Origin of the sequence: Methyloprofundus sedimenti (assembly GCF_002072955.1) — a bacterium.
GTDB classification, from domain to species: Bacteria; Pseudomonadota; Gammaproteobacteria; order Methylococcales; family Methylomonadaceae; genus Methyloprofundus; species Methyloprofundus sedimenti.
In genome coordinates, this window is record NZ_LPUF01000001.1 from 2805560 (window position 1) to 2895801 (window position 90242).

The 90242-nt window shown below is 41.2% G+C and carries 103 protein-coding genes and 3 pseudogenes (1 of these 106 cut by a window edge); 38 read left to right on the forward strand and 68 right to left on the reverse strand.

What is annotated here, in order from left to right; all coding sequences use genetic code 11:
- The 3 genes from AU255_RS12365 to AU255_RS12375 all read right to left on the reverse strand — a co-directional run.
- On the reverse strand, positions 1–89 hold the beginning of the coding sequence (locus AU255_RS12365; RefSeq protein WP_080523146.1) for an MBL fold metallo-hydrolase. The gene continues 1312 nt to the left of window position 1, outside the view; only the first 89 of its 1401 coding nucleotides appear in the window; its start codon is at positions 87–89; its stop codon lies off the left edge, out of view.
- 353 nt (positions 90–442) lie between these two features.
- Positions 443–1816 (reverse strand): sensor histidine kinase, encoded by a 1374-nt coding sequence (locus AU255_RS12370; RefSeq protein ID WP_233144630.1) that lies wholly within the window; start codon positions 1814–1816, stop codon positions 443–445.
- Complete coding sequence (locus AU255_RS12375) at positions 1809–2486, reverse strand: response regulator transcription factor (RefSeq protein ID WP_080523148.1); 678 nt, start codon at positions 2484–2486, stop codon at positions 1809–1811. The genes AU255_RS12370 and AU255_RS12375 overlap by 8 nt, the downstream gene beginning before the upstream one ends.
- Positions 2487–2719: 233 nt before the next feature.
- Here AU255_RS12375 and AU255_RS12380 point away from each other — a divergent pair, with 233 nt between their 5' ends.
- The 4 genes from AU255_RS12380 to AU255_RS12395 all read left to right on the forward strand — a co-directional run bounded on the left by AU255_RS12380 (position 2720) and on the right by AU255_RS12395 (position 8913).
- Entirely contained in the window at positions 2720–4078 is a 1359-nt protein-coding gene (locus AU255_RS12380) for a TolC family protein (protein WP_158083115.1), read from the forward strand.
- Entirely contained in the window at positions 4075–5190 is a 1116-nt protein-coding gene (locus tag AU255_RS12385) for an efflux RND transporter periplasmic adaptor subunit (protein WP_080523150.1), read from the forward strand. Before AU255_RS12380 ends, AU255_RS12385 begins: the two co-directional genes overlap by 4 nt.
- Positions 5187–8243 carry an efflux RND transporter permease subunit gene (locus AU255_RS12390; protein ID WP_080523151.1) on the forward strand — a complete coding sequence of 1019 codons (3057 nt, stop codon included), beginning with the start codon at positions 5187–5189 and terminating at the stop codon, positions 8241–8243. Before AU255_RS12385 ends, AU255_RS12390 begins: the two co-directional genes overlap by 4 nt.
- A 190-nt stretch (positions 8244–8433) precedes the next feature.
- Positions 8434–8913, forward strand: a complete 480-nt coding sequence (locus AU255_RS12395; protein ID WP_080523152.1) for a PepSY-like domain-containing protein — start codon at positions 8434–8436, stop codon at positions 8911–8913.
- Between the two features lie 357 nt (positions 8914–9270).
- On the opposite strand, the gene AU255_RS12400 is transcribed toward AU255_RS12395, so the two are convergent.
- Positions 9271–10272: an IS30 family transposase gene (locus tag AU255_RS12400; protein WP_143735920.1), complete on the reverse strand. Its 1002-nt coding sequence runs from the start codon at positions 10270–10272 to the stop codon at positions 9271–9273.
- 128 nt (positions 10273–10400) lie between these two features.
- Between AU255_RS12400 and AU255_RS12405 the strand changes: the two genes are divergently transcribed.
- Complete coding sequence (locus AU255_RS12405; RefSeq protein ID WP_233144631.1) at positions 10401–11609, forward strand: IS1182 family transposase; 1209 nt, start codon at positions 10401–10403, stop codon at positions 11607–11609.
- 44 nt (positions 11610–11653) lie between these two features.
- On the forward strand, positions 11654–11902 hold the full coding sequence (locus AU255_RS20840; RefSeq protein WP_233144632.1) for a transposase: 249 nt from the start codon (positions 11654–11656) through the stop codon (positions 11900–11902).
- 202 nt (positions 11903–12104) lie between these two features.
- Here the strand turns inward: AU255_RS20840 and AU255_RS12410 are convergent, their stop codons facing one another.
- A complete protein-coding gene (locus AU255_RS12410) occupies positions 12105–12251 on the reverse strand; it encodes a hypothetical protein (protein ID WP_198942600.1) in 147 nt (48 codons plus the stop codon).
- Between the two features lie 74 nt (positions 12252–12325).
- On the opposite strand from AU255_RS12410, the gene AU255_RS12415 reads away from it, so the two are divergent.
- The 9 genes and pseudogenes from AU255_RS12415 to cydX all read left to right on the forward strand — a co-directional run bounded on the left by AU255_RS12415 (position 12326) and on the right by cydX (position 18846).
- The gene (locus tag AU255_RS12415) at positions 12326–12772 is read left to right on the forward strand and encodes an HAD-IC family P-type ATPase (RefSeq protein ID WP_233144633.1); all 447 of its coding nucleotides are present in this window, start codon (positions 12326–12328) and stop codon (positions 12770–12772) included.
- A 90-nt stretch (positions 12773–12862) separates the two neighbouring features.
- Positions 12863–13741: pseudogene (locus AU255_RS12420) on the forward strand (IS982 family transposase).
- Positions 13742–13793: 52 nt separating this feature from the next.
- Positions 13794–14384, forward strand: a complete 591-nt coding sequence (locus AU255_RS12425) for an HAD family hydrolase (RefSeq protein WP_198942601.1) — start codon at positions 13794–13796, stop codon at positions 14382–14384.
- Positions 14385–14711: 327 nt separating this feature from the next.
- The gene (locus AU255_RS12430; RefSeq protein ID WP_080523154.1) at positions 14712–15134 is read left to right on the forward strand and encodes a phosphate-starvation-inducible protein PsiE; all 423 of its coding nucleotides are present in this window, start codon (positions 14712–14714) and stop codon (positions 15132–15134) included.
- Positions 15135–15209: 75 nt separating this feature from the next.
- A complete protein-coding gene (gene cydP, locus AU255_RS12435) occupies positions 15210–15452 on the forward strand; it encodes a cytochrome oxidase putative small subunit CydP (RefSeq protein ID WP_080523155.1) in 243 nt (80 codons plus the stop codon).
- Complete coding sequence (locus tag AU255_RS12440) at positions 15442–17001, forward strand: cytochrome ubiquinol oxidase subunit I (RefSeq protein ID WP_080523156.1); 1560 nt, start codon at positions 15442–15444, stop codon at positions 16999–17001. Before cydP ends, AU255_RS12440 begins: the two co-directional genes overlap by 11 nt.
- A 16-nt stretch (positions 17002–17017) precedes the next feature.
- On the forward strand, positions 17018–17527 hold the full coding sequence (locus tag AU255_RS12445; protein WP_080523157.1) for an aspartate carbamoyltransferase: 510 nt from the start codon (positions 17018–17020) through the stop codon (positions 17525–17527).
- Positions 17528–17556: 29 nt separating this feature from the next.
- Positions 17557–18696, forward strand: a complete 1140-nt coding sequence (cydB, locus tag AU255_RS12450; RefSeq protein WP_080523158.1) for a cytochrome d ubiquinol oxidase subunit II — start codon at positions 17557–17559, stop codon at positions 18694–18696.
- Positions 18697–18711: 15 nt separating this feature from the next.
- The gene (cydX, locus tag AU255_RS12455) at positions 18712–18846 is read left to right on the forward strand and encodes a cytochrome bd-I oxidase subunit CydX (RefSeq protein ID WP_080523159.1); all 135 of its coding nucleotides are present in this window, start codon (positions 18712–18714) and stop codon (positions 18844–18846) included.
- Positions 18847–19138: 292 nt separating this feature from the next.
- Here cydX and AU255_RS12460 read toward each other — a convergent pair whose 3' ends face one another.
- Positions 19139–20233 carry a hypothetical protein gene (locus AU255_RS12460; RefSeq protein ID WP_080523160.1) on the reverse strand — a complete coding sequence of 365 codons (1095 nt, stop codon included), beginning with the start codon at positions 20231–20233 and terminating at the stop codon, positions 19139–19141.
- A gap of 256 nt (positions 20234–20489) precedes the next feature.
- On the opposite strand from AU255_RS12460, the pseudogene AU255_RS21550 reads away from it, so the two are divergent.
- A pseudogene (locus tag AU255_RS21550) lies at positions 20490–20694 on the forward strand (IS982 family transposase); the annotation flags it as partial.
- Here the strand turns inward: AU255_RS21550 and AU255_RS20415 are convergent.
- The 3 genes from AU255_RS20415 to AU255_RS12475 all read right to left on the reverse strand — a co-directional run bounded on the left by AU255_RS20415 (position 20677) and on the right by AU255_RS12475 (position 22273).
- Positions 20677–20982, reverse strand: a complete 306-nt coding sequence (locus tag AU255_RS20415) for a hypothetical protein (RefSeq protein ID WP_198942602.1) — start codon at positions 20980–20982, stop codon at positions 20677–20679. The pseudogene AU255_RS21550 and the gene AU255_RS20415 sit on opposite strands and share 18 nt — an antisense overlap.
- 17 nt (positions 20983–20999) lie before the next feature.
- Complete coding sequence (locus tag AU255_RS21425) at positions 21000–21188, reverse strand: hypothetical protein (RefSeq protein ID WP_198942603.1); 189 nt, start codon at positions 21186–21188, stop codon at positions 21000–21002.
- A gap of 149 nt (positions 21189–21337) precedes the next feature.
- The gene (locus tag AU255_RS12475; protein WP_080523162.1) at positions 21338–22273 is read right to left on the reverse strand and encodes a homocysteine S-methyltransferase family protein; all 936 of its coding nucleotides are present in this window, start codon (positions 22271–22273) and stop codon (positions 21338–21340) included.
- 220 nt (positions 22274–22493) lie between these two features.
- Between AU255_RS12475 and AU255_RS12480 the strand changes: the two genes are divergently transcribed.
- Positions 22494–23105, forward strand: coding sequence for a TetR/AcrR family transcriptional regulator (locus AU255_RS12480; RefSeq protein WP_080523163.1), 612 nt, complete (start codon positions 22494–22496; stop codon positions 23103–23105).
- Between the two features lie 151 nt (positions 23106–23256).
- Here AU255_RS12480 and AU255_RS12485 read toward each other — a convergent pair whose 3' ends face one another.
- A complete protein-coding gene (locus AU255_RS12485; protein ID WP_080523164.1) occupies positions 23257–24060 on the reverse strand; it encodes a dienelactone hydrolase family protein in 804 nt (267 codons plus the stop codon).
- Between the two features lie 38 nt (positions 24061–24098).
- A complete protein-coding gene (gene leuA / locus AU255_RS12490) occupies positions 24099–25754 on the reverse strand; it encodes a 2-isopropylmalate synthase (RefSeq protein WP_080523165.1) in 1656 nt (551 codons plus the stop codon).
- Between the two features lie 178 nt (positions 25755–25932).
- On the opposite strand from leuA, the gene AU255_RS12495 reads away from it, so the two are divergent.
- The 3 genes from AU255_RS12495 to AU255_RS12505 all read left to right on the forward strand — a co-directional run bounded on the left by AU255_RS12495 (position 25933) and on the right by AU255_RS12505 (position 29759).
- Positions 25933–26394, forward strand: coding sequence for an Lrp/AsnC family transcriptional regulator (locus AU255_RS12495; RefSeq protein WP_080523166.1), 462 nt, complete (start codon positions 25933–25935; stop codon positions 26392–26394).
- Between the two features lie 510 nt (positions 26395–26904).
- Positions 26905–28125, forward strand: coding sequence for an IS110 family RNA-guided transposase (locus AU255_RS12500; RefSeq protein WP_080523167.1), 1221 nt, complete (start codon positions 26905–26907; stop codon positions 28123–28125).
- A 383-nt stretch (positions 28126–28508) separates the two neighbouring features.
- A complete protein-coding gene (locus AU255_RS12505) occupies positions 28509–29759 on the forward strand; it encodes an ISL3 family transposase (RefSeq protein ID WP_080522378.1) in 1251 nt (416 codons plus the stop codon).
- A gap of 260 nt (positions 29760–30019) precedes the next feature.
- Here the strand turns inward: AU255_RS12505 and mddA are convergent, their stop codons facing one another.
- Both mddA and AU255_RS12515 read right to left on the reverse strand, forming a co-directional pair.
- The gene (gene mddA / locus AU255_RS12510; protein WP_080523168.1) at positions 30020–30757 is read right to left on the reverse strand and encodes a methanethiol S-methyltransferase; all 738 of its coding nucleotides are present in this window, start codon (positions 30755–30757) and stop codon (positions 30020–30022) included.
- Positions 30758–30967: 210 nt separating this feature from the next.
- Entirely contained in the window at positions 30968–31528 is a 561-nt protein-coding gene (locus tag AU255_RS12515) for a carboxymuconolactone decarboxylase family protein (protein WP_080523169.1), read from the reverse strand.
- 166 nt (positions 31529–31694) lie between these two features.
- Here AU255_RS12515 and AU255_RS12520 point away from each other — a divergent pair, with 166 nt between their 5' ends.
- Positions 31695–32378: a winged helix-turn-helix transcriptional regulator gene (locus AU255_RS12520; protein ID WP_080523170.1), complete on the forward strand. Its 684-nt coding sequence runs from the start codon at positions 31695–31697 to the stop codon at positions 32376–32378.
- A 141-nt stretch (positions 32379–32519) separates the two neighbouring features.
- On the opposite strand, the gene AU255_RS12525 is transcribed toward AU255_RS12520, so the two are convergent.
- The 7 genes from AU255_RS12525 to AU255_RS12560 form a co-directional block, all read right to left on the reverse strand.
- On the reverse strand, positions 32520–32951 hold the full coding sequence (locus AU255_RS12525) for a GNAT family N-acetyltransferase (RefSeq protein ID WP_080523171.1): 432 nt from the start codon (positions 32949–32951) through the stop codon (positions 32520–32522).
- A 33-nt stretch (positions 32952–32984) separates the two neighbouring features.
- A complete protein-coding gene (locus AU255_RS12530; RefSeq protein ID WP_080523172.1) occupies positions 32985–33590 on the reverse strand; it encodes a glutathione S-transferase family protein in 606 nt (201 codons plus the stop codon).
- Between the two features lie 37 nt (positions 33591–33627).
- Positions 33628–34041: a GFA family protein gene (locus AU255_RS12535; protein WP_080523173.1), complete on the reverse strand. Its 414-nt coding sequence runs from the start codon at positions 34039–34041 to the stop codon at positions 33628–33630.
- 71 nt (positions 34042–34112) lie between these two features.
- Entirely contained in the window at positions 34113–34496 is a 384-nt protein-coding gene (locus AU255_RS12540; RefSeq protein ID WP_080523174.1) for a GFA family protein, read from the reverse strand.
- A gap of 183 nt (positions 34497–34679) precedes the next feature.
- Positions 34680–34982 (reverse strand): transposase, encoded by a 303-nt coding sequence (locus AU255_RS12545; protein WP_080523175.1) that lies wholly within the window; start codon positions 34980–34982, stop codon positions 34680–34682.
- A 367-nt stretch (positions 34983–35349) separates the two neighbouring features.
- On the reverse strand, positions 35350–35571 hold the full coding sequence (locus tag AU255_RS12555; protein WP_080523176.1) for an addiction module protein: 222 nt from the start codon (positions 35569–35571) through the stop codon (positions 35350–35352).
- Between the two features lie 36 nt (positions 35572–35607).
- A complete protein-coding gene (locus tag AU255_RS12560; RefSeq protein ID WP_080523177.1) occupies positions 35608–35925 on the reverse strand; it encodes a hypothetical protein in 318 nt (105 codons plus the stop codon).
- A gap of 214 nt (positions 35926–36139) precedes the next feature.
- Between AU255_RS12560 and AU255_RS12565 the strand changes: the two are divergent.
- Positions 36140–36856, forward strand: a pseudogene (locus AU255_RS12565) (IS3 family transposase); the annotation flags it as partial.
- Here the strand turns inward: AU255_RS12565 and AU255_RS12570 are convergent.
- Entirely contained in the window at positions 36747–37742 is a 996-nt protein-coding gene (locus AU255_RS12570) for an IS30 family transposase (protein WP_143735847.1), read from the reverse strand. The pseudogene AU255_RS12565 and the gene AU255_RS12570 sit on opposite strands and share 110 nt — an antisense overlap.
- 65 nt (positions 37743–37807) lie before the next feature.
- Between AU255_RS12570 and AU255_RS21430 the strand changes: the two genes are divergently transcribed.
- The gene (locus AU255_RS21430) at positions 37808–37951 is read left to right on the forward strand and encodes an IS3 family transposase (protein ID WP_080523178.1); all 144 of its coding nucleotides are present in this window, start codon (positions 37808–37810) and stop codon (positions 37949–37951) included.
- A gap of 138 nt (positions 37952–38089) precedes the next feature.
- On the opposite strand, the gene AU255_RS12585 is transcribed toward AU255_RS21430, so the two are convergent.
- The 21 genes from AU255_RS12585 to AU255_RS12685 all read right to left on the reverse strand — a co-directional run bounded on the left by AU255_RS12585 (position 38090) and on the right by AU255_RS12685 (position 57759).
- A complete protein-coding gene (locus AU255_RS12585) occupies positions 38090–39073 on the reverse strand; it encodes a class I SAM-dependent methyltransferase (protein ID WP_158083116.1) in 984 nt (327 codons plus the stop codon).
- 366 nt (positions 39074–39439) lie between these two features.
- Entirely contained in the window at positions 39440–39826 is a 387-nt protein-coding gene (locus AU255_RS12590) for a hypothetical protein (protein ID WP_080523180.1), read from the reverse strand.
- Positions 39827–40089: 263 nt separating this feature from the next.
- Complete coding sequence (locus AU255_RS12595) at positions 40090–40911, reverse strand: F0F1 ATP synthase subunit gamma (RefSeq protein WP_080523181.1); 822 nt, start codon at positions 40909–40911, stop codon at positions 40090–40092.
- Positions 40908–42407, reverse strand: a complete 1500-nt coding sequence (locus tag AU255_RS12600; protein WP_080523182.1) for a F0F1 ATP synthase subunit alpha — start codon at positions 42405–42407, stop codon at positions 40908–40910. The genes AU255_RS12595 and AU255_RS12600 overlap by 4 nt, the downstream gene beginning before the upstream one ends.
- Complete coding sequence (locus tag AU255_RS12605; RefSeq protein ID WP_080523183.1) at positions 42397–43143, reverse strand: F0F1 ATP synthase subunit delta; 747 nt, start codon at positions 43141–43143, stop codon at positions 42397–42399. The genes AU255_RS12600 and AU255_RS12605 overlap by 11 nt, the downstream gene beginning before the upstream one ends.
- Before the next feature lie 15 nt (positions 43144–43158).
- Positions 43159–43425 (reverse strand): ATP synthase F0 subunit C, encoded by a 267-nt coding sequence (gene atpE, locus AU255_RS12610; RefSeq protein ID WP_080523184.1) that lies wholly within the window; start codon positions 43423–43425, stop codon positions 43159–43161.
- A gap of 2 nt (positions 43426–43427) precedes the next feature.
- Positions 43428–44093 carry a F0F1 ATP synthase subunit A gene (locus AU255_RS12615; protein ID WP_080523185.1) on the reverse strand — a complete coding sequence of 222 codons (666 nt, stop codon included), beginning with the start codon at positions 44091–44093 and terminating at the stop codon, positions 43428–43430.
- 4 nt (positions 44094–44097) lie between these two features.
- Entirely contained in the window at positions 44098–44373 is a 276-nt protein-coding gene (locus AU255_RS12620; RefSeq protein WP_080523186.1) for an AtpZ/AtpI family protein, read from the reverse strand.
- Between the two features lie 137 nt (positions 44374–44510).
- On the reverse strand, positions 44511–44915 hold the full coding sequence (locus AU255_RS12625) for a F0F1 ATP synthase subunit epsilon (protein ID WP_080523187.1): 405 nt from the start codon (positions 44913–44915) through the stop codon (positions 44511–44513).
- Entirely contained in the window at positions 44912–46300 is a 1389-nt protein-coding gene (atpD, locus tag AU255_RS12630; RefSeq protein ID WP_080523188.1) for a F0F1 ATP synthase subunit beta, read from the reverse strand. The genes AU255_RS12625 and atpD overlap by 4 nt, the downstream gene beginning before the upstream one ends.
- Before the next feature lie 21 nt (positions 46301–46321).
- Positions 46322–46657 (reverse strand): hypothetical protein, encoded by a 336-nt coding sequence (locus AU255_RS12635; RefSeq protein WP_080523189.1) that lies wholly within the window; start codon positions 46655–46657, stop codon positions 46322–46324.
- A 414-nt stretch (positions 46658–47071) separates the two neighbouring features.
- On the reverse strand, positions 47072–47335 hold the full coding sequence (locus tag AU255_RS12640; RefSeq protein WP_080523190.1) for an RNA recognition motif domain-containing protein: 264 nt from the start codon (positions 47333–47335) through the stop codon (positions 47072–47074).
- A 208-nt stretch (positions 47336–47543) separates the two neighbouring features.
- A complete protein-coding gene (locus AU255_RS12645) occupies positions 47544–47717 on the reverse strand; it encodes a ribbon-helix-helix protein, CopG family (protein WP_080523191.1) in 174 nt (57 codons plus the stop codon).
- A 582-nt stretch (positions 47718–48299) separates the two neighbouring features.
- Positions 48300–48662, reverse strand: a complete 363-nt coding sequence (locus AU255_RS12650; protein ID WP_198942604.1) for a DUF167 domain-containing protein — start codon at positions 48660–48662, stop codon at positions 48300–48302.
- An 85-nt stretch (positions 48663–48747) separates the two neighbouring features.
- Positions 48748–49257, reverse strand: coding sequence for an NADH-quinone oxidoreductase subunit B family protein (locus tag AU255_RS12655; RefSeq protein WP_080523192.1), 510 nt, complete (start codon positions 49255–49257; stop codon positions 48748–48750).
- A gap of 9 nt (positions 49258–49266) precedes the next feature.
- Positions 49267–50853, reverse strand: a complete 1587-nt coding sequence (locus tag AU255_RS12660; protein WP_080523193.1) for a hydrogenase large subunit — start codon at positions 50851–50853, stop codon at positions 49267–49269.
- Positions 50850–52313 (reverse strand): hydrogenase 4 subunit F, encoded by a 1464-nt coding sequence (locus AU255_RS12665; protein ID WP_080523194.1) that lies wholly within the window; start codon positions 52311–52313, stop codon positions 50850–50852. The genes AU255_RS12660 and AU255_RS12665 overlap by 4 nt, the downstream gene beginning before the upstream one ends.
- The gene (locus AU255_RS12670; protein ID WP_080523195.1) at positions 52310–52987 is read right to left on the reverse strand and encodes a formate hydrogenlyase; all 678 of its coding nucleotides are present in this window, start codon (positions 52985–52987) and stop codon (positions 52310–52312) included. Before AU255_RS12670 ends, AU255_RS12665 begins: the two co-directional genes overlap by 4 nt.
- Positions 52987–53931 (reverse strand): respiratory chain complex I subunit 1 family protein, encoded by a 945-nt coding sequence (locus AU255_RS12675; protein ID WP_080523196.1) that lies wholly within the window; start codon positions 53929–53931, stop codon positions 52987–52989. Before AU255_RS12675 ends, AU255_RS12670 begins: the two co-directional genes overlap by 1 nt.
- Complete coding sequence (hyfB, locus tag AU255_RS12680; RefSeq protein WP_080523197.1) at positions 53931–56048, reverse strand: hydrogenase 4 subunit B; 2118 nt, start codon at positions 56046–56048, stop codon at positions 53931–53933. Before hyfB ends, AU255_RS12675 begins: the two co-directional genes overlap by 1 nt.
- A gap of 37 nt (positions 56049–56085) precedes the next feature.
- A complete protein-coding gene (locus AU255_RS12685) occupies positions 56086–57759 on the reverse strand; it encodes a SulP family inorganic anion transporter (RefSeq protein WP_080523363.1) in 1674 nt (557 codons plus the stop codon).
- A gap of 588 nt (positions 57760–58347) precedes the next feature.
- Between AU255_RS12685 and AU255_RS12690 the strand changes: the two genes are divergently transcribed.
- The 3 genes from AU255_RS12690 (at position 58348) to AU255_RS12700 (ending at position 61662) form a co-directional block, all read left to right on the forward strand.
- Positions 58348–59055, forward strand: coding sequence for a DUF2490 domain-containing protein (locus tag AU255_RS12690; RefSeq protein ID WP_080523198.1), 708 nt, complete (start codon positions 58348–58350; stop codon positions 59053–59055).
- Between the two features lie 97 nt (positions 59056–59152).
- Positions 59153–59728, forward strand: a complete 576-nt coding sequence (locus AU255_RS12695; RefSeq protein ID WP_143735923.1) for a hypothetical protein — start codon at positions 59153–59155, stop codon at positions 59726–59728.
- Between the two features lie 608 nt (positions 59729–60336).
- A complete protein-coding gene (locus AU255_RS12700) occupies positions 60337–61662 on the forward strand; it encodes an HD-GYP domain-containing protein (protein WP_080523200.1) in 1326 nt (441 codons plus the stop codon).
- A gap of 272 nt (positions 61663–61934) precedes the next feature.
- Here the strand turns inward: AU255_RS12700 and AU255_RS12705 are convergent, their stop codons facing one another.
- From AU255_RS12705 to AU255_RS12740, 8 genes are all read right to left on the reverse strand, one after another.
- On the reverse strand, positions 61935–62300 hold the full coding sequence (locus AU255_RS12705) for a Rieske (2Fe-2S) protein (RefSeq protein ID WP_080523201.1): 366 nt from the start codon (positions 62298–62300) through the stop codon (positions 61935–61937).
- 72 nt (positions 62301–62372) lie between these two features.
- Positions 62373–62825, reverse strand: coding sequence for a GNAT family N-acetyltransferase (locus AU255_RS12710; RefSeq protein ID WP_080523202.1), 453 nt, complete (start codon positions 62823–62825; stop codon positions 62373–62375).
- A 51-nt stretch (positions 62826–62876) separates the two neighbouring features.
- Positions 62877–63524: an ATP-dependent Clp endopeptidase proteolytic subunit ClpP gene (gene clpP / locus AU255_RS12715; protein WP_080523203.1), complete on the reverse strand. Its 648-nt coding sequence runs from the start codon at positions 63522–63524 to the stop codon at positions 62877–62879.
- A gap of 23 nt (positions 63525–63547) precedes the next feature.
- Positions 63548–64261, reverse strand: a complete 714-nt coding sequence (locus tag AU255_RS12720) for a dinitrogenase iron-molybdenum cofactor biosynthesis protein (protein WP_080523204.1) — start codon at positions 64259–64261, stop codon at positions 63548–63550.
- Positions 64262–64309: 48 nt separating this feature from the next.
- Positions 64310–64750: an ankyrin repeat domain-containing protein gene (locus AU255_RS12725; protein WP_158083118.1), complete on the reverse strand. Its 441-nt coding sequence runs from the start codon at positions 64748–64750 to the stop codon at positions 64310–64312.
- Positions 64751–64803: 53 nt separating this feature from the next.
- Positions 64804–65115 (reverse strand): rhodanese-like domain-containing protein, encoded by a 312-nt coding sequence (locus tag AU255_RS12730; RefSeq protein WP_080523206.1) that lies wholly within the window; start codon positions 65113–65115, stop codon positions 64804–64806.
- A gap of 29 nt (positions 65116–65144) precedes the next feature.
- Entirely contained in the window at positions 65145–65714 is a 570-nt protein-coding gene (locus tag AU255_RS12735) for a hypothetical protein (RefSeq protein ID WP_080523207.1), read from the reverse strand.
- A 21-nt stretch (positions 65715–65735) separates the two neighbouring features.
- Positions 65736–66152: a hypothetical protein gene (locus AU255_RS12740; protein ID WP_080523208.1), complete on the reverse strand. Its 417-nt coding sequence runs from the start codon at positions 66150–66152 to the stop codon at positions 65736–65738.
- Between the two features lie 559 nt (positions 66153–66711).
- Here AU255_RS12740 and AU255_RS12745 point away from each other — a divergent pair.
- The 3 genes from AU255_RS12745 to AU255_RS12750 all read left to right on the forward strand — a co-directional run bounded on the left by AU255_RS12745 (position 66712) and on the right by AU255_RS12750 (position 67893).
- Entirely contained in the window at positions 66712–66996 is a 285-nt protein-coding gene (locus tag AU255_RS12745) for a bacteriohemerythrin (protein ID WP_080523209.1), read from the forward strand.
- Between the two features lie 134 nt (positions 66997–67130).
- On the forward strand, positions 67131–67262 hold the full coding sequence (locus AU255_RS21125) for a hypothetical protein (RefSeq protein ID WP_269844790.1): 132 nt from the start codon (positions 67131–67133) through the stop codon (positions 67260–67262).
- A 19-nt stretch (positions 67263–67281) separates the two neighbouring features.
- The gene (locus AU255_RS12750; RefSeq protein ID WP_080523210.1) at positions 67282–67893 is read left to right on the forward strand and encodes an alpha-ketoglutarate-dependent dioxygenase AlkB family protein; all 612 of its coding nucleotides are present in this window, start codon (positions 67282–67284) and stop codon (positions 67891–67893) included.
- Positions 67894–68049: 156 nt separating this feature from the next.
- Here the strand turns inward: AU255_RS12750 and AU255_RS12755 are convergent, their stop codons facing one another.
- Together AU255_RS12755 and AU255_RS21435 are read right to left on the reverse strand one after the other, a co-directional pair.
- Positions 68050–69120 carry an ABC transporter ATP-binding protein gene (locus AU255_RS12755; RefSeq protein WP_080523211.1) on the reverse strand — a complete coding sequence of 357 codons (1071 nt, stop codon included), beginning with the start codon at positions 69118–69120 and terminating at the stop codon, positions 68050–68052.
- Between the two features lie 46 nt (positions 69121–69166).
- A complete protein-coding gene (locus tag AU255_RS21435) occupies positions 69167–69406 on the reverse strand; it encodes a GH32 C-terminal domain-containing protein (protein WP_158083122.1) in 240 nt (79 codons plus the stop codon).
- 226 nt (positions 69407–69632) lie between these two features.
- Here AU255_RS21435 and AU255_RS12765 point away from each other — a divergent pair, with 226 nt between their 5' ends.
- The 7 genes from AU255_RS12765 (at position 69633) to AU255_RS12795 (ending at position 77620) form a co-directional block, all read left to right on the forward strand.
- Positions 69633–70910: an extracellular solute-binding protein gene (locus AU255_RS12765; RefSeq protein ID WP_198942605.1), complete on the forward strand. Its 1278-nt coding sequence runs from the start codon at positions 69633–69635 to the stop codon at positions 70908–70910.
- Positions 70911–70912: 2 nt separating this feature from the next.
- On the forward strand, positions 70913–71977 hold the full coding sequence (locus tag AU255_RS12770) for a carbohydrate ABC transporter permease (RefSeq protein ID WP_198942606.1): 1065 nt from the start codon (positions 70913–70915) through the stop codon (positions 71975–71977).
- A gap of 2 nt (positions 71978–71979) precedes the next feature.
- Positions 71980–72855 (forward strand): carbohydrate ABC transporter permease, encoded by an 876-nt coding sequence (locus AU255_RS12775; RefSeq protein ID WP_080523213.1) that lies wholly within the window; start codon positions 71980–71982, stop codon positions 72853–72855.
- 471 nt (positions 72856–73326) lie between these two features.
- Positions 73327–74328: a nucleotidyltransferase domain-containing protein gene (locus AU255_RS12780; protein ID WP_080523214.1), complete on the forward strand. Its 1002-nt coding sequence runs from the start codon at positions 73327–73329 to the stop codon at positions 74326–74328.
- On the forward strand, positions 74328–76079 hold the full coding sequence (locus AU255_RS12785) for a ThiF family adenylyltransferase (RefSeq protein ID WP_080523215.1): 1752 nt from the start codon (positions 74328–74330) through the stop codon (positions 76077–76079). The genes AU255_RS12780 and AU255_RS12785 overlap by 1 nt, the downstream gene beginning before the upstream one ends.
- Entirely contained in the window at positions 76042–76554 is a 513-nt protein-coding gene (locus tag AU255_RS12790) for a Mov34/MPN/PAD-1 family protein (RefSeq protein WP_158083119.1), read from the forward strand. The genes AU255_RS12785 and AU255_RS12790 overlap by 38 nt, the downstream gene beginning before the upstream one ends.
- Positions 76544–77620: an SAVED domain-containing protein gene (locus AU255_RS12795; protein ID WP_080523217.1), complete on the forward strand. Its 1077-nt coding sequence runs from the start codon at positions 76544–76546 to the stop codon at positions 77618–77620. Before AU255_RS12790 ends, AU255_RS12795 begins: the two co-directional genes overlap by 11 nt.
- A gap of 557 nt (positions 77621–78177) precedes the next feature.
- Here the strand turns inward: AU255_RS12795 and AU255_RS12800 are convergent.
- The 8 genes from AU255_RS12800 to AU255_RS12825 form a co-directional block, all read right to left on the reverse strand.
- The gene (locus AU255_RS12800) at positions 78178–78693 is read right to left on the reverse strand and encodes a peptidoglycan-binding domain-containing protein (RefSeq protein ID WP_080523218.1); all 516 of its coding nucleotides are present in this window, start codon (positions 78691–78693) and stop codon (positions 78178–78180) included.
- A 206-nt stretch (positions 78694–78899) separates the two neighbouring features.
- Entirely contained in the window at positions 78900–79247 is a 348-nt protein-coding gene (locus AU255_RS12805; RefSeq protein ID WP_080523219.1) for a HepT-like ribonuclease domain-containing protein, read from the reverse strand.
- Entirely contained in the window at positions 79240–79530 is a 291-nt protein-coding gene (locus tag AU255_RS12810) for a nucleotidyltransferase family protein (protein WP_080523220.1), read from the reverse strand. Before AU255_RS12810 ends, AU255_RS12805 begins: the two co-directional genes overlap by 8 nt.
- 231 nt (positions 79531–79761) lie before the next feature.
- Positions 79762–79926: a PIN domain-containing protein gene (locus AU255_RS19820; protein WP_143735924.1), complete on the reverse strand. Its 165-nt coding sequence runs from the start codon at positions 79924–79926 to the stop codon at positions 79762–79764.
- 150 nt (positions 79927–80076) lie between these two features.
- Positions 80077–80784: an REP-associated tyrosine transposase gene (locus AU255_RS12815; protein ID WP_080523221.1), complete on the reverse strand. Its 708-nt coding sequence runs from the start codon at positions 80782–80784 to the stop codon at positions 80077–80079.
- A gap of 40 nt (positions 80785–80824) precedes the next feature.
- Complete coding sequence (locus AU255_RS19825) at positions 80825–81010, reverse strand: hypothetical protein (protein WP_143735925.1); 186 nt, start codon at positions 81008–81010, stop codon at positions 80825–80827.
- A 54-nt stretch (positions 81011–81064) separates the two neighbouring features.
- The gene (locus AU255_RS12820; protein WP_143735926.1) at positions 81065–81568 is read right to left on the reverse strand and encodes an REP-associated tyrosine transposase; all 504 of its coding nucleotides are present in this window, start codon (positions 81566–81568) and stop codon (positions 81065–81067) included.
- 96 nt (positions 81569–81664) lie between these two features.
- The gene (locus AU255_RS12825) at positions 81665–82216 is read right to left on the reverse strand and encodes an REP-associated tyrosine transposase (RefSeq protein WP_080523222.1); all 552 of its coding nucleotides are present in this window, start codon (positions 82214–82216) and stop codon (positions 81665–81667) included.
- Here AU255_RS12825 and AU255_RS12830 point away from each other — a divergent pair.
- Positions 82189–82635, forward strand: a complete 447-nt coding sequence (locus AU255_RS12830) for a transposase (RefSeq protein ID WP_080523223.1) — start codon at positions 82189–82191, stop codon at positions 82633–82635. The two genes, AU255_RS12825 and AU255_RS12830, sit on opposite strands and share 28 nt — an antisense overlap.
- 212 nt (positions 82636–82847) lie before the next feature.
- Here the strand turns inward: AU255_RS12830 and glgC are convergent, their stop codons facing one another.
- The 7 genes from glgC to AU255_RS12865 all read right to left on the reverse strand — a co-directional run bounded on the left by glgC (position 82848) and on the right by AU255_RS12865 (position 87476).
- Complete coding sequence (gene glgC / locus AU255_RS12835) at positions 82848–84071, reverse strand: glucose-1-phosphate adenylyltransferase (protein WP_080523224.1); 1224 nt, start codon at positions 84069–84071, stop codon at positions 82848–82850.
- A 149-nt stretch (positions 84072–84220) separates the two neighbouring features.
- A complete protein-coding gene (locus AU255_RS12840; protein WP_080523225.1) occupies positions 84221–84568 on the reverse strand; it encodes a cupin domain-containing protein in 348 nt (115 codons plus the stop codon).
- 82 nt (positions 84569–84650) lie between these two features.
- The gene (locus tag AU255_RS12845; RefSeq protein WP_080523226.1) at positions 84651–84821 is read right to left on the reverse strand and encodes a rubredoxin; all 171 of its coding nucleotides are present in this window, start codon (positions 84819–84821) and stop codon (positions 84651–84653) included.
- Positions 84822–84920: 99 nt separating this feature from the next.
- Positions 84921–85502: a uracil-DNA glycosylase family protein gene (locus AU255_RS12850; RefSeq protein ID WP_080523227.1), complete on the reverse strand. Its 582-nt coding sequence runs from the start codon at positions 85500–85502 to the stop codon at positions 84921–84923.
- Between the two features lie 168 nt (positions 85503–85670).
- A complete protein-coding gene (locus AU255_RS12855) occupies positions 85671–86054 on the reverse strand; it encodes a DUF488 domain-containing protein (protein WP_143735927.1) in 384 nt (127 codons plus the stop codon).
- A 53-nt stretch (positions 86055–86107) separates the two neighbouring features.
- Positions 86108–86437, reverse strand: a complete 330-nt coding sequence (locus AU255_RS12860; RefSeq protein WP_080523229.1) for a cupin domain-containing protein — start codon at positions 86435–86437, stop codon at positions 86108–86110.
- A 664-nt stretch (positions 86438–87101) separates the two neighbouring features.
- Complete coding sequence (locus AU255_RS12865; RefSeq protein WP_080523230.1) at positions 87102–87476, reverse strand: group I truncated hemoglobin; 375 nt, start codon at positions 87474–87476, stop codon at positions 87102–87104.
- Positions 87477–87667: 191 nt separating this feature from the next.
- Between AU255_RS12865 and AU255_RS12870 the strand changes: the two genes are divergently transcribed.
- Positions 87668–88123, forward strand: coding sequence for an RrF2 family transcriptional regulator (locus tag AU255_RS12870; protein ID WP_080523231.1), 456 nt, complete (start codon positions 87668–87670; stop codon positions 88121–88123).
- 162 nt (positions 88124–88285) lie between these two features.
- Here AU255_RS12870 and ltrA read toward each other — a convergent pair whose 3' ends face one another.
- Complete coding sequence (gene ltrA / locus AU255_RS12875; protein ID WP_332889053.1) at positions 88286–89485, reverse strand: group II intron reverse transcriptase/maturase; 1200 nt, start codon at positions 89483–89485, stop codon at positions 88286–88288.
- Between the last annotated feature and the right edge of the window lie 757 nt (positions 89486–90242).

The window sequence follows — 90242 nt, forward strand, 5'->3', positions numbered from 1 at the left end:
CAATCAATTAAAATTTTCTTGCCTGCTATGTCAAGTAGATGACAAGACCCTGTTACATCCTGATCTGCGCCGTGAAATTCTAGCTTCATGTTTATATCTCCTCGTTAAATACCTCAGTCTTAAAAATGCGACCTTATTTTGTTTTTGTTTGTGTGGTTTTTATAGAATATACCTTGTGTAAGCCCTAAGGTCTGTATTTTTTTTCCGGTCAAAAGAAATAGTTCTTAGATCAACACTGGCCTGTACCGGTCCAATTTCAATTAAACCAATACAAACTTGGTGTTAATCTTTTTTAATGTACCACTTTGCGAAGTATATGTTGATAGAATTGAGACAGGGGTTTTCTGATTAGCAATTAAATCCAGCTTTTTAAGGCCGCATGATTGACTACATGAAAATGGCAAATATGCAGAATGAATCACAGGTACTGCCTGTTTCCTCGCTATAAATTAATAAAGTCAAGAGTCACTTTTAAGCCAGGTTTATTATCTTCAAACTTAAAAGTAGCACCATGCAGTTCCAATACCGCTTTCACCAGGCTAAGTCCCAAACCATTTCCAGTTGTGCTGCGCGCAGTATCCAGGCGATAAAATCGCTCCAGTACCAGCGCATGTTTTTCTAGTGGAATGCCTAAGCCATGATCACTGATTTGCACTATAATCCTCTTTGCTTGCTGCTTAGCGCTCAGCATAATTCGCCCCTTATTTTCAGTATACTTGATAGCATTATCCAGTAAGTTACTTATTGCTTGCGCTAGTAAATGATGATTTCCGGTGACTTTGAGTCCCTGTTGTATATTGATTGTTAGCTTCTTGCCTTGAGATGCCGCTAGTTCCTGATAGAGTTCTCCCAGCCCTGCAAGCAAAGCACTCATATCAACTGTTTGCCATTCACCACGAAAACTTCCCGCTTCAGTTTGCGCTATCTCCAGCAGAGCGTTAAAAGTACGAATCAACTCATCAGCATCTTCTATGGTTTCGCCTAAGACCTGCTGGTATTCCGGCGTATCGCGTTTTTCTAATAGAGTGATTTCCAGACGATTACGTAGCCGTGAGAGCGGCTGACGTAAGTCATGAGCGATATTATCGGTGACCTGCCGCATCCCCGTAAGCAATTGCTCTATACGCACCAGCATAGTATTCAGTTGTATGGCCAGTTCATCAAATTCATCGTTGCGCTCGCTTAGTGGTACACGCTGAGAAAAATTACCCGAGCTAATGGCTTTAGCAGTCATATTGACTTTATCAATGCGTGCTAACAAGGTTCGCCCAATAAACCAGCCCATCGTTAGCGCCAAACCTACTGAGACCAGCAGAATAGTGATGATAGTATAAAGAATTACTTCCTGTAATTCTTCGGCCTGCTCTAAGCTTTGAGCTAATAGCAACCTGCTGCCATCATTTAAGGTTGCAGCAATCATTGGCCAATAGCCATCGGCAGTTCCCTGCTTTGAAATCGATTTATCTGCAATCCAGACATTTACGACGTGACTATTTATAGCCAGCTCTTGCGGCCAGACTTGCAGATCTCCCGCTATTTTTTTTTGTTCAGGGTTGAGTAGCAAAAAGTGGCGTTGCTGTTTAATATTGTCAGCCTGTTGTGTATTAAGCGTAGCAATAAGCTTATCACGCCCCTTTTCTGTATCAATACGGATTAATTCACTCATGCTCTGTTGCAAGCCCGCACTGATTTGTTCATCAACATAGCGACTACTGGTCCAGTATAAAACACTGAGCCCTAGCGTCATAAAGATGGCATAGATCCCCGCATAGCGCAAAGCAATGCGCATCGCTGAAGAGTTAAGTAGTCTATGCAAGTTCATCGAGTTTATAGCCAATACCGCGCAGGGTGTGCAATAAAGGTTTATCGAAATCTTTATCAATTTTGCTACGCAGGCGGCTTATTTGTGTATCGACGACATTCGTCTGGGGATCAAAATGTAAATCCCAGACTTGTTCCAATAACATCGTACGCGTAACAACCTGAGCTGCATGACGCATCAGGAATTCAAGTAAACGCAATTCCATCGGTTGCAGGCGAATCAACTGCCCTGCCCGGCTTACTTTATGATTGAGCAAATTTAACTCAAGATCAGCAACCTTGAGATAGGTATCAGTTTTAGTTTCCATACGTCGTCGTACTAATGCATCCAGTCTTGCCAGTAATTCAGAAAAAGCATAAGGCTTGATTAGATAGTCATCGCCACCCGAACGCAAGCCTTCAACCCGGTCATCCACTTCACCTAATGCGCTTAAAATCAAAATAGGGGTCTGATTACCATCAGCACGTAACATGCGTATCAATGATAAACCATCTCTTTTAGGTAACATACGATCGACCACCAAGACATCGTAAGTTTCGCATAATGCCAGATTCAACCCCTGCTCTCCATCGGCTGCATGGTCAATGACATAACCACTTTCAGTTAAGCCTTTCACTAAATAGGCCGCAGCCTGATGATCATCTTCAATTAATAAAATTCGCATAAAAGTAATGATACTCGCTTTTATAGCGACGCATTCTTACCATTTGGTAATCCTCCGGAAAGGTTCTGGCAAGATAGCCTGCTGTATGATTTGCTCATGGTAATTGGAAGTCTGCTTTTATTGCTCTGCAAGACAAATCTAACCCAATCGATGATTTATCTAATTCAAACTGAAAATCTAAAAATGAACTCGCTACAGCCATGAGCTATAGAAATTTTAAACTTGTTATGATTATGGGAATTTTTTCTATGCTATCCAACTGTGCCGAATATCAGGCACAACCTTTAACTGATCAAAAGATTCAACAACAATTACCCCCCCCCAGTATTGAACAGCTGACCATTCAGGCACAAAACATTAATCATCCCTTACTCCAGCCTGTTAAATTTGATTTAAAAGATGGTTTATCACCCGACGAAGCAGCTATTCTGGCTGTTTTGCGAAACCCTGAGCTACGCGCGATAAGGAATCAGAATGCTATTAGTAATGCCCAATTATTACAAGCAGGTTTATTACCTAACCCGCAAATCTCTTACAGTTTTTCAGCGCCTTCTGGCGGCACTGATTTGGGAATGAACAATGCTTTTGGTATCGGTCTTAGCTGGGAAGTGACCTCGCTCATCTGGCAGACTAGTAAAATAGCAGCGGCAGAAAAACAGCAACAAAGCGTTGATTTACAGATCGCCTGGCAAGAATGGCAAATCGCGCAAGCTGCAAAATTGGCCACTTATCAATTGATCGCTTATAACCAACAACAGAGTTTATTAACTGAGATGGCACTACGGCTCAAGGAAAATAGTGAGCGTTTACAGCAGGCCGCTAGCTTAGGGCTTGTTACTGAACTGGAAAGGGTAGCGGCTGTCTCCGCTAAGAATCTGGTTGATATTCGTCTGCTCGCTCTTGAACAGCAACAAAAGCAACAGCAACAACGCCTCAATAGAGCATTGGGTCTAAAACCCTATGCAACGGTAAGACTACAGCAAGCTATTCAGTTAGCAAACCATATTCGCCTTCCAGCTTATGTGCATTTAATAAGCAACATCGAAGGTCGGCGACTCGACTTATTAGCTCTGAAACAAGGCTATGAAAGTCAGGAAGAACAGGTGCATATCGCTGTATTACAACAATTTCCAAAAATCAGTATCGGCTTCAACCATGCTTTAGACAACAGTAATCTATACACCATGGGGTTCGGTATTGCAATGACATTGCCCATTTTTGACCACAATCAAGGCCAAATCGCATTGGAACGAGCGACGCGCGCACAATTATTTGATCAATATAGTAATCGTATATTTCAAGCGAGAGCCGATATTGCTGAATTATTGGTGACTATCAGCTCGACAAATCAACAAATTCAATCAGTTGCTCATGCTATTCCCGATTTAGAGAAACTGGTCAAAGCCTATCGGTCTGCTATCGAAACCGGTCAGGTTGATGTACTCAATTATTATGTTGCCTGGAATACTCTAACCAACAAAAAAATTGACTTTCTAAGCTTAAAATTACAATTAACCCAGGCAAGAGTCGCTTTGGAAATAGCCAGCGGGCTTTACCGGATACCTACAGATTTTCAAGGACAAGTCTTATGAAACGCTATTCAAAAAAATTCCTCGTTATCTTTATTTTACTTATTTTGTCCGTCGGCTTTGCCATGCTTTACTGGCTGTCTGAGCCGCAAGATTTAAACAGTCTGAAAGTTTCAATTCCCGAGCCGGGGCCTGTGGCTCAAGTTGAAACAATTAAGCTACATAAAGGGGAAATAAAAGAAACTCTCAGTGCCTATGGTGTCGTTTTGCCGTTGCCAGACAAGTTGATAACCCTGAGTGTGCCCTATATCAGTAAAGTCGATATGATACAGGTAAATCAGGGGCAGATTGTGCAGCAAGATGATCTATTATTAACCCTGAAGCCTGGCGCTAGCGCTCTGTTGCAATTAGCTCAAGCGCAAAGTGAATTGCATGCTGCAACTCGTGAAAATCAGCTATTGCAGGAACGCATAAACCTGAAACTGGCAACTAAACAGGACATGGTGACCTCACGATTACGTATTGAACAAGCTAGGGTTATGCTCAAAAATCTGGCCGACCAGGGTATTGCTAATGAACAACACATCAGGGCGGAGCACGCAGGTATCGTCTATCTGGTCAGCGTTCAGCAAGGACAAATTGTTGCTGCTGGCGCTCCACTATTACAAATTGTTGATCAAAGCCAATGGATGGTGCGCTTAGGTATAGAACCGGAAGACCATGAACATCTAAGAGTTAATCAGCAAGTGTTGATCACACCGGTTAATACGCCTGTCTCAGAACCGGTAAAAGGACGTATCGAAATTATTACTCATCAAATCGACCCAACGACCCGTTTACTCAATGTTTTTGTCAGGCCGGAGTTAAATCAAACTTTGCTGATCAATGATTTTGTCCAAGGTCAGATTATTATTGCCTCAATCAATGCGTTTTTGGTTCCAAGACAAGCGGTTCTTCCCGATGATGGTGGATACAGTTTGTTTAGCGTTGAAAATGGACGGGCGATTAAACATACAGTACAGCTAGGTCTGGAAAATAACACTCAGATTGAAGTCATAGCGCCTGATTTAAAGGAACTGGATGAAGTCGTGGTATTAGGAAACTATGAACTAGAATCAGGTATGCAGGTATCAGCGCTACCCAGCACCCAATACAAGCAAGGAGCAACACAATGACGCAGTGGGCTCATTTACACCGTCGTTCCATTTTGTTTGCACTTAGCTTGTTCGCTATGGCAGGATTCTTTGTTATTTACAGCACGCCCGTTAGTTTATTTCCTCAGGTTACCTTTCCAAGAGTTGTTGTTAACCTAAATGCCGGTGACATGCCAGCCGAACGTATGGCAGTGCAGGTAACCTGGCCAGTTGAAGAAGCAGTGCGTGCGGTGCCAGGTGTTTCAACGGTGCGCTCATCAACCAGTCGCGGTAGTGCAGATATTGCGATTAACTTTAAATGGGGTGAAGACATGGTATCTTCGATGTTGCAGGTTGCCTCAGCGATTAATCAAATTCGTTCAACACTCCCGGCTAACTTGGCATTTACCGTTAAGCGCATGGATCCCACGGTCTTTCCTGTGTTAGGTTATAGTTTGGTGTCCGCTAAACATAGCCTGGTTGAACTGCGGGATATGGCACTGTATCAAATCAGACCCATTTTATCAGCAATTCCAGGTGTCGCTAAAGTCGATGTACTGGGTGGTGCGGTCGCGGAATATCAGGTGCTTGTTGATCCCGCACGGATTAATGCCTTAGGTTTAAATTTGAATGATATTGCAGGCGCCTTATCAGCCGCTAATGTCATTCAGGCGGTGGGGAAACTGGAGCAAAATTATAGATTATATTTGCTACTCGCCAATACTCAGTTACAAAATTCAGAACAAATAAGCCAGACTATTCTACGTAGTGGTCAGAATGGCCTGGTTTTTCTTGAAGATGTTGCACAAGTGGTTAAAACTACCGCCCCTCAATGGCAACGCATTACTGCTGATGGCCGTGATGCGGTATTGTTTCAAATTAACCAGCAACCCGGCAGTAGTACCGTTGAGATTGCTCATCATGCACAAACCCAACTGAAACTTATCGAACAGAAACTACCTGCAGATATTAAAATCGCTAAATGGTACGACCAAAGTGACTTAATTGTGGCCTCTGCATTGAGTGTCAGAGAGGCCTTATTGATTGGCTTGGGCTTAGCCATTGTGACTCTGCTAGTATTTCTGCGCAATATCAAGGTCACCTTGATTGCGGCTATTACTGTGCCAATGGCCTTGTCGGCTACTGTTCTCATCATTAATTTTCTGGGACTTAGCTTTAATATTATGACGCTGGGGGGCATGGCCGCTGCTGTAGCACTGATTATTGATGATGCCATTGTGATGATTGAGCATATTATTCGGCGTATGCGCGAAGCATCAGGGACTTACTTAGAAAGGATTCATTTAGCCGCCAATGAATTTAGCAAACCACTGATGGGATCTTCAGCATCAACGATTATTATTTTTGCGCCTCTTGCTTTTTTATCCGGCGTCAGCGGCAGCTTTTTTAAGGCTTTGTCGATTACCATGGCATCCGCTTTATTCATTTCCTTTATCATTGCCTGGTTGGCTGTACCTTTACTGGCGGCATATACCCTAACGCAAAAAGACACCGAACAGGAAGAAAATGGCAGGATGACACGCTGGTTTCATCACCAATATCAACGCTTGTTGCAGTCTCTATTACCCAGACCCTGGCTTGTCTTGCTCGGCCTGTTACCCTTGTTAGCTGCTGGCTTTTTTAGCTGGCAACAAACGGGGTCGGGATTTATGCCCTCGATGGATGAAGGTGGATTTATTCTGGATTACCGCGCCGCACCGGGAACATCTGTCTCTGAAACAGATCGCTTACTAAGACAAGTTGAGACTATTTTACGTCAGATTCCTGAAGTTGAAACCTATTCACGACGCACAGGTAATAGTTTAGGCGGGCATATTACCGAAGCGAATGAAGGTGATTTTTTTATTCGTTTAACACCGTTACCGCGACGTAGTCTGGATGAAGTTATGGACGATGTTCGAGACCAGGTAAGTGCGCAGGTTCCTGGGCTGGAAATTGAACTGGCTAAACTGATGGAAGACCTGATCGGTGATTTAACAGCCGTTCCACAACCGATAGAAGTCAAATTATATGCTAATGACGGGGAGTTATTAGCGCAATTAGCGACTAAAGTCGCCCTGGAGCTAGAGAAAATACCGGGCGTTGTGGATCTTAATAATGGCGTAATTCCTGCGGGCGATGCTTTGAATATTCGGGTGTTGCGTGATAAAGCAGCGTTGGAAGGGCTCAGCCCTGATGCGGTCAAACAGACGCTGAATAATTACCTGGCCGGAACCATCACCACGCAAATACAGGAAGGTCCCAAGATGGTTAATCTGCGTGTCTGGATACCTGAAAACGAACGCTCCACGATGAATGCTATGCAACACTTACGCATTAGAGCGCCAGATGGACATTGGGTGCCACTAAAACGGATTGCAGAAATTACGCCAGAAAACGGGCAAGCGCAAATTTCCCGTGATAATTTAAAACGCATGGTAGCTGTTACCGCGCGTATCAGTGGTCGGGATATGGGCTCTACTGTTGCTGATGTGATTACAACACTGGATCAACCTGGCATGTTAACGCACGATGTCTATTATGTATTAGGGGGATTATACGAACAACAACGCATCGCCTTTCATGATCTGATGATCGTCTTTATTGCTGCAATAGCACTGGTGTTTATTTTGTTACTCTATTTATATGAACATTTTCATGTTGCGCTGTCTATGATGCTAACAACGCTATCCGCAGTCGCAGCTGTATTTATCGGTCTCTGGCTGAGTAATATAGAGTTAAATATCACCGCGATGATGGGGATGACTATGGTTATCGGTATCGTCACCGAGGTGAGTATTTTTTATTATTCCGAGTATCAAAGTCTAGCTGATTCAGAAACAGGCATTCAACGCATGATTACCGCAGGTAATAACCGTATGCGTCCCATTGCCATGACGACGGTAGCAGCCATTCTGGCACTTATGCCGCTGGCAGTGGGTATTGGTGCGGGCTCTGAAATGTTGCAACCTCTCGCTGTTGCCATTGTTTCCGGGCTGATTGTGCAGATGCCATTGGTGCTTATTTTATTGCCGGCACTGCTGAGAATCTTTTCTAATATGATAGGAGAGTCCAATGTAATACTTGAACAGTAAAAAAGAAAATAAAAGTTCAGTTAGGAATATACACGAAATAACTTGAGCAAAATGGGGCGCAGAACTTTAGTCTGCCTTTTAAAATGCAGGCTACTAACTTAAAACGGAACATTACCTATTGTAGTGTTTAGTGTCTTGCATAAAGTAGTAGTCCATAAGCGTTTAATATCATCAATCAACAGGAAAAATCATGTACAAGAAACTATTCATCACAACATGTGCCGCTTTAACTTTTTCAGTCGCTGTTTTTGCCGAAGAAAGCAGTGAAATAAGTTTTGAAAAACTTCCACAGAAGGTTCAGGAATCCGCTTTGAAACACTTGGTGCGCAGTAGTATCAACAAGGTCGAAGCAATTAAGGATGAGGGTATTACTAAATATGAAATAGAAAGTAAAAATGACGGTATCAGTAAGGATATTACCTTTGCAGACAATGGACAGATAATGGAAATTGAACAGCTTATGCAGTTCGAACAATTACCGCTTGCGGCACAAAATGCGATTAAGAAAGATTATCCTAAAATCAAGATAACCGAAATAGAAAGCGTACAGGCTTTCTATTTTGATATAGAGGGTGATGTGGATGGTAAATCTGTTGAGTTTAAAGTATTGGCATCCGGCGATATAGAAGATGAAGACGAAGATGACAAAGCATCCGATAAAAAAGACTGAACCTGGTTTTGGCGATTGACGTTGATATTTTTGACATTATACCAATCTCAAACGACTCACTCTCTAATATAAAAACTTCGCTATTCCTGTTGTTTTTAGCAGAAATATCTCCTGCACTCATAGATATAGATTCATGGGACAAGCTTTCGGGAATGGTGCTTTTAGAGTATTTAGAGTTCATGTGCTGTGCAACAAAGCACAATATTTTGTGTGTTTTGTTGCAACTTTAACTTAATTTTTGAATAAAAATATCACTTAGGAATGAGTATTTATTAACTTCGACATTTGATAAGGAGTGCAATAACTTTAGAGACTGTGAAAGTATTCACTTACTTTAATGCGATATAATACGCGAATTCAAGCAATTAATGCAACACCCTGTGATTTATTTATATCAACCCCCGTTATTTGGCAAAATACTTCCCATGGAGTTCTGTAATTTAACCCTTTTCTTGGACGATGATTAAGTGCTGTAATGGCACTATCAACCTCATCTTGAGTTACCTTATCCAAAGGTTCTTTTTTAGGGAAGTATTGCCTTAATAAGCCATTGTGGTTTTCATTTAAACCTCGTTGCCACGAATGATACGGTTTGGCAAAATAAGTGCCGCAGTCAAGTGTTTTTGCAATGGCTTCATGCCCACAAAACTCACGTCCATTATCAAAGGTAATCGTGTGAACCCAACGTTTAAAAGGCTCAAGAGCATTGATAATCGCCTCTTTCGTTAATTCAGATTCTTTACGCTCAATTGAGATGGCGAAGTTGAGCTTTGAGACCCGTTCAGTCAGCGTCACCAATACGCCTTTATGTCCTTTACCGATAACAGTATCTGCTTCCCAATCACCTAAACGCGTTTTATCATCAACCACTTGTGGTCGCTCATCAATATCAACACGGCTGGGTATCGTTCCGCGATAATCATTTTTTCCATATCGCTTACGATAAGGTTTGGCTTGATGCCTCAAATAAGTATACAAATCGCCACCGGCTGCTTTGTTAGCTAAAATATAACGGTAAATAGTCTCATGACTGACGGAGTCCTTACCTTGTTGTTTTAAGCGTCCTGAAATACAGTCAGGGCTCCATTTCTCTTTGATTAAAGGCGTTATTATCTGTTGTAACTCAGCCGTCATCTTGATGTTTTTGGGCTTATCAATATGGCGTTGTTTAGCTATTCTCTCAGCTTGCTTGTAACGATAACCACACTGACCTTGACCTGTATTACGCGTAATTTCACGTCCAATAGTCGATTTATGACGCCCCAATGTGATGGCTATTTGATTCTTAGAAACGCCTTGTTTTAGTTGCGTATAAATGTAAAATCTTTCCTCTTGGGTTAGATGGTTAAACGTGTTCATTGAGCACCTCTTTTTAGTTTCAGGTTTTAGTCGACGGAAACTATACCATCTAACCCTTTAAAGAGGTGTTGCAGTTATTATATGAATTCGGGATATTAGAATCATTAAATAGATCTAAAACTGAAATAATGACTACTCGTCGCTACCAATCCAGCCTCAATCGTCAGCAAGAAATGTTACTGCCTTCGCGTGTTGAGGATTATGTCAGTCAAAATAATACTGTGCGTGCGATTGACGCTTATGTCAATACATTAGATGTTAAGGAACTAGGATTTCAGCACACCGAAACTATTATCACTTCAGGACAACCGCCTTTTAATCCTGCTGCTTTATTAAAACTCTATTTATATGGTTATTTGCAGGGGATTCGCAGCAGTCGCAAATTGGAAAGTGAGACTCGACGTAATTTGGAGGTGATGTGGCTAGTTGAAGGATTGTTACCCACATACAAAACGATTGCCGATTTTCGCAAAAGCAATAGTACGGCATTGAAAGCGGCTAATCGTGACTTTTTGTTGCTATGTAAAGAACTGTCCTTATTTGGTGGAGAGACAGTCGCGGTGGATGGGAGTTTTTTTAAAGGCGACGTCAGTAAGCAAGGTATTTACACCGAGGATAAGCTTAAAAAACAGCTTGAGGCATTGGAAAAGAAAATCACCCAATATCAAGATGAACTAGATAAACAGGATACTGCCGATAATAAATTAGATCAAGACTCGTTAAATGAAGGTAACAACTTGGTTGAAAAGCTGGCGATAATCAAACAGAAAAAGGCAGAAAAAGAAGCGTTGCAGCAACAGTTAAAAGACCGTGGTGAAAAGCAAATTTCTACAGTTGATGAAGATGCGCGGCTTTTGACCAAACGCGGAGAAACGGTGGCGGGCTATAACGTTCAAATCGCTGTTGATAACAAACACCGTTTGATTGTTGCCGAGGACGTGGTGCAAGACGGTAATGACATGCAGCAGCTTGCGCCGATGCTGGAAAAGGCTCAGAGCATTTTGCAATCAGAAAATCTTGATGGCCTGGGGGACTCAGGTTATTTCAATGGAAGCCAAATAAAAGCCTGTGAAGATCAAAATATCACGGTTTATGTCCCTGTCCCTGATAAGTCTAGGCGCATGGCTGAAAAAGGACGATTAACCCGTGAACAATTTGAATATGATACTGAGCAAGATTGCTATGTTTGCCCTCAAGATGAAAAACTGACTCGACGAGGCAAGCCTTTGCAAAAAGGTGGCAAAAACTATATTCGTTACAAAAGCGATGCCGCTGTTTGTGCGGAATGTCCTTTGCAAAAAAAATGTCTGAGTGAAAAACAAAATCAAAACAAATAGAGCGTTGGGGGCATGAAGAAGTCGTTGACCACCACAAGCAACGTATGGTAAAAAATCCCAATAAAATGCGTCAGCGAGCGGCATTAGCTGAACACCCTTTTGGTACATTAAAACACCGAGCAGGCATAAATCACTTTTTGATGCGTGGATTAGAAAAATGCGGTGGTGAATTTGGTTTAATGGTCTTAGGTTATAACTTTGTCCGCGTAATAAACCTGCTCGGCGTCGATTTTCTAAGGGATTATTGCGTCCAACGACAAAAAAATAAATTAAAAAACAGCCAATATGCTTAAAAATAGTGGGAAAAAGGACTTTTTTCTAAGAAAAAACGCCATTTTTAGAAATATATACTTTAAAAGCTTGCAAAATAGGCCCTGTTTTAAAAAAATGGGGATTTAGTGATGAATACTTTCATAGCTTCTTTAGCTATTGCTGTGTATGACGAAAAAAGCTAAAGCTTTTTTACTCCTGTTCAAGTTATAAACGTCTTTTTCCTTATTTACTGCAGTCAGGATACAGCAACTCACCGTTTGTGTGATACCAGTTTAAAATATCATCCCAGATTTCCTGTGCCGTTTCTGCGTACCAGAATAAGTCCCTGTCTTCAATATCAATCACGCCTTCAGCAACCAAAATCGACATCAAAAGCCTTACGCCAATACTCTTCGCCTACCAGGACGAAAGGTAGCGGTTTGATGGTTCGTGTTTGAATTAGTGTGAGCAAAAGTCACTGTGTTGATATCAAAATGGTCACTGGGGATAATATTGCGATTGCCAAACAAATAGCTGGAGAGCTGGGTTTGGGACAAAATATTCTACTGGCCGATCAGATTATCAAGGCCAAAGATAATGAAGATATTGTGTACACTGTATCGCAGGCTGCTGAGCGTGCCGATGGTTTTGCTCAAGTGTTTCCAGAACATAAATACTGGTTGGTAAAAGATTTTCAGGCTAATAATCACTTAGTCGGCATGACGGGAGATGGCGTCAATGATGCGCCTGCTTTAAAACAGGCCAATGTCGGGATTGCCGTTTCCGGTGCGACCGATGCAGCGCGTGCCGCTGCTGACTTAGTATTAACAGGAACTGGCCTGAGTGTGATTATTGATGCGATTGAAGAAGCCAGGCGTATTTTCGAACGCATGAATGCCTATGCTATTTAACCTGAGTTCGGGATAAGAAAAGGTGGGCAGTCTTTTGAAAATCTGAAAAAATAGAAACAACCAAGAATTTATTTTTTCTAAGACTGCCCAATGCTAAGTTTAACCCGATTATTTTGTGATGTAGATGATTTTTGTAAAACCTTTTTACCCCACTGGGAGAAAACCCAAATAGAAAACGGTGAAAAGAAAAGGCGGAAAAAGCGTTGCATTAGCCCCAGTGAAATAATTACTTTGATTGTTTACTATCATCAGTCAGGGTATGACACATTTAAATGGTTTTATTTACGCTACTTGCCCAAAAACTTATCTAAAGCTTTCCCAAAGGTGCCGAGTTATAACCGTTTCATTGAATTATTGCCCGATATTATCGGTCCTTTAACGGCTTTTATGCAAACACGTTGTGGCCGAAGTGAAGGTATTGCATTTGTTGATTCAACACCCCTTTGCGTTTGTAAAAATATTCGTATTCCGCGCCATAAAACTTTCAAAGATGTGGCCCAACGAGGCAAGTCTTCTACGGGCTAGTTCTATGGGTTTAAATTACACATTATTGTGGATGATCGAGGGGAAATACTTTCTTTTTCAATCACGAAAGGGAATGTTGATGACCGTAAACCCGTACCAAAATTGGCTAAAAATCTGATTGGAAAGCTTTTTGGCGATAGAGGATATATTTCTAAAAAACTCACTGAACTTTTAGCAACCGATGATGTTGAGTTAATCACAACTCTCAAGAAAAATATGAAACCACGAGTCATAGCTGCTTTTGATGCACTTTTATTGAGAAAGCGTAGCATTATTGAAACTATCAATGATCAACTTAAAAATATTTTTCAGCTTGAGCACTCTAGACATCGTTCGCTTACGAATTATATGATCAATATTGTTGCTTGTTTAGTTGCTTATTCTTACCAGGAAAAAAAGCCTGCACTCAACTTACGTAGAGAAGATTTATTACCTTTGTTATGACGTCTTATCCCGAACTCAGGTTATTTACTGTATCACCGAAACCATTCGGATTATGCTGTTTATGGTGACAGCGATACTGATTTACAACTTTTATCCTATTACTGCGGTCATGATCATCCTGTTGGCCTTGTTGAATGATTTACCTATTTTAACCATTGCCAAGGATAATACCTGGTTATCACCCACACCTGTACGCTGGGATATGCGCAAGGTATTGACCATTGCAAGCGTGTTGGGTGTCCTGAGTGTTGCGGAAACTTTTTTATTATTGATTATTGCGCGTAATCATTCTCATCTCAGTATTGATCAGTTACAAACCATTATTTTTCTGAAACTTGCTGTTGCTGGTCATCTGACTCTGTTTGTTGCTCGAACACGCAATAGTTTTCTGGTAGGTCCGTATCCTGCACCGATACTCTTATTTGCCATTATTAGCACGCAAATCATCGCGGCACTCATCGCTGGATTCGGCTGGTTTGTGACACCGACTTCCTGGGAATATATCGGGTTAATCTGGGCTTACTGTCTATTTTGGGTTTTTATTGACGATGGCTTGAAATTATTGGTTTACCGACATTTGGAGTATAGAATCCAACGCCATAGTCGCTTTCTTGGACAGCTTAAAGGTTCCTTGCACAGCTAACTTCATATAAAGTATAAACAAATCGGATGACCGTCATGTGCAAAAAATTAGCCAAATCGAGAATAGATTAAATAAACATTCAAATTATTTACAGATTTTATTTCTGTCAGGGCCCTGGTCTATGCAGGCTATACTCTGAGCTGCGCAATTAGACTTAGAAAGCACGTGGGGAAATTATAATTTGAATATTATTGTTTTCTAATGTATTGTGCACAGTAGCTTGGAAGCTAAGCTTTTCTTGCTATGTTAAGCGGAAAATCCAAGGCAGTTGACTTGCAATATCAGGCATATGGCTTTCTTTTTGATTAAAAACTACAGGATACGATTATGCAACTTCAAGAATTTAATTGGCTGCACAATAAAGTTAAGCAGCTAGCTGACGAGGTGGGTAGTTTATTAATTGAAGTTTTTCATTATCTTGCCTTGTTTGTGATCGGAGCAAGTATTGTCTGGTCTGCAGTGATCGCTTATGTTGCCATGATTCACCATGGACATGCGACCATCGGTGATATTTTATTATTGTTTATCTATCTTGAACTGGGTGCCATGGTGGGGATTTATTTTAAAACTAACGCCATGCCAGTGCGTTGTTTGATCTTTATTGCGATTACTGCGTTATCCCGGTTTTTGATTGCTGATATTCAGATACATCATCAGGCTGATAAGGAAATTTTATTGATCTCCGCGGCGATTTTGCTCCTGGCAATAGCGACTCGAATTATGCCTAAACCGCCGTCTGATAATGGTTAGATTCAAGGTGGAATCACGTTTTTACAAGAATAATGTACATTTTCCATGCGATTTTTTGTTTGTGCGGAGCGGGTTATGACGGATACCTTAAGTGAAAAAATATTACCGAAATCCAGCTTACTACGCTGGCAGATTGGTATGGCCCTGATAATCAAAGTTGTTTTATTAACTGGCTTGTGGTTTCTGATTTTTCGCTGGCAGGATAGGCCAGATAAGCCCCCGGATATTGCTCAACACTTCGCTTTACCGTCTGCACCAATAGATAGCTCTACTGGTCTTTCATCTCAACCAAAACAGGAATCTCAACATGATCGGTGAAGATATCGTCATGCTGTCCCGGATGCAATTCGGTTTGACAGCACTCTATCATTTTTTATTTGTGCCGCTGACTTTGGGTATGACCTTTATTCTCGGTATCATGGAGTCGGTCTATGTCATGACTGGGCGTGAAGTTTATAAGGATATGACCAAATTCTGGGGTAAGTTATTCGGAATTAACTTCGCGATGGGCGTGACGACCGGTTTAACTCTGGAATTTCAGTTCGGTACTAACTGGGCCTATTATTCGCATTATGTTGGTGACATATTCGGGCCGTTACTGGCCAGTGAAGGCTGGATGGCATTTTTCCTGGAATCGACCTTTGTGGGTTTGTTTTTCTTTGGTTGGGATAAATTAAGCAAAGTACAACATTTAACGGTGACCTGGTTACTGGCCTTAGGTACCAGTCTGTCGGCCTTATGGATTTTAATTGCTAATGGCTGGATGCAACATCCGGTTGGCGCTGAATTTAATTATGAAACGCTACGCATGGAAATGACCAGTTTCCCTGATGTGTTTTTTAACCCGGTAGCACAGGTTAAATTTGTACATACCGTAGCGGCCGGGTACGTAACTGGTTCCATGTTTGTATTGAGTATCAGTTCCTGGTATTTGTTAAATAAGCGCGATATTGGTTTTGCGCGTCGTTCTTTTTCCATTGCCTCAGCCTTTGGTTTGGCCTCGGTGCTATCGGTGATTGTTCTGGGTGACGAAAGTGGTTACACCGAAGGTGAAGTTCAGAAAATGAAATTGGCGGCTATCGAAGCTGAATGGAAAACTGAACCAGCCCCTGCCAGTTTTACTTTGATTGGCTTGCCTAATCAGGCAGAGCAACGCACTGATTACGCCATCAAAGTTCCCTATATACTGGGTTTGATCGCGACCCGTTCTATTAGCGAGGAAGTGAAAGGTTTACAGGAATTACGTGTGGAAAGTGTGCAACGTATTAAAAGCGGTATAGTCGCTTACAGCGAATTGCAAAATCTGCGTAATGGTGACAAAACAGAACTCACACGGGCACGCTTTGATGAACATAAAGCAGATTTAGGTTATGGCTTGCTATTGAAAAAATATACCGAAAATGTGACAGATGCCAATGCAGCGATGATCGAAAAAGCAGCTGACGATACTATTCCCAGTGTTGCACCACTATTCTGGACCTTCCGGATTATGGTCGCCTGCGGTTTTAGCATGTTGTTTATTTTTGCACTGTCCTTTTATTATTGCGCAACGCGGGTTGCCGATCAAAAACGCTGGTTGCTGCGTATGGCAGTGTGGGCAATTCCTTTACCCTGGATTGCAGCCGAAACAGGTTGGTTTGTTGCCGAATTTGGTCGCCAGCCCTGGACGATTTCCGGCGTATTGCCCACGCATCTCAGCGTTTCCAGTGTCAGTAGTGAACAACTATGGTTCAGTATCGGTGGTTTTGCGCTGTTTTATACCGTGCTATTAGTGATCGAATTGTATCTGATGCTCAAATATGTGCGCCTTGGGCCAAGCAGTTTGCATACCGGTCGTTATTATTTTGAACAGCAGAACACACTTTAAAAATAGGAATGTACACATGAAAAAAATCAGCTTAATTTTGTTGTTGACGCTAAGTACAGCGTTGGCTCATGCTGTTGAAACGCCTGCACCAGATCGATTGAATGAGGTCGCCGAACGGGGCAGTAAAGTCATGCCGTTTAATCTCGATAAAACGCTGCATATTTTTACTAAAACCGAACAAGGTGGTTTGCAACAAGTGCTTGCCAAGGATGCTAAGGATGTCGAACAAATAGCCCTGATCCGTAAGCATTTGTCCGAGATTGCTCTGCACTTTTCTCAAGGTGACTTTTCCGGACCCAGGCGGATTCATGGTGATAATATGCCTGGAGTCAAGATATTAAGCCAGAATGCAGAACAAATACACTTTGTGTACCGTGAACTTGAGCGAGGCGGTGAAATAGAATATCGCACCAAGGTGCCGAAACTGATTGACGCAATACATGTTTATTTTGATGCGCAGCTTAGTGATCATGCCCGCCATGCGATGCCCGGTGGACATGCTCAGCATCACAGTCAGCAGCCTTAACGGCTTCAACCTTTAACGAGGAATACTCTATGTTTGATTATGAATCTATCCGCCTGATCTGGTGGGTGTTTATCGGTATTGTCATTATCGCTTTTGCCTTGACTGAAGGTTTCGATTTTGGCATTGGTACTTTGTTACCATTACTGGGCAAAACCGATATTGAACGGCGCGTAATTATTAACTCTGTCGGTGCAACCTGGGAGGGCAATCAGGTCTGGTTTGTGTTACTCGGCGGTGCTATTTTCGCGATCTGGCCACCCGTTTATGCAACCTTATTTTCCGGGTTATATGTAGCCATGCTGTTGCTGTTGTTTGCATTGTTTTTCAGGCCGGTGGGCTTTGATTACCGTGGCAAGATAGAAAACCCAGTCTGGCGCAATGCCTGGGATTGGGGCTTATTTATAGGTGGCACTGTGCCACCACTTTTGCTTGGCGTGTTAGTCGGCAATTTAATCCTGGGATTACCGTTTCACCTTGATGCGGATTTACGCTCGTTCTACGAGGGTTCATTTCTGGCTTTACTAAGTCCATTTGCCTTGTTGTGCGGAGTGATTGGATTACTGATCACCAGCTTACATGGTGCCCTGTTTCTGAAATGGCGCACCGAAGGCGTGCTGCATCAGCGTGCTCAGAGTGCTGTTGCAAAAATTGGTCCAGTACTTTTAGTTGCGCTGGCAGCTGCAACAGCCTGGGTTTTTATCGGAATTGACCGTCCTGAAATAACGCAGATGGCTGGCACAGCGGCACCGTCTAATCCGCTTAACAAATCTGTGCTTGCCATCGGTTCCGGTTGGGCACAACATTTCCAGACGTATCCATGGATGATATTAGCCCCTGTCTTGGCATTCTCCGGTTTGGCTTTAGCCTGGTTACTAGGTAAAAATCAATCGACTAAAGGTGCTTTTTTATGCAGTTGCGTGGGTATCATCGGTTTGTTATTGACTGTCGGTTTTGGCTTATTTCCCTTTTTGCTGATTTCTTCTGTCGATCCGCGTTCAAGTTTAACCTTATGGGATGCCAGCGCAAGCTACTCTTCGATGCTGTTGTCATTCTGGATTACCGTGATCTTTTTGCCGATTGTGCTTTTGTATACTCGCTGGGTATACAAAATCATCTGGGGCAGTATTACCGAAGCGAAAGTAATAAAAGATTCTCATACACTTTATTGATTAAGGAGCAACACAATGTGGTATTTCACCTGGATACTCGGCGTCGGTTTTGCATCTGCATTTGCCATTATCAACGCAATGTGGCTGGAGTCAGTTTGCGATATCGATACGCATGGTATCGATGAATCCTGCGATAGTCTGCGTAAATAAATAGACGTTTACTTGTAGAAAACGCAGCATATTTTTTATATCGTCACTTTTGCATGCAGTGACATCTAAAAGAGAATGCATCCGTTTTTATTGTGTGGCTGAAATCCTGTCACCATTGGCTTGATGCAAGGGACAATAAAGGAATCAAAAGGAAATCAAATAGCAATCGATTCTAACCTTTTTGAATATATGTTCTATTGTTGAAGAATGTAGAGGTAACAGGAATTATCCTATTACCTCATGCTTGATTACTACAGGTAACAGATTTTTTAATCAGTGCTGTAGTAAATAGCTACTGATTGACTGCTTGGTTTAAAATGACCGGCGCAAAAGAAAATACATTTTCACTTGATGGATCAACTGTCATTTCAATCCAGCTATTTTCCTTGCTACCAAACACTTCAACGCGGGTAAAATTAGCAGTTAAAGTGCCGTCGTCATTAAACATGGCTTTGTCAATTTTGAAATAATGAGAATCTCCATGAACTAAGAGTACTTGCCCCTCGAAGTTATGTGTTTCAGCAAGCAATGTATTAAAGAAATCTGTATAGCCATTATTTTCGTCTAATTGAGCAAGGAATTCTTCTTGATATATTCCATCGCTCAACTCAAATGGAAAGTAGATATCAGCTTGAATCAAAATTACAATAGCAACATTATTATTATCTCTCGCTTGCGCAAATGACTCTGTTAACCAGGCAATATTTTGTACATTACGGTCAGCGTATTCTGCACTGGCTGCATCGCAAGCTGCTTGATCGCGTAGTGATTTTTTTGTACATTGTTTTTCAGTAGCAACCAGATTATTGTTACTACCTGGAATATGCAGCGCGACAAACTCAACATTACTTTTTACAAAACGGCTATTTTCGGAGTAGGCCTGGCCTAATACGCCTTGACGGGCAACATCGATAGGGTGATTACCCTGACTTTTATTTGCGCTAAAAAAAGTAGTACGCAGATAAGCAAGACGCTCAAGTGGATCCATCGAGCCATTGCTTTCGCGATGACAATCAGTCCATTCATTATCGCCTAATGTATATAGGGTTGGTACATCTAGACTATTGAAAATATCCATGGTGTCTTGGCCAATTGCTTGGTCTGTACATTCTGAGCTGCCATTTTTGGTATCACCGGCAAAAAGTGTAAAGTCAAGATCATGCTTGTTCATTGAATGGATAGTTTGTTCAATCTGAATGGATTTTATTTCAGGATCATCGTTATAAAATTCATCACCCCACAAGGCAACTTTTAGCACTCTGTGTTTATGCATGTGAGAATGTCTTTCAGCATGATCGTCATCGTGTTTGCGATCAGCATAGCTCACAAGAGGGGTGGTCGATGCAATTGATCCAGCAATAAGTGTTATTAATGCAAAGTTCCGCATGTTAAATATCTCCGAGTTTATAAGTGTCAATCAAAAGCGCATCAATACAAGATACGCCCTGGAAATATATAGGACTCATATGACGTTCGTATTACAGGTATTTATTTAAGCTCGTAATTGCTAATTTGATAATCTGGACTGGATGCATGAAATGTGACAGCCCCTCCTCCAGATTAACGAATTGTTATCGATATAATCTGGATTTATCGTCACGTTGGACTTTGAGTTCCATGCAATGTGGAATTTTAGGAGGTGAAAGTACTCAGTGCCTATGGATCAATGGTTATCGACCTTGGCTTCTCGCATTCGCCAGCCCATTACGATTTTGTCAGGCTGGATCAAAGAAAAAACCGGGATAAAATGTACAGGTAAAGTTCAATCTTACAAGGGACTTATGGTTTATGTATCTAGAAAATTAGCAGCAGCCAAGTTTTTAGAATTATCTACGCATGAGCGCTTAATTTACTTTTGAGTGTTTCCTGCTCCCGAGCAAAAGTATCAAATTTTTCGATCTGCTCTCTGAATTTATCATTACCAAGTACCCATGCTTTATTGGTCGCATCGCGAATCTCATCAAGCTCTTGTTCACTGAGATGATGTTTAAATAACGCCCGGTAATGAGTGTATCGCTCCTCATGATCCTTTCCGAGTGCTAAGTAGGCATTATGTGCCACCAGCAGCTTATCTTTTTTACCCAATGCATTTGCATTATAGCTGGACCAGGGATAATCTTCCGGTTGATTTACCATACCTGCTCGCACTGGATTTAATTCAATATATCGACTACAGGCCAGCAGACATTGCTCACTCTCCAGCAGCGTTGCTTTATACCGTCCTGCCCATAATGAACCTGACGATGATATTGATGATTGAAATATTGAACATAATAACGTCCTAACGATTGCATCACTTTGCTGATGCTGGGCGTGATTAACAAGTGAATATGGTTTGTCATCAATACATAAGCATGTAAATCACACGCGTATTTTTAGCAGGCTGCTTTCAGAATGCTCAGGTATTACTGATATTCTTCATCTACAACAAACACAGCTGCTCGATTATTGCCGCGCTGAATCACATGCTGAGTCTGACCCTTTGATTTTTTCAAGCGCAACAAACTACAATTTGTTCTATATGTCGATAATCTGTTCCGCAACACCCACCTATCACATTTATATGTGGAAAATGTGACCGAATATCAGCAAATTGTTGCCCCAATTCTTGCGGGTTGCCATCATCCAATACTTCCGCTTCATCTAATTCGGCATGACTACAACTGGATGCATTAGCCCTAACCCCTTTAAGTCGTTTCATGCATTGCTCATCGCTCAAAATATCAGCAAAATGTGTGGGATGTGCGCAATTAATCATGTAATAAACAGGACCATTTTGCGTCGCCTCATCTACATTTTTAATCGCCTGCGCCAGCGCCTCACCTGTTGGTAGTCTGCCATCCGTTTCAACAGTAAAAGAAATACATACAGGCAAATTGTATAGCTTTGCAGCCAACGTGATGCCAATAGCTTCTTCAACATAGTTTAAGGTGTAAGCAGAAACCATGTCAGTATTACATTTCGCAAATGACTCAATTTGAGTTGCATGATAAACTTGTGCCACGGACACTGGCATTAATGATTCTGCTTTGTACCCATCACCTCTCGGCCCAATGCATCCACTGATAATAATGGGAGTGTCTTCAGTCTGAAAATCTTGCTTAATATGCTCAACCAGTTTTACTCCTTGCAAATTAATCTCATGCAGTGATGCTAACGAATCACCTATTTTCTTTCCCCAGTCCCGGTTTGCTCGCCAAGTAGGTGTTTCCAGAACCAGGCCCAATTTATATTGCTGAGCCAATTCAGCATAGGCTTTATAATAGTTATAAAGCATTTCATAACCTGCCTGGGTACGCAATAAATCGTATGATGCAAATTCAGGTAAGGTAATATTTCTATTAAAAATTAAGTCTGTTTCCATACCGCCATCAGTAATACAGACTTTGCCAGATAGCTGTGGTAAATTTGATCGATAAATTGACATTTTTTGAACCTCCGTATGAGTTACGTGCAATACAAAATAGTATTTTTTAAAGACTTCAGTTTACTCATCAGGCATAAAATCATCTAGTGAGCGGGAGGTACTTCTTTCTGATTATTTTTATAATCATATTTAATACAATGATTTACCATATTCTTATTGACCGGAAATGAGAAAAATTAATTTTTAATTCTGGAAAAACTTTACTTGGAGTACAGTAATAATGGCTACCAAAGGGGATGCAACCAAAGAAAGACTTATGGATATTGCCGAACGGCATATTCTCTTAAACGGCTTTGCTGCCACTTCTATTGATGTCCTTATTAAAGAAGTTGGAATTACTAAAGGGGGATTTTTTTACCATTTCGATGGAAAAAATGCCTTGGCCTGTGCCTTAATGCAACGTTACCGAGAACAGGATGCCCTTATATTCAGTAGCCTGTTCAAGCGCGCAGAAGAACTCACCGACGACCCGTTACAGCAAATGCTGGTATTCGTAAAGCTATTAGCAGAAATGATGGACAATCTGGAAGGCATGCATCCAGGATGCCTTGTCGCTTCCTTTACTTATGAATCACATCAGGTTAACGCAGCAGTACGAGCAATTACAGCAGATAGCGTAAAAGACTGGCGAGAATTATTTAAAACACAAATCGAGAAAATCAACGCCAGCTACACGCCAAAAGCAGAAACCATCAGCGAAGATCTGGCAGATATGCTCTCCACTATCATTGAAGGGGGTATTATCGTTTCCAGAGCCCTTAACGATCCTAAAATTCTGGTTAAACAATTAATGCAATACAGAAGCTATATTCACTTGCTTTACAGCAATTAATCTTAAAATCGAAAATTTGGCTATTTTCTAAGCACACTGTTTAATGATTTAGCAGTAGCTAAAAACTGAATTTTTGTATAAATACCTAACCCAAATTCGGCCTTGTTATAAAACAAGCCATGCTATTTAAAATAACATGGCTTGATTACTTTCATTTTTCAAACACCTGCCTCAAAAACACCTGCATCCGCGCCCAAGAATCTTTATCCGCTGCGGCGTTATAAACCAGCGGCATATCAAAACGTTTACCGAAGCCATCCGCATCTGGATTGGTGAAGCTGTGTTTAACGCCGGGATAATTCACAAATTCTAAATCCGCTCCTGCCTTGTGCATTTCCTGCTTAAATACGCCAATCTGTTCTGTAGTCACAAAAGGATCATCAGCACCGTTGAAGACCAATATTTTAGCTTTAACCTGCCCTTTATCAGCCTGCGTTTTGGTCGCCAACGAACCATGAAAACTAACTACACCGGCCAAATCTGTACCGACTCTTGCCATGTGCAACACCGTACCACCACCAAAGCAGTAGCCAATGGCGACTATTTTATTAGCTTCGACCGTAGCTTGTTGTTGTAGAAATTGCTTGGCAGCATTAAATCGGGCTTCTGCAACCGTCATATCCGCTAGGGTAGCTTGCATGAATTTCTGTGCGTCTTCAGGATGTGTTGCCAACTTACCAGCCCCATACATATCTAAGGCAAAGGCTGTGTAACCCAGGCTGGCCAACATATCGGCACGCTTTCTGGCATAGGCATTATGTCCCCACCATTCATGAACCACAAGCACACCAGGACGTTTACCTTTAATCGCATTGTCATAGCTCAAGTAGCCTTGAAACGCTTGCCCCCCAATTTTATAGTTGACGACTTGAGAGCGAATCTCGGCCTGCGCTGTGTTGGTCATATAGATAGCAAAGCCCAAAACCACTATGCTTATTTTTACCCATTTTTGCATCTTACTACTCCTATTTTAACGATAAAATATCACTGTATTTATACTGAAAGACACCTTAACACGGCATTCAACGATGCACTGACAATATCATTATGACTGGCAATACCCGTGTGCAAAACGCCATTATCCTTTAACTGAATATAACAAACCGCCTGTGCATCTGTGCCTGTCGATAAGGCATGTTCATCATAATTCACGATGGATATGCTCCTGCCAAAATAAATTTGCAAGGCATTAATAAATGCAGCTAATGCCCCCATTCCCACTCCAGAAATACTTATATCACCTGTCGGTGTAGCAAGCCGAGCCTCTAATATATCCTGTTGTTCGCGCTGGATATTAAAACTCAACAAACGATAGCCATTATTCTGATCTAGATAACGAGTTTTATACAAACCCACTAATTCCACTGGCGAAATTTCACCGCCTTTTTTCTCTGCGCTACGCTGCACAATTTGGCTAAATTCACTTTGTAACCAGCGCGGTAAATGCACACCTAAAAATCGTTCCAATACATACGCAACCCCGCCTTTTCCCGATTGACTATTAATGCGCACCACTTCCTGATAATTGCGTCCAATATCAGTGGGGTTAATCGGTAAATAAGCTACATTCCAAAGCTCATCTGGCTGAGTCATAGCTAAGCATTTTTTAATGGCATCTTGATGACTGCCAGAAAAAGCACTAAACACAAGATCACCAGCATACGGATGTCTTGGGTGTAGCGTGATTTGATTCAATTCGCTAACGGTTTCAACGATCGTATTCATCGCAGAAAAGTCCAATTCAGGATCAATGCCCTGACTGTATAGATTCATGGCCATCACTAATAAATCCGCATTACCAGTACGCTCCCCGTTACCTAGCAAAGTACCCTCTACTCGTTGCGCACCCGCTAATAGTGCCATTTCTGCCGCCGCAATTGCGCAACCGCGATCATTATGGGTATGCACACTTAAAATCACGCCCTCCCGGTTGTTAATATGCTGACTAAACCATTCAATACGATCAGCATAAACATTAGGCGTCGTATTTTCGACTGTGGAAGGTAGATTAAAAATAACCGGTTTTATAACAGTCGGTTGCCAAACTTCACCTACCGCATTACAGATAGCTAATGCGAATTCAGGTTCTGTCGCAGTGAAACTTTCGGGTGAATATTCAAAACACCAGCGTGTTTCTGTTTGTTCCATGGCACAGCGTTGCATAATCTTTGCGCCATTAACGGCCAAGTCGATCACTTCAGCATTGGTCCTATTAAACACACGTTCGCGCTGAATTTTGGAGGTGGAATTGTATAAATGCACAATCGCCTGCTTTGCACCTCGCAATGCTTCAAAACTACGCTCTATCAGTGCTTCACGCGCAGGTGTTAATACCGAAATAGTTACGTCATCAGGTATCAATCTTTGCTCGATCAATAAGCGTACAAAATCAAAATCTGCTTGTGAAGCAGACGGAAAACCGACCACAATTTCTTTAAAGCCGATGCTAAGCAATAACTTAAAAAATACTGTTTTTTGCTCAACTGACAAAGGGTTAATTAAGGCCTGATTACCATCACGCAAATCTTCACTACACCAGCGCGGGACTTTTGTTATTCTTTGATCAGGCCATTGTCTTTGCGCCATTTCAAAAGCGGGAAAAGCCTGATATTTTCGGTAATCGAACGACGTTTGTGGAGAAATATTCATAACGATATGCTCACATTAAGCTAATGATTAAGGTCAGGCATAGTATAGAAAAAAAACACGAGTGAATGATTGCTAATGTTTTTATAAAAACAAGTTAATTAGCAATAATTATCTATAAATAAAGATTAAATACTATAATTATTCTAATTTATTAAAAATAGTGACCATATCTACAAAAATGAAACTAGATCGTACAGACAAACACATTCTTAATGAAATGCAGCATAATGCCCGTATTTCCAATCTGGAACTGGCTGATAAAATTGGCCTTTCGCCCTCACCCTGCTCAAGGCGTGTTAAACAACTAGAAGACGCCGGCTTTATCGACAGGCATGTCACTTTATTAAATCCAGATAAATTAGGGTTAAAGCTGATGGCAATGGTGCAAGTGAGTATGGATAGGCATACGCCAGAACGATTCGACAATTTTGAAGCGCATATCACAACATGGCCTGAAGTACTGGAATGTTATCTCATTACCGGACAAATGGCGGATTATTTACTTAAAGTGATCGTGCAGGATATGGATGAATATCAGAAATTTCTACTGGGTAAATTAACCCGTATTGATGGTGTAAGCGGTGTACAGTCAAGCTTTGTGCTGCGCAAGGCCGTGGATAAAACAGTGCTGCCTTTGTAGCATTTATATTAATCATTATTTCTTTGATTTTATAATTCAAAGCAGAGAAGCTAGCAAGAACCTTTAAAATCACTTAAAAACGTAAAGGGTCAAAAAACGTAGAGAAACGTCGAGGGTCTACTATAGAGTTATGGAGAGAAATGACAAGTGAGTAATAGATATGATGTTTATAGGAAAAGTTATCTATATATTTATATCTGCAAGTGCAAGCCGAATTTTTTTCGATTATTCAACAATCTGAAATTCTCTCCAAAGCAAGTGGTGGACATCTTGCCAGGGGTGTAAAATTGAACCTGGTGGGGGTGTGGCTCACGGGGTCCGTCGTACTTTAGGGTAACGGCTCGAACTTGAAATGCCGCCCCCGCCACTTGCGCCGTCCGAGACGTCTTTATTGGGATGGTGCCGAGTGATTTCATGTGGCTTTTTTTGAGGTCATTTGTGGCTCTACTAAGTAGACGAGACGCAGGATGGTGTTGTATCCACTGTTAACGTTGACCTATGGAGACCGTCATGAACATTCATAATTTAGCCCATTTACAAGTTGCAGTTGATATCGGTAGTCACGAGCATTATGTGGCTATTGGCCTTTCTGAGGGAGGGATTCTGGACGAATTTTCGATTACGCATACACCAGCAGGGTTTCAGTATTTTTTTAGCCGTATTGAGCTGCAAGAGCATTTATACAACCGACCTGTAGACGTTGCTATGGAAGGTTACAATGGCTGGGCTCGACCATTGGATAGCCAGATTCAGAGCCACGGCTATCAGCTTTACAACGTCAACAACCTCAAGCTCGCCCGGTTTAAAGAGATCTTTCCCGCACCCGCAAAATCTGATTTGGTTGATACTCACAAAATGCTTGAGTTGTTTCAACTTCAGGATCATTTGCCGCTCGCTAAAGGTGTTCTGCAGGCAGTGCTACCGGTACCCGATGCCAATCGTCGGTTAAAGCGTCTGACACGGCGGCGACGTCAGTTGATCAATGAAAAGGTTGCTCTGCAAAACCGTATACAGCCTGACCTGCAAGCCACCTGCCCGACGCTTTTGGATATGACAGGAAGTATTGATAATCTATGGTTTCTGCACTTTCTAACTTGTCGCGATGATTTGACAAAATTAATGCGACTACAAACCAAAAGCCTGCTTGCCATTCAAGGGGTTGGCCGGAAATATCTCAACCTCATTCTTGACTGGCAGAAACAGGCAGAATTTTCTAATGAAATCGAAGAAGTCGGCCCGATGATCCAAGAGGATGCACGCCGCTTGTTAGCCTTGATGGCATCAATTAAAACCATGGATGCAAAAATCGACTCACAGATTCAAAAGTCTGCATATGCTCAGCACATTGATTCGATTCCTGGCTTTGGTTTGGTCTGTAGTGCCGAATTGGCGGGTGAAATCGGTACTTTAGACCGCTTTCCGAAACAGAGTAGCTTTTCAATCTATATCGGCATGGCACCTCTGGACAACCAATCTGGAGGCTACCAAGGAACTAAATCACCTAAACACGTCAATACCCGAGCTCGTAAAGCGATGATGACCGCAGTTTGTCGTCACATGGCTTATGTGCCTGAATCTCGCGCTTACTATGATAAAAAACGTTCCGAAGGAAAGACGCACAACAAAGCCGTTCGGGCATTGGGGCGACATATATCACGAGTCATCTGGTCTATGTTGCGTCATGACAGAGATTACATTGAACTTGCGAGTATCAATGAAAAAGCGGCTTAACAGTTAATGTGAGGTGCGCACTTATGCTGACGTGTATGATAATGAGGGTAAGGCATAATTGCCTAAATAATAATTAGAGATACACCAGTATCCTGTTCTATCTTTTACTCAAATTTTTGTTGAGAGGCGGATAATTGCGTCAAATTTATGAGTTGATTTAGAAAATTAACTTGCAAATTCCAGAGGGATGTTCAGGTCTTTGATTTTTGAAAAAAAGACAGAAAACTAAGATACCTAAGCTTCAGGGTATACCATTCTTTTTAAAAAATCATGGCTCTTCCCGACTTCGCGGGGTAGTCACTATATGTAGTATATTGCTATTTGATTATTTAGGTGCAGGCTGGGTATGATAGCCATCTTTTTAGACGGCAAACTTTAAATAAATGAACCCGATATTGTTACAAATTCCTTTGGATTTACCCGATGTGCAAATAGAGGCATTTGATACTGAGTCTAAAAAAGGAATTATTATTAAAGTCCAAAGTACATGCAAAGGCACAACTTGTCGGCAATGCCATCAGCCTATCGATAAGTTTTATGGCTATGGCAAAGAAATTACGTTACGCCATTTACCGATCTTTGAACAGTCCGTCTGGATTAAGATCAAACCGAAGCGTTACCAATGCCCTTATTGTGATCAAGGCCCGACAACCACTCAGCGCTGTAGTTGGTATGATCAAAAAAGCCCACATACTAAAGCCTATGAACAGTGGATATTGCGCGACCTAATCAATAGCACAATAACCGACATCAGTATCAAACGTGGCATTAATGAAGCGGCTGTTGAAGGCATTATTAATCGTTATATTCGTCAAGAAGTGGATTGGGAGACAATAAAAAGCCTGCCATTACTTGGACTTGATGAGATTGCGTTAAAAAAAGGACATAAAGATTTTGTTGTTATCATTTCAGGGATCAATGAAGGCGGAGAAAAATGCATTTTGGCCGTATTGCCAAATCGCAAAAAGGAAACAGTAAAAATATTTCTACAAAGCATTCCCGTGGAAATTAAAAGAACAATACAACGTGCCTGCGTTGATATGTATGACGGCTACAGTAATGCAGTGTATGAGGAACTTCATGGCGTTGAGGTTGTGGTTGATCGATTCCATGTGACCAAAAGCTATCGAGCCTGTGCAGACAACGCAAGAATAAAAGAGATGAAAACACTGAAAAAGACGCTTTCTAGTGAGGATTATGCCCAACTGAAAGGCGTGATGTGGTTATTCCGAAAATCACTCTGGGACTTGAATGAAGAGCAACAAATTAAATTAATACAACTCTTTAATTATGCGCCAGAGCTTAAGCAAATTTATATTTATCGGGAAGCATTGACGGGTATTTTTAACCGACCTTTAAGTAAAAGTCAGGCAGAAGCTGAGCTAAATTCATGGGTCGAGCAGGTTAGAAATCTGAAGTTGGACTGTTTCAACTCATTTATAGTGACCTTACAAAACTGGCAGCATGAAATCACTAATTATTTTCTTCGCCGTGAAACCAGTGGTTTTGTAGAAGGACTGAATAACAAAATTAAGGTGATCAAAAGACGTTGCTATGGCATTTATGATATAGGGCGTTTATTTCAGCATATTTGGCTTGATGTCGAAGGCCGACGTTTATTCGGATATGCTTAACACTATATGTTGTGGTCACCCCGCGAAATCGGGAAGAGCCAAAATCATAGATATAAGACCTGATCTCGTTTCTCTTTAAAGGGCTCTGCCCCCCGCCCCGTAAATATCAGTATGTTAAAAACATCGTCATTCCCGAAGTCTTATATCGGGAATCTATGCTTAACCTACTAGATTCCTGCTAGAAACATGCAGGAATGACGAATTATAGCTGAGAGTTGTGGGTAATCAGGAAGTTTTATATATTTTTACTTAGATACAATTCAACCATTCTTTTTACCTTTGGCAAACGGAATTAAACCAGGCACTGCTTCCTTATACTTTAAGTATTCATCACCATGGTTTTTTATAAGATCACGCTCTTCAAACTTAACGCCGATAAGAATATAGGTAGTAAATATGGCTGCAAGACACAAATGACTCAGCGTCATATATGGGGTCACCCAAAAAAACATCATAAATCCAAACATAAGCGGGTGGCGTAGATGCTTGTAAAAACCTCTAAGTTGGAATGTCATTTTTTTAGGCTCAGTTCCTTTAAAATAATGCCAAACCTGCTCAAGTCCCAATAACTCAAAGTGATTGATCATAAAACTTGATAAACAGACCACAGCCCAGCCAAGAATCGAAATAGCGATTAAAATATTCGCTACCATTGCATTTTGTACATCCCATATAACGCCGTCTATGGGCTGCCACTGCCAGATCATAACCCAAATTATAATATCGGTAACTAAAACAAAAGTGCTACGTTCAAGAGCTTTGGGAATGTATTTTGTTATCCATTGTTTAAAAGCCGGACGCGCCATAATAGTGTGCTGAACTGCAAAAATTGCGACTATCAGACAATTAATGAAAATCGATATGCCAACAGAACTTGTTGGAACAGAATCAACCGATTTTGGAACGGGGAAATACCCCAAAAAACCTATCATATACACCATCCAGGACATGAACAAAGTATATGCAATTACACCGTATATAAAACCTAGTAGTTTCATTTTTATTCTCCTTTATTTACATTTATTATTATAAGAAGGCTAACGAATCGCTTCTTTTTCTTAAAAAATCACTCATAAATCTTCCCTGCTAAATACCTAATAACCTGGTCAGAAATTTTCACTCTTTTACCTAGATCAACACACCTGACGACCCCCACTTTTAGATATTTGTTTTGCATTTAAACATGGCGTTCTCCTTTTTATGCCACTTTATGCTCTATTCCAGGAACCCCATGCATACTCTGCAAATTCATCATCCAGCGGAATACCAATGACGTTATTGGCGAAGTTGCTAAATGTTTTGACGCAAATACCTAGAATGACTTCAATAACATGCGCAGGTGTATAGCCAACATCAAGGAATTTTTGCACTTCATTATCAGAAACCATGCCTTTGTTACGGACCAATAAACGCGTGAATTGATTGAGTGCTTCCAGTTTTGTGTCGGCGATAGGCTGGTTACTGCGTAGTGCATTTATAATCTCAGGTGATACATTCTGCATTTCAGCAAATGCAGTGTGACCTGCTACACAATAGTTACATTGATTTTCCGCACTTACCACAATTTGTATGATTTCACGCGAAGTTGGATTAAAGGCTGATTCTGCAAACTGTTCATTAAGCTCTATAAAAGATTTTAATGCGGGAGCCGATTCCGCTATCACTGCGAATACGTTCGGCACAAAGCCTAAATTATTGTCTATATCTGCCAATAAATTATTTGCAGGATATTTTGCGTTGTCTGAATTATAAATTTTGAATGCTTTCATGGGACACCTCTTTTAGCTGTTAATTGACGTAGAATAAATATTGCTACGATGTAAAAATTATAGAGATGAGAGCATTTAAAATATACTCTAAACAATGTAGTATTTAACTACACAAACTGTAGTAACTAACTACACTTTTTTAAGACTAACCAAGGCGTTATTATTTATGGAATACGGTCAGTTTTGTCCAATAGCCAAAGCCACAGAAATCATAGGTGAAAAATGGACTTTGCTAATTATTCGTGAATTATTGATGGGAGGTTCCCGCTTTAATGAATTACAACGAGGTTTAAGTCTAATTTCGCCAACTATTCTTTCAAAACGCTTAGAGACCTTATCCGAACAAGGCCTGGTGTTGAAAAAAAAGATTCCCGACCAAAAAGGTTTTGAATATTTTCCCACCGAATCCTGTCGGCAATTATTACCTATTATCCGCTCACTTGGCGACTGGGGTATGTGCTGGGCACGATCAAATCTAACAGAAAAAGACTATGATGTAGAACTATTGATGCTGTATTTAAAGCGCAGTATTGTTCCTGACAATCTCATCGGTGATGAAACAGTCATCCGTTTTATGTTTACAGATATAGAAAAATACCGCAATTGGTGGTTAGTAGTTATAAACGATGAAATTGATTTGTGTGTAAAAGACCCTGGGAAGAATATTGATATTTACTTTACCTCTACCGTTAAAACGATGGCAGATATATGGATGGGTGATTACACTTATAAAAAAGCAATTAAAGAAGGTTCTTTGAAATTGGTTGGCGATAAAATTATGAAAAATAGCATCACAGCCTGGATGAGTAATAGCATATTTACTGACATTCCACCTGCAAGTGAAATCTAGACTATGAGCCGCTGCTCATCCAAATTAATGGAGTTATTAGTCGACCTTTTCTGCAGCAAAAATTATGTACGATAGCTGGTTTGAGGAAATTATAAGCTATAAATCCTTCCATGATTATTAGACCATTACTGAGCCAAGTAGTTATAAGCTCATAATGTAGCTAGCAGCCGTTTCTCCTTCAACATTAAAGCCATACTTTTCATATAAACGTTTTGCCTCAGTATTAATTTTAAAGACTTCTAAAGCAATACTTTTGGATTGCTCTTTAGCAGAGGCAATAAGTGATTCCAGTAATTTCGTTCCAATGCCATTTCTTTGCTGGTCAGGATGAATAGCTATCATCCGTAGGTATAGCTGTTCATCCTTAATTTCAATATGGGAATAAGCGACGAGTTCACTTTCTTTATAAACTAAGGTTATTCCTTCTGGATTAAAGTGTGTAGAAAAATCGTTTGTTTGCCAGTCTTCATTCCAGCCCCATATGTGAGAAATGTAATCACTCATAACCACGCGATACAATTCAAAAATGGCTTGTTTTTCTAATGTGGATGCTTGTCTGTATAGGTAGGTCATGATGATTCTGGTTGTAAGATGAATTGACAAATTTTACACCTGTGATTTTATAGAAATATAATTTTTCTGACTCTCAACTCTCTCAAACCAAGCGTTAATCCTTTTATACCCAGATAAATCAAACTTACCTTCTTCGGCTACATGTGTATAAGCATACAAGGCAATATCAGCGATGCTGTATTGATTGGTAACAAAATAATCATGGTTTTGTAAATGCTGCTCCATCACATCTAGCGCCGCATAGCCCTGCGATATTTTTGCTTTCAGGGCTTCTTTATATTCATCTTCCTCATTTAAAATAGAAATCCAATAACGCGCTGTGGCGATATTGGGCTCATGACTGAATTGCTCAAAAAACATCCATTGTAAAACCTGCGCTTGTTCATAATTACCTTTAGGAATGAAATCCGTATGCGCGGCCAGATACCATAAAATGGCATTGGATTCGGCTAGATATTTTCCATCATGACACAATACAGGTGTGCGCCCATTCGGATTGATTTTAAGAAATTCAGGCGTACGTGATTCTTTGTTTAAAATATCAACATTGATTCTTTCATAAGAGATACCCAATTGATTCAGCAATAGACGAATTTTATAGCAATTGCCCGAGGGTGAAAAATCGTAAAGTGTGTACATGTTTAGGTTTCCTTATGGATAAATAACGCGTGTTTTTTTATTCAGAAAAACCAGCACATTTAGGCGCAGCTATGCCGGATTCATACCATGAGGCTTTATCTGCCCAAAAAATATTATGATTGGGCTTGATATTGGGTGCATGATCCAGTGAATCAGCGGGAATAACCAACGCGTTGGCTTGTTTGTTAAGATAAGGCATTCCCGAGCCACAGTGAGTACAGAACACTTTGGTGAATATTCTTTCACCTGGGTAATCAAAGCGTTTTAGCCATTCAAAACCAGAAATCCAATTTACTTCTGCGGACTTGGTCAAAATATTTGATGCAAATGCAGAACCCGTAATTTTCCGGCATTGCTCACAATGACAAAAATAAAAAGCATCAATATGCGTTGCAACTGTGTATTTCACTTTACCGCAAAGACAACTTCCCGAAAATACGCTAGTTTCCATTAGTTTTTCCTTATTTTATGACAGTCACACACGCTCAAAGGGTAAATAACTGTTTTATTGACAACGCTTGATTAAACCTCTTCACTTTTATGTCTAAGAGTATGTGCATTGTCTTCCCAGTTTTGCCCATCAAATTTAATAATACGCATCGACTTTGCTGGAGTGTCAAGGCAACGCACGTTGATATCAATACCGTCTGGATTGGAACGAGGCGTGTAAAATGCCTTAATCCCACACACTTTACAAAATGTATGTTTCGCAATCCCAGTATTAAATGTATAGGTTTCAAGGTGCTCGCCTCCAGATAATAAATTAAATTTATTCAAGGGGACAATTAAATGCAGAAACCCAGATTTTGCACAAATAGAGCAATTACACTCGTCAACCTCAATATCTTCGGGGGCTTCAACTTCAAATTTTACAGCACCGCAATGACAACTACCTTTGTAATTCATCTTATTTTCCTTTTAATATATCGCTTATAGCATTCCCCGAGGGATATACATTTTTGCACTTAACAATAACTAGGGTAAGGGAGTCAGGGGGCCAGGGTAAACTTAAAATTTCTGTTATATTAGCTTTATTTAATCACTTTAGGCAGACTAAATGGCGAGGTTATGCCACCAGCAAGCTTTGCTTTATACGGCCCTTCCCATAATGAACCTGTACGATGATATTGATGATTGAACATAACAACGCCCTAATGACTGCATCACTTTGCTGATGCTATTTTCTGCATGCGGCGTGATTAACAAGTGAATATGGTTTGTCATCAACATATAGGCATGTAAATCACACGCGTATTTTTGGCAGGCTGCTTTCAGGATACTCAGATAATACTGATAATCTTCATCTGCAACAAACACAGCTGCTCGATTATTGCCTCGCTGAATAACAAGCTGAGGCTGACCGGGTATGACAAATCGAGAAAGACGAGCCATAATTTAAAAAACCTAAATTTAAATAATTTAAATAATTTGAAGAATTAAAGAAACCGGTTCTTACCCGGTAAGGTTTTTATTCTCTATCTGACCAATAATCTGGTAAGCGATGTAAATGAGAAACAGCCACAATTAGGATTTCTTCTTTGTTCCATATACTGATAAATAATGCCATAGGGAAACCTATGAACCAAGCACCTACGAGAATATCTACCTATCTCTTTGTATAAAAAAGGGAAATTCTGAATTCTTGCTTTAGAGAGCTCAACTTCAGTTAAAAAACGAAAACCTAAGCCGTTCTGCACGGATTCATAATATTCAAAAGCATCATCTAGCTCTGTTGCTGCTATTTTAAGAAAAGTTACTTTCACCTTTTATAATACTTAGCAAAGACCTCCTCGCTAGGTATAGCTTCAATTTCACCTTTATTGTATGCCTCAACACGGGAACCTGCCTCTTTTGCCCAAACAGCATCAATTTTTGAGTCTGGACTATCAAGACTAAAAAGTAGTTTCTCCGCAACAATTGCACGCTCTGTTGCACTTAGCTCAAGAGCTTGGTCTAAAATCGTATTTGCTGTATTTATCATAATATTTAATCCTCTAAAAAAAATTTAGAGCATATTTCAATTTTTTTTATAATTTGTTGATTTCCTATCGCCACCTTTTGATTTTGGACTCGCTTGTCGTCCCGTTAATTTTTCGATCTGCTCTCTGAATTTATCATTACCAAACACCCATGCTTTATTAGTCGCCTCGCGAATTTCATCAAGCTCTTGTTCACTGGGATGATGTTTAAATAACGCCCGGTAATGAGTGTATCGTTCTTCATGATCCTTTCCGAGTACCTGATAAGCATTATGTGCCACCAGCATCTTATCTTCTTTACCCAATGCATTTGCATGATAGCTTGACCAGGGATAATCTTCCGGTTGATATACCATACCTGCTCGTACTGAACGTACAGGGTCCAAACGTACGGGGTTAGGTCTTTGACTTATGAAAAAAGACTGAAAACTAAGATACCTAAGCTTCAGGGTATACCATTTTTAAAAAAATCATAGACATAAGACATGATCCCGTCTATTTTTAAAGGGCTCTGACCCCTTTCCATGCCACCGTAAGCATGCAAACAAGGCAGATCCTGAGCGAGACAGGTTAAAATCCAAGGTTATTGCGTTACATGAAGCGAGCCGCAGTTCAGCGGGGAGTCGTACCCTTTCTGCTCAATTAAAACAGCAAGGTGAATCTGTTGGACGCTTCAAAACACGGAGTTTAATGCAAGAAGCGGAGCTGACAAGTAAACAGCCAGGCGCACATCGTTACAAGGTGGCTGAAAAGCCATCAAACATAGCGGATAACCACTTAAACCGTGAATTTTCTACCGAACTGGCTAATCAAGTTTGGTGTGGTGATGTCACCTATATTTGGTCGGGTACAGGCTGGATATATTTAGCATTGGTGATTGATTTAAATGCGCGCCGTATCGTGGGGTGGGCTTGCTCAACTAGTCCTGACTCAGTATTGACTACACGAGCGTTAAAATTAGCTTATGCGGCTAGAGGAGAGCCCAAGAACTTGATGTTTCATTCTGATCAGGGGTGCCATTACACCAGTAAGGTATTCCAGCAGCAATTGTCGGAATATGAGATCAAGCAAAGCATGAGTCGGCGTGGTAACTGTTGGGATAATGCACCGATGGAGCGTTGTTTTAGAAGCTTTAAATCTGAATGGATGCCTAAGACTTTTTATTCATCTCGCGAATTCAAGCAATTAATGCAACACCCTGTGATTTATTTATATCAACCCCCGTTATTTGGCAAAATACTTCCCATGGAGTTCTGTAATTTAACCCTTTTCTTGGACGATGATTAAGTGCTGTAATGGCACTATCAACCTCATCTTGAGTTACCTTATCCAAAGGTTCTTTTTTAGGGAAGTATTGCCTTAATAAGCCATTGTGGTTTTCATTTAAACCTCGTTGCCACGAATGATACGGTTTGGCAAAATAAGTGCCGCAGTCAAGTGTTTTTGCAATGGCTTCATGCCCACAAAACTCACGTCCATTATCAAAGGTAATCGTGTGAACCCAACGTTTAAAAGGCTCAAGAGCATTGATAATCGCCTCTTTCGTTAATTCAGATTCTTTACGCTCAATTGAGATGGCGAAGTTGAGCTTTGAGACCCGTTCAGTCAGCGTCACCAATACGCCTTTATGTCCTTTACCGATAACAGTATCTGCTTCCCAATCACCTAAACGCGTTTTATCATCAACCACTTGTGGTCGCTCATCAATATCAACACGGCTGGGTATCGTTCCGCGATAATCATTTTTTCCATATCGCTTACGATAAGGTTTGGCTTGATGCCTCAAATAAGTATACAAATCGCCACCGGCTGCTTTGTTAGCTAAAATATAACGGTAAATAGTCTCATGACTGACGGAGTCCTTACCTTGTTGTTTTAAGCGTCCTGAAATACAGTCAGGGCTCCATTTCTCTTTGATTAAAGGCGTTATTATCTGTTGTAACTCAGCCGTCATCTTGATGTTTTTGGGCTTATCAATATGGCGTTGTTTAGCTATTCTCTCAGCTTGCTTGTAACGATAACCACACTGACCTGTATTACGCGTAATTTCACGTCCAATAGTCGATTTATGACGCCCCAATGTGATGGCTATTTGATTCTTAGAAACGCCTTGTTTTAGTTGCGTATAAATGTAAAATCTTTCCTCTTGGGTTAGATGGTTAAACGTGTTCATTGAGCACCTCTTTTTAGTTTCAGGTTTTAGTCGACGGAAACTATACCATCTAACCCTTTAAAGAGGTGTTGCAGTTATTATATGAATTCGGGTCTTATGAACAGGCAGAGAAAGATATTATGCAATACATCAAGTATTACAATAGTTTCCGTGTACATAGTTATAACAATTATTTAACCCCAATCCAAGCGGAGAAAGAAGCCGCTTAAAAAACCGATCGTTATGTACGAATTTACTTGACCACTACAAATGCCCCCTTTGGTTTCTTTGGTTTCTTTGGTTTCTTTGGTTTCTTTGGTTTCTTTGGTTTCTTTGGTTTCTTTGGTTTTTACCTTTGGTTTTGTTCGTTAGATATTTTTGGCAATAAGTCTAATGGAATCATACTTATACGTCTTAGATGAAAACATAGATTTAAGTAAAAGCTTCCAAGCTCGCAATTTGAAGTTCGGTTTAGAATTTACGTCTGCACTGCATGTTTTAAAGGAATGCCATATTTCTTCCTCGTTTTTCAACCATGAATTAGAAAACTGCCGACAAAACCCACGATATTTCGTTGAAATCACATTGAAGCCATGCTTCGAAAGAATTGAATTGAGACTAGAGTTTGTAAAGAAATTCAAATGCCGAGGAATATCAGACCATGGCCATGCAGCTTTATAGTCTTTAAAACCATGAGACATACAGTTGGGTGTTTCAACAATAAAAACACCATTAGTTTTCAAAATACTTTTAACATTGGAAATTGCGGTATTTACGTCGAGACAATGCTCAAGAACATGGGACATAAGAACGACATCGTATTTGCTATTTAAGATGACTTTAGGCAATTCTTCAGCTGTTCCGTCAAAAACATTCAAACCAGCTTTCTTTGAGGCTTTCCTAGCTTCTGGATCAGGCTCTACTCCAGTTGCAGAAAATCCTTTCTCAATAAACTTCAGTAAATTACCACCACTTCCACAGCCTATTTCTAATATTGTGAGAGAATCTCCTTGTAACAAAGACATAGCATCATGTGGCATTAAGTCTTCTCCCCTGTCAATACGCCAAGACACATGTGTGCGTAATTTATCAAAAAACGACACTTTTTCTTCAAGTTTACCAACATTTATTGCGCTATCCTGATGTGTGTAATAGCTATCAAGTTCGTAAAAACTTGATACTTTTTCCTTTGTCGGTCGTTCCCAAACCTGTCCGTAGTCACATACGTCACACCAATAAACTTCATATAATTCAGATTTAATTGGCTTTCTATAATCACAAGGTGCTGAAAACAATATATATGTTTGATGACCACAAATCGGACATCCTTCCAAGTTATTTTTAACTTCCATACTTTCTCCTAATGACATCTAATGCCGAGTTGAGGCGCCAGTTTGCCCTATAATCAGCCTGGCGGGATGTATTATCGGGCAAACTGGTCGCCTCGAACGGTTTGTTATCGGCTCCCGGAGCTTGCGTAGGGTGGTGTTGACTGGCATGATAGTCAGCTAGCTGGTGAAAGTCCAGCCTTTGCCCTGTGAGAAGGGAAAAAGTAGGCGAAAGAAACGTACAGGGTTAGGTCTTTGATTTATGAAAAAAAGACTAAAAATTAAGATACCTAAGCTTCAGGGTATACCATTCTTTTTAAAAATCATAGAGATAAGACCTGATCCCGTCTCAAAGGGCTCTGACCCTGAAGTACTGACCCTGAAGTATCATTAAGGTAAAAATTGTAAGAACATGAGGAAAAGACCAATTGTAAAAATAAAACAAATAATAACAGCTAACAACATAAATCTTGTAAGTGCTTTAAGTTCTGGAAAATCTTTAAGCCCTATAGCATGAGCACTTTTTGTCACTTTCCGCGCATTATATTGAATAGCCTTATCACTTTTAAAGAAAAGAACAACAATAAATAAATTTGGTATCATAGCTAATAATAGACCATAAGCTAATTGTGGGCTTTCACCTATATTTTTAATACAATATGATGCAAGTGCGGATGCAAAAGTTATAGTCACAAAAACTAAGTTCCGAGCAAAATTCCAATTAAATTTATACAACTCTGTAAAATATTCTAGCTTTTTCCAACCATCCTCATCCATTTTATTATCCTTTTTTCAGCCTTATTCGTAATTAATTGTAAAGCATAACAGTATTATTCTCAGGGCGCTTCGCTGACGCACATTCACCCAGAAATTACATGATATTCACCGACAAATCAGGCACATCTGCCTGCTGTTCAATTTATCCTGATAATTGATACTAACCGCTTAATCGGATATTCGAATAAATTAACGTCCAACATAGTTCTTTTCAATTACCACGTCAACTCAAGTTTTACACTACAAAATAACCCGGTCCTTTTTCAGTAATCCGCAGGCGAAGCATTCAACAAAATTACTTCAATTTCTTCGGTGATTTCCTCTTGCCGGTATATCTGACTCTTTTTGTGTAATTTTTCGGTGGCTTCATCCAGATGCCTGACGGCATTATCCAGATGTTGTAAGCGTTGATTGTTTTCTGCCGCCAACGAAGTATATAAAATATCCTGTAGAGCGCTAAGCACATACTGATCAACCAGTTCGAGCAAAAACTGCGACGGTTGTAGATTTAACAATGGCTCATTTTTATACTCTGAACTTCGCTTAATATCCTTAAACGGCGGTAATAATGTTTTCAGCGTTATATTCAAATGTTCATCCTGATGAAATAACACCGATAAGTTGAATAACTCGTATTGATTATGCAGCTGGCTGATAGCATCGCTCACGCTGTTTAATACCTGACTAATTTCATCACTGCTATTTGCGCCGGATAGCTCTGTAAAGGCGATATTGGTGTTTTGCAATCGAGCACATAATCGGCTCCCCACGGCAATAACACTATCAGCTGATGCTTGTGTCAGTTGTTCAATCAAGCTTTCATTAAGATTACCGCAAAATCCTCGTTCGGAACCGATAATAATCACGATTAATGGCGTACTGATTTTTAGCTCTGGCAAACCCGGATAAAACTGTAGAAAATCTGCTGCGACGGTTTCAATATGCTGTACGACCAGGCTTTGTGCCTGACGCAGTCTAATCAGTTTATGCATATCCATAAACGCCATATTTTTCAGCGAATGCAGGATGCTGCGAATTTCCGTCAGGTGCGCAATATGCTGTTGCAGTGCGCGACTTTGGCTCATGCTGCGTTTGCTTGTTTATCAGACAGGACATTAATCAGCAATTGTCGCCATTCCTGTAAGTCGCTGTTTAATGCTAAAGGCGATTCTTTTACTGTCTGTTTTAAGCGTACCAACTCGCCAGCTATTTGAGCCGGTTGCAAAGTATCAAGTAAGCCGTCGTTATAGGCAATCAGCCAGGCGAGTTGAAATTCACTGCTTTCCGGCGCTAACCGATCCTGTTTTAACAGTTCGCGTAGCAAACGGCCGCGTTTGATCCGCGCTTCCATTGATGCTTCCAGTTTTTGCCCGAAACGGGAAAAGCTTTCCAGTTCCAGAAACTGCAAATATTCCAGTTTGATTTTGCCCGCTTGATCACGAATTGCCGGGTGCTGGGTTTTACCGCCTATTCGGGACACCGACTTACTAATGTCTATAGCTGGCCGAAAGCCGGAAGCAAACAAGTCGCTATCCAGATAAATCTGTCCGTCGGTAATGGAAATCAGATTAGTTGGAATATAGGCGGCTATTTCGCCCTGTTTAGTCTCGACAATAGGCAATGCGGTCATGCTGCCACCACCATGATCGGCATTCAATCGGGTCGAACGTTCAAGTAATCGGGAATGCACGAAAAATATATCCCCCGGATAAGCTTCGCGGCCCGGAGGGCGGCGTAATAATAAGGATAATTCACGATAAGTGCGTGCATGCGTTGCCAGATCATCATAAACAATCAACGTATCACGGCCTTGTTGCATCCAGTATTCGGCCAACGCACAACCGGCAAATGGGGCGATATATTGCAGACCCGGCAAAGCGGTTGCTTCGGCAACCACACAAACGGTGTAATCCAGTGCATCATGCTGGCGTAGCAGCTCGATAGTATTGACGATAGCCGAGCGTTTTTGACCAATCAATACATAGATGCAAAAGACATTTTTACCTTTCTGATTGATCACGGTATCTATCGCCAAAGCACTGCGCCCCGTGCCTTCATCACCGACCAGTAACTGCCTCTGGCCTTTTCCAATCGGAATCAGCGTATCAATAATTTTAATGCCGGTGTACAGTGGTTCACGGACAAATTCGCGCGCGATAATCGGCGGCGAGGCTTGCTCCAGATTACCACGTACGACATAAGCGGGCTTATTTTGTCCATCCAACGGCGCACCTAGCGGATCTATGACTCGGCCTAAAAAGGTATCGCCAACCGGTACACTCAATGCATTCCGGGCAAGATGAACCAAAGTGCCTGCGGTGAGTGCTTCAGTTTGATAGAACAAAATGGCACCAATCAGTTCGCGGTTAAGATCGAAAACCATTGCGCGACTGCCATCGGCAAACATCAGCATATCTTCAATAGCCGCCGACGGCAGCCCCTTGATCCAGGTAATACCATCGCCCACAGACACTACTATACCCTGCTCTTTAACGTGTAATCTGGGCTGATAGCGATTTAGCCATGCATGCTGTTTTTTTAATAACGCACTGTCAGCATATAAACCCGCGTCAGAAATCATCAGCAAACTCCGCAAAACCGCTTAATTCATACTGCAGATTGGCATGCAATACCCAGGCATCTTTATCAATTTTGAGTCCGGCAATAAGTGCCGGATCCAGGCTGTATTGAAACTTTAAGGGTTTATCGATTAATGCAGTAAACTTACTTTCCAGTTGCTGTACCTGTCTTTCACTGAGCGGATAAACGCTGCTAACATGAATAGTCAGTGTGGCGTCGTTTTCCGTGGTTTGCAAAATTGATTGGCAGGCTTTTGGAAGTTGCTTTAACTGGCTCAGCAAGACGTCAAACAGACGCGATTCCAATTCCGGCCCGGCCGTTTGTTGCAGTAATAAGGTCGCAAAACGCGCACCATTTTGCAGCGCTAAAGTTTGCTGATGGCGCTGTAATTCCTGTTGTTGCCGTTGCAAGGCCGCCTGATTTTTACTGCGCTCCTGCTCCAGTTCTTTGTGTAATATTAATAAATGATGCTGCCGTTCTGTTTCCATTTGCTGATGCAATTGGGTCATGGCACTTTGCTTTTCCAGATTCCATTCCTGTAAACGATTGCCGTAACTTTTCTTCAGTTCTTCGGCTTCCTGACGCATTTTTGCAGCTTCGGCTAAAGATTGATCAATATGCTCTTTGCGTTGGGCAATAATATTACGCACAGGCTTGTAAAACAAACGCTGTAGTATCCAGACCAGAATCAGAAAATTGATGATTTCCAGTGAAAAAGTGGACAGATTAAATTCCATCGTGAGCCGTCCTGATTAATGAATGATATAAGCGAGCAAGGGGTTTTTAAACAACACGATCAAGATAATGACCAAACAATAAATCGCCAGTGACTCAATCATCGCCAGACCAATAAACAGCGTACGCATAATTGAGCGCTCTGACTCAGGCTGTCGAGCTAATGCCTCCAGCGCACTGCTAATAGCTTTGCCCATTGCCAGGGCAGGCCCTAATACACCAATAGCAATGCCAATGACAGCGGCAACAGTTGAACCTAATACTATCAAGGTAATTTCGTTCATCATTATTCCTCTGAATTGATTTGTTGGGATTGCATTGCGCTGGCCAGATAAATTAAGGCCAACATGCCGAAAATATAGGCCTGTACTAAAGCTTCAATAATGTGCAGCATTAAAATAGGAATCGGCGCCAGAAAACCAGCCACTAAGACAATCAGCATCGCTGCCATTTCCAGACTCATGACATTGCCGAACAAACGAATGGCCAGCGCCAGTGTGCGTGTGAATTCACTGATAATATGAAATGGCAATAGCATCGGTGTTGGCTGTAGATAATGATGCAGATATTTTTTTAAGCCCTGAGTACGAATACCAAACCAGTGCACTGAGAGAAACACCAGTATCGCTAGTGCTGAAGTCACCGATAAATCAGCCGTTGGTGAGTGCAGTCCGGGGATCAGTCCCACCATATTGGCAATAATAAGAAACACCCAAAAAGTTGAAATAAACGGCATAATGATCCGCCCATGCTTTGGTGTAACTTCTAAAACCGCCTGTTCCATCGCTTCGAAAATTCCTTCGATCACGGTTTGCATGCCACTGGGCAACATCTGCATATGCCTGGTTGCCAGCCAGACCAGGCTGATAATAAACAGCATCACGCACCAGGTTGAAATGATCGAGGCATGAATCGTTAGCGCCCCCAGCATAAGAGAATAACCTTCATCCATACACTTAATCCTGTTCTTTGATTAATAGATAAACATTTATTGCGCCAATAAACACACCTAATATCAATAAGTTCAGCGTCCAGCTCATCGAATAACCCGTCGCCAGGCTATCCAGCCAGGCACCCAGATAAGCGCCACCCACAATGGGTAATACCATTACCAGACCGAGTGTTCCCAGATACAGTGTTTGTGCCAGAATACTCGACTGTTCTCTATGCGCCTTTTTTATGCGCTTGACCTGATGATCAACCTGCCTTTGTAAGCGTTGCTTTTTATTCATATTACACGCCCTGTATGAATGCCATCATGTTTTAATATTAGGGTATGCTGACGTACGTTTTTAACATGATGCATTTTGTACCTCAGCAGCATCCTATTGCATTTTTACTCTGGTTTTCACTAAGTAAGGGGGGAATATTACATACTATTGTTGCGTTGTAACTTCCACAATCTGCTTAGCATGGATTGTTCCATTTTCTGCAGGCTACTGCGCGTCATAATCAATGTTTCTTCTTCAGCCAGCAATTGCTGTTGCAGCTGCCCACTGATGCGCTCAAAATCGTTATCGATTAAAAAATGCTGCGTGCTTATGCTTAACTCGTTATTATTAAAATAGAGTACACCGCCCGGCAATGCCAGATACTGCCATTCTTCGCTTTGCAAACGATAACGAAACAGACCAAAGGTCAGTGTAGTCATAAACCGTGCATGATGTGCCTGCAAACCAAAACTGCCATTGTTATCTTCACCCACAAAAGAAATCACATGGTCAATGCGTTGTTGTTGCGTGGCATCGTATAGTTGCAGACTAAAGGTGTTCACACTTCGTCCTGCATACTGCCGCGCATATAACACTGTTGCTCGGATATAGCATCGTATTTACCCTGTAAGAAGGCTTCACAATCCGTCAAGGTTTGTTCCAGCGGCACTGACACACCCGTATGTTGGCCATTTTGTTCCAGTACTTTAAAGGGTTGAGTTAGATAACGCTGTAGTTTGCGCGCACGCATTACAATCTGACGATCAGTTTCCGATAGTTCCTCTATACCTAACATAGCGATAATATCCTCCAGCTCGTGATAACGCGCTAAATGCTCGCGCACGCTTTCGGCAACCGAATAATGTCGTTCACCCAGTGCGTGCTTATCCATAAGTTTACTACTGGAACGCAAAGGGTCAACTGCGGGATAAATACCTTTACTGGCCTGATCTCTGGATAAAATAACAATGGTATCCAGGTGACTGAGAATCGCACTAACTGCGGGGTCTGTCATGTCATCAGCGGGCACATAGACGGCCTGTACCGAGGTGATATTACCACTGTGCGTTGATGAAATACGGTCTTCAAGCTCGGCGACTTCGGTGCTTAAAGTAGGTTGATAACCGACAGTCGCGGGCATACGCCCCAACAAACTGGAAATTTCACTACCCGCCTGGACAAAACGAAACACATTGTCCACTACGAACAATACCTCTTTTTGCAAGCTATCACGTAAATATTCGGCATAGGTCAATGCGGCTAAGCCAACGCGGAAACGTACGCCGGGGGATTCATCCATTTGCCCGAAAACCATCAAGGTATCCTGCATCACGCCGGCCTGCTGCATTTCCTGCCATAGTTCGTGGGCTTCGCGTATACGCTCGCCCACGCCAGCAAACACGGAAACCCCCTTGTGAATAGCGGAAACAGCATGGATAAATTCCATCACCAGTACCGTCTTACCTACTCCGGCGCCACCAAATAAACCGGTTTTACCCCCTTTAACAAAAGGACACAATAAATCGATTACTTTGATACCGGTTTCCAAAATCCCACTGATACCGGTAGTTTCATACAGAGGAACGGGTTTAGCATGAATATTACGGAATTCCTGTTGTGGTAATTCTGACAGTCCGTCCAGGGGTTCACCAAAAATGTTCAACAACCGTCCCAGATATTGCTTATCCACCGGTACATGCAATGGTGCACCTGTATCATAAACGGGCATACCTCTGCTTAGACCCGCTGTACCGTGTAAAGTAATAGCACGGACATAACGCTGATCCAGGTGCTGATGCACTTCAAACAAAAAGGTACTGTGATCAAAACTGGCACATAAGGCCTGACGCAAGGGTGGTAATGTTTTGCAATCAATGGTTACCACAGGCCCATGGACTTCCGCAATCACGCCGATAGCGATTTGTTCGCTGTTAATGGGTCTGCGCATTAGACTAATCTCCTGCTGGAATTATTCTAAACGACGCATAAAAAAGAAACCCGCTAAAGCTCCCCAAACAAGCATAAGCAGATCATGAATTATCATTTCAAAGCTAAAATTATCAATATTCCGAATGTAATCAAAAATATCATCAGACACCAGAAAAACGAGAATAATATACAGAGCAATTTTTATTTCTAATTTTTGTTCATACCACACCCATATGCCTAGAATGGCGAAACCGGAAAAAAAACGTACCAGGTTATGGGTTATCATTTCTAAGCTAAAACTATCTACATGGAATGCAATATCCACAAAGTAAAAGACAATAAGACCTATAAATAAAACGGCGTAAAGTGATTTCATCGTGTTTTAAACTCTCTTTTATATTAATCAAACTTCAAATGATGCTTCAGCACCCGGTAACGTAAGTTTTTCCGCGTCGACTCTAACATTGCTGCAATTGCAGTCACGTTATAACCGGACAATTGCAATACTTTTTGTAAAAAAATAGCCGCTATAAGTAAAAGATAATCCAAAAGTTGTACAACCCTCTAATTATTTTTATTTTAAAAAAATGGAGGGTTGGGTCAATAATCCGAAATGTGCTTGCAGTACAGGAAAGGTAAGAATTTATCAGGCATGTTCAGGAATGAGAATTGAATAATCCTTGTTCCTTAGCCCTTAGAGTCACTGGTTGAAGCGTTAACTATGGTATGTAACTGTCAAATATCGAGAGGAAATATCGGAGCAAAAGCTTCCTCTGCGTGCAGAAGCTAATTATCTCCTGCTCGATTTGGCAGTTTCAAACCCGACTCTTAATGAATTCCCATTAAAATCTTTACCATTAAGCCCGGCAATAGCAGCGCGCGCCTCATGCCCTTCCATTCCGATAAAACCAAAGCCTTTGCACTGGTCAGTAAAGATGTCTGTTATTAGTTTTGATGAACGCACAGTACCAAATTGAGCGAATAAGTTCAGTAAGTCGTTTTCGGTTGTGCTCGCAGGTAAATTACCAACAAATAGTTTTTTTAGATTTTTCAATTTAACTCTCTTTTTAAATATACAGGGTTGTTATATTGTGCCAGAACTCATCCCGGCTCAATATTTTATGGGTCTGCTAGTACTTCCGTCTAATTAATTTAGGTTTTCTGTAGCTTAGAATTTATACATACATTCTGCCAAAGCACTTATTTTCGTGACGAATAGTAATAACAAACAGCTTTAATCTTATTTCTTTTTACTTCTAACTCTACTCAACTACCCTTCTTTTATCCAATACTGTGGCATGCTGTTCAATATACTCTCGAATTAAACGGCGAATAACTTGTGATGAAGTCATGTCCTGATTTGCACAAATCTGTTCAAAAGCTCTTTTTTTATCTGGATCTATTAATAATGTTACGCGAGTGGTATTGGCTGCCATAGTGAATCAAGTTAATTAATATAGATTAGCATTCAATACTAACATGATTAGCATCAAATGTTAATCATGTTAACATTAAGAGCGATAATAATTTAAGTATTTCAAAAGCCTGGTCACTTTTATTGTTGAACTTGCTGGATTTGCATATGAGAATAATGAATTTGTCACTCTATTTTGGATGCAATCATTTTGGCAGAGGTATAAATTCATTCGTTGAAAATCAGGGAAACGTAGCCTAAGTGAAGTAATGACCCTTAGTCCCTGGAGGCGATAGAAGTCGCGAAATTTCCTGAGGTAGCATGGCGCTATCCTGCGGACAAACCAAACCGGGTGTTGTAGCAAAAAGCCGCCATATTAAGGAACTCTCTTCAGACACTTGACACCTGGATCAAATCGTCCAGACATGAGGGAGCATAATTTAACCAGAATATCTGCTGCTCCTTAACACTTTATATTATCAGTAGTAAATGCAGTGGCAGGCACACAACGATCATGGTCCCCTATTTTTGATGCAAAGACTGAAATACGCGCAGGAGAAAATTGAATTTTCTAGCTATTTTTAGTCATCTAAACGTCTGATTTTTAATTTGTATGCTTGGCAATACTACGCGGCAAAGTCTTGGGCGCTTTAATACGCAATTGTTTATTAATATTCATGCGCCCAAACACCACCTCAATATCCTTGGTAGTCACACCAAACTCTTTAGCCAAAAAACGCACCATATAATCTGTCGCTTTGCCAGCAACAGGATGAGCCGTGACACTAATCTTCAACTGATTGCCCTTAGGCTTTCCGATAGTATCGCGTTTAGCACCAGGCGTACCCAAAACATTCAAAACCAAAGTATCACCATCCCAGGCGTAAAAAGACTTCATTCTTTTACAATCAAAGATTGAATTTTCAGCATCTTGCTGAATTGTAACTGACTTTTTCTTTTTAGCCATTGAATCAGATTTTTTCCATTTTCTGGGTTAGCGTATCTACCATAGCTGAATAAACAAGCTATATCAATTTTTTGTAAACAGATAACTATTTTTTCATCAAGCTCAGTAATCCCTTAACCAAGGTTTCCGGTGTGGGTGGACAACCGGGGATCACAATATCAACAGGAATGACATTAGCAACAGCACCGCAACTGGCATAAGAAACACCAAATTCGCCACCGCAGGCCGCGCAATCACCCACAGCAATCACCCATTTTGGATTTGGCGTGGCTTCATAGGTACGCAATAATGCCGTTTGCATATGTCGCGAAACCGGCCCTGTGACTAATAGCACATCCGCATGGCGCGGTGAGGCAACAAAGTGAATTCCATAGCGTTCGACATCATAAAACGGGTTATTTAAGGCATGAATTTCCAGTTCACAGCCATTACATGAACCCGCATCAATCGCACGAATCGCAATACTACCAGAAAAATATTTATCAACCTGACGCTTTACTTCTATACCCAATGTTTCTAATTCAGCCGCGTCAGGTCGTTTTATACGTTCCGTAACAACGCCTGTTTTTAAAATTTTAGCAAAAAGTCTTAACATTGTAATGTCCTATAGATCATTTCCGGAATAAGAAGGGTTGACTGATTTATTACAGACTGGAAAATCCGGTACTATATTATTCAGGACGATTTTTTCCAAAGCCAGAAAACCAAAATTACTAGGGTCTCGAGTATAAAAGCGACGAATTGTATTGTCGCTATTAAAGCGGACATAGGTAACAATTTCACCGCGCCAGCCTTCGATCATCGCCAAACCCTCGTTGTATTCCATAGGTACTTGCCATGCCGTGACTAACTCACCTTCAGGTAACTGGTCCAACATCTGGATTAATAACTTGATAGAGGCAAATATTTCTTTTACTCGAATCCAGACTCTCGATGCAACATCGCCCTGCTCTTCCACTTCCACTTCCACTTTAACCTTCAACTGATCATAAGGAGCATAAGGATAGTCACGGCGCACGTCAAAATCCTGACCACTGGCACGACCTACATAACCAAGAGCACCAAATGCTTCAGCGGTTGCAGGTGATAAATAACCTGAGGTAAATAAACGGTCTTCCAAAGACGAATTCAAATCCAACGCAGGTATTAACTCATTCAGTTCTTTACGTAAATCTGTTAATTCTTGCAATAAAGAACCAAAATCTGCAGCTGATAAATCTACTTTAACGCCTCCAGGAATGAGCCTGTCCATTAGCAGGCGATGACCAAAAATTTTAGCCTGAGTCCGTTGCCATTGCTCCCGCAAACGACTGAATTGCATTTGTGCAAAAGCAAAGCCGACATCATTACAAATTGCACCTATATCGCCTAAATGATTAGCGATACGTTCGCGCTCACACAATATGCCACGTATAAACGCCGCCCGAGGGGGAATAGTTATGCCCGCGGCTTGCTCCATGGCACAGCATGCTGCCCAAGTATGTGCCACGGTGCTATCACCGGAAATACGTCCGGCCAAACGGGCTAATTCTTCGGGCTTGCGGCCTTCAGCAAGCTTCTCGATACCTTTATGCACATAGCCCAAACGTTCTTCCAGATTTAACACGGTTTCACCTACTGCCTGAAAACGAAAATGTCCCGGCTCAATAATTCCTGCATGTACCGGACCTACGGGGATTTCATACACGCCCGCGCCTCTGGCTTTGACAAACTGATAATCCGTATCCGGCGGAGTAATGGCTTCAGGATGACCTTGCAGAGCAAAGTCCTTGCGTAATGGATAGTCATGTTTCCCCCAGGCCTGATGGCGTATCCACGCTCTGGAATCCGGATGATCAACAAAATGAATACCGAACATGTCCTGAGTGTGGCGTTCACTGCGACTGGCAGCGGGATAGATTGTTGCCTGTGAGGGTAGCTCTGCTTTCTCGGGATTTAATGAGGCAGACAGGCATATATACTCACCTCGCCAGGCAAAACAAGCGTTGACCAGGAAAGACTCAGGACATTGCTCTGCCCACCCCGCGGCCCAACGCATTTTTTGCTGGTGTGCCAATTCAGCAAAGCGCAACCAATGTTCAGCCGCAATAGTCCATTGCTCTGGATGCGTAGCAGAAATATCAATCTGGATTGCCTCAGCCGCCAGATCTGCCTGTAATGCAATGCGCCAATCGGATAGATTCTCACTCATAACGGAGCACTCCCTGAAATTAAAATGGTGGCTTGAGTAAACCAGTCAGCCAGAAAATTGGGGATCGCAAGTCCCAGCCACAAGACGATAACCAGATGAATCATTACCGGCCATAAATTGGCTTGTACTGCTTGTTTTCCTTCAGGACGCTCGCCATATACCATCGGTTGAACATTTCTAAACAATCCTGCACAGGCAATCCCGATACCTAATAATAAAAAGGGTGTGAGCCAGGGAAAGCTCTGCATAGTTGCTAGTAAGACCAAAAACTCACTGGTAAACACACCGAAAGGTGGGAAACCTGCAATCGCCAGCGTACCAATTAAAAGTCCCCAGCCGACTTTCGGCTGAGTTTTAATTAAGCCACGAATTTTCTCAATACTTTGCGTGCCTGATATTTGTGCCGCATGTCCAACGGTAACGAAAATGGCAGATTTGGTGAGTGAATGTACAGTCATATGCAATAATGCTGCAAAAGTCGCAAACGGTGTACCGATACCAAAGGCAAAGGTCATTAAACCCATATGTTCAATGGAGGAATAGCTAAACAGACGTTTAATATCTTTTTGCCTATGTAGAAAAAAGGCCGCAACTAAAAATGACAACAGACCAAAACCCATCATTAAATAACCTGCAATATGACTATCGGTAGCACCATCGATTAACATTTTATTACGTACAACTGCATACAGCGCATCATTTAATAATAAACCTGAGAGCACCGCCGACATAGGAGTCGGACCTTCCGAGTGCGCATCCGGCAACCAGTTATGCAAGGGCACCAGACCAATCTTGGTACCATAACCTATGAGCATAAAGACGAATGCAATTTCCAGAATTTCAGGATTTAAAAGCTTGGCATTTTCATATAAAACCGACCACATCAAGGCATTTTCAGCATCGCTAAATTGTGTTGCCGCGTAATATAATAAAATAGTACCGAATAAAGCCTGCGCAATCCCCACACCACACAGAATAAAATATTTCCACGCCGCTTCGATCGATTCAGGCGTGCGGTATAAACTCACCAACAGAACCGTTGCCAGAGTTGCAGCTTCCATTGCAACCCACATTACGCCCATATTATTAGTCGTTAATACCAGATACATGGCAAACATAAAACCCTGGTACATTGAGTAATACAATCTCAATCGCTTATCCGTCAATTTACCTATGTCTTTTTCATGCGCCATATAAGGCGCAGAAAAAATAGAGGTGGTAAAGCCGACAAAAGCGGTTAATACGATCAAATACACATTAAAGGAATCGACAATAAAATACTCTTCAGCCGACAACAGAGTGCCTGAGTTAAACACATTAACCGCTAACCATAAGGACAAGAACAAGGTCACAGCATTAAAGCGTATATTTTGTCGGCCCACATCTTCTTGATGCCCAAACAAGGCAAAATAAAAAATACCGAGCAACGGCAATAATAATAACAAATAGGCTGGAATCATTGATCCACCTCATTTAAACGATTCATCTTATCCACATCAAGAGAATCTATACTGCTACTGATATGCAGAAAAAAGATGCCGAATAATACCGCTGCCACTAACACATCAAAGGCAACCCCTAATTCCACAACCATCGGCATGCCGTTAGTGGAAACCGTTGCTGCAAAAAATAAACCATTTTCGATAGACATAAAACCGACCACATGGGCAATTGCCTGATGATGCGAAATCATCAGTAACATACCTAATAAAATAACCGCAAGACTCAAAGACAGCGCATTTAATAAAATCATCGATGAGTTTTGCATAATGGGATGCAGTACGTAATAACTAAACACCACCAGACTCGCCCCACCTAACATCACCGAGGTTTTATTACTCAGTGCTTCCACATCGCGGTGCATATCTAATTTTAAAATATGCCGCCTGAGCATCCAGGGAATAAACAGCACCTTTAATGCCATGGTAATCGCGGCAGAAATATACAGGTGAGGATTATCAAAACTGTAAGCAGCAATGGTTGTTGCAAGTACCAACATAAACCCCTGTAAAGCAAAGACAAATACCAAACGTAATAAGCGCCCCTGAGCCAGCATAATAAATGAGGTCAAAGTCACTAATGCTGCCAGGGACAGGATGAGTTGCGAATAATGATCCAGATTTTCAATATCCATTAGCGTGATGCCTCCAAAATAATATGACTGAGCATGCCAAGTAAGCCGAGTAGATAAGCAAAACTCAAAAATTCCTGCACGCGAAATAAGCGCATTTTGGCTAATAATGTTTCTGATATTGCCAGTATTACAGCTAATAGAGCCAGCTTGCCCATAATGACCATTAAACCATTGCCTAAGGCCGCAAGTGTGAAGGACTCTGCAATTCCCCAGGGAAAGAAAATATTGGCAATCAATACACCATACAGCATCAGCTTTAACTGACTTGCCCATTCAATCAAGGCTAAATGACGGCCACTGTATTCCAGAATCATGGCTTCATGGATCATCGTCAATTCAAGGTGAGTTGCAGGATTATCTACCGGAATACGTCCGGTTTCTGCAACTGCCACCAGGATCAGTGCAAATAAAGCAAAAATAAACGAAGGTCTTAATACCAGGCCTTCTCCCAGAACATGCTGTATAGCAAATGATAAATTGGTGGTTGATGCCGTCATGGTCAACGTAAAAACTGCCATTAACATTGCAGGTTCTGCCATCGATGAAATAGTCATTTCCCGTGAAGAGCCCATACCTCCGAATGCCGTACCTACATCCAGGCCCGCTAAGGCCAGAAAAAAGCGTGCAAAGGCTAAAAAACCGACCAGCACAATCACATCAGCACTCGCGGCAGTCGGTAACTCCACCGCAATAAAAGGAATCACGGTAATCGCTAGGGCAGTCGCAGAAAAAATAATATACGGCGAAATTACAAATAACCAGGAGGCGTCTTTAGACACGACCGGTTGTTTATGGGTTAATTTGATCAAATCACGATAAGGCTGTATCAGCGAAGGTGCTTTACGATTTTGTAAATAACACTTACAGCATTTCACCCAGCCTGCTAACAAGGGCGCCAAGGTTATAAAAAGCAATGTTTGCAAAACAGCTATTAAAATACTCATTAGCTAATCACCCACAACAAGAAGATCAATGTAAAAAACGAATAGCTTAAATAAACCCGGATATTCCCTGTTTGCATACGGCTCACCGAGCGCGCAATACGATTCACTGCCTGTTCTATGGGCTGATATATTTTAGGCCAGCTATGGTCTTCAATATGGAGTTCATAGCGAATATCGGTGACTTGCTGAGGCATAGCCCCTGCTTGTTTGTCAATTTTTTCATCTATCTGCCAGACTTGGGAGAATATGCGTCGAAATGGCATAGTAAAAGCGCTACTGGTATATTGCATACGTGGCGTCAAACCACCAAAGCCACAATCCCAGGTGTCTGATTGACGTAATTTAACGGCCGGGTCACGGCGCAGATAATGAAAACTAATACCGCCGGCAATCAGAGTCAGAATTAATATCACTGGAGCAGCATAGGACGCCTGTTGCATAGACACAGGAGCCAGCCACAACCAACCTGCAGCCGATTCATCAGGAAGGCCATGTCCCAGCGTTTGCAGGGCAACATTGTCCAGCAACAAAATCATTAATCCCGGGAAAATACCGAATAAAAAGCATAAACCTGCCAGCAAACTCAAGCTCGCCAGCATCCCTTTGTCTTGTGTTTCTTCTGCTTTTGCTGCATGTCGTGTACGTGGCAGGCCTAAAAACATCATGCCAAATAATTTAACAAAGCACGCTGCGGCCAGTGCTGCAGTTAAAGCTAATGCTGCGGCAATCACCGGAATCAAACTGCGTAACACCGCGTCATCCAGCACATCGACTTGCAGCGCCACTTGAAAGGCAAGCCATTCAGAAACAAAGCCATTAAATAATGGCAAAGATGAAATACTCATACAGGCAATCAGAAACAATTTACTGGTATGTGGCATGCGTTTAATTAAACCACCCATATCATCTATGTTCAGACTATGCACCTGGTGCTGAATAACCCCCGCTCCCAGAAACAGCAAATTTTTAAACAATGCATGATTAAAGGCATGAAACAGCGCTGCCACAAAAGCTAATGCGGCAAGACCCGCATGCCCTTTAGCAAGAAAAATCATTGATAAGCCCAATACCATAAAAATAATACCGATATTTTCCACTGAACTGTAGGCTAGTAAGCGTTTCAAATTCGGTTGCATCATGGCGTATAAAATGCCGCCTAATGCAGAAATAGCACCGAGAATCATCAGGGCCACACCCCATTGCCAATGAATATCACCGAGCAAATCAAAGCTAAAGCGAATTAATCCGTATATTGCGACTTTTAACATCACGCCACTCATCAACGCAGAAATATGCGACGGAGCTACCGGATGCGCCTCAGGCAACCAGACATGTAGCGGAACCAGGCCCGCTTTCATACCAAAACCAATTAAGGCCAAAACAAATGCGATACTCGCCCAGGTATTGGATAACTGAGCATCCCGCAAGGCATCAAAAGTAAAGGTGCCACCTTCCGAAAAACTAGCCAGGACACCAAAGGCCAGAATTATAGCCAGTGCCCCCACCTCAGCCATAATTAAATAAATAAAAGCTGCACGGCGATTGGCCGATTGTTCATGTTGAAAAGCGACTAAAAAATAACTGGCTACCGACATCATCTCCCAGGCAATCATAAAGAAGAAAGCATCATCGGCCAGTAACACCATAAACATACCGCAAATAAATAAGCCGCTGAATAAGCCTAACATTGCAAAAGGATGCTCCTGTTCATTATTGCCTTTCACATAACCAGGGCCATAGCAACTGACTGCAAAAATAGCGATACCTATAATAAGATAAAATAACGCGGATAAACTATCAAAACGTACATGCCAGGGTAGCCAGGGCAAGCCTAGCGGCAGTTGCGCAGTAATAGCTTGCTCACTGATTAAACCGCCTAAACCAGCAATGATGGCCCATACTCCAGCCACACCCAGGAGCATAAAGCTCATCTGTTGCACACGTTGTGGATAAATACTTTCTTCCAGCCAGATATCCAGATGCTGCTGCCATTCAGGCCGCCTGCTGCAACAATAAAGCAGCAAGCCTGTTACGCTACGTCGCTGCCGCATCAGCAATGCCAGTATGCCTGACAAAAAGCTGAACAGCACCGCCGCATAAGCTAAAGATAGAATCATACGATGTCTCTTCTAATTAAAAGGAATGATACAGATATTATGCATGAGTTTTCTTACGCGCATCATGGGTCATAATGCGTGCAGCCAGATCATGGTCTGAGAAAGTATGAATGGCATCACCAATTTGCTGACATTTGCCCCCATGACTTGCATAATCATGCATAAAATCATGCAAATATTCCAAAACCGTATGATCAACCAGGTAAGCATTAGAAAGATCTAAAGTGACATTTTTACCTGCAGGAAGCACGTCCAACGCTTTTTTAAGCGGCAAGAAGTTGGAAAAAATAGCAGAGCCATCAAGCCTCACTATAATCTTATCCTTCTCAGCCTCGTTGATGCTGAAATAAATTTTAAATAAATTTTTCCACCAGACACCACGCGCTATATGCACAACAAATTTAACCAAGATACCAATAGCCACACCCACCAATAAATCGGTCGCTAAAACGCCAATAATGGTGACAATAAACATAAAAAACTGCTCTGTACCAACCTGTAATACCCTGGCAAACTCAGAGGGAGACGCCAGCTTAAAACCCGTATAGACGAGTAATGCAGCCAGTGCTGACAATGGGATACTATGAATAACCTGTGGAAATAAGACCACAAATAACAACATGATCAGACCATGAAAGAAATTTGCCCAGCCCGTTTTAGCACCGTTATTAATGTTGGCTGAACTCCGCACCACTTCGGAAATCATGGCGGTTCCACCAATCAAGCCAGCGAGAGTATTTCCTGCTCCAATTCCCATAATATCTTTATCCAGGTCAGAGCGGCGTTTATAAGGATCAAGCTTATCAACCGCTACTGTTGTCAACAGACTTTCCAAACTGCCAACCAGACAAATGCTAACTACCGCTTCCCAAAATTCTATAGTTAAGGCTTTACTAAAATCAGGAAAATAAAAGCTGGATATAAAATGGTCAGAAATAGCGACCAGATATTTAGGCCCGACCTGATCTCCATGTACTAAATGTCCCGTCAGCATATCGAGTTGGTGTGGAATATGATAAATATGCATATGCTCCAGATCAAAATATAGACCTAAACCAATACCCAATATTACCACAATAATGGGGGCGGGGATTTTACTCAATATAGGCTGCTGTAATTTACTCCAAAAAATCATAATTAGCAGACCGGTAATTCCAATCAGGGCAATTTCTCCATTCATGCTCATAAAACTGTGTGGTATCTGGGCCATGGAGGAAAATAAACTGCCCGGATCTGGTGTAGCACCAACCATAACGTGAATTTGTTTGGTGATAATAATAATACCAATCGCTGCTAACATACCATGAACCACTGAAGTGGGAAAAAATGAACTCAAGGTTCCCGCTTTAAAAAAGCCCAGACAGATTTGCAATAACCCCGCGACCACAATAGCGGCCAGTGTATATCGATAACCGGCCACAGGGTCGCCCGCCCCCATACTTTGCACTGCATCCAGTATGACCACGATTAAACCTGCGGCCGGTCCTGCGATAGTGACAAAAGAACCATTAATACGTGATACAAACATACCACCAACAATGGCACTGAGAATACCTGCCATAGGCGGTAATCCTGAAGCCATAGCAATACCCAGACTCAAGGGCAGCGCAATTAGAAAAACCAGAAAACCAGACATCAGGTCTTCGTGCCAGTATTTTTTTAAACCAGCGATACCCGTTTCAGGCATGCTTTGTATAGAAGAATTGTTCAAAATTTTGTCCTCCAGAATTAAATATAAGATAAGTAATGCAAGCTGCATGCCATAACCTAATATCACCCCAAGGTATTGATTATAAAATTGTTTTTTTTTACAAATGGTTTTATTTTTAGAGAGACAAGTCTAGTTGGTTTATTTAAACCAGGTTGTAGTGGTTTATTTAAACCAGGTTGTAGTGGTTTATTTAAACCGCAGGAAAATATTTTTATATGCTTCCATCTGCGTCTAAAACAGTCTTAAGTTAAAAATATATTTATATAATACATATAGTTATATAACATATATGTTAGCTTATATAAACTCTGGCATGGTTAATGTATTGCTCTTTATCGATAATTAATCGACTAAGCGTTTACCCAAAGATAAAAGCTTCACCTCCTTGATCTGACACAGAACATTGGAACGAGATATATCTAGGTGTTCTTTTTAAATTAATAGCCAAAACAACCAAACAACAACACTATCATTCCTGAAATTCATTTCGCTAATCCTTTATTTTAAGTCCTGGATTACTGTCAAATGAATTACTGGAATGAAGTACTGAAGATTCGCCATCTATACACATATAATAAGGTCATATACATGAATAAACTTTACCGCAGGATGATTTTAATGACATTACTAGCAATGCCCGTATCTGGTTTTGCTGCAGGTGTGAATAATATGTTCGGTTTTTGGGGCTCGGTTACGCTACAAGGTGATTTCAAAGCACTATCACCTAAACTCGATAAATTTAACTGGCTTATCATGAACCAAACGCGTACCCGTGATGATTCTCCTGCAGGTTCAAGATTTTCTGAAAATCTATTATTCAGTCAGATCGGCTACAATTTCAATGAACATGCATCGCTTTGGATGGGCTATACCCATGACACGCTTGCCCCTTTAGATAAGCCATTTGCCCAGGAAAACCGTGCCTATCAGGATTTTGTCTGGAAACAATCTGTTGGTGATTTTAATTTTATAAGTCGAACTCGTATGGATGAACGTTTTCTGGAAGGCACAAATGATGCGGGCTATCGTCCACGTCAACTATTAATGGTTAAGCATCCTATTCCCTATTTAGATGGCTTAAGTGCCTATGTCGGTGATGAAGTTATGTTTTATGTGAATAAAAATGTATTTGGTAAACAAGGATTTTCTGAAAACCGTATTTTTTCAGGATTAAGCTATCAAATTACTCATCATATTGGTGTGGATTTAGGTTATATGGGACAGTATATAGACACTACTTCTGGTAATAATATTTTTACCCATAATTTACAGGTAAATTTTGGCTATAAATTTTGATCTAAAAAAACTGCCTCTAATAATCTTATGCCTGCCATTATTTAAGATAATAGCCTTAACGTTAAAATATTATGTATTTCGTTTCGTTGGAGGAACAATGCAAAACAAGAACTATTACATAACATCGAAACTGACCACGTTAGTCAATAAATTCGCGGTTTTTTTAATGCTACTTTTATCGATAGGATGTTCACAAAATTACGAAATCACCACCTGGAATGAGTGGTGTAATCACCTGACCGATCATACATTAAATAAACTCTATAACCTGCCCAAAATTCGTGAAGATTTTATTAAGGAATATAATGAGATTTTAGTAGAGGAAGTAGTAAGCAATCACTTTTGGGATTCGACTATTCATACAAACGTGGGGGTAGAAAAGCTCATTGAAGAGCGTAAACTTGGTTTCTGGGTGCAAGGGAATCACTTACATTTTTCCAATACGCATCTTTCCCATGCAAGCTTTGAAGGGGATGTAGAAAGGTTTAAAAAGTTCTTGTCCTATGATGTTTTAAAAGACAACCGCTATCATTTAAATAATTTTCAATTATGTATCTATAAAGCCATCGACTCTATGTTTGATACCTTTACGATTCATACTAAAGAAGAAACTACAACGATAACACTGGATTTTTCCTATAAAGATTTTTTTACCGAGACTGCTCGTAAGTAAGCAGAAATCTGTTATGCAATGCAACACATCGTAATCAATAAGCCTTTCAGCTGGGTTACTATAGAGACGGAAACATTACATAGACTATTTTTTCATCTGCTACAGAGCTTACTTAAATAACAAAAATAATTAATATCTCAATTACTTTCCTGATTACCCATAAGCTTCAGCTAGCTTTAAAAAATACGTATAAATCTAATGTAGCCCGTATGAAGTTTACGAAATGCGGGGAATAGGTGTCATGAATAACCCGGATTCCACTAGCGACATAACGGGCTACCAGGAATTTTAGTGATAGGCTGAAAGCTATACTTAATCAGCATTACTTATGTATTATTAAAGCAGATTAGTGATAAGTTGTTTTACTCGAGTATGTAAAAATAGCGTTTATTGGATGCATATACTTGAGCACTATTGCAAGGTACTGCATCAATTTATCAGCACACAACACCCGCTAGAAACCCTATTGTGTTTACATAAAGTATTTAAAATTTTACATGCCTTTAACTCAATAGACCCTCTCTTCCTGAATTATGCAAAAAAATGATTAACCACTATAATGTGAGCATATTCTCAATATATTTTATATTAGTTTAATTCAATTAATTATGTGGCAAAAATTTTGGTCCTTGTTCAGAAAAAAAAAGAAAAAGGAGAAAAAGAAAAAAAAGGAGAGTGATCGTGTTAATGCTAACGAGCTCGTTGCTACGCGTGTTGAAGACCTTGTGCATGGTATGTATGTTTCTAAATTAGACATACCCTGGTTAGAGTCTCCCTTTAAGTTTCAGGGATTTAACATTGAAACTAACCACGATTTAGATACCCTCAGAGAAGTTTGTGACTATGTCTATATAGACGTAAATAAACAAAAAAAATGGCAACATGGAAAAAACAGAACTGCTAGTAAAGACTCTTCTGATCTTATTTTTACTATAGGAAGCCCTCCTGAACAATTGAGTACCTTTGCCAAAGAAATTGCCCGAGCCGAAAGTAATTATAAGGAAGCCAGGGCTCTGGTTACTGAATTCATGAATCATGTGGCAAACGGTGACGCCATAGATGGAACGCAGGCCAAAGAGGCCGTCTCAGCATGTGTTAATAGTGTGCTGCACTCTCCTGATGCTTTTTTGTGGTTAAGCCAATTAAAAAATAAGGATAAATATACTGCGCAACATAGTCTAAATGTTTGTGTATTGTCTATATTACTCGGCCGGCATATAGGCTTATCTGAACTACAACTTAATCAAGTCGGCCTATGTGGCATGATGCATGACATGGGCAAAATGTTAGTTCCGCTAGCTATATTGAATAAGCCCGCACACCTTGAACCAGGTGAGTTAGTGATCATGAAAAGCCACACAACTCTTGGTTATGAACTACTTAAATCCAGTACAGATATGTTCTCAGGTGCAATTGAAACAGCACTAACTCATCATGAACAACTTAACGGAAAAGGGTACCCTAGACATCTCAAGGGCAAACAATTGTCACATTATTCAAGAATTGTTGCCATTGTGGACATGTATGACGCAATAACTAGTGACAGGGTTTACCAGAAAGGAAGGACGCATCACCAGGCAACAAAAATATTGCTGGATAATTCTGATAGTCATCTGGACTATCAATTAACAGTTAAATTCATTGAAAGTCTTGGTGTATATCCTGCTGGTTGTTTTGTCGAACTCAGTGATGGAAAGATAGCGCAGGTGATAGAAGGACAACAGAAGTATAAACTTCGGCCTAAAATATTACTCATTATGGATAAGTCTAAAAATTTGGTTGATAACAAAATTATTGATCTTTCAAGTAGTGCATTTAATACTCCGAATAACCAATTGTCTATTCGCGCAATTATTCATCCTGAAGATTACAAAATTGATAGTAAAAAATATTATAAGCAAGGTGTAGTTCCTGATTTAATGGCAACACATTAGCTCAAAATATCTAAACCATAAATCACATTTTCTGTTAACTCCCCCCCTACTACTTATATCGCCTTTTCCACATTTTGCAACGCTACTAAATCTTGAAATTTAACATAAAAAAGTAACGACTGCTTTTAATTTAGCATTATCTATAATGGGCATCGCTAAAAATTTTTTTACCCTATCATTAGTTATATTTTCACTTATTGGCATGTCACCAATAATTTGCACTCCGGTCAACCAGACCTGGCCAATAATAGGAACACGCCTGTCAATCTATTTTATAGTGATAAAGTCACATGCTTATCAGAGAGATAGATATTACCTTCACTTTCAAGTAATTTTATCGCTTGTAGTTTTTGCCCAGCACACACAGGACTAAGACATTCTCCAGTCGTTGGTTCGAAGACAAAACCATGCATAGAGCAACTTAACAATTTTCCACTGACATGAAAAATAGTCTCTTTTTCACAGTCCAGGCGGCGCTGCATATGCATACAGTAATTCACAAAAGCATAAACCTTAGCCTCATAATAATAAATAATCGCTGTCCGACGCTGATGTTTATATTCTATATCACGCACTAGATAGTCAACTTTATCTAAATCATGAACACTGCAAATGAATTTTAATTTTGACTTATCCATTTTAAGAACCTCTGTTGCATTGGCTAAGCGCAAATACCCAAGTTAGTTTGATCAACAATCCATTCCAGGATCTTAAAGTAAACTCTTTCTTAGAGCGACCAGATCTGTGTTGTGCCATGCCTGTTGCAAATAGAAATCAAGCGCGGCCTTATTACCTTTATCAGCCAGTAATTGTATTCGCGACAAGCCCTGGTTTTGTGCCCAATTCTCTATAGCCAAAAGTAACTGACGACCAATACCGTGACGACGATAACGCTCATGCACAATCAAATCTTCGATTAATCCCACTTGCCCTCCTTCAGCCGTAGAAAATAAAACTTGTATCGAACACATACCAATCACTAACTGGTCTATCTCTGCAACAAAAATACAGCAAGTCTGCTTCTCTTCAAGCATAAGTTCGAGGCCGTTGCGGTGCTTCTCTGCATTAAAAGTAAAGTCACTTTCGATCTCAAATAAAGCGCGTAGTAACTCACACATGGCATCAATATCCATTTTTTCGGCATGGCTGATAACTGCATTCATAAGGCTACAGCTCGCTAACTACTGATTTGGTACTGGTGCATAACTATTATTTTACTCAGCTTCTGCATCAGCGGGCCCCCCTCTACTGGTCAAAACTTGATCTATAAGTCCATAATCAAGTGCATCTTGTGAACTTAAAAAATTATCTCTATCAGTATCTTTTTCAATTTTTTCCAACGGTTGACCGGTATGACCTGCCAGCACTTTATTCAACTTTTCACGAATACTCAAAATTTCTTTAGCATGAATTGCAATATCCGATGCCTGCCCTTGAAAGCCACCCAAGGGCTGGTGAATCATAACTCTTGAATGCGGCAAACTGTAACGCTTGCCTTTAGCGCCACCTGTGAGCAATAAGGCCCCCATGCTTGCCGCCTGGCCAATACACATAGTACTGACATCTGCTTTAATAAACTGCATGGTATCGTAAATTGCCATCCCCGCTGTAACTGAACCACCGGGTGAATTAATATACAGATGTATATCCTTGTCAGGATTTTCCGACTCTAAAAATAACAACTGAGCAACCACCAAATTAGCCATATGGTCATGAACCTGGCCGACCAGAAAAATAACCCGCTCCTTAAGTAAACGCGAATAAATATCGTAAGATCGCTCACCTCTGGCTGTCTGCTCAACAACCATTGGGACTAAACCGCTCGCCTGCGGCTCCATAAACTGACTCTGAAAATCATGCATACTATCGCCCTTTTAGTCCTGTTTCAGTCTTCTTGATCATAATTAAAACGTTTACGCTCTTCTGGAGAAATACCTAAGATTTTTGCAAACCAGGGAGGTGGTGCATCGAATACTGACTGGAATTCAGTTAATTTATCAGTAGCTGCTATGACTTCAGGTACCTTAATTGGATATATATCTGCGCGTACAATTTTCGCAGCGGCTGGACCACCGACTGATTGCATAAAAGCCACATGACAATCTTTAATGAGATTCACACGAAATAAATTACGATCATCGGAATCATCTGCTTCAATTGATGAGCGGATATCGACTAAACGCATATCATCTTTGGATAACTGATAAATCAAAAACCGCAGACAAAAACCAAAATGTCCATCGAGTAATGCGCCCGTATTAGAACAAACAGCGACTCTAATAGAATTTAGCAAATCGCCTTCTTGATAGACCTGAATTTCAGGAATATTTTCGTCCTCACTTTCTTCGCCCCAAAGATAGCGGACTGCAAGCTTAATATTCTCCAGGCCTATCGCTATATCTTCACCATCTTCTTCACCATCATGACTGCCAATACCGGTCTTTAAATTAGTGACCGTCACTGACTTCAGTTTTTCATCAGTTAACGGCGCACCCACTCGCGCATGTAAAAGCCCGACTAAATCACCCACCTCTACACCGGGTAGAATACGTGACGCTAACGCAATGCGTAAAGCAAGGTTACGATCTAACTGTTGCATAATAAAACCTATAATTTATGAATTGAAGATAAAAAGCCGCTGACAGTATTATCGGGTGGCGGCACGTAAAAATTTCAGAGTGGGCAATGTTGTTGCCAAATCTATTGCCGTCATACCCTCTTGATTCTCTAAAAACAGATCTGCGCCTGACATTACAAGTAATTGCACAATATGATCCTTACCACAAGATGCGGCATAAGTTAATGCCGTATTACCTGTTAGATTTTGATGATTAATAAAACAGCCATTTTCTATAAGAAATCGACAACACGCTTCACTCTCGGCATAACAAGCTGCCCATAATGCATTATTACCGTATTGATCAAGGCGATTCATATCAACGCCATGCGCCGCCAGGTAATGCAAAATATCTTCTCGACCTTGCTGGCTGGCAAGAATCAACGCGGATTCTCCTTTATAATTAAGACAATTCAATTCCAGCTCATTTATGCCATATTCTCTAAACCAGTTATTAATATCTACCAACATAGCTATTCCACAAAATGACATCGTATAGACCGCATCATAATTAATGTGCCTTATTAACTTGCCGTTAGGCTTTGTTTCCAGCTTGCAAAACCGCCTTCTAAACTAAAAACATGTTTAAAGCCAAAATCAGTAAACTGCTCAGCTAAATGTTCACTCGCATGTCCGTAATAGCAATAAATAATAATTTTCTCTTCTTTATTGCCTTTCTTAAGCATCGTTTCCTTTAACTGCTCATGCAAGCACATAGCATTTTCTATATGCGCTATCCGATAATCTTTTAGTTCACGACAGTCAAGCAACTTAGCAGAATTATCTTCCAGGAGTACCTGCATTTCAGCGACTGAAATTGTTTGGAATTTTTTCATAGCGAATACCTATTGATGCTTTACTCAAATTAAATAGCGCCAACTGACGAACTTTTCTTAACCACAATAGTTTTTTCTAAAGCAGCCTCTAAACTAATCACCTCTTTTTTAATAGCAAAACTTTTTGCTTCATCAAAAACAGTAATCACTTTATCTTCAGCCGACTGGCCTTTCAAATCACTCTTTTCTATATAAAGTAGCTCTAACAATTCATTCCAGATCATCCCTTGATCATAGGCTACTAGCTGAAAGGTTGATCCTTCATATTCAACCTTAATATTTTCAGCAATATTTCCGACATAAAAAAGGAAAACAGTCTCTGGTGTTATATCCGACTTATATTCATCAAGAAATATTTTCAGGGTACTTAATTCCGTCAACAGGCCACTGACGAAAATCAACTTGTCGTCTGATTCCAGAATAATGGCCTGCTGAATAACATACTCAGGGGGCTTACGATCAACATCAGATCCTTCTCTGAACCCCCCTTTTTTTAAGGTTAAATCGCCACGAAAAGCAAATTTACCGGCTTCTGATGTTTCACCCAAGACTGAAATAATAGATAAAAAGCCATTCTTGTTATAACCTTCAAGTAACATTGTTATTCCTCTGATTTAAATTTAATGTATTGCCGCACTTGCGTCAGCACTTAATGTTTCTATCAAATAATGATATTGATCATGCTGAAAATCTATATTCTGTTCCTCAAAAAAAACCTGCGCTCCTTCGACTGCATCTTGCATCACAGCAACGACATAACGCTTGGCATGCACTGATTGAAGTATATTTCGAGGCACAGAAGATTCAATTTTCAACGTATTAGATTTAATATCAAATGAATGGAAGCGCATCCCTTCAAACTCCGGCTTCTCTCCTGCACCTGACATTAGAAAATACAGATCCAGATTAGGCTTACTCGTTTGCACGGGATGCTTCCTGTATTGCGCCAGATCGATTGCCACTTTGGTCAGGGCCTGATAAAAGGGGGTTTCGTCAAGTTGACGGTCTGGTAAAAATGCACTAATAAATAAAGCCATATCGTCACCTTTTTTATGAATTCATTTATATTTAGCAAAACGCTTGCCATCAATGATGTTTTTTATTGCCTTTCTCGATTTAAAAAAATATTACTTACTTATTAATAACTTAATATAAAAATACAACAAAGTGTTTACTCAGATTATCGCGCCATTAAATTTCCCGGCATTAATTTGTAGCAAACCCTACAATAACAAAAAGAAGATTTGCAGCTTTAGTGATAAAACTACAAAAGCATCACAGCATTAAATATCTCATAAATACCAGCCTCTGATAACTGTTACGAATATAAGAGGGAGCAGTTTGTAACTCGTAGGGTGGGCAATCTTTTCTGCCCACCGTGGTGCAGCCTTTATGGTGGGCAAAAAAACTGCCCACCCTACATATTTTCATAAGGGGCTACCCCGAATTAAGTTTTCAGCCTTGATAACTCCCATAGGCTGAACCGTATAATCTTTCATAAAGTCATCATTTAATCGACATCACTTATGTTGGCATAAACTCTGCTAACTATTTATAAAAATCAATTCAAGAAATGTGTAAAAAGCAGTTGAAATTATGAATACAGACAAAAAATCCAAGCTAATCGTACTGGGATATGAGGCTATCGATAACGACCATGAAGAATTTATTAAGCTAATCGCCCAACTAGAAGTCTCCACCAATAATGAATACCCAGCCTCGTTTCAACAGCTATTCGTACACACCGTGCAGCATTTTGAACATGAGAATCAACTCATGGATGAATACTCTTTTCCTGCAACAGCCGAACATAAAGGCGAACATATGCGTGTACTGAGTGAATTTAAGGAGTTTAAAAAACGCACATACTTCGCGCGGTGACGGTTGCGGATTTTATAACGAGTCAATTTTTGTTGAGAGCAAGGCGCTGAAACAGGCGCATAGCTAGCTACGCAACTGTTTCAGCAACGCAGCTATCGGCAAAAATCTGCCGCTAGAAAACCGCAACCGTGGCTGTGCGAAGTATAAATAAAGGTTTGATTGCATTTGGACGCTCATTTGCTCAAGAACGCTTACCGCAATGGTTTGATCTGCATATCACCACCTTGGACAGCGCTTTGGTGGCACATATTAATGCACAACTATAGCCATGTATTGGAGACTCTTATGAATACTGATTGCTGCCCTGAATTAAAGCTATTTGAAGGTTTTTATGACGCTATTGAAAGTGATCGACTTTATCAGCGATTATTTGAAGAGCAGGACTGGCCGGACAATCACTATAGCGTTGCCGGCCGTCAACTTACTTTGCCCAGATTACAAACCTGGCATGCCGATACAGGCATCGTCTATAGTTACAGCGATAATTTACTGCAGACACGAGACTGGTCGCCACTACTATCGTCGATCAAGACACAGATTGAGTCTTACTTAAATTACCGCTTTAATTCAGTCCTGGTTAACTTATACAGAAGTGGCGAAGATTATGTGGGCTGGCATTCTGATAATGAGCCGGAGTTAGGTGAACAACCTTATATTGCCTCATTAACCCTAGGCGCTGCCCGACGCTTTGCATTACGCCACAAGAAAACCTCAGAGATTAATGATTTAGTACTGGCTAACGGCGATTTATTGGTCATGGAGCCGAATTTTCAACATCACTGGCAACATAGCGTGCCACTCGACAACAGCGTCACAGGCGGACGAATTAATCTAACCTTCCGTAACGTTATCCCAGCCAAAAATAATATTCAGCGTAATAAAAGGCGTCAGGATTGAAGTTAAGCTGACGCCTGTTATTCACTTCATTTGGTTATTGTTAAAGATAACTGGCCAAACGCTCAGTATATAAGATGTACCGACGAAGGAGGCATAGCATTTGTAATTTTGGTAACGTAACAATACTTCAATATTGAAAAAGCTCTTCTCCTGGCATCAAACAACCTTCAGCGCTTTGCCATCTGCAGCAAAATACTTCAGCAACTCTGAGGAAAATTCAAGACCGATTTTCTGCTGCTCCTTAATACTGCTATCTTGCGTGGACACAATAATTAATTCATCGGAAGCATTAATTTTAATATGCAGTAAATGCTCATCTCCCAGTCGTTCAACCAGAACAACCTCTCCCGACACATTGCCTTCTTCACTGATCTGAATATGTCTGGGACGAATACCCAGGGTAAAACTCTCATCCTGTTGGGTCTCAAAAGCAGCTCTGGAGACCACTTCTCCACTGCTTAAAACAACTGCATCTTTTTCCATGTGAGCAGGTAACATATTCATTTTTGGTGTACCTATAAACTCGGCAACATACCGATTGATGGGATTGTTAAATAACGCCTGAGGTGTGCCGATTTGTTCCACACCGTTGGTACTGAATAAAACAATTCGATCTGCCAAAGTCATCGCCTCTACCTGGTCATGCGTCACATAGAGCATGGTTGCATCAAGCTTTCGGTGCAGATTGAGTAATTCAATGCGCATATGATTACGTAAACCGGCATCCAGATTCGATAAAGGCTCATCAAATAAAAATGCTTTCGGGTGGCGCACTATCGCCCTGCCGATAGCAACTCGCTGTCTTTGTCCCCCGGAAAGCTCTTTAGGTTTGCGTGTCAGTAAATGCTCGATGCGCAGTAATGCTGCCGCTTCATACACCTGATCCTTTATTTGCGACCTGGATACCCTGGCGAGTTTTAGTGCGAAACCCATATTTTCAGCGACGGTCATATTGGGATAGAGGGCATAATTCTGAAACACCATAGCCAAACCGCGTTTAGTTGGCGGACTCTGATCAACCCTTTCATCACCTATCCATATTTCACCCTGCGCAATTGACTCCAGTCCGGCAATTGCCCTTAATACTGTAGACTTTCCCGAACCGGAAGGACCCACAAACACAATAAATTCACCTTCCGCAATATCTATGCTAATCCCATGGATTGCAAAGGCTTTATCACCGGAACCCAGCTCTATACCTACATTCTTCAACGTTATATTTGCCATTATTAATGTCCTGACCCGACTCTGATTTTCATGAATTTATGCTGTTTTACTTATCAAGTTGCCATACAGATTGCAAATAATGAACTTTCACCAAATCCAGACCTACATCACCCTCTTTGCTATAAAGGTGTACACCAAGCAAAGGAGTTACAGGAAATATCCGGCTGCTCAAACCAAGCTGTGCACGATGAGCAAAAACGTCAACGTAAGACTGATGCAGAAAAATGCTAAACTGCAAATGCTCGTCTACGCTTATTAAAGGAGCAGAAACGCGTCCCTGAATGATATCATCTTCTGCATAATGAACGGGGTTTGTTCAATCAACCAGGAGCGCATTTTTTCGGTAAAAAACAAATGCATCACGTCGCATCATTTGAATTCAAAAATTCAAGCTCAAACGCCAGTAACGGGTGTTGCATAGTTACCCAACGTGCTCTACCCGGAGGCGACCCTGAACAGATAATTCTGCTATGTAAAGTAGTATCCAGGCAAACAGTAAAGGAGCTTTAGTTATGCTTAACCCGTTACACCCTGTCATCAAGATTTCACTTATGCTCTTTTTCCTGCTATTTGTTAAAGCAATTTACGCCGCTCCGGTAATACTTAAACTGTGGCGACATGAGACAGGCGACCAGGAACTGAATGCCAGTATTCAAGCCATTAAACGCTTTAATGCAGCACAAAACCAGTGGCATATAAATTACGCAACCTTGCCTCAGAGCTCGTATACAGAATCAATTACTGCCGCTGCTCTGGCAAAGCAATTACCCTGTATTCTGGATGTCGATCAACCCACCGTTGCAAACTTTGCCTGGGCAGGACATTTGCTGCCACTGGACAAGCTGATAGATAAAAAGACACTCAACAAGTTGACACAGGGGGCAAAAAGTTTTTATCAAGGTCAGCTCTACAGTATTGGTCAATTTGATGTGGTACTCACATTATTCGCTCGAAAATCTATTCTGCAAAAGCTGGACATCCGGATTGCAGACATGAATCAGCCCTACTCAGCCGATGAATTTTTGCACATATTACGTAAGCTTAAAAATGACAATGTTGTCACCTATCCTCTGGATATTAACACCCTTTCAAAAGGAGAATGGATCGCTTATGGATTCAGTCCATGGCTACAAAGTGCAGGAGGAGATTTGATAAACCGCAAGAATTTTATCCAGGCTGAAGGCATTCTTAATGGCCCGAAATCGATGCAGGCAATCCACTGGTATAAGACCCTGTTTACAGAGAAACTTGTAGAAAGACAAACGGTTGATGATCAGGGCTTTCTTCAGGGCAGAGTCATCTTTCATTACACCGGATCCTGGTCGGCAAAAGATTACACAGATGCCTTTAAAGATGATCTGCTTATTATTCCACCCATCGATTTCGGCAACGGTCCTAAAGTGGGTTCCGGTTCCTGGCAATGGGGCATAAGTCGAAGCTGTAAACACCAGGAAGCCGCCGCAGCATTCCTCAATTTTTTATTAAAACCGGAAGAAATTGCAAAATTTTCTGATGCAACAGGCTTAGTCCCTGTTTCTGATGAAGCAGCAGCATTGACCCAAAATTACAGGCAAGGCGATAAATGGCGCAAGTTTTATGAATACAGCAAAAGATATTCAGTCGCACGACCAGAGACACCCGCCTACCCTATCATATCCTCCAGCTTTGAAAAGGCCATGCTGGATATTCGCAATGGAAAAGATGAACTGGATGCCATCGATGCAGCTGTAGATGATATTGAATATAACATTCTACGCAATCGCGGCTATGGATTTACCACCGGAGAGTAATCATGGCTTGTAAACCCGAATCACCCAATCTAGCCGGAATAATGTTGTGCTCTCCAGCAATGCTGTTGCTGATGTTTTCCGTCATTGTGCCATTTTTTATAGCCATCGGTATTACCTTTACTAATCAGCGATTACTGAGCCCTTACCCGACAGAATTTGACGGACTGAATAATTACACACGATTATTTTCTTTAAACATAGTCCAGGTACCAGTAAAAACAGGATCCGATGGCATACCGTTGGTAGCAGAGTCAGGTCAACCCGTTTACCAGCGCTTGCGCACCGTGCTAAGAGCTGACCCAAAATATCGAGGATACAGACAACTCAGCGAATTCAATCTTTTCGATAATAAATACTCACTCGTTGCCAGAGACCCCGTTTTTTATAAATCATTACTCAACACCTTCAAGTTTGTTGCCCTGGTCGTACCATTACAAAGCCTGATTGCTTTGGGACTCGCCTTGTTAATTAATCAAAAACTTCCAGGACGCACACTGTTCAGAACCATGTATTTTGCACCGGTAGTAACATCCATGGTGGTGGTTTCCATCGTCTGGTCATTTTTATATAACCAGAACTCCGGATTATTCAACCAGATGATTCTGGCTATAAGTAACGGGGCCATACAAGGACCCGACTGGCTGGGAGACGAGGCTCTTGCTCTACCTTCCATTGTATTGATGTCGGCCTGGCAAGGCGCCGGATTTCAGATGTTAATCTTTCTCGCCGGCCTGCAGTCGATCAATACTGAGCTATACGAGGCTGCGTCACTGGACGGAGCCAATGCGTGGCAAAAATTTCGCTTTGTGACTTTGCCTGGTTTACGCAATACAAGCATTTTCGTCATTATCTCTACCACCATAGCCGCATTTGGCCTGTTTACCCAGGTTGATGTAATGACCAGTGGCGGGCCTAATGATGCCACGTCAACATTAATTTTTCATGCCGTTAGAACAGGCTTTCGTGAACAGGACGTTGCCTACGGCTCAGCTATCGCTGTGGTATTTTTTATTCTGGTATTAGGCATATCCCTGATCCAGAAAATCATTGCAGAGCGGGGGAATTAATCATGCAACAAAGTGCCCGGAATCGAGTTGTTAATACCGTCATTATGTTGCTCACCAGTCTGATCTTTGTCGCACCTTTACTTTTCATGATCTCTTCATCCTTTAAACCGGATGCGCAGATATTTGAAGATCTGCGCTCATTCAATGCTTTTTTACCCACCGGTGACATATCGCTCATGAACTATCATAACGTGTTTGCGAAGAGCCAGCTGCTGCGCTACTTTCTCAACTCAGCATTTATTGCGGGTACTACCGTATGTCTTGGGATCGTTATTAATAGTATGGCTGCTTACAGTTTGCAAAGATTAAACTGGAAAGGACGGCATTTAACCTTGAGTATTATCCTTGCACTGCTCGTCATCCCGTTTGAAGTCGTCGCTATTCCATTAATGCTGATATCCGCTAATTTACCCTGGATTGGCTTTGAAAATGGCCAATTAATGCTGCAGCAAAGCTGGTTTAATTCACTCCATGTGCAGATTATTCCATTCATAGCCAATGCGTTCTGCATATTCCTGTTTTATCAATTCTTCAAAGACATCCCCAAAGAGCTGGATGAGGCAGCCAAAATGGATGGAGCGGGAGTATTGCGTATTTACTCACAAATTATTATGCCAAACTCAAAACCGGTGATCGCCACGTCTGCAATTATTTTGTTTCTGAGTATGTGGAATCAGTATCTATGGCCGATTCTGGTCATCCAGGGCCAGGAATACCGTCCTGTTATGCCAGGTATCCAGCAGTTTTTTGGTCATACCAATTCCTGGGGCGAAATAATGGCGTACGCTACTTTAATTACATTACCGGTATTACTCGTTTTTATTTTCTTCCAGCGACGCTTTGTTGAGTCTGTCGTTTCTTCAGGAATCAAAGGATAGATAATTATGTACTATTTAGAGATGAAAGCGATCTTTATCCATATCTTTATCGTCCGGTATGTCCCTATTTTAAAGACAAATGGAAGATTACGATTATTTAATATTTGTAATATTTAAAGATAATAATATCAATTAAGTCTGAACCTATTGGTTATTTTTTCCAGATAAAATCAGATAAGGTTGTGCTGTTGCTGGTTTTTAGTTTTTCAGTCATGTGTTATGAAGTAAAAAGAGGAATATATTTTTCTATTATAGGTGACATAACTCCAAGCGTTAATAGATCAGCATAATTTATGCTCTCTTCTAGTCCTAAAATCTATTATTGATATATTTTTTAAGTATTGACTTTAAGCAATTGTTTTCTATATGTTATGAAGATTTTAATATAAACACTTGTTTTTGCGCTTGAATTTAACATATTAACCACAATATCCTGATGATTAGGGTTAGATAAATTTGAGGAAATAATTAATGGCTGATATCCAAGAGCAATTTAATCAATATCATGACGATATTAAACTAAGTAAAGAAAATGAAGTTCTTCGTGAAAAAAGGGAGATCCTGAAAAAGAATCTTGAAGATAATCTGCCAGAGGATGCACCGAACATAGAGAAATTCCTGTTACAAGGTAGTTATGCTATTTATACAGGGATTAACTCTCCAAACGATGATTATGACATTGATGTTGGCGTTGTATTTGATTGCACAAGTGATGATTACAAGCCGATGGAACTAAAAGAAATGGTACGAGATGCCTTAGACCATAATAGTCGTGTTCCAATTATCAAAAACCCGTGTATTACTGTTCAATACAAAAAAGATGGTAAAAATGACTACCATGTCGACTTACCTGTTTATGTTAAACGAGCAGATGATGATGGGTATGATTTGGCTTGGGGCAAAAGCTCATTGTCTGAAGAATGGAAACATTCTGATCCTAAGGGGCTAAAAGAAGATATCAATGACATTTCTGATGATGAGATTAATCTTGCCCAATTTCGCCGTATTGTAAAATACCTAAAAGCATGGAAAAGTAAAAAGTTTACTGGCTTTGATATTCCAAGTATCGGGATAACCCTAGGTGTTAGGAAAGAAATGGTCTTTAACATTGGCTTTTATGATGATAAGCCCAATGATCTTCTCGCTATGCGTGACACCATAGAAAAAATGCTTAGCCGTTTTTCTTGTCCAGGTACTGATGATAATGGCAATAATCTTTATCGTTATGAAGTACTACTGCCTGTAACACCAAAAAATGATGTCTTTGAAAAATTATCTGATAAACAACTGACTCAGTTGAAAACAAAACTTGAGACTTTAAAAGATGATTTAACTAAAGCCCATGAAGAAGAACGGTGCGAGAAAGCTTGTGAGATTATGAAAAAACATTTTGACGGATTCCCTGTACCCGAAGCCAAAGAAAGTGCGAGAGCAACCGTTAGAAGCATGAATAACACAGGATCATCATCTTAGTGCCCACTGATTTTTTATCTATTCTAGAAAACCATCCTTGTACTTGTTCAGTCGAGAGTATCACTGAAAAAGTACAGGGACAGATCTCTACATCTCCACAAAAATTTCGCTTACTCGCTAAATATAAAGACCATGATTGGAAACTAATTATATTAATTTACCCTTCATTTCCATTGCATTTACCTACCATAGTGATTGAGAATGTCGAAGAATACCCAGCAATGGGACATATCAACTGGCATGGTGATCTTTGTTATAAAGATAAGCAAGGTTTAGTGGTTAATTATAAACAGCCAGATGAAGTTTTAACTGCTTGTATTTATGAAGCACTTCGGTCATTACATGAGAATCTCACCGACCCGAATAAAAATGAATTGCAAAATGACTTTGAGTCTTACTGGGAAAGCTTACCTTCTAACGGTTTTAAAACAACTTGTATAGTAACGCCTAAGGATACTGCTCAAGAGCTCATTGCCTATAGAGACACCAAAAATGAACGGAAAATAAAATCATCAAGTTGTCTTGCAATAATTGAACAAGATCATAATATTAATCAATACTACCACCCGCTCTACGTATTGAAGGATAAAAGGAAAGACAAATCTATTTATATTCCATTAGAAAAAACTATAACTCCTCCGCCTCCAAAACAGCTATGGAAGGCCAGTGATATATTTAATGTTTTTGAAAAATCAACTAGAAATGAAGTAAAAGTAGTTGCTAAAGAAATTCTTGAAGAGCATAAGTGGTCAAATTATTTTACCCTTATTTTTTCTCACCCAAAACCTAATTTAAGCTATTGCGTATGGGGTGTAGAGTTCCATAGAAAAGATACGGCTAAACACCCTTTACTTGATCCAAAGGATGATTGGGAGGTTTCCCCCATGCAACTTAGGAATCATAACAAAGAATATTTACTTGAAAGATGCGGCACATCAATATCGCTAGATAAGAAAAAAGTTGCTATTGTTGGTTGCGGTTCTGTTGGCGGAGGTATTGCATTACAACTAGCTAAAGCAGGCGTTGGAGAGTTGCATTTGATCGATTTTGATAAAATGGAAATTGAAAATATTTACCGTCATGTATTAGGTGGAACGGCAATAAATGTATCAACAGGAGGTCATTATAAAAATGATATGTTGAAATGGGAAATAGAAACCAACTTCCCTTATACAAAAATAAATTCATTTCAGAATGACCTCTCAACTTTTGCATCAGTGAAAGAAATATTTAATTATTTTGATGTAATAGTTGTTGCTACAGGCGATTTTACCAGTGAATTATATTTCAACACGGTTCATAAAAAAACTACCGAGTTAACCCCAGTTATCTATGCTTGGCAGGATGGTTTTGGTGTCGGAGGTCATTCAATTACAGTTGTAAATGATGAAAGTGCTGGATGTTTAGAATGTCTATACACTCAGTCTTTCGGGTTTGAACCTCATGCAAAAACAAGTTTTATTAAATATGGTCAAACAATCAGCAAGCATCTGGGTGGATGCTCTGGTGTATTTACGCCATTTTCATTTTTGGATGCATCACAAACTGCATTATTAGCAACAAGAATGACTCTGGAAGCTCTGCAAGGAAAGGCAAAAAATGAAATTAGGAGCTGGAAAGGCAGTGATGATCAACTTAAAGCAGAAGGCTATTCTGCATCTAACTGGTATAAAAAAAGCCCTGATCACTTCATTCAAGATCAAGAAAACTATATTGCCACCAACTGCCAAGTCTGCGGAAAAAACAATTAGATTAGTTAAAACAGATGGTAGTCGACTAATTATTGATAGCTCAGTAGTAAATGAGTTTATTCAGTATCAACAAAAGAAATTTAGTGATTATGAAGCAGGTGGACTTTTATTAGGCAGACATTTAAAAGATTGTTCACATCTAGCCGTTGATCATATCTCGACTCCTCAGCAAGGTGATCAAAGATCTCGCTATGGATTTTTCAGGGGTAAAGGTCATCAGAAAGTGGCTCATAAACATTGGGCTATTCAAGATGGTACATGTACATATTTAGGTAATTGGCATACCCATCCAGAGCCTTACCCTACACCATCACAAACTGATTTTAATGATTGGTTAAATGTTTTAAAAAACGATATCTACGAAGGTAATTATCTTTATTTTGTCATTGTTGGCACTCAGGAGATTGCTTGTTGGGAAGGCACCAAGAATAAGCAGTCATTTATAAAATTAAAGGAATATAAATATGTCGGATAATTTAGTATATTTTAAATCAGCTATCTGGAAGTTTATCTTATGGCTTATGCGGCCTAAGAATATTATTTTTACTACTGGAAGATTGTTTTTAGTTACTGGTTTTGGCGGAGGAGCATTATTTAGCAACTTTTCTATAAAACACTTATCCGATAATGGTAATAACATAGTAGTTGATTTTTCTTCTGATCAAGTTCCATACTTGCTTCAACATGGACTTTGGTTGCTTGGTTTTATAGGTGCTTTAATATTAATTGCTGAAATAATCTACATTTCATTAGGTAGATCAAGGACCTTAGTAATAGGGATTGAGCACATAGGACTAAAGAAAAGAATTTCTACACCGCTTTCAGCATTTTTGGGTAGGGCAGAAACTATTCCGATTGATTTAACTACTTGTTATGAGAATGATAAAGTATCAAACCCTACAAAAGCTTTAAGTTTAACAAAGTTTGGTATTGAAGAAAATTTAAGGTCAAAAGTTGCTGAAATTGGAAATAAAGAAGCGACTATCGTTTATGGTGGTATGCCGCCTGTCGGTCTAGGATTTTTAGCAGGTTATTTAATGTCGAATACTTATCATGTTGAAGTTTGGGACTATAACCGTAATGCTAACGATGGGAAAAATTGGTACAAAGTTGATGGATTTGCAGATGTAAATAGACCAATCATTAGTTGGGATAATTATGTACACGATAAGGACGTATGCCTGTTAATGTCCATTAGTTACCCTGTCACAGTTGAACAAGTCAAAGCAAAAGTTGCCTGCTCCTCATATGTTGAGGTTACAATCCCTGATATTAAACATGACAATATGGCAAGTATTGAAAAGATAACGACCTTTGAGAAAGAGTTTGGTGAATTATTAAAGAAACTAGCTGCTGACGGAACAGAACGAGTACATATTTTTTGTGCTGCTCAATCATCATTTAACTTTTGTATGGGCCGCCAAGTAACAAGAAATCATCCTGCAATTATTGTGTATGAATACGATATAAGCGATCCTAAGAAATATCCGTGGGGTGTTATATTTAATACAAAGGATAGTTCTTCACCTGCGATTGTTTGAGGTAACTGGGGGCAGAGCAGTGTAACTGGGGTCAAGTGTAACTGGAATGTAACTGGGGTCAGAGTAAACTTAAATAGAGTCGCACAGGGATGTTCAGATCTTGCAATCACGCAATTTGATGATCGATTGCAAAACCTGCCCCTGTTTTTCCTATGTAACGGATCTTGAAAAAACCATGTTGTAAACTCTGCAAAAAACTCGACATATTTCAGTGCTTGATCTTCTATTTCTTCTGTATTCATGGTTTTATACTCAATACACTTATATTAATTAATAGCGATAACTTTGCACAATATATTTTACCGTTAGCAATCCGTCTGCAATCATTCGGCCGACTCAACCGGACTAGCAGTTTCTTCAGCCATTTCTTCATAGCAGTTGATCAGCTCTAAACGACCGTCTTGATCTTCTATAACTGCTGCGCAGCTTTTAACGAAGTTACCTACTATTGACAAAAAAAAGAGTCAAAAAACAAGGGACCCTATATGACCCTTGACCCGCAGAATTTTCAGCGGTTTGGGCGTATAATCTCAATATGAAATCAAAAAGTCTTGCGGTTAATTCCCAATATCTAAAGCCTGCAGAGTTTCTTTTGTTATCTCTCCTGCAGTTAGTCCTTTCTGATTTTGAAAGCTTTTTAGGGCATTCATTGTTCTCGAACCAATTAGTCCATCAACAGGGCCGGGGTTAAATCCTGCATTCAATAAGGCCTGCTGGATTTTTTTCACTAGGTTAGGTGTGACTTTTACACCGTCTGTCACATTACTTACCGCTGCCGTATTTATTGCGGCTGTATTTGTGGTTTCGGTTTTGGCCATTTGCATCAAATCGGTATTAACGGCCGCTGTTTTTTCAACGGCCTGTTCTGTCGCGTTAGTTGCAACTGATGCACTTTTATCGACTATTTCTGTTGTAGTATCGACAGCCTTCTCAAGAGCTGATGCGGGTTTATATTCGGAAATAGCCGGTGTATTTTGTTTGGCTGTCTCTTTCTGTTCATCACTGCAACCAGCTAGAAAAACTGTTGTTGATAACAGGGTAATGAGGGTAGTACTTATTTTACTGATATTCATGGTGTAAGCTCCTGATACAAAAATAAAAACATTCTAAATTGACTGTGTAATAATTTTTTAATAAATTAGCTACTACATTATCGGCTCTTTTGAATTTCAAGTGGGTAAGCAATTTGGTGATCGATTGCAAAACCTGAACATCCCTCTGACTCTGTTTTTCTATTCATATTTTTAATAAAAAACAACCCCATCCTTTTTCTTTTGCATTAATTGTTTAAATCAGCCACTATTTTTTTTAATTCAATGATTAATGAGGGAATATCATCTTGAATAACACTCCATAAGGTATCATTATCAATTCCTAAATATCCGTGAATCAGTCTATTTCGAGTTGCAATAATTTGTCGCCAAGGTACTGAGGTATTCTGTTCTTGTATTTGTTTAGGTATATTATTAGCAGCTTCACCAATCAATTCTAAATTACGCACTGTAGCATCATAATTTAAACCGGTTTGTTCAAATGTTTCCAGGTCCAACCCTTCGCAATAAATCACAACATTTTCAGCAAAGCTGAGCATATCATCCAGATAAAAGCGCCATTCTCTCTCAGACATTAATGGCCTCTCGCTCAATATAGGGCTTCAATTCAGGGCGCAAAGCTTTATCTGTTACTAAATCAACAGGTTTCCCTAATTCATCTTCCAAAAGAAATTGTACTCCAAAATATTTTTTAGAAGTTGCTGGAGCATCAAACGAAACAACAATGTCAATATCACTATCTTCCGTTGCCTCATTACGCACGGTAGAACCAAACAAAGCCAAACCCGTTACGCCAAAACGATTAGCTAATTCTGGTTTTAATCGGGTTAAAATATCTAATGCTTGCTTACGATTCATGTTTCCCTCGGCTTATTTGTTTTTATGTTTAAATCCTTCGATTAAAAGACTAATATTTTTAGTATTTTAATCGGTATCTTTTACTTAAAAATCTTCCTTTTCATAATATTTTTTCATTAACGTCCAATCTCAACAGACTGAACATCTTTGTCTGTGCGTCTCTCAAAATTTCAATCAAAAGCAGAATCAGAAGAGTTAAAATCGATTGAAGGAGTGAACAGGGTCTTGAAATCACGCAATTTGGTGATCGATTGCAAACTTTGTATCAACACTAATAATTGGCATACTCTCTTCTAAAGATTGTGACAATAGTCGCCTATCAAATGGATCATTATGATGCCCTAATTTTTGAGCAGATTTGTATAAACTTCCATTGTTAATAGCAACATTGATCATGGCCAATCCTTGTTAAGCAGGTACGTTAAAATATACCATACACCGACAGTAATTCACATAGAACCATATTTTATCACCTTGAATTCGCTAAAAAATACGACAGGGATTTACAATAATTTATAAGATAACTGGGGGCAGAATAAACTTAAATTATTTATTTACTTTTTCCTTCCGCCAACCAACAGGTCTGCCCATTTTTTTTGCTGTCATCCTTCGCCCTGTTAAGCTCTCAATTTCCGCTGTAAACCGTTCGTTTCCGAGCACCATGCCTTTGTTTGCCGCAATTCGAATATCTTCCAGTAATTGTCCTTCGACTGGATATTTAAATAAATCACGGTAATTTGCCCGCCTCTTTTCTGGTTCACTTGCTAACGCTAAATACAAAGGATGAGCAGTACATAAATTCGATTCTTTTCCTAACGCATTTATTTGGTAACTAGACCAGCTATAATCTGACGGCTGCTTTACCATCCCTGCTCTGACCGGGTTGAGTTCAATATAACGATAAAGGTGTAAAAGGTAATTTTCTTCTTGCACCAGGCAGGATTTAAACCGACCTTCCCAAAGTGACCCGGTTCGTTTATAGCTAAAATTGAAATAGCGTATATACTGCCTGCCCAGTGATTGCATCATTAAACTAACTGCATTATGGGCTCTCGGCGTACACAGCAGATGCACATGGTTGGTCATCAATACCCAGACATCAATTGTAAATGGATAGCGTTTTCGTGTATTGTTTAGCGCATTACGTAACCAGACACGAGAATCATCATTGGTTAAAATATTCCGTCGTCGAAATGTCACCACAGTAAAGAAATAACAAGCCCCCGGTGTATCCGCACGGCGGTAATTCGACATAACGACGTCCTCTCATCCAACGTAGGGTGGGCAAACAGCTTTACCGTTTGCCCACCAATAACCCACCATTGGCCGATAAAAAAGGTGGGCAAAAAAACCTGCCCACCCTACTCACTGCCCATTTTTTTGCTGTCATCCTGCGCCCTGTTAATCTCTCAATTTCCGCTGTAAACCGTTCATTCCTGAGCACCATGCCTTTTTTTGCCGCAATTCGAATATCGTCCAATAATTGTCCTTCGACTGGATATTTAAATAATGCACGGTAATTTTCCCGTCTCTTTTAGGGTTCACTCGCTAACGCTAAATACAAAGGATGAGCGGTACATAAAGTCGATTCTTTTCCTAACGTATTTACTGGGTAACTTGACCAGCTATAATCTGACGGATGTTTTACCATTCCTGCTCTGACCGGGTTGAGTTCAATATAACGATAAAGGTGTAAAAGGTAATTGTCTTCTTGCACCAGGCAGGATTTAAACCGACCTTCCCAAAGCGACCCGCTTCGTTTATAGCTAAAATTGAAATAACGTACATACTGCCTGCCCAGTGATTGCATCATTAAACTAACTGCATTATGGGCTCTCGGCGTACACAGCAGGTGCACATGGTTGGTCATCAATACCCAGACATCAATTGTAAATGGATAGCGTTTTCGTGTATTGTTTAGCGCATTGCGTAACCAGACACGAAAACCCTCATCGGTTAAAATATTCCGTCGTCGAAATGTTACCACAGTAAAGAAATAACAAGCCCCGGGTGCATCCGCACGGCGGTAATTCGACATAACTACGTCCTCTCATCCAACGTAGGGTGGGCAAACAGCTTTACCGTTTGCCCACCATTGGCCGATAAAAAAGGTGGGCAAAAAAGCCTGCCCACCCTACTCACCATATTCCATATCATCGTCTTGAATTAAATTGTTGCTACCCCAATTCGCCGGGTATATTCCCTGATTGACATAGCGATGAAATGTCGAATATGGCCATTCACTCACAGCTTTTACCAGTCCGTGCTTAACCGGATTGTAATGAATATAATTCATATGTCGCTGGTAATCATTATCATCACGGATTTGATGCTCCCAAAAACGTCTTTGCCAAATGGTGCCTTCCCGATGTTTTTGTTTCGAGGCATTCACCCATTCAGGTTTGTGTAAGCTATCCTTTGCAGACTTTGTAAATTGCCTTTTGATGCCATTCCAGCGTACCGAAAAATCGTTATCATTTTCCGGCAAGGTCCAAATACAATGAAGATGATCGGGCAACAATATCCAGGCGTCAATTGTAAAAGGATAGCGTTTTCGTGTATTGCTTAGCGCATTGCGTAACCAGACACGAAAACCCTCATCGGTTAAAATATTCCGTCGTCGAAATGTCACCACAGTAAAGAAATAGCAAGCCCCGGGTGTATCCGCACGACGGTAATTCGACATATCAATGTCCTCCCATATTCAACGTAGGGTGGGCAAACAGCTTTACCGTTTGCCCACCATTTGCCGATACACAAGGTGGGCAAAAAAGCCTGCCCACCCTACCGGGCTTTTTGAAGCATTTTCTTTGCCCCTTACTCGCTGAAGGTGACTATGTTGTGATGGATAATGCCTCAGTTCATAAAGTAGATGAGATTAAGGATCTTATTCAAAAAACAGGAGCAAAGCTTATTTATCTACCGCCTTACTCACCTGACCTTAACCCGATTGAATTAGCATGGAATAAAATTAAACAGTACTTACGCAAACAAAGACCACGAACCGTTGAAGCGTTATATCAAGCTTATGCCGAAGGGTTGAGATGCATCAGTACAGATAATGCTCAAAGCTTTGTTAATCACTCAATGAAGTTCGCTATTTAAGTGGGATATGTAATATATCTCGCTCCTTGCATTTCCCCGCAAAACCACATATTACACCCCACCTGCTAATTCTAACCTGAGTGGTCTCGCCATGCAGTTTGAATAGTTCAATTTTACTATATTGCAAGACCTTATATTTAAAGACCTGACCATAGCCTCCTGACCCTGACCTCCCAAAAATAACGCAAGAGGCTTGAGAATCAGTATGGCAATCAATACACCCGGATTTGCCCTCGTTTACCTTTAGGTACGACTACGATTCCGGATGGACTAATATGGTAGTGCTCCCGGTCGGATGCGGGGTGATAGCCGATCACCGTGTCTGCTTCAATGAGATTATATCGGCCAATGATGGCACCGCGAAGCCGGGAACCTCGGCCTATGACGCAGTAATCCATAATGATACAGTCTTGTATATCGACATCAGGTTCTATCATTACCTCATGTCGGATCACCGAATTGCGAATATTGCCGCCATTGACCACGCTTCCTCCGCCAATAATGCAGTTTCGAATTTCACCGTTAATGATTCTGGCTTCCGGCCCGAAATAATGATCCGAATAAATAGGCCAATCGGGATTGAAGGTATCGAACCGCGGCTCCAATCCAAGCAGATCCATATGCGCCGCATGATAGGACTCAAAGTTGCCGACATCGCGCCAATAAGCCGATTCTTCATAAGCTTTGACGCCCGGTATTCGGTTAGAAGTGAAATCATAAGTACAGACTTTGTGCGTGCGCATCAGTTTAGGAAGTACATCATGGCCGAAATCTTTTTCTCCTCGGGCATGCGCTTCCTCCAAAGCATCAATGAGCACCTGGGTTTTAAACAGGTAGTTACCCATTGAGGAAAGACAGTGTTGCGGATCGCCAGGAATAGACTTGGGTTGTGCGGGTTTTTCCTGAAAATCAATGATTCGTGACGAATTGTCCGGCGTGATGATGCCAAAATTGTGTCCCTGGTCCAGGGGCACGGGTAAGGCTGCCACCGTCATATCGGCCTGGTGATCCAGGTGAAATTGAACCATTTGGCTAATATCCATGCGATAGATGTGATCGGCGCCGAAGACCGCCACTATGTCAGGGCGGTGATGTTCTATCAACCCCAGGTTCTGATAGACGGCGTCAGCAGTGCCCTGAAACCAATCCGGGCCGCCGCGCATCTGGGGCGGAACGACAGTCACAAAGTGGTCCGCAATGATATTCGAAACCGACCATGCTCGTCGTACGTGCTCGATCAATGACTGGGATTTGTACTGGACCAGCAAATAGATTGAGTGGATTTCCGAATTAACCAGATTGCTGAGCACAAAATCGACGAGGCGGTAACGTCCACCAAATGGAACTGCCGGTTTTGATCGTTCTGCAGTGAGTGGGTTCAGGCGAGAGCCTTCGCCGCCAGCCAATACAATCGCAAGCACTTTTGGGATAGCCATCTTGCCCTCCGTTTCTAAAGTCAAACATTGTTAATGAGAAAAATACCTTTATGGGCCACCTTTACAATTTAGTTCTTCACCCAGTGGCCCCTGGTCGCTCAGGCAAATTGAAATACATCACTAACTCTCAGCCTATTGCTGATCCAGATTCAGGATCGAATCATAGTAAGGATCATCTTAAATTGCTTCAGCGCCTTAAGACTGTGCGTCTGCTGTGCGGGTATCAGAATAATATCCCCGCCATGCAAGTGATTTGGTTTGCCTGCAATACTGACTTCCGCTTCGCCTTCGAGTACGTTCACAAGGGCATCGAATGGGGCCGTATGTTCGCTCAGCCCTTCGCCTTCGTCGAACGCGAAAATAGTCACAGTACCTGTTGGTTTTTTGACCATTTCGTGGCTGACAATTGACCCTTCCTGGTAGTTCACCAAGCTGGCAGCATGAGTGATTTCGGCGCCGCTGAGTCCTTTGTGTTTGGGTACGTTTTCTGCTTGCATAATTTAATTTTCCAATGTGTTTTTACCAAACAGATAGGCGCTCGATCTCGTCGACGCCTACTGTCATGAGTGAAGTAAAGTCTTATTCCATCAGTTTAAAAAAATCTTTAGGCGCTCCACAGACCGGACACGACCAGTCATTCGGTATATCGGCCCAACGGGTTCCAGGCGCAAGACCGCTATCGGGATCGCCCTTGGCTTCATCGTAGATATGTTCACATTCTCTGCACTGATATTTTTTAAAATCTGACATGCTGACTCTCCTAAATGGATTAGTTAATAAAAGTAGATAAGATGCTACTGTCCAAAGCCATGCCTTGAATAGCTAAAAGAAAAAAGCCTAACAGCACCTTCATTTTTCAAGTGCCTCGCTTACTCGCTGCTTAAGCATAGGGAGTAAGGCCTGCTCGAACCACGGATTGCGGCTCAGCCAAATATTGTTTCGTGGACTCGGATGCGGAAGGGGGATTATCTTGGGCCAATAGGATTGCCAGTTGCTAACCGTCTCGGTCAGTGACCCGTGGGCTTCGTTAATGTGATACGCCTGCGCATACCGTCCAACAACCAGCGTAAGGTCAAGGTGGCGCAGATGCCCGAGAAGTTGATCCCGCCATGCCTCCGCGCATTCAGGCCGTGGCGGCAGATCGCCGTGTTTACTCGTGCCGGGAAAACAAAAGCCCATGGGTAAAATGGCGATTTGTTGCGCGTCGTAAAAAACCTCGCGCGTCACCCCCATCCACTCACGCAAGCGATCACCGCTGGCATCATCGAAAGGTATTCCGGATTCATGAACTTTTCTTCCCGGTGCCTGGCTGGCAATCAATACACGAGCTTGCGGGTGTATCTGCAATACGGACCGTACGCCATGCGGCAACTGGGCCGCGCAAATAGAGCAGTCACGTACTTCGGCTAGCAACGAGGCAAATGAATTCATGGGCTGACTTGCCTAATCACTGACGAGTAATCCATTTTGTCTCGAAGCGAAGCGTGCGGACAGTCAAAGCACAGACTATAGGCAGCCTGTGCTTTGATCTGTTCGGTACGGCTAGCGACCGCCTCCTTCCCAGATTAATACCCTCTATCTCTCGCCTGTACCGGGACATTAATCTTCCTCTCGCTGACGGAAAAGCCAGTCATTTTCCTGAATTACAACTGCCTGGTTATACCTTTCGTCCTTTGCTGCATAGACGAGCGTCACAAACCCCTTGTCCAGTTCTTGCTTTAACAGCTGGATTTGCTGCTGATTACCCTTGAGTTCATCCAGATAGCGCGCCTTAAATTCATGCCACCTGTCAGGATCGTGGTCAAACCATTTCCGAAGCTCCGTACTAGGCGCAATATCTTTTAACCACAGATCAACGCGGGCTTTTTCCTTGGTCAAACCGCGTGGCCAGAGTCTGTCCACGAGAATACGTTGGCCATCCTGCTTGTCCGGCAGTTCGTATACCCTTTTAATCCTGAACCGATCATGTTCTGGCTGTTGCATTAGGGTATACAGCCGCATTGTTTGAATAATATGTCCAGCATGGCACTAACCGTTTAGGCTTTAAAGAAGATTGTGAGTAACACCACTGAATCCAGCACTGCTTTCACGGCGTGCGACTCGTCCGGCATTAAATAAACGAGCTGGCCGGGTGTTAATACTTGTGTTGTCTGCATGGCTACGAACTCAATTTTTCCGCTTATGCAATGAACCACGATAGGCCCTGAAACTTTGTGATCTGCAAATTCTTTACCCGCCGGAAGAGCCAGGCGGACAAGTTCCATGTCATCTGTTTTCACAATGACTTTTGATTTTTCATTCGGGACGTCTTGTGCCCAAGTTGCCAAGTCAACAACTTCATTGGATGATGCGTGATGTGTAGCCATTAATATTTCCTCATACGTGTAAATTTATCAAACACAAGTGACTAATTCAGTATAGCATTCGCCGAAGTCAGTGAACAACGACAGAAATTATTAAATAAGTAAAAACAATTACTTAAGCTATTTTTACGTCACAAACTTGCGGCTTGTAATACTAGGGCAGCCTAAAGCAATAGCAAGCCCCCGGTGTATCCACACGGCGGTAATTCGACATATCAACGTCGTCCCACATTCAACGTAGGGTGGGCAAACAACTTTACCGTTTGCCCGTCATTTACCGATAAAAAAGATGAGCAAAAAAACTGCTCACCCTACCGGGCTGGGATGGCTCAAAGGCAATGTCGTGAGCGCAGCCTATCGCATAGCCAGCAGGGATATTCTCCCCGAAAAGACAGGGGATATCATTCAAATTCGCATGCTCTGTCAGCTCGTGTCGTTCTGCAGTTTTAGATAGTCCTTTAGCCCTTGTTGTGAGGCTTTATTGTGTGCCGCCTGTCGCGCACATCAGACAGGTCTGACACAGGACACCGCTACGACAGGAAAAAGGCACGGCCACACCGCTAGGGGTTAAACAGTTTAGAAGGGAAGCTTATCTTCCATTTCATCGCTGTCTTTTGCCTGACAAATAATAGTCATAGCGGTGCGCCCCATAAATCAAGTTGAACGGTTATCGACTTAACACATCGTTGCGTGTGCTTTCAGCGATTGCCGCGACCTGAGCTATCAACTCTTCTTTTACGTTTAATTCGCGTAAGGTGTCGCCCAGATCTTCGATCACGGCATCGACATGCGAGTCGTTCAAGCCGCGCTCGACCAGGTGAGCATGGCCTTTGCGCATATCCAGACCGGTATAATTGTGCGGACCACCAAAAGCCATGGTCAAGAAAGCTTTTTGTTTAGCCGCTTGTTCCTCCATGTCTACATCATCAAAGAAGGTATTGATACGCTCATCACTTAGCACTTTGCGGTAAAAAATATCAACGGCAGCATTAACAGCGGCTTCACCGCCTATTTGTTCGTATAAAGAATCTTGTTGTGACATTTTTGCTCCAAATAGTATAAAAAGTATTTAAGATATGTCTTAAGTAATCGATTAATGCTATATAAACCCATACACCGAAAATTTAATATATATCTGAAATGCATCTTATTGCTTGATTATAAAATCGTCAACCCCTATATCATGCTTTTTAGAGTCCAAACAAAAACATGCAAATTTAAAGGAGTATCAAAATGCAGCTTACCCAATTCACGGATCTTTCATTGCGCTTATTAATTTATCTTGCCCGCTTGCCGGAGCCGGGAATGGCAACCATTGCCGAAATCGCCGACTATCATCAAATTTCACGCAATCACTTGGTAAAAGTAGCAAATAGCTTGACTAACCAAGGCTTCATTATCTCGACCCGTGGCAAAGGTGGCGGCATCCAGCTGGCCAGACCTGCTTTTACCATCGGTGTTGGCGACGTCGTGCGGCAGACCGAAGCAAATATGAATCTGGTCGAGTGTTTCGACACACCTAATAACAACTGCCTCCTGATCCGCAACTGTTTTCTCAAAGCCTCGCTATACGAAGCGCAGCGGGCATTTATGGCGGTATTGGACAAATATACTTTAGCAGATGCCGCCAGCTTAGGTGGCAACATAAATTTACCTTCACTCCCCACCGACAAACCCCAAGACAGATAAATCGTTCTCGCCCTTGTTCGAGACAATAATCTGCTGGATACGTCGTTCAACACCCGCTAACTCATGCGGGTAAATTCCGGGTTCGATAGGCTTATCGGGTCAGAGGGAGCCGCAGCTCCCGTCTGCCCACAGAACCGTGCGTACGGGTCCGTACACGGCTCCTCACGCAAGACGTATCCATTGAGAAACTTCAAACCAATGCTCTAACTTTCGGTCGGATCGTATTTCCTGCCCTTTCAGATTTATAAACCAACTGTTCGGATAAGCCCTCGTCACTGCTCGCGCATTGGAGAGTTGCCACCGTTTGTTGTTTGAAAAGACGGCTTTTGATGCTTGTTTTCGTGGTACGCCCCGTTTGGCCAGTTTTCGATATAGATGCTGTTTTCTCTTTTGTTGATCGACTATTCGTGATCGTAGTCGTCGCCTGATATGGGCTTCGATTTTATTCAATTGTGAGGGGTAGTAAGTCAAACTGTAGTAATTTGACCAGCCCACATACCATTGATTGATCTCGTCCAGTGATGTATCCAGAGTCTGATGTGTACCTCGCGGTGTCAGTGCTTCGATTTTACTCATGGCTGTTTGCAGGGCTTTATGCGCAATGGCAATTGTCCCCTTAACCACGGTAAAACCTAAAAACTTTACCGCATCGGATTTAGCCACCTGGCTTTTCTCCTGATTCACTTTCAGTTTCAGCTTCTTTTCGATGAATTGGCTGACTTTTTCCATCACTCGATCTGCCGCTTTTTGCGATTTTACGAAGATATTACAGTCGTCCGCGTACCTGCAAAATTCCAGTCCACGTTTTTCCAATTCCTGATCCAGTTCATCCAGAACGATATTGCTCAGCAAGGGACTGAGTGAGCCCCCTTGCATTGCGCCTTCCTTGCTGGGGTTGACGATGCCATTGATCATGACGCCGCTACGCAACATGTTTCCGACTAGGCGAAGTATCCGTTTGTCGGATATTTTCTCGCCCATTCGGGCTATCAGCCTGTCGTGATGGATTCTATCAAAAAACTTGGATAGATCTATATCCACCACGTAGGGCTTGCCACTGTTCACTATCTGTTGTGCCGCTTGTACCGCTTCGTGCTGGCTTCGCCCTGGGCGAAATCCATAGCTGTGCGGTGAAAAATGCGGATCAAAGACCGGTTCCAGCAGTAGCTTTAATATTGTTTGTACCACTCGATCCCGTACCGTCGGTATGCCGAGTAGTCGTACACCTTTGCCTCCCGCTTGGCTATTTCTACTCGACGGACTGGCGAGGGTTGATAAGTCCAGTTTGCGAGTTCCTCTTGCAACTGACTTAGCTCTTCGTCTAAACGAGTTTTCAAAGTCTGCAATGGTTATTCCGTCTATGCCGGGTTTACCTTTGTTTTTCTTTACCTGTTTAAAAAGCGACGCCCAAGTATAAGGTTGAGCATAACTGGTCGAAAAGTCTGGGTTCCTCTATTAATAGGTCGTGTTCGTTCATTTCACTTTTTTTTCTTTCTTTGCAATGGGCTTTCTTCAATCTCGCACAACCGATTCGTTCACTGTTTACGACGCGAATAGAGGGTTGTTCCTGTTAGGCTGATCTCAGTCCATCAGTTTATAATCAACGGCCATGGCCGCTTACGTGTTCCGCCCTTCACCTCCAACGTCCTGTTGCTGATTTGATGTTTTACCCTCCTTCATGTCACCATGAATTCATCGGCACCAAACTTTACGATTACTATGGCTTCATCTGAAAAACCCTCGGTTCATAACGTCTACATTACTGTAGCGCTTAGGGCTTAAGGAGTCGCAGTTACTCCGACCCAAAGCCGACGGCTCTTCACTGGGTAAGATAGTCAACTATCTCTCGATCTACCTACCTTCAATACAACAACACGTTACGGTGAGAATATTGGACTTCGGTGGTCGCGGGCCTTATCCCCTTGTTGCCGCCTTACGAAGGTTCACTTTCGTTTAGGTGATCGATTTGGCTAGAGCTTCCTTCAGATTCCGCATTGGCTCCCAATAACCGTGTTTCCCTGTTGGGTAGCTACCGGGAGTTTCTTTGGACACCCTTGCTTTCGCCTACTTTTTCCCTTCTCACAGGGCAAAGGCCGGATTTCCACCAGCTAGCTGACTA

Bases quoted from the DNA above. Each gene is read 5' to 3' on its own strand.
- AU255_RS12375 (WP_080523148.1), bottom strand. From the start codon at position 2,486: ATGCGAATTTTATTAATTGAAGATGATCATCAGGCTGCGGCCTATTTA.
- AU255_RS12380 (WP_158083115.1), top strand. From the start codon at position 2,720: ATGGGAATTTTTTCTATGCTATCCAACTGTGCCGAATATCAGGCACAA.
- AU255_RS12385 (WP_080523150.1), top strand. From the start codon at position 4,075: ATGAAACGCTATTCAAAAAAATTCCTCGTTATCTTTATTTTACTTATT.
- AU255_RS12390 (WP_080523151.1), top strand. From the start codon at position 5,187: ATGACGCAGTGGGCTCATTTACACCGTCGTTCCATTTTGTTTGCACTT.
- AU255_RS12395 (WP_080523152.1), top strand. From the start codon at position 8,434: ATGTACAAGAAACTATTCATCACAACATGTGCCGCTTTAACTTTTTCA.
- AU255_RS12400 (WP_143735920.1), bottom strand. From the start codon at position 10,272: ATGAACACGTTTAACCATCTAACCCAAGAGGAAAGATTTTACATTTAT.
- AU255_RS12405 (WP_233144631.1), top strand. From the start codon at position 10,401: ATGACTACTCGTCGCTACCAATCCAGCCTCAATCGTCAGCAAGAAATG.
- AU255_RS20840 (WP_233144632.1), top strand. From the start codon at position 11,654: ATGGTAAAAAATCCCAATAAAATGCGTCAGCGAGCGGCATTAGCTGAA.
- AU255_RS12410 (WP_198942600.1), bottom strand. From the start codon at position 12,251: ATGTCGATTTTGGTTGCTGAAGGCGTGATTGATATTGAAGACAGGGAC.
- AU255_RS12425 (WP_198942601.1), top strand. From the start codon at position 13,794: ATGCTGTTTATGGTGACAGCGATACTGATTTACAACTTTTATCCTATT.
- AU255_RS12430 (WP_080523154.1), top strand. From the start codon at position 14,712: ATGCAACTTCAAGAATTTAATTGGCTGCACAATAAAGTTAAGCAGCTA.
- cydP (WP_080523155.1), top strand. From the start codon at position 15,210: ATGACGGATACCTTAAGTGAAAAAATATTACCGAAATCCAGCTTACTA.
- AU255_RS12440 (WP_080523156.1), top strand. From the start codon at position 15,442: ATGATCGGTGAAGATATCGTCATGCTGTCCCGGATGCAATTCGGTTTG.
- AU255_RS12445 (WP_080523157.1), top strand. From the start codon at position 17,018: ATGAAAAAAATCAGCTTAATTTTGTTGTTGACGCTAAGTACAGCGTTG.
- cydB (WP_080523158.1), top strand. From the start codon at position 17,557: ATGTTTGATTATGAATCTATCCGCCTGATCTGGTGGGTGTTTATCGGT.
- cydX (WP_080523159.1), top strand. From the start codon at position 18,712: ATGTGGTATTTCACCTGGATACTCGGCGTCGGTTTTGCATCTGCATTT.
- AU255_RS12460 (WP_080523160.1), bottom strand. From the start codon at position 20,233: ATGCGGAACTTTGCATTAATAACACTTATTGCTGGATCAATTGCATCG.
- AU255_RS20415 (WP_198942602.1), bottom strand. From the start codon at position 20,982: ATGGTAAATCAACCGGAAGATTATCCCTGGTCCAGCTATAATGCAAAT.
- AU255_RS21425 (WP_198942603.1), bottom strand. From the start codon at position 21,188: ATGACAAACCATATTCACTTGTTAATCACGCCCAGCATCAGCAAAGTG.
- AU255_RS12475 (WP_080523162.1), bottom strand. From the start codon at position 22,273: ATGTCAATTTATCGATCAAATTTACCACAGCTATCTGGCAAAGTCTGT.
- AU255_RS12480 (WP_080523163.1), top strand. From the start codon at position 22,494: ATGGCTACCAAAGGGGATGCAACCAAAGAAAGACTTATGGATATTGCC.
- AU255_RS12485 (WP_080523164.1), bottom strand. From the start codon at position 24,060: ATGCAAAAATGGGTAAAAATAAGCATAGTGGTTTTGGGCTTTGCTATC.
- leuA (WP_080523165.1), bottom strand. From the start codon at position 25,754: ATGAATATTTCTCCACAAACGTCGTTCGATTACCGAAAATATCAGGCT.
- AU255_RS12495 (WP_080523166.1), top strand. From the start codon at position 25,933: ATGAAACTAGATCGTACAGACAAACACATTCTTAATGAAATGCAGCAT.
- AU255_RS12500 (WP_080523167.1), top strand. From the start codon at position 26,905: ATGAACATTCATAATTTAGCCCATTTACAAGTTGCAGTTGATATCGGT.
- AU255_RS12505 (WP_080522378.1), top strand. From the start codon at position 28,509: ATGAACCCGATATTGTTACAAATTCCTTTGGATTTACCCGATGTGCAA.
- mddA (WP_080523168.1), bottom strand. From the start codon at position 30,757: ATGAAACTACTAGGTTTTATATACGGTGTAATTGCATATACTTTGTTC.
- AU255_RS12515 (WP_080523169.1), bottom strand. From the start codon at position 31,528: ATGAAAGCATTCAAAATTTATAATTCAGACAACGCAAAATATCCTGCA.
- AU255_RS12520 (WP_080523170.1), top strand. From the start codon at position 31,695: ATGGAATACGGTCAGTTTTGTCCAATAGCCAAAGCCACAGAAATCATA.
- AU255_RS12525 (WP_080523171.1), bottom strand. From the start codon at position 32,951: ATGACCTACCTATACAGACAAGCATCCACATTAGAAAAACAAGCCATT.
- AU255_RS12530 (WP_080523172.1), bottom strand. From the start codon at position 33,590: ATGTACACACTTTACGATTTTTCACCCTCGGGCAATTGCTATAAAATT.
- AU255_RS12535 (WP_080523173.1), bottom strand. From the start codon at position 34,041: ATGGAAACTAGCGTATTTTCGGGAAGTTGTCTTTGCGGTAAAGTGAAA.
- AU255_RS12540 (WP_080523174.1), bottom strand. From the start codon at position 34,496: ATGAATTACAAAGGTAGTTGTCATTGCGGTGCTGTAAAATTTGAAGTT.
- AU255_RS12545 (WP_080523175.1), bottom strand. From the start codon at position 34,982: ATGGCTCGTCTTTCTCGATTTGTCATACCCGGTCAGCCTCAGCTTGTT.
- AU255_RS12555 (WP_080523176.1), bottom strand. From the start codon at position 35,571: ATGATAAATACAGCAAATACGATTTTAGACCAAGCTCTTGAGCTAAGT.
- AU255_RS12560 (WP_080523177.1), bottom strand. From the start codon at position 35,925: ATGGTATATCAACCGGAAGATTATCCCTGGTCAAGCTATCATGCAAAT.
- AU255_RS12570 (WP_143735847.1), bottom strand. From the start codon at position 37,742: ATGAACACGTTTAACCATCTAACCCAAGAGGAAAGATTTTACATTTAT.
- AU255_RS12585 (WP_158083116.1), bottom strand. From the start codon at position 39,073: ATGGAAGTTAAAAATAACTTGGAAGGATGTCCGATTTGTGGTCATCAA.
- AU255_RS12590 (WP_080523180.1), bottom strand. From the start codon at position 39,826: ATGGATGAGGATGGTTGGAAAAAGCTAGAATATTTTACAGAGTTGTAT.
- AU255_RS12595 (WP_080523181.1), bottom strand. From the start codon at position 40,911: ATGAGCCAAAGTCGCGCACTGCAACAGCATATTGCGCACCTGACGGAA.
- AU255_RS12600 (WP_080523182.1), bottom strand. From the start codon at position 42,407: ATGATTTCTGACGCGGGTTTATATGCTGACAGTGCGTTATTAAAAAAA.
- AU255_RS12605 (WP_080523183.1), bottom strand. From the start codon at position 43,143: ATGGAATTTAATCTGTCCACTTTTTCACTGGAAATCATCAATTTTCTG.
- atpE (WP_080523184.1), bottom strand. From the start codon at position 43,425: ATGAACGAAATTACCTTGATAGTATTAGGTTCAACTGTTGCCGCTGTC.
- AU255_RS12615 (WP_080523185.1), bottom strand. From the start codon at position 44,093: ATGGATGAAGGTTATTCTCTTATGCTGGGGGCGCTAACGATTCATGCC.
- AU255_RS12620 (WP_080523186.1), bottom strand. From the start codon at position 44,373: ATGAATAAAAAGCAACGCTTACAAAGGCAGGTTGATCATCAGGTCAAG.
- atpD (WP_080523188.1), bottom strand. From the start codon at position 46,300: ATGCGCAGACCCATTAACAGCGAACAAATCGCTATCGGCGTGATTGCG.
- AU255_RS12635 (WP_080523189.1), bottom strand. From the start codon at position 46,657: ATGAAATCACTTTACGCCGTTTTATTTATAGGTCTTATTGTCTTTTAC.
- AU255_RS12645 (WP_080523191.1), bottom strand. From the start codon at position 47,717: ATGGCAGCCAATACCACTCGCGTAACATTATTAATAGATCCAGATAAA.
- AU255_RS12650 (WP_198942604.1), bottom strand. From the start codon at position 48,662: ATGGCTAAAAAGAAAAAGTCAGTTACAATTCAGCAAGATGCTGAAAAT.
- AU255_RS12655 (WP_080523192.1), bottom strand. From the start codon at position 49,257: ATGTTAAGACTTTTTGCTAAAATTTTAAAAACAGGCGTTGTTACGGAA.
- AU255_RS12660 (WP_080523193.1), bottom strand. From the start codon at position 50,853: ATGAGTGAGAATCTATCCGATTGGCGCATTGCATTACAGGCAGATCTG.
- AU255_RS12665 (WP_080523194.1), bottom strand. From the start codon at position 52,313: ATGATTCCAGCCTATTTGTTATTATTATTGCCGTTGCTCGGTATTTTT.
- AU255_RS12670 (WP_080523195.1), bottom strand. From the start codon at position 52,987: ATGGATATTGAAAATCTGGATCATTATTCGCAACTCATCCTGTCCCTG.
- AU255_RS12675 (WP_080523196.1), bottom strand. From the start codon at position 53,931: ATGAGTATTTTAATAGCTGTTTTGCAAACATTGCTTTTTATAACCTTG.
- hyfB (WP_080523197.1), bottom strand. From the start codon at position 56,048: ATGATTCTATCTTTAGCTTATGCGGCGGTGCTGTTCAGCTTTTTGTCA.
- AU255_RS12690 (WP_080523198.1), top strand. From the start codon at position 58,348: ATGAATAAACTTTACCGCAGGATGATTTTAATGACATTACTAGCAATG.
- AU255_RS12695 (WP_143735923.1), top strand. From the start codon at position 59,153: ATGCAAAACAAGAACTATTACATAACATCGAAACTGACCACGTTAGTC.
- AU255_RS12700 (WP_080523200.1), top strand. From the start codon at position 60,337: ATGTGGCAAAAATTTTGGTCCTTGTTCAGAAAAAAAAAGAAAAAGGAG.
- AU255_RS12705 (WP_080523201.1), bottom strand. From the start codon at position 62,300: ATGGATAAGTCAAAATTAAAATTCATTTGCAGTGTTCATGATTTAGAT.
- AU255_RS12710 (WP_080523202.1), bottom strand. From the start codon at position 62,825: ATGAATGCAGTTATCAGCCATGCCGAAAAAATGGATATTGATGCCATG.
- clpP (WP_080523203.1), bottom strand. From the start codon at position 63,524: ATGCATGATTTTCAGAGTCAGTTTATGGAGCCGCAGGCGAGCGGTTTA.
- AU255_RS12720 (WP_080523204.1), bottom strand. From the start codon at position 64,261: ATGCAACAGTTAGATCGTAACCTTGCTTTACGCATTGCGTTAGCGTCA.
- AU255_RS12725 (WP_158083118.1), bottom strand. From the start codon at position 64,750: ATGTTGGTAGATATTAATAACTGGTTTAGAGAATATGGCATAAATGAG.
- AU255_RS12730 (WP_080523206.1), bottom strand. From the start codon at position 65,115: ATGAAAAAATTCCAAACAATTTCAGTCGCTGAAATGCAGGTACTCCTG.
- AU255_RS12735 (WP_080523207.1), bottom strand. From the start codon at position 65,714: ATGTTACTTGAAGGTTATAACAAGAATGGCTTTTTATCTATTATTTCA.
- AU255_RS12740 (WP_080523208.1), bottom strand. From the start codon at position 66,152: ATGGCTTTATTTATTAGTGCATTTTTACCAGACCGTCAACTTGACGAA.
- AU255_RS12745 (WP_080523209.1), top strand. From the start codon at position 66,712: ATGAATACAGACAAAAAATCCAAGCTAATCGTACTGGGATATGAGGCT.
- AU255_RS12750 (WP_080523210.1), top strand. From the start codon at position 67,282: ATGAATACTGATTGCTGCCCTGAATTAAAGCTATTTGAAGGTTTTTAT.
- AU255_RS12755 (WP_080523211.1), bottom strand. From the start codon at position 69,120: ATGGCAAATATAACGTTGAAGAATGTAGGTATAGAGCTGGGTTCCGGT.
- AU255_RS12765 (WP_198942605.1), top strand. From the start codon at position 69,633: ATGCTTAACCCGTTACACCCTGTCATCAAGATTTCACTTATGCTCTTT.
- AU255_RS12770 (WP_198942606.1), top strand. From the start codon at position 70,913: ATGGCTTGTAAACCCGAATCACCCAATCTAGCCGGAATAATGTTGTGC.
- AU255_RS12775 (WP_080523213.1), top strand. From the start codon at position 71,980: ATGCAACAAAGTGCCCGGAATCGAGTTGTTAATACCGTCATTATGTTG.
- AU255_RS12780 (WP_080523214.1), top strand. From the start codon at position 73,327: ATGGCTGATATCCAAGAGCAATTTAATCAATATCATGACGATATTAAA.
- AU255_RS12795 (WP_080523217.1), top strand. From the start codon at position 76,544: ATGTCGGATAATTTAGTATATTTTAAATCAGCTATCTGGAAGTTTATC.
- AU255_RS12800 (WP_080523218.1), bottom strand. From the start codon at position 78,693: ATGAATATCAGTAAAATAAGTACTACCCTCATTACCCTGTTATCAACA.
- AU255_RS12805 (WP_080523219.1), bottom strand. From the start codon at position 79,247: ATGTCTGAGAGAGAATGGCGCTTTTATCTGGATGATATGCTCAGCTTT.
- AU255_RS12810 (WP_080523220.1), bottom strand. From the start codon at position 79,530: ATGAATCGTAAGCAAGCATTAGATATTTTAACCCGATTAAAACCAGAA.
- AU255_RS19820 (WP_143735924.1), bottom strand. From the start codon at position 79,926: ATGATCAATGTTGCTATTAACAATGGAAGTTTATACAAATCTGCTCAA.
- AU255_RS12815 (WP_080523221.1), bottom strand. From the start codon at position 80,784: ATGTCGAATTACCGCCGTGCGGATACACCGGGGGCTTGTTATTTCTTT.
- AU255_RS12820 (WP_143735926.1), bottom strand. From the start codon at position 81,568: ATGTCGAATTACCGCCGTGCGGATGCACCCGGGGCTTGTTATTTCTTT.
- AU255_RS12825 (WP_080523222.1), bottom strand. From the start codon at position 82,216: ATGTCGAATTACCGTCGTGCGGATACACCCGGGGCTTGCTATTTCTTT.
- glgC (WP_080523224.1), bottom strand. From the start codon at position 84,071: ATGGCTATCCCAAAAGTGCTTGCGATTGTATTGGCTGGCGGCGAAGGC.
- AU255_RS12840 (WP_080523225.1), bottom strand. From the start codon at position 84,568: ATGCAAGCAGAAAACGTACCCAAACACAAAGGACTCAGCGGCGCCGAA.
- AU255_RS12845 (WP_080523226.1), bottom strand. From the start codon at position 84,821: ATGTCAGATTTTAAAAAATATCAGTGCAGAGAATGTGAACATATCTAC.
- AU255_RS12850 (WP_080523227.1), bottom strand. From the start codon at position 85,502: ATGAATTCATTTGCCTCGTTGCTAGCCGAAGTACGTGACTGCTCTATT.
- AU255_RS12855 (WP_143735927.1), bottom strand. From the start codon at position 86,054: ATGCAACAGCCAGAACATGATCGGTTCAGGATTAAAAGGGTATACGAA.
- AU255_RS12860 (WP_080523229.1), bottom strand. From the start codon at position 86,437: ATGGCTACACATCACGCATCATCCAATGAAGTTGTTGACTTGGCAACT.
- AU255_RS12865 (WP_080523230.1), bottom strand. From the start codon at position 87,476: ATGTCACAACAAGATTCTTTATACGAACAAATAGGCGGTGAAGCCGCT.
- AU255_RS12870 (WP_080523231.1), top strand. From the start codon at position 87,668: ATGCAGCTTACCCAATTCACGGATCTTTCATTGCGCTTATTAATTTAT.